Origin of the sequence: uncultured Alteromonas sp. (assembly GCF_963976965.1) — a bacterium.
GTDB lineage: Bacteria > Pseudomonadota > Gammaproteobacteria > Enterobacterales > Alteromonadaceae > Alteromonas > Alteromonas naphthalenivorans.
In genome coordinates this window covers 1-109239 of record NZ_CAXBMP010000016.1, presented here as the reverse complement: position 1 = coordinate 109239, position 109239 = coordinate 1, and the positions used below count along the sequence as shown (strand labels likewise).

Below are 109239 nucleotides of genomic sequence, written 5' to 3'. Positions count from 1 at the left end.
AAATACACGTCGTCGCTTTTTTGTTCGCTAAACTGCTTTACCACCCAATTTCCTGTTTTAGCGACTTGCTTCCACGCTACGCGGTTTAACGGTTCGCCTTCAATGAAATCGGTGAGGGCAAAAAAGTCTTCATTACCTTGTCGGTCATCTTCTTTACCACCGACGGCATCTTCCGTGTTGTGAACAACTTCACACACCGGTCCAGCTTTGGGTTCTGGATACACGATGACTTTTACGTCGAAATCTAAGTGAGTCCAACAATGATACAAACCGAAGGGGTAGGCGCTTTTAAAGGTAATTCGAGGGAGTCTGTGCTCACCTCTAGTGTGAAGTAATAAAGGAACAGTCAGTCGCTGTTCTCGATTGCCAATATCAAAGGAGATAGTGCTCGTATCTTTTCGCCTAGGCAGTTGAAGCTTATTTATCTCAAGCCAATGCGCCTGCAATAAGCCTTCCGGCGTAGTTTTATAGTCTGAGTGCTTAATCCGATTGAGGGTAAGGTGTGCTGACGTATTAGCAAATACGGTTTTGGGGGAGGATGCGCTAAGGGCAATAGCCGCAAAATTTTGATAGCTGTAAAACAAAGTGAGTAACATTACGCTAAGTAACAAATAGCTTAATAACAGCATAAGGTTGTTTTGATAGTTAGTGCCTAATAGAAACAAGCACATACACATCACGATAAATCCCCAGCCAAAACGGCTCGGCAAAATAAACACCGAACGCATATTCAGAGCATGTGAAGAATGTGGCGGAATACGTTTGTCTAGCCAAGCGAGCCAATGCTTATGTAATACCTTTTTAAACATGGATTACGCCGCCAGCGGATCGATACTATCCAGTAAATGCTGACTTAGCGACGTGCCCGTATGTTCAGGGGTACTTGCACTAAGCCTATGCTCAGTAACGGCAACGAATATAGCTTGCACGTCATCTGGCGTCACAAAAGTTCTATCGTGCATATAAGCCCAAGCCCTAGCGGCCTGCAATAAGGCTCGGCTAGCCCGTGGCGACAACGGGGTAGGGTAGCGACCTTCTGCGCGACTTTCTGTCACTAAACGCAATATATAATTAATCACATCATCGCTAGCATGCACATGGGTAACCGCATCTTGCATAGTGATCAAATCGGTCTGCGATAAACACGAGGCTATCTGTTGCTGAACGTCAGTTGATTGTTTCAGCATGGCTTTTTCGGCTTCCCAGTTCGGAAAGCCCAGGGAAATACGCATAAAAAAGCGGTCTAGTTGTGACTCAGGTAGCGGATAGGTGCCAGATTGATAACCCGGGTTTTGCGTGCCGATAACAAAAAAGGGAGAAGGTAAAGCATGGGTGGTGCCATCAATACTCACTTGTCGCTCTTCCATCGCTTCTAACAAGGCACTTTGGGTTTTAGGGCTTGCTCGGTTTAGCTCGTCGGCAAGAACAACTTGGCTAAAAATGGGGCCGTGCCTAAATTGAAATTCACCATTGTGACTTTGATAAACGTTAACCCCTAGCATGTCTGATGGGAGTAAATCTGACGTAAATTGAATACGTGAATATTGAAGGCCGAATACATGGGAAAGTGCGTGGGAAAGCGTGGTTTTACCCATACCAGGTAAATCTTCAATAAGAAGGTGACCATGAGCTAGCAAACACGTTACCGCAAGTTTTAACTGTTCAGATTTGCCGATAATCTTCTGACTTAGCGCGTCATGCACTAATTGAATCTCTTTTCGCATGATAAAACGTTACCTTTTTAACCCCTTATGTATTGATAATAGCAACTAAAGTGCTCAAATAGCAGTTGACACCCATACAAAGGTATGAGCATGGTTATTTAACACGTTAAAAGCATCATTTTAATGTTGGTTTTAACGAATTTAGGGCTAGGTTAGAAATAGTGCTGCGCTGTGCGTATCGGTTGTCTATAATGGGGCATCTTGTTAAGGAAGTAGTTATGAAAAGCATTGAAATAGATGATGATTTGTATGCCTTTATCGCCAGCCAAACAAAACATATAGGCGAGAGCGCATCAGAAATTTTACGTAGGCTTTTATTGCCTGAAGACGGTGAAATAAAGGGTGCAAGCAACGCCTCTCTACCTGATGAGTCAGTACAATCGGCGAAAGCACCGGTTGCTGCTACCACTACCGCTAACGCCTCGGCGCAAAAGGCAGAAGCGAAACCAGCCACTAAACCGGTGGCCAAAGCGGCACCTAAAGCAACCGTTGCCAAAGCACCAGTGACGAAATCACCCGCTGCAAAATCAACAACTGCAGCCAAAGCGCCCGTTAAAAAAGACGTAGTGGCGCCAACGGTGACTGAAATAGAAAATCACAATAAAGATGATATTGTGGGTATGGTATCTCAAGATGCGTTATCGACCTTTACCAAACGTGTCGACCAATTCTTATTTATTCTAAGTGCTGCGCACAAGTTAAATAGCGATACCTTTGAAAACGTTAAATCGATTATTGGTAAAAATCGTACCTATTTTGCTACAAGCAAAGAGGCGTTGTTAGAAAATGGCAGTAGTACTAATCCAAAAGCCATTCCTGATAGCCCATTTTGGGTGGTCACCAACAACAATACCGCGAAGAAAGTAAACATGCTGGAACAAGTTTTGCGTACATTAGGGTATCAGCCCGATGTCGTCGAAACGGTAGTAAGTCGATTCGCCCCAGAGGGCAAATAAACGCTTAACTTAAAATAAGGACTTTTCATGGCTTTACATCCGCAGGCTGGTAAGCCAGCTGCACCTGAACAACTGATTAATGTGGCACAACTTGTTAGCCAGTATTACAGCTACAAACCAGACGCCGCTGCCCCAACTGAAGCAGTAAGTTTTGGTACTTCAGGGCACAGAGGATCGGCGTCGAACTATACTTTTACCGATACCCATATTAGTGCAATCTGCCAAGCACTGGTTGAATATCGTGAAGCAGAAGGTATTACCGGGCCGCTATTTATAGGTAAAGACACCCATGCATTGTCTGAACCTGCCATGATCACCGCCATCGAAGTACTCAGTGCCAACGGTGTTGATGTGGTAATTCAACGAAGCGACAACGAAAGCTTAGGTTATACCCCCACGCCGGTAATTTCCCGTACTATCATTCGTTATAACCGAGAAAACGCGGCGAAGTCTGACGGGGTAGTCATAACCCCATCACACAACCCACCCGAAGATGGTGGGTTCAAATATAACCCTCCTCATGGCGGCCCAGCTGATAGCGACGTGACGACCAAAATTCAAAATCGTGCGAACGCGCTTATTGCCGAAGGCAATAAAGACGTTAAACGCATCGATATCCGTTCCGTAAGAGCCCAGAAGTTAGTGCGCGAAGAAGATTTTATGGAACCTTATATTGATGACCTAGCTCAGGTTATTGATATGCAGGCTATCGCAAAAGCGGGCTTGAAACTCGGTACTGACCCCCTTGGCGGTGCAGGTATCGGTTATTGGTCTCGTATTGCGGATAAATATGGATTAGACATCACGGTTGTAAACCCTGCTGTCGACCCTCAGTTTGGATTCATGCGCCGCGATAAAGACGGCAAGTTACGCATGGACTGTTCAAGTGCTTTCGCCATGGCGGGCTTAATCGAATTAAAAGATGATTTTGACCTTGCATGGGGCAACGACCCAGATTTCGATCGCCACGGTATCGTATGCAAAAGTGCTGGCTTAATGAACCCCAATCATTATCTTGCGGTGGCCATTCAGTATTTATATACACACAGACCCGAGTGGCCAGCGTCACTTAAAATCGGTAAAACACTGGTTTCAAGCAGCATGATCGATCGCGTAGCGAATAGCTTAGACAAACCCCTTGCTGAAATGCCAGTAGGCTTCAAATGGTTTGTAGATGGTTTATCTAACAGTGAAATTGGTTTTGCAGGTGAAGAAAGTGCTGGTGGTATTTTCTTACAGCGAAATGGCGAAACTTGGGCTACCGATAAAGACGGTTTTATCCTGTGTTTGTTAGCTGCTGAAATTCTTGCGGTGACTAAGAAAGATCCAGGTGAACACTATCAGGCATTAACTGAGCAATTTTCATCGCCGGTTTATAACCGTGTAGATGTGGCTGCTACCTTAGAGCAAAAGCAGAAGTTATCTGCTATGGATGCTTCGGTAGTAACCAGCGATACCCTAGCTGGTGAGCCCATTACTGCCGTGCAAACCCACGCCCCAGGTAACAATGCCGCTATTGGTGGTGTAAAGGTTTCTACAGAAAATGGTTGGTTTGCAGCACGTCCATCAGGGACTGAACAAATCTACAAAATTTATGCAGAAAGCTTTAAAGGTGAAACTCACTTACAAGAATTAATTCAAGAAGCGGAAGCCTTAGTGGGTAAGATTATCAAATAAGGTCAAAAAACAACCTCTTCAAGGCGGGGTTTGTTAAATCAATGTTAAACGCCGGATGATTGCATACGTTTTCATCCGGTTTTTTGTTATTTTAACAAAATTATCACAACAAAATCGTTTAAGCACTGCTATATTGATCTCATATTGTTGATTTTTTCTGTAATTAAATTACATATTGAGTGTGCTTTAGTACACATCAACCAGAGTGAGACGCAAAATGAATGCAAAAGCTGCCAAAACGCAACCCTCTTCACCGCTAGACAAGACAGAGTTTAAAGCTGCTATTGTTAAGCACCTTCACTGTACGCTAGGTACGGATGAAAATAAGGCTAATAACCACGCATGGTGGAAAGCTACCTGTGCAGCCATTCAGGCTCAGGTACTAGAAGGCCTTCGCAAAACGCAAAAAAGTCACTACTTCAATGATACTCGTGCAGTACATTATTTTTCTGCTGAATTCTTAATGGGTAGATTGTTATCGAACAACCTTCAAAATTTAGGTTTGTTCGATGTGGCTAGTGGCGCATTAAAAGAACTTGGTGTTGAAATTACCGACATCATGGAAGAAGAGCCAGACATGGCACTAGGTAATGGCGGGTTAGGGCGCTTAGCCGCGTGCTTTATCGACTCACTTGCCACGATGGAATTGCCTGCAATTGGTTATGGTATTCATTATGAACATGGCCTTTTCCGTCAAGAAATTAAGAGTGGTGCTCAAATAGAACGCCCTGATAGTTGGCGCGATTACGGTAACCCGTGGGAAATCTGCCGCCCAGAGTCAATTCAAGAAGTGCCTTTATTTGGTTATGTAGAAACCAAATACGGCGAAAGCGGCCGTATTCAGAAAGAATGGCACCCTGGCTCAATTGTTAAAGGGATACCATGGGATATTCCTGTCGTTGGTTATGAAGGTAAAACCGTAAACGTGTTGCGTTTGTGGCAGTCAGATTCATCTGATTACTTCAATTGGGATGTATTCAACGCTGGTGGTTATGTAGATGCGCAGCGTGAAAACGTACAAGCAGAAACCATTTCAAAAGTACTCTATCCAAACGATGAAACTCAAGCAGGTAAAGAGCTTCGTTTAATTCAGCAGTACTTCTTCTGCTCATGTTCTTTAAAAGACATCATTCGCCGTTACAAGCGTGCCCATGGTGATGACTGGAGCCGCTTCGCTGATCAGGTTGTCATTCAATTAAATGATACACACCCAGCTATCGCGATTCCTGAACTTATGCGTATCTTAGTAGACCGCGCTGAACTAGATTGGGATCAAGCATGGGGTATCAGCACGAAAGTGTTCGCTTATACCAACCATACGTTGTTACCTGAAGCCTTAGAAAAATGGCCTGCACGTATGATTGAAAAAATCTTACCGCGCCATTTAGAAATCATCTATGAAATTAACCATAGATTCATGGCAGAAGTCGATAAGAAATGGCCAAGCGACAACCGCATTAAAGCCAAGCTTTCTATTATAGAAGAAGGCAACGAGAAAATGGTACGTATGGGCCACTTATCGGTTATTGGCTCATTCGCGGTAAATGGCGTAGCTGAAATGCACTCTCGACTCGTGAAGTCTGACTTGTTCCCAGAGTTCGATGCGTTATGGCCAGGCAAATTAACGAATGTAACGAATGGTATTACGCCACGTCGTTGGTTGAAAGCGTGTAACCCTGAACTTTCTAAATTGATTGATAAGAAAATTGGCACAGATTGGCCAAAAGACTTATACAAACTTGAAGCACTAGAAAAGTACGCTGATAACAAAACGTTCCAAAAGCAATTCATGCAAGTGAAGCTTAACAACAAGCAGTTGCTGGCTGATGAAATTCGAGAGTCGTTAGACATTGAAGTAGACGTTAACGCTATTTTCGATGTACAAATTAAACGCCTTCACGAATACAAGCGTCAACATTTGAACTTGCTTCATATTATGGCCTTGTATCGTCGACTGCTAGAAAACCCTGATTACGATATGGTGCCTCGCGTATTCATTTTCGGCGCGAAAGCAGCACCGGGTTACAAGTTGGCAAAAGATATTATTTACGCCATCAACAAAGTGGCTGATAAAATCAATAACGACCCACGTGTAAACAATAAAATTAAAGTGGTGTTCTTGCCGAACTACCGCGTATCGCTTGCTGAGAAAATGATCCCAGCATCAGACGTGTCTGAGCAAATTAGTACTGCAGGAAAAGAAGCGTCTGGAACCGGTAACATGAAGTTGGCACTTAACGGCGCTATTACCGTAGGTACACTTGATGGGGCTAACGTTGAAATTGCCGAAGAAGTAGGCGATGACAACATCTTTATCTTTGGCCTAACCGTTGAAGAAGTTCACGAGCTGAAGGATAACGGCTACAAGCCTTACGATTACTACTACCGTGATCCTGAAATTAAAGCGGTTCTTGATTGGCTTGAAACCGATTACTTCACGCCGGGTAAGCCAGGTGCGCTAGTGTCGATTAAGCAAAGCTTGTTAGATCATGGTGACCAATACATGGTGCTAGCAGACTTCCGTAGTTATTGCGATGCGCAAATTGCTATTGATGAGGCGTACCGTGACAAAGCGCGCTGGGCTAAAATGGCGATTATCAATACCGCCAAGATGGGTAAGTTTACCTCAGACCGTTCAATTAAAGATTATGTAGAACGTATTTGGAAACTTTCACCGTGTAAGATTGAAAACTAGTCTCAAGAGACTCAACAAAAAGCCCGGAAATGCTATGCTTTCCGGGCTTTTTGTTGTGATATATTTATCCAATTAAAATAAAAATAAATTAAAAATCAATAAGTAGCCGATTTAATGTAAAAAGGTCTGCAATCTATAATAAGGTATAGATTCATATACTGATAACACGTTGCGCTTAGTATTAAGTCGTGTTGAACTACCGTCTGCTTATTTTAAGCACCTAGCCGCCGTTTAGTGCAAGGAAACCGTCATGAGCCAACATCATAATTCGCTGGCTACACTTCCCAATCGATTTGCGTTTATCGACACAGTCTCGAAGTGTGGTGTATTGCATCCATCATTATCACTAATGCTAGTGGATGTAGTCCGTTTCTCAGACGTAACCACCAGTTTAGGGATTAATATTGGTGACAGGTTTCTGCTAGAAATTGCTAACCGCATCCAATCTTTGTTTGGTGGTGATATTCGCCTTGGCAGAATAAGTGGTGATGTATTTGGTATTGCGTTTCTCGGTACGCGAAGTTCAGGCCAAATGCGAGACATGTTCGAACGGCTTGTTGAGCATTTCAAAACACCCATGCATCACGATGGCCATGCATTCATCGCCGATTTTAATGTAGGTGTAGTGACATCAGAGGGTCAGGCCTTTGAAATTACGGCATTTGTGTCTCGTGGAGAAGCGGCACTAAAGCAAGCAAAAGAAAATAAGTACGAAAACTTTTGCCTGTATAATATGCAAGATAAGACCGATACGGGTCGTAGCCTTGCATTAAAAGCTGATTTAAAACGTGCGTTATCGCAAAATGAATTAGAGCTTTATTATCAACCTAAAGTTAACCTTCAAACCCTTGAAGTGATTGGGGCTGAGTGCTTACTTCGCTGGAATCATCCGTTAGATGGCGTACTGTTCCCAGGCCCGCTTATTGAAGCGGCAGAATCCTATAACATGATGAATGAGTTGGGCTATTGGACGTTAGAGCAAGCGTTTAGAAGTTTAGTTGATTTTGATTTTCACCGTTTGTCGCTGACCTTGTCTGTCAACATATCGCCTACTCAGTTGTATGATAATCATCTTATCCCTTCCTTGAAGATGCTTAGTAAGACCTACGCCATGCCGCTTACTCGTATAGAGTTAGAGCTGACTGAAGATGTAGCCTTGTCTAATTCACTGATGGTGAAAAAGCAGCTTGATGAGCTTCGCGCCCTAGGGGTCGCCATTTCGGTAGATGACTTTGGGAAAGGTTACTCAAACCTTGCATACATTCGAGATCTTGATTTAAGCGCGCTTAAAATAGATAAAACCTTTGTTATAGAATTAGCGAAACATCCTGTTAATCGTGCCATTATCGAAGCTGCAAAAATTATCGGTAAAGCGAAAAACTGTGATGTCATTGCCGAGGGCGTAGAAACCATCGCTCAACTGCACATACTCCGAGAGGTGGGTGTAACGATAGGGCAGGGGTATTTGTTTTCAAAAGCCATTCCGCTGAATGACTTTATTAGTCTAGCGCAGCAAGAAATCATTGTCGGTAACTCTCCTTTACGTGCCTAAATAAAATCCCTCGGTTACGAAGGGGCAATACGTGCATTCGCTTGGCTGAGTCGCTAAACTAGTGTTATTCAAGCTACTTTTGGTTTATGTATGCAACAACTTATCGAGCAAGGAAATTTTCTTTCTTTGTCTAGAACTCAACCTGAGTTATTTACCTCCTCTATTCAATTTACGTTAGGCAATGGTACTGACGTTGCTATCGCCGCTCCCGGTATTATTGCTTTCACGCCAACGGCGAAAACGTCTATCAATAAGCATGTTGTGTTATCTAGCGGCGTTCATGGAAATGAAACGGCCCCCATCGAAATATGCGACGAGCTGGTACAGCATATTCTTACTAACAAGCTTGAGCTTAGCCATCGTGTACTTTTTCTATTTGGTAACTTACCCGCAATGGATATTGCTGAAAGGTTTGTAGAAGAAAACATGAATCGGTTGTTTAATGGCGCCCATTCGAAAGGGGAAGGATGTAACAACAGTGAGCGCAAACGTGCTAAAGCGCTAGAAGAGGCAATAACCGATTTCTTCTCTGTGGCAGCTTCTGGTGATGAGAAGTATCACTACGACCTACATACGGCTATTCGTGAGTCTAAAAATGAAAAGTTTGCGGTCTACCCGTATTTGCATGGTAAAGCGCATAGCAAAAGCCAGCTTGGATTTTTAGCTGCGTGTGGTATTCAAACCATTTTGTTATCTGAATCAGAAACCACAACGTTTAGTTACTCGTCTTCTGTGCAGCATCAAGCGCATGCCTTTACCGTCGAATTGGGCAAAGTGCAGCCATTTGGTCAAAACGACATGAGCCGTTTCGAAGCAGCAAAACAATCAATTACTGCATTAATTTGTGAAGATGATTTCAGACCTGACGTTGATATAGACTCGCTAGATATTTATCGGGTGAATCAAGTTATCAATCGCCATCAAAACGATTTTACGTTGCATTTCGATGACGACACGCCTAATTTTACCGATTATGCTAAAGGCACGGTATTGGCGACCGAAACCGGCGCTACCTACACTGCACAGCAAGACGGAGAAGCGATAGTGTTCCCTAATGCTAATGTGGCAATAGGGCAACGTGCTTTATTAACGGTAGTCCCAACAAAGCTGGAGAAACTTAGTGTTTAAGTTAGATGCAAGGCTAGAGGCTGATACGTTCTTCATTCACGATTTACCCCTTTGTAGGGTATTACTAATGAATGATAGCCAGTTTCCATGGTTAATATTAGTGCCTCGTGTAGATGGGGTAACTGAAATCATTGAATTGTCAGACGCCCAACAGCAACAGTTTTTAAGTGAGTCGGCACAGGTGAGCCGTTTACTGCAATCGCAATTTTCACCCGATAAATTAAACGTCGCAGCACTGGGTAATGTGGTCAGTCAGTTGCACATTCATCATGTTGCACGGTATAAAAGTGATATCGCATGGCCAAAACCAATTTGGGGCGCGCAAGCCGTTGTGGCTTACCCTGAAGATAAAGCCGCTGCATTGGTAGATGTGCTGAAAAAGGCATTTTCTTGATAGGCTAGGGTAACCGTGTGCTAGGTGGCTAGCACTGCCGTGAATATCTTATGGTCTACTATAAGACCAAAGTATAAACTCAATTTTTAAAACAACTCAGCAAGGAGCAACCCATGATAATTTCAACTACGCCTACTCTGGAAGGCCAAAAAATTGAAGCCTACTATGGCATTGTGGTTGGCGAAGCCGTGATGGGCGCTAACATAGTAAAAGATTTATTTGCCTCTATACGTGACATTGTAGGTGGCCGTTCTGGTTCATATGAAGAAGAATTAACGCGAGCAAGAAAGCTAGCGTTTACAGAACTTGAGCATGAGGCTCGCAGCATGGGTGCTAACGCAGTTGTGGGAATAGATCTTGATTACCAAGTTATCGGTGACAAAGGCAGTATGTTGATGGTGAGTATTAGCGGAACTGCAGTAAAAACATCGCCACTTTAACATGTAGTAGGTAGGCTAATTCGGACAAAGAACCTGATTCAATGCCAGCTTAAACCCAGTTTTTAGCAGTTTGAATCTGGTTAGTCTTAATGTGATTAGTCTTAATGAGATTAGCCTTCCAGCAGGGCGACTGTTTTACCAGTCGTCCTCTTCATCTTCAAATCCATTCTTCTTTTGCTTATCGTCTTTCTTTTTAAGCGGCGTTGGAAATTTGAATTTAGCGCTGTATTTTAACAGCGTAATATTGCCAACCACCACGCCCAATACAATAACGATAATAATGACAACCCAAAGTGTATCCATCACTGTCTCCGTTAAAGCTATTTAGTTGTGAGAGCTTACCTAACCCAACTCGCACCACGATTTAACACGTAGCGATAGTAAATTTCATCAATATGCTCCAGCACAACGGCTTTACCGTCAATGCTACTATGCTTGATAGCGGTAGTCAGTGCAGCCAGCGAAAGCGCTTGTTCAAACTCAGTGGCAACAGCCCGGTGGCTTAGGTGCCAAAGCTCACATGCTACGCCGCCTTTATCTCCATTGAATGGGCGAAAGAACCCAAAGGTGCTCATATTCGCTTTAAGCCAATTAGCTAACAAAAAACAAGGCCCACCTTTACGATATTCGCTATCAACTAACGAAAACTTACCGTTCCATTGTTCAACCGCGTGCTTGTCATATACATCAAAGTCACTTCCCCAATGATGTCGACTACCGCCAGGCAACGCTGACCACATCAGTATTGCATGTAGCTTTTCTACGTCTGATAAACTATTCGGGTTTAATGTAGTGCCCTTGCTATCTAACAGCGCCGCTTCGCCACGCCATTTTCTATTCCAAATAGCACACTGTTTATCAAAGTGACGAAAGCTGCTTACTAAGCATAAATCTATACCGTCATCACGGGCAGCGTGTTGCATATTAACAAAAGCGGGTAGCACCCTAGCATGCAGGAAGTGTCCATTTCCTGCATCAACAAGGTGAGGATTGTCTTGCCCTAACCAGATAGCGGGGTTCATGCGAGTAGATTAACCAAAATACCGTAGTACATGTCGCTTAATAACTCTAGATCGCTCATTTTTACACATTCATCTATTTTATGAATGGTGGCATTTACTGGCCCTAGCTCAATAACTTGTGCGCCAGTCGGCGCAATAAATCGCCCATCAGATGTGCCGCCAGCGGTAGATAAAATGGTAGGCGTGCCACGTACATCGGCAATCGCTTTTTCAGTGGCAGTCAGCAGAGGGCCTGAGTCGGTCAAAAAAGGCTGGCCGTTAAACGTCCACTTTATGTCGTAGTCAAGTTCGTGCTTATCCAGAATGGTCGTAACACGATTAATGAGTTCTTGATCTGTCACTTCGGTTGAAAACCGGAAGTTAAAGCACACATGAAGTTCGCCAGGAATTACATTACCTGCACCAGTGCCGCCATTAATGTTTGAAATTTGAAAGCTGGTGGGCGGGAAAAACTCGTTGCCATTGTCCCAATGAGATTGAGCCAATTCCGTTAATGCAGGTGTGGCGCAATGCACTGGATTTTTCGCCAAATGCGGATAAGCAACATGGCCTTGAATACCTTTAACAGTAAGATCGCCAGTTAATGAACCACGTCGACCATTTTTAACAATATCGCCCACTTCATCGGTAGAAGATGGTTCGCCAACCACACACCACGTGATTTTTTCATTTCGTGCTTCAAGGGTATCGATAACACGAGTAGTACCATTAATAAACGGGCCTTCTTCGTCACTAGTAATAAGATACGCAATACTGCCTTTGTGATCAGGATAATCGGCCACAAATTTACGGGTTGCGACTAACATTGCGGCCAAACTGCCTTTCATGTCGGCAGCACCACGGCCATGTAAATAGCCGTCTACTTCAGTAGCCGTAAAAGGCGGGGTTTTCCATGCGCTTTCAGGCCCACTAGGAACCACATCGGTGTGACCAGCAAAACAAAAAACAGGACCTTCTGTGCCACGACGTGACCACAGGTTGGTGGTATCGTCAAACACCATGGTTTCATTGTTGAACCCCAAGGTACCTAAAAAATCTTTCATGGCTTCTTGGCAGCCCTCATCTTCCGGGGTAACCGAACGCCTATTCATTAGGTTTTTAGCAATGTCTATTACGTTATCGTTTAACAAAATATTTCCTCATACTGCGCAGGTTTAAAGCCAATATGAAACGTGCCGTTATGATTTAAAATAGGGCGCTTCACCATCGCAGGGTGTTCAAGTAACAAGGCGAGTGCCTTTTCGCGGGTGATATCTGTTTTATCACTGTCGCCTAGTTGACGATAAGTAGTGCCACGTTTGTTCAACATCACTTCATAACCAAGGCTGGCTTCGGCATTGGCAAGAAAATCGGCGTCTATACCGTCTTTTCTGTAGTCGTGAAAAGTAAATTCGATGTTGTTCTCAGTAAGCCATTTCTTGGCTTTTTTGATCGTGTCGCAATTTGCGATGCCATACATTGTTGTACTCAAAAGGATACTCCGTTACAGCGTGAAGTTAGTGTTAGTGCATAATAGGCTCGTTATTATACATTTTCAAAAAGGGTTTGAATTTGGCTAAATATAAAGGGTTAACAGCGTGTCGCTACCCGCATCAACAAATTTTTGATGCGTTGGTAGAACGCCTATTAATGCTTTGGCATTTAATAAGGTCATTATACAAATATTTTCCACGCCTTGTTGTTTTAGCCATGCGGAATTTACACTAAATAACATAGCACCGGCTTTAATCTGTTCGCCCTGTTTTAACTGAGTTAAAAACTGCGCCCCGTGCAGCATTTGGGTGTGTAAGCCATATTTGATTCGGCACTTAAGCCCAAAAGAAGATCTAATTTCAATTGAATAGTCTAGGGGATCTATTTTCATTACTGTTGCATTGAACGGGGAAACCACTTTACTGGAAGCGGTGATAAGCGCTAAACCTGGCCCCCATGCTCCAACATTGATGAGGTCATCATTAACGTGTTGCAGTAACACACATTGGCCTGAAACCGGTGATGCGATAGGAATGGCTTTTTTAAACTGTTCAGGAGGCGAGGTCAGTTGCTTTTCTATTAACACTACTTGCCCTCAAAAACCGTATAGCCTGCATTTTTTAATGCCTTTGTTGCATCAGCAAGTTTATTATCTTTCACAAGGAAAAAATCGGTTTCAAATGTCGATACAACAAAGATAGAGACTTTCACTGCGGCAAGTACCGCGCCAATCTGCGCCATAATACCTACCATAGATAAATGCAGCGGGCCGAGCAATTCAAGTGCTCGCCAGCCTTCGTCAGAATCTAGTGAATCTACATCTACATTCGATGGTATAACAATAGACAATTCATCTTCTGTTTTGCCCAAGAAAAAAAGCGGGCTTTGAAGTACATTTGCAGGAATTGCACTGTCGCCATCTAGGCTGTGGATCGTAAATGGTTGGGGAAGTACCGAGAGTGTTTGTTTTGGCATGAATAACCGAAAAAAAGGTTTCAATCAAAGTATCCACATTAAAACACTATCTGTGGTTAAGTGCTACGTGTTATCCACTTAATCTGTGGATAAGTTTGTTGAGTAGTTTGGGGCTTTTGTTTAACCTTATGAAATTAAACAATAAAATAAATTGTACAAACAATAGTCAGTGGATAACATTTACCTATTCACAAGCATTTTCCACAGCCTCTGTCTATACATATTTAAAAATTGTTCTGCTTATTTTGCAATTTCTTGTCTTGACACTGCTGTCTTTTATCCAACGTAATAAACCGGATCGCCACGTGGTTTTTTATCAATGGCTGTGCAATTATCAAAGAGTACTATATTTAAATACTGGGTTTACATACTAGGTTACAGACTGGCTTGATGACCTAATAATGCCAAACCTCAAAAGGGGAATGATATGAGCGATAGTTTATGGATGGATATCACCACTGAAGACGCTGATGCCCTAGCTGATTTTTATGTGAATGTAATGGGCTGGAAAAAAGAAGCCTTCGATATGGGCGGCTACAACGATTATGTGATGATGAAAGAAGATGGTAGCCCTGCTGGTGGTATATGTCACAAGCGAGGCTGCAATAGTAATATTCCTGGCGGGTGGGTGCCGTATTTCACGGTAGCCGAATTAGACTCAGCATTGGCCGCTTCTAAAAGCGCTGGTGGGCAGCAAATAGGAGATATTCGCCATCATGGTAAATCTCGCTTTTGTATTATAAAAGACCCTTCAGGGGCGAGTTGTGCACTTTATGAACAAGGCGAAGAGTAAAAGGGCACTACCAGAACACGGCAAGTACACGCTGAGGAAAGGAGGGGAAAGATTAGGAAAGGTTAGGAATACACAGGGTGATGTCAGCTTCAGGCTAAGGGGGCTGACATCACTAACACCACTATGTGTAAAATTTTTGAGCAAGCATTGATTAGGGCGACTATTTATTTAATACGCCGCGATTTACCTGATCCCGCTCAATCGATTCAAATAACGCTTTAAAGTTGCCTTCTCCAAATCCATCGTCTTCTTTGCGCTGAATAAACTCGAAAAACACTGGGCCAAAAACGGTTTCTGAGAAAATTTGCAGTAGCAAACGAGGAGACTCGCCTTCCGTGGTGCCGTCTAACAAAATACCTCGTTGTTTAAATTCTCCAACAGGCTCACCGTGGCCGGGTAAGCGCTCTTCTAACATGTCGTAATAAGTATCAGGAGGTGGGGTCATAAACTTCATGCCCTTCGCTTTAAGTTTATCTAAGCAGCTTATAAGGTCGTCACAAGCAAAGGCAATATGCTGGATACCTTCACCGTTGTATTGCATTAAAAATTCTTCGATTTGACCGCCACCGCCCACGGCTTCTTCATTAAGTGGAATTCGAATTTTGCCATCAGGCGCGGTCATGGCTTTAGATAGTAAACCCGTGTATTCACCCTTAATGTCAAAATAGCGAATTTCGCGAAAGTTAAACAACGATTCGTAGAATTTCGCCCAATGATTCATTCGGCCGCGATACACATTGTGAGTAAGGTGATCCAGCGTGTGGAAGCCACAACCTTCAGGGTGTCTGTCTACCCCTTCAATCCATGTGAAATCGATATCATAAATGGTGTTTTCGCCTTGATAGCGATCGATTAAATAAAGCATGGCACCGCCGATACCTCTGATAGCCGGCAGTTTTAATTCCATTGGGCCCGTGTGGGTGTCCATAGGTTGAGCGCCGCGCTTTAGCACTTCAGAATAGGCGTGCTGAGAGTCTTTAACGCGAAAGGCCATGCCACACGCTGAAGGGCCGTGTTCTTCGGCATAGTAAGAAGCGTGGCAATTTTTTTCATAGTTACTTAAAAGATTGATATCGCCTTGGCGCCACAGCTCCACCTCTTTTGATTTATGCTTGGCCACAAGGGTGAAACCCATCGCTTCAAACATAGGCTCCAATAAACCCTTTTTAGGCGCGGTAAATTCTAAAAACTCAAAACCATCTAACCCAATTGGGTTTTCAAATACGTCTGCCATTTTCTTTCTCGCTTACTGAAGTCACTGCCTTTGCGTTAGTTAATTAGTTTTTGATATTGAACCCACGCTAAGGCGATTGTAATTAGAAGAGATGATTGTAATGGTGAGGTAAATATAAGGGCAATAGAGTGTTAAAACACGACGAGAGCCGTTGTAGCGTATTAAGTGTAACGTTTAGTTTTCAGCTGTGTGAAAACGCAATTTAATCTGGTTTTTAACGGTGTAACCAGCTGAATTTAAATGTTTTATTTTTATTTATGGTCAACTAGGGAATGTTCATAAATACATACATTCAAAGAATTTCCCTACTATTATGATTTTTATATAGTACTTATATCTTACCGTCGAAATGCTTCGTTATTCCTTTCCAACAATCGATATAGTCTGTTTGGCGCAGTGGAGTACTAAGTGCAAACTCAGTTGGGGCAATAGGAAAGCGAGATTCAAACATAAACGCCAGTGTATTTTCGTATTTCTGTGGGGCTAATTCTGTATTCGAGGCAGCTTCAAATACAGAAGCTTCGGGGCCATGAGGGGTAAAGCAATTATGTAAACTCATACCACCAGGCGCAAAGCCTTTTTCTTTAGAATCATAACTCCCCTCAATTAAACCCATAAATTCACTCATCACATTTCTATGAAAATAAGGCGGGCGGAAGGTATTCTCAGCCACCATCCAGCGTGGGGGGAAAATGACAAAATCTACATTGGCAGTGCCTTCAAGTTCCGAAGGCGAGGTTAGCACCGTAAATATGGAAGGGTCGGGGTGGTCAAAACTGACGGTATTAATTACGTTAAAATTTTTAAGATCATATTTGTAAGGCGCTGAATTACCTACCCACGCCACGACATCAAAAGGCGAATGTGGAAGCGGGGCTTGGTATAAATGGCCACAAAATTTGTTAATGATGACATGGGGCGTGTCTACATCCTCAAACCATGCAGTGGGGTACAAAAAGTCTCTTTGATTGGCAAACCCGTTTGCGCCTGCGGGGCCTCGCTCAGATAAAACAAATGACTGCCCATAGTTTTCACAAATATACCCTCGAATTGCGCCATCAATAGGAGTAACGCTAAAGCGAACCCCACGAGGGATCACCATAATTTCACCTGCAGATAGATGTAATTTGCCAAACTCAGTTTTTACTTCCATGTTTCCATGTTGTGGAACGAACAGCATCTCACCGTCGGATGAGTAAAATACCTTATTCCCCATAGACGAATTCGCACTATAGCAGTGAATGCCGATGCCGATTTGCTGATTAGCGTCGCCGTTCGTGGCTATGGTCACTAAACCTTCAACAAAATCTATGCTGCTACGCTTATCAGGAAGGGGGAGAGGATCCCAACGCATTACATTTGGCGGGCACGGCGATTGCGTTTGAGGGCCAGTTTGAAGCTGTGTGTTTTTATAAGGTGAAAAATCACCCATAGCAACAGAAGGCCGAATTCGATAAGTCCAACTGCGTCTATTTTTAGTCCGAGGCGCGGTAAATGCACTGGTGCTGACTTGCTCAGCGTAAAGTTTATAATTAACTTTCTGCGGGCTAAATTGCCCTTTGGGTAGTGCATTAGGCAAGGCTTCAGTTTCATGCTCATTATTAAAACCCGACAAATAAGTTAGTTGACTCACAATACCCACCTTTCAAATACTGCTGATGCTAAACGCTTCTATTTACGTAGCGTAAATATTAATAAAAAGTAAATCAATTGCGTGGCTAGAATAGGGCCCTTATAAAAAATTGATGTGTGATGATTTGTTTACGCGGGTGGAAACTTCAACATCAAATGCACTGCTTATAGTTGTGGTTTCATAAAGGTGATGGACGGCCCATTGATTTTACGGCTTTTACTGATAAATTAGGCGCATACATGATAAGTAGAGTCAATACGTGGCACCGCTAGAAATTTATGCCGGCAATGGGGCAATGAATACCATTAAGCAGCAAGGCTTTCACCCTGAAATATTTAGTTATTTTCTCGGCGCTTCAGGCGGTCCAAAATGGTTTTCACTTGCAGGTTTAGACAGAGTACTGTTCCCTGAGTGGTTTAGTAATGTAGAACATCAAATACATGTTATAGGGTCTTCTGCGGGGGCATTTAGGGCTATTTGTGCAGTACAAAACGACCCGCTTGCAGCCATAAATCGGCTAGCCACGTCTTATTCAACCACTACTTACAGCGATAAGCCTACTCCTGCGGAAATAACCCGCAAGGCGGAAGCGTTAGTAAAAGAAATGGTGGATAGCGAAGGAAAAAAAGAGGTGTTGGCCAACGAGCGATTCAAAGCACACATCTTTGTGGCCAAATGTTTAGGGGCTACCCGGCGCGAGCATAAGTTTTCGCAGTTATCGGGCCTTGCGATGAGTGCTGCCGCTAACGCGGTCACGCGAAAGAACTTAGGTAGGTATTACACACGCTGTATTTTTTCGTCGCCAAATACAGAATTTTCAATTAAAGACCCGTACCAATTGCCCACCGAACATTACGAATTAAATAACGAAAATATCCACAATGCACTGCTTGCCTCCGGTGCTATTCCCGTTGTGCTAGAAGGAATAAGAGATATTGCGGGGGCTCCGCAAGCTATGTATCGCGATGGCGGTATAGTTGATTATCATTTTGACCTAGAATTTGGCCCTGACAAAGGTTTAGTGTTATATCCACACTTTTACCCTAAGCCCATTCCGGGTTGGTTCGACAAGGGCTTAAAACGCCGCGTGGCACATAAAAATAGTTACGACAATGTGGTCATGCTAGTGCCATCTGCCAAGTTCGTTGCAAGCCTGCCATACGGTAAAATTCCAGATCGAAAAGACTTCGAGCAACTCGATGCCACTACCCGTATTAAGTACTGGCAAACGGTATTGCAGGAAACCGATAGGTTAGGGGAGTACTTTATGAAAATAGCGAGTGATGGCAGTATTGTTGATAAAATCAAGCCGTTGCCATTTATGCAGCGTGAGAACGTTTAATTCGGTGTGAAATTGCTCACTTTTTCAATAAATGGTGGCAAATCAATCAAACACACACCTTAAACACAAAATAAGCTTGCAGGACGCACTGCGCATCGCTATGATACGCGCCGTCCTTCAGGCAGTTCTGCCGAAGTATATTTGCGACTATAGCTCAGTTGGTTAGAGCGCTACCTTGACATGGTAGAGGTCCCCTGTTCGAATCAGGGTAGTCGCACCATCTATTTTTCCCCTAAGAATTTTTTCTAGCGTCATTTTAAAAATATTTAAGATTCCTAACTCATTGACAGTATTGAACTAATCGGTTTTACGCAGTTTTTTCAGGATTTGTGTTTATTTTCGTTTTTTCCTTTAAAAACAGATAAATACTGTCAGAATGGTCACGAGTGGTCACAATTCGTGACCACTCGTGACCAAATCTAGATTTCACTCCTTTGTTATTTGCCGTTAAAAACCATGGCGTTTTTCTCTTATGGCATTTTGTATTTAACAAAGTCACTTAAGAACATTTCACTATTCTGCTTCACACAACCACGAATTAAATAATGCAATGCCGATTTTTCGTGAGGTTTTAGGAGAGCGGTATCGCGAAATAATGTGCTGCTTGTAGATATGCCGTATCCATTTGCCGAGCACTTAACACTGAATAACGTCACGCCATCAATCGATGCAAATGCAATATATTCATTATCCCCAGTATTTCTGAAAAACAGATGAAGGCGCACTTGATTATCTAAAAGTATGAAGTGGCCATTTGAATAAAATAAGTTATCTTTTAACCCCAAGTTTGGATGAGCGCACAAAAGTAAAATGGATTCGGCGGAAATAGCCATTTCCGATTCAAAAGCATATTTCTTCACTTTTACAAGCTTTAAGCTCCCGCTTTTTAATGTTGAGCGATGCATGCCTTTTTCGGCAGAAGCTTCTTTTAAGCTGGTAAATGTGCGCCCTTCTGAATCTGTGACAATTAAAGCATTGCTATGACGGGTAGGGGAGAGACCCGGCAGGTTAAGCCACTCTCTAATACGTCTTCGCCTCAAAGATAGACGTTTTCCCACGCTACTCGCTTTTATTCCCTCTTGAGCAGCAAATTGTTCGATACGGTTTTGATAGTTCATCGTTGGCAGTTTTCGCTCAACAATTTCAAGTGCTTCATAAATGTTCCATCCGCAGCGAACGCGTTCAAGCACTTTGTCGCTATTTAATCCGAAGGCTCTGGCTGCTGCGGACAAGCTATCGTAGAGTTGGCCTTGTACTTCAACTTGCTTACTATTAGATTCATAAGATGTCATGGAATTACTCCTTTCAGTTAAATTCCATAACAGTGTGTTAAGTTTTACGTAAATTTTAAAAAAAATGTGGCAATGCAAACATAAAGCTTGAGCTTAAGTGTAAAAATTGAGGAATTAATTGCTTTCTGCGCGCGTCAATGATGGTCGGTCCGGGATAAACGAACAAATGGATATAAAACGGTTGTAGTGGGCAACTGTGCAGAATCTCGCAGATAAATGCAGAATAATGAACAAAGGTATTAGAGTATCTGAGTTAACGTAATTAATGGACGCTCAGTGAAAGCGGCGAGACTGTCACTTTAAAAGATAGCAATTGCTCTACTGCTGATTAGGAGAAGTGCTTCTATTTTTCATAATCTTACTATTAATGTACCGGCCGCTATGAGTGAGAGGTGGGCTAGCATTTTACAAGAGGTAATGGGCCGCTAAAGACCTTGAGTTTAATCAATGCGCGCAACGTGGGTGCTGTTCACCCGCTGCGTAACCAAGGAAGGCATGCACTGTGGTACCCCGGTATGGCTTCATAGTCGGCGTAACGACACCGCTTCTTGCCCCGTCCATTCGTGTTCGGGCAATTGCCAGCTGGTAAGCAAGTTATTTACGTCGGTATCTAAATTAATCGGGTTATCTTGGCGGTATTTCATCAGTACTGTCGCAAATGCGGGTTTTGAAATACTGCCTGCTTGGAATACTGTTTTTCATCAACAACCCGCTCGGTAGTTACGTCTTTAACGCCGCTTTCCATGGTCCAAGCCAGTTGCCAATTTCGCATGAAAGCTACCGACACGCTAGGCGCTTTGTAGTTCGCCAGTCGTTGTTCTAAAGACCAATAATCAACTTTTTGGCTTTCAATGCGAATGCGCTCACTTAACCCTGTTTTTAAAAAGTTGGCTTTTTGTGATTCTTTGACTGGCGAGGGTGAAGCTGTTTGCGTTTCGGGTTTTGCACAACCCACTAATGAAACTAGGCAGATGGAAAATGCAATAGCGGTAGGTGTTTTGGCTGGTTTTGTGTTAGGTATTCTATAACGCAGCACATTTCAGAGGGGTACTTTTTTTTCTATCTATATTAGTTATGTGTTTGATAACGGTGGTTATAGATGGCATTTTACGTTATAAATCCAAATGCATTCGTGGTGTGTATAAATCCAAGAGAAAGGACTTTCGTTTGACATATTTGAGGAAAAGAGTAGTTTTTTGTATACTACGTATTGTAAAATGCAACTTTAAGGAGATTTCAGATGCGTGCAACAACAGAAAGTGGTCCAAAAGTTTACTAATACTATCGCTTGTTTTTAGTTCGACAAACGCTCTTGCTCAAACCCAGAGCGAACCCATTGCCGAGCCTAAGCAAGATGTCGTGGCAACAGCGCCTAACAATAACTCTGTTGCCACGAACAAACCCACTCAGTCAGTAGAAAATCTACCCATACCGCCCAAAAAGTCAGTAAGCACAACCCCAGTTAACATTGTTAATAAACCCGGTACTCTCTTTAATGTAGATCCAGACGACGCACTTGTAATAATGCGTATGCTTGTCACGATTGCCGCCCTCATTTTCAGTACAATGTTAATCCCTTTCATACGCTACGTGCATAACTTGCGAAGCGTAAAGCTTAGTTATCTTGAATTTTTTAAAGCTGACATTGATAGCGTCATGCAGCGTTATCACCATGTATTAACACAAGATGAATTGGCTTTAAAATATCCCGATTGTCATATGAACAAGCCATGGTTAAAAACCCTAAAAGATGGTGGTTATAAAAACGAAATACCCCATGAAATCGTTCTTATAGACGATCTTTTAAAACGGGCTCTCAACGAGGTCAGCAATGATGTCGCTTACTTTCCAGTCATAACTTATACTTCGATGCCCTCAACTAACACTAGCCATGATAATCCTCTCTGGAAATTAAAGCGTGAGCATACCAAAGTCATTTCGGAGTACCTTAACTCCGAAGTTGAGGTGCAGGAAACAACGCGTATGCTTTATTCTTCACCTATCTTTGACTGGATTAACAGTAATGATCAAGAGCAACGAATGCGTTGGATCCGAGGGGCTGAGTCTTTGTTAGATGAAATAGCCAAGCATTATATAAGAGTAAGACGCCTAAACGATTTGTTGAATAAGCTATTAAAGCCAAAATTTTTTTTATGGATAAAATGGTTGCGATTCTACCCTAGCGTGTAATAGGCAGTTAACCTGCCACGCGACCAGCTGAGCATTATTACAATTTTAACGATTGATAAAAAAGGGGCTAACTGATGGAAAATGATAAACAACCACTGTTTCAACTATTGGAAATAAAATTTCTTCTAATAATAACAGCTGTCGTTGCTGTTTTTCTTTATTTCCTTCAGTATTTTGGTCAAAGTAAAACGGAAAATTTATTGTTTGTGATCCCAGTTGTACTTTTGTGGCTACCACATATTTTTGGTAAAAAATTAGAAGCGTTTTTCCCGAAAGCATTTCAATGAAGATCGCTCTGATAGAGTCATCGCGTTCATCGAATCTGGCGAGCCAACAGGACTTAACTTCGAAACGTTAATGAATTATATCAGTAATCTGACTATTAACGGCCTACTAATATCAAGCTCTGTTTATGTTTTAGAGAATTGGGGTTGGTGCGGTTACTTTATAGGGGGGATTATATTCCTAGTAGCATTGATATTTATGCTTTTTACGATTTTAAACTTTGCGCATAACATAGCAGTTAGATCAGAGTCTAAACAAGTCTCCGAGAGCAAAGTGCCTGAGAACAGAAAAATGAATCAATCAGGCTTAGCCATATTTTCCATATTGTCTTTTCCTTTAATCGTTATAATTTCAATAGTAGTTCCCGCTGTTTTGGGAATAATTTCGGAATAGGTACACATGAATATTCATTCAATAGAAAATTGTAAATGCGGTTCAAAGCCTCTAATGCCTAGCAAAGTCAAAGGGCTCACCAATGGGTTTTTAATTCGTTGTGCTAAAACGTCTTGTACAGAGGGTAGGGAAAACAAATTGCATTGACAGATGGAATGAAATGGCTTCGGCCTAAGAGTGAGTTCTTAAGCAGCCACGTTGGTGTGGCTGTGCAGGGCTACTTATTACATTGTCATTGCACTATGGAAAGTGTCAGATAGATTTTCTTTTATTTCTTCCGTTACCTTCTCACATAAACCGCTATAGTGGTTCACCATTATCACTCTTGTTATGTCAGTGAATAAGAAAAATCAACGCCATGAGCTGTATCTTGCAAAGCCTTTCAAAAACAGCCCTGAGGGCATTTTTGAAGTGGATTGGCTAAATGCTAGAATGAGAAAGAGATTTATCTTACTGCTGGAGCGTTGGTTGGCCTTGCTATGAATTGGAATTACAGTGTGTCGATAATTTTCATGTAAATCTGCTGCTCACTAGGGTGAAAAATGAATAGCTCCAAGGTCCGGTTTACGCTCACAGCAGCCGCTCAAACAAGAAAAAATGCAAGCCAGCTATTGGCACTTTACAGCAGCACCAGTGAGTAGTTTAGTTAATCCTTTTTGTTACTTATATAACTAAGTCCTTCTATAGCTTGTTTACGCTTGATACCACTGTTATTTTCACTGGTCAACCACTTGTTAAAGTGTCCGTTCAGTCCTGAAGGATGAGAGACGTGAACCCATAAAAAACCATCAGCTTGTATACTGACGTCATTAATCTGCTTGAACGTATCGCTGAATAGCCGCTTTAATACGGTTCGGATTGATTTTAAGTACGCGTCGCTGTTACCGAGTAATATTACTGCTCTAATACTTTTGGGTAGGTCTCGCAAATACCTATCAGTACAATTTTCGATGATCTGTGGTATTTCTTGAAAAGCTCTGTTGATTACAGGGCCAATGCACGAATAGCCACAATTCAATCCGTTTTTGATTTCAGCTTTGGATACGCTACAGCGAATCAACGAGCCAAACGCAATATTCGAATGAGGATCTTCAATTTTGCTGTCGACACAACAGTCATGCTCTAATACATCAACTACGTGCAGTGCTTTCGTTAACCGGTTTCTCATTTTCGCAAAAGCAACATCCTCGAACCGCTCCTGTTCAAATAGGTTTGCTTGCGTAAATCCTTTAGAAAAGCCCAGAACAAGATATTCCGGGTTAGATGAACCCCAAGCACCAGGGTTGTTAACCATGCGCCAGTGCAATGCGGGTTCAAATACTTTTTCCTTTATACCTTGGTAACAGACTCTACATTCTATTTTTCCGTGTTCGGGTAACATCATTCTGTCCTTAGTCTAGGTTAAAGAAATTGGTATTTGACAATATTTCATCTAGAGATAACTCGTTTCTGGCTTTGAAGGCATCTATTAATTCCCCCGCTTCGTTGATGCACACGAAATCATTTTCGCTTTGATTGAGTAACACATAAGCTTGCTGGAAATCCTGCTCTTGTTTAAAAGAAAACATTTCTTTAGAGAGAACGGTGTTAAACACATAAACATCAAGCTTTGCATGATATGTAGCGACCACAACATGCTTTCCGCTAACGAAAAAGAGTTTGGCTGTCTGTCTATCGGACGTTCGGTGATGCTTGTCAAGCCACAGAACCATGCTCATCAACATGTTTTTAATGTTTTGTGTTTGTAGGGGCGAAGCACGTTGATGCACCCGTTGTAAAAAGTGTTCATGTACATAGCACTTTGATGAGTAGTGGTGGTAAGGCTGCCTTCTAACTCTTATGTTTCGTGTGATTACTCTTTCGCAAATTATGCAGTGCAATATTCCTAGCTCGCCAAAGTCAGCGTGGTCAGGGTTAATTGCAAGATTCAGTGAGTCGAAGTGCCAGCTACTGTTTTGCTTATCTATTCTATGAAATAGCAATAGGTCACCATACATATCAAAGATATTCTGTACGTAAGCGGTCATACTTTTTCTGGAAAAGGGTTTATTTTGGCCAACTCTTTTTTCGGCTTCAGCGTTGTATTTGTCGAGAACATCATTTGCTACTCTGAACGTGCCTTTGACTTGTGCCTTAGCTATTGATGAATGCATTGAAAAATCCTTATGTAACAATGTTTTTTACAGAAGTTGGCTAATTAGGCGTTCTGCATGATCAAATGATTTTACTTTTACTTTCGCAATAGCCGCGGTATGAAACTCTTTATAAGTATGAAGACCGCTATGCCTCCCAACACCATCTTCAGAAGATTCGTACCAAGTTATTTCAAAGTCGCTTGAATTGAGTCGCTTTGCCATATTGTGAGTCACCCAAATACTCGGTGTTTTCGTTCGTTCGATGGCGATCGACAGGCTGCCTTTTTTTAATGCAAAAAGTTTCTTATTTTTGCTCCTGTCATCAGGGTGAGTAGAAAAATCATATTCTACTTTTAGGTAGTCGCCGAGATTATCAGCGGTGAAAGAAATATTCGGTTTTTGAAATACGTTTGGTTTGGCAGTGGCTTCAAGGGTATCACGATCCCCTGACTGTTCTGAGGGACGTAAGTAGTTTTCCAATGAAGAGCTATTAGCCAATGCCGAATTCATTTCATGCGCTACGTTCTCCACTGCCACAATAAGAGACGGCAAATCAAGATTCAATTTCCCCAAAAAACTTCCAATTTTGCGAGCAATGTCACCGTAGAGGGAAAATAAAGCGATAAACTTAATATTGCTATCAGAGTCAGCATTAACACCTGTTTTCGAATAAACCGTTTCCAAGGTATCAACGAGGTTATACTTGATAGCGCGTTGCTCTATCGCATAAATGAGCGCACTGCAGGTTCTTACGCTAGATAAATCCAATGGGGCGTCAAGAGACACACTATCGTACTGCTTAAAAGGTTTGAAACGCTCCTGTGACTCTAAGTATTGACGTAGTTCATGATTATTCATTGCTGCCAGCGATTTAAGAGAAACCATGTTTTTGAGCGTGCTGACCTTAACACCCAAAACAGCAGCCACGGCTTCGTGGGTGATTTCGCAGTAGTTCGCGACGTATTCGTCCTCAACAATGTAGAGCGATGAATATAGCCCTAAGCAACTAACCGCCGTAGTGAGAGTAGGGTACTCTTCCTCGATGTTCATGTTGTTAGCGACAGTTGGCAACATAGTTTCCATCGTTTCGACGAACGCCACTAAATCGAATTCATTAAACCCTAGAAAGTTATCCATAGTTCCAAAGTTCGCTAGTTCAAACGCTATATCCGTAAATCTGTAAAATCGTGTTTCATTGAATTTGGCATTCATTTCTAATCCAAGTATGGACGTGATCTTTTCGCAGAAAGCTTCTAAAAACTGCTCTCTTTCTATTTGAAATTTATTTCTATCCAACATAATTAACTCTCCCAAAAAGTCATATTGAAAACTGCAATTACAAAATAGCATCATTTTGTATTTTATTGCAAGCTTAAATGATGAAGGTGAGTCATTCGTGTGTTCGTTGTATTTAGTTTGGGAAGTGTAATGATTTTTTAGAGTAATAATTTTTCGGAATGGAAGGGGAAGTGGAGAGTAGGCTAGCATCCAATACTGATACGAAGGTTTCAGCGCTAGATTATTATCAATTTTTTTCTATGCGGAACGTTTGCGATTTCCCCTAGAGAAAAACTACTAAGGGAAATGCATCTTTGGGGGTAGAGAAGGTTAAAAAGAGAGGTAACTGTCAGATCAAGTCTGAGCTAGTACAAATTATGTTGTGAACAAATTATGTGATAGAACGGTGTTTGTACCATCTGATTCATGTCTTGACATGGTAGAGGTCCCCTGTTCGAATCAGGGTAGTCGCACCACTTCTTATATTCAATTTATTACCACCTGATTTCTACCATTTTCTTTTGCCTGATATAGCGCATCATCTGCACGCTTTATTGACGTATCTAATGTTCTGTTGGATTTATTCCCAAGCGATACCCCTACGCTAAATGTCATGCTTAAATCTCCTTTAAGGGCATCAATGTTGTTGCAGTACTTTTGATAAGTTGCAGCTAGCTTTTCAAACATCAGTCGAACCACTTTTTCGTCCGACGAATGTAAAATGAATAACCATTCCTCGCCGCCGTAACGGCCAAAATCATCATGTTTAGACAGTGTCTCTTTTGCAGCATTGGCAAAAGCAATCAGCACTAAATCACCCACATCGTGTCCATACTCGTCGTTAATTCTTTTAAAGTAATCTAAATCAACGATGGCGATGGTTATGTTTTGTTGGGCAAGTTTAGAGTTGGCAGTAGCCAATATTCCCCGACGATTAAGACAGTTTGCTAGGTGATCAGTGGATGCCATACGATGATATTTTTTTCGTTGGCGTGATTGTCTGTAAACTAAAAGCGAGGCGACAAGAACTAAAATAAAAGCGATGGTAGCACTTAAGCGCCATATAATTTTTTGCTGATATTCCTCTTTAGCTTGAAGGTTACTAATATCTTTTTCGTATTCTAACTTACGGATTGTGTCTTCTTTTTCTTTTACTTCAAACTTTACTTGTAAGGCTTTAATGTTACTTTCGCTCGTGGCCTCGAAGTGTTTTTTAGTATAAAAAAGCTTTTTTTCTATGGCATCAAATGCTTCATCAGTACGATTAAGTTTTCGCTTTAATTCGTATCTTTCACCAAAAAATTCCGCTTTATAAATACTACGGCTAAATTTATCTATGATGAGAAAAACGTCATCATTAATTTTATTAGCTTTCTCTAATGCATCTTGTTTTATATATACATTGCTTAGCAAAATCATCGAAGCAAGTTGCATATCATTAATGCCCGCTGACATAGCAAGCTCGATATTTTCTTTAGCTAATATCTGCGCGCTATCGTAATTGGCCTGAAGATATTGAATATTTGCAATTGAGTATTGGGCAAAAGCGAGCCCCTTGTTCATATTAACGTCTTTAAAATAGGCTAATGCTTTGTTTAAATAGACTAATGCGCTTTGTGGGTCGCCAGTCTCAAGAAGTATATTACCCAAGCTCCAATACGCTTTTGCCGTAAAAAGCCCATCATTTGTTTTCTCGAATGTCTCTACGGCCTTTTTCGCGTAACTTACCGCTTTGTCCTCATCTTCCTCTAAGTACCCATAGGCATCGGCTATCTTTCTGTAAAAATAGCCTTGCGAAGGAATGTCATCGCTTTTTATCGCTAATTCAAGACCTTCTAACGCGGCACTCAGCGTTTTTCTCAACGCATCATCAGCCGTATAGTAATAAGCCAACGCGCGAAAAATAATAATTTTTTCATTTACTGAGTGTTGCGAAATTTGCGCTTCTAGCTTTTTAGAAAGATTTTTTGCTGGGGTGGAATCATCTAATCTGGTAAGAGCTTTTAGTTTTGTCTCTAAGAACAGTAGATAAATATCTTTTCGCTTTATTAATTCTTTGTGATTTAAATAGTGTGATAAATGAGCCGTTAAATCAGCATATTTTTCCTGTCTAAAGAGGAGTTCAGAATAGAGCGCTGCTGCTTCTAAGTGAAGCTCCTCCCAGCCTTGTTCCTGACTTACTTTAAAGGCACTTTCTAATTTTTCTTTGTTACGAAGGTAATCAAGTTTGTTTTGCCTAATGTCATTAATAACGCTGCGTGTACTTTCAAAGTCGAGAACGCCTAAAAATGGGTTTGAAGCGCTTTCGGATGCACGACTAGTTTGAGTCACAGACATTTGAGTCAAGCATAAGAAAAGTAAGATCGCCCAAGCGTTACGCCAACGCCCGTTAAATAACCCTTTATTCTGCAATTTCTTATTGATAATTATCACTTGTAAACCAGTAGATATTTATTGCACCTAGCACTGTAGCATTAGCCGAAAAATTAATGGCTTATGCTTAGAACGTAATACTTACTCAATTGTTATAAATTGAACATATATTGTTTGCATCATGGTTGTAAAATTACATACCTAGTTTGCTTTGTGAACGCTACAAATAGCAGGGTTATCTCTACTCATCAGTCATAGCATCTAATTCTCTGTATCAAGGTTGCCAACCTTACCTTTGTCAAAAAAGCTTCAATTATTACGTTAATAAAGTGTAATGCATCATAATCCAACGCAATCTGAAAATGTTGCTACACTTAAATTTTACATTTAATTTCTAGCGTAGTGGGTAGTGAATGGATAATGCGGGGCTAATGAGAGAAAAGGATATTTTTGAAAAAACATTTGAACAATGTGGCGTAGGATTAGCGCATGTTAGCCCGCATGGTGACCTTATCCGTGTGAACAGTAAGCTAAGTGGTTTTTTAGGATATGAGAGCGCGACACTTGTTAAAATGTCGTTTCAAAGCATTACCGAAGCTTCACACGTTCAAGAGGATTTATACCTTCTTCACCAAGTGCTTCGCGGCGAAATAGACACTTACAGCATAGAAAAAAAATACATTCATGCTAAAGGTCATCACGTTTGGGCAAAATTAACAGTTTCTTTGGTTCGTGATGAAAACGGTGAGCCTGATTATTTTATCTCGGTCGTCGAAGATATCGATGATAAGAAACGCATCGAATCAGAGCTATATAAAGCAGAAGCACTGTTCAGTAAAATAGTGGCCGCGTTTTCTGCGCATTCTTTTGTTTGGGTAGCGAACCCAGAATTAACCCGAATTCATTACATTAACGAAGGTTATCGTAATATTTACGGGCGTGATGAATATGAATTGCATGCTAAGCCCGATGCGTTTTTATCTTATGTGCATGAAGACGATCGTTTGTTTGTAGAAAAGGTATATAAAGCGAAACCGCTAGAAAGTTGGGACTTACAATATCGCATCAAAAATAGTAGCGGAGAAATAAAGTATATTCACGATAGGGGCATGCCCCTGTTTGACGAGAACGGGCAACAGATATTGGTGGTAGGCACCGCTGACGATGTTTCTCATGAAAAAGAGCAACAGCAAGCATTGTTAGAAGCAATTTCTAAACTTGAGTACCTCTCTAAAACAGATCCACTCACTGGCATTTCAAATAGACGAGAAGTGTTCATTCAGCTAGATAGAGAAATACAACGAATGAACCGCGGTCAGAAACCGTCAACGCTTGTATTTATCGACCTAAACGACTTCAAAAGTATCAATGACACCTTTGGCCATAAAGCCGGAGATAGAGCATTGGTGGGTTTTTCAGACATTATGAAAAATACCCTGCGAGAAACCGACCGTTTTGCTCGCTTAGGCGGCGATGAATTTGTTGTGCTTTTATTTGGTTCAGATGACGCCGATGCCGAGGTGTTTTTCGAACGCTTAGCAGAAACCTCATTCGATATTGAATTTGGCCGTGAGTTTGACAGTGAATTAGCAGATTCCGACGCTAACCAAGACAGTCGCGTGAATAGTGGAAGTGATGGTATCACTACCACCGGAACCTCTCTGTCATTTAGCTTGGGCTGGCACACGTGGGATGCAAATATTGTGACGGCACAAAACTGGGTAGATGCCGCTGATGAAGCCATGTATAAACAAAAACGCCAGCACAAAAGGCATGCTGACGTTTAAAGATAGGTTGAAACATTGGCTTATTCTAAACTAATCCAATTACGCTAAACCTCTTAACTTAGAAGCAGTGAAGGTATACGATAACATGAATGGCAATGCTACATTGCCCCATCAGATTTTAATTTTCTCTTTTGGCATGCGTAGTAGCAAACCACGCCGCTATTTCAGCCCGCTCTTCCTCTGTCATGCCGGTTTTATTTAAAAATGGCATGTCTTTGGTCACGGTAGTGCGTCTTACTAACTGAGGCGCATACCGCGTGATACCTTCCCAGCTATCTAACACCACACCTAATGGCGCAACTTTAAAAATTTCATCGGTAGGGGTGCGTGAATGACAGCCTACACAATGGGTATTCACAAGCTCGGCCACGCGTTCATCAGTTACCACGGCTACACTTTCATTTTCAGTACCCGCTACCTCAACATTCGCTGGCGTTTTCGGCCACGAAACCCATAACGCAATGGCAAGCATAGCAACAGCACCTGTGACTAATATCGATGGTTTAGTTTTGCCAACATGACGTAGGTTGAAGAAGTGACGAATCCATGCGGCAGCCGCCATTAGCGCAATAAGCACTAACCAATTTTGCTCGTGTTGATAAGTCATAGGGTAATGGTTTGAAATCATGATGAACAATAACGGCAAGGTGAAGTAGTTATTGTGCATGGAACGCAATTTAGCGCCCGCGCCCCATTGAGGGTCGATACTTTCTTTCGCTTGTACTGCAGCAACCATTTTACGTTGGTTGGGCATAATGTTGAAAAACACATTACCCACCATAATGGTGCCAATTAATGCCCCAACATGAATGTAAGCGCCGCGGCCGCTAAACCATTGTGTTGAAAGGTAAGTGACTACACAAATAAGCGTAACCAAACATAACGCAAAAACAATAGGATATTTAGCTAGCGGGCTTCTACAGGCAAATTCGTAAATGGCTATGCCGCCAAAAATAAGCCCTAAACCTAACGAAATAGCAGTAGTAGGCGACATATTATTAACTTGAGGGTCAATCAAGTATGCCGAAGCACCAAAGTAATACACAATAATGAGTAGCGCAAAGCCTGATAGCCAAGTGGTGTAAGCTTCCCATTTAAACCAGTGTAGGGTTTCAGGCATTTTTTCTGGGCCATAAGCATATTTGGCTACTTCATAAAAGCCGCCGCCATGTATCGCCCATAAGTCGCCTTTTATGCCTTTATCTTCTTTCCACTTAGGTGGGGTGCGCAAATTATTGTCTAACCAGACAAAATAGAACGACGCACCAATCCACGCCACACCGGCAATTACGTGAAACCAGCGTACAAATAAGCTTATCCAATCAAGCCATGGCATAGTGTGTTTCCTTCTTATTATAACAACATTGACCGCTTATCCAGGTTTCTGCAATAGCGCGATCATCACCCAAAATACTGAGTGCAAAAAAGACATCGTCAAATTCTGCATTGGGCTTAATTCGTAATTCCATGAGTTCATCGTAACGGGGCGTTACAATAATAAAATCGGCAACCGTATTAGGGTTTAAGTTTCCAATTTCGTCATCGAGTTTATGTGCTACCGCAGCGCCTTGGGTCATTAAGTAAAACCCTTCAATAGGATCGATAGGCGCGTGGCGCAATTGGCTAACCTTATAGGCATCGCCGTAGGTTTTTAACATACTAAAGCTCGTACCTGCGCCTACATCGGTAGCTAATGCAACATGCACATTATTGGCTCGTGCGGTTTGCAAATCAAACAATCCGCTCCCCAAGAATAGGTTTGATGTGGGGCAAAACGCCAATGTAGCGTCTGCTTCACCTAAGCGCTGCCATTCTTCGCTAGAAAGGTGAATACCATGACCGAACACCGCGCGTGGGCGCACTAAATTGTACTTATCGTAAACATCTAAATAGCCAGATGCTTTCGGGAATAAAGATTTCACCCATGCAATTTCATCTACATTTTCAGACAAATGGGTTTGCACAAAGACATCTTTGTATTGGGTTGCCAGTTCACCTAAAGCGGCCAATTGCGCCTCTGAGCTAGTCGGCGCAAACCTTGGGGTTATTGCATAGCGATTTCGGCCTGTGTTGTGCCATTTTTCTATTAATACAGCACTGTCTTTTTGGGCGGTTTCTGGGCAATCTTGTAAGTCTGCAGGGCAGTTTCTGTCCATACACACTTTACCTGCCACAATAGCCATGTCTATTTCGCTGGCGGCACTGAATAAGGCGTTACAACATCCTTGGTGTACCGATGAAAAAACGAAGCCAGTGGTCGTGCCGTTTTTCAACAACTGTTGCAAAAACACCTTGGCAATCTTTTGGGCATGTTCCACGTTAGCAAACTGTTTTTCGGTAGGAAATGTATAGTTTTCAAGCCAACTTAATAATTGCTCGCCATAGCTAGCAATACTTTCAGTTTGCGGGTAGTGCAAGTGGCTGTCGATTAACCCAGGTAAAATCCAGCTGTCTTTATGATCATGTAACAATGCATTGGGGTACTGCTCACGCATGCTAGAAAACGAGCCAGTGGCGATAATTTTTTTACCATCTATTACCAAGCCGCCATCGTGAATAACGACAATATCTTCGGCAAACGTGGATGACGCAGTATTAGGCGTTGGAAAGTGTGCAATATTCGCACGAAAAAGCTGCATTATAATTAGCTGCCTCTGTAACTGCTAAAACCAAAAGGAGAGATAAGCAAAGGCACATGGTAATGGCCGCCGTCGCTTTCAAGTTCAAACGCAATATCAATATGAGGGTAAAAACTCTTGCCATGTGTAGCAATTAAGTAGTCATGGCTATGAAAACGCAGTGTATACACACCTGCTTCAAACTTCTGACCCCATTGATTGAAACGTCCATCGTTATCGGTTTTACCAGTAAGTACGTCGCCATTAGGCAAGGTAAGGGTAAGCGCAATGCCTTCAACGGGTTTGCCCGATGTAGTATCTAATACATGACTTGATAAGGTATTCATTAATTTTCGTCCTTGGCAGTTAACGCTTTGTCTATGCGCAACAGGGTAATTTTAATTTGTTCTTGGGCGGCGGTGCGAATTTCTTCATCGGTGCTGTTCGGTAATCGCGTTTGCAAGGCGTTAAGCATCGCGTCGGCCGAAAGCCCAGTGGCACAAATGATGAAAATAAAACCATGCTTATCAAGATACGCTTGATTCGCTTCTTTTAATGTAAGCAGCGTCGCTTCTGATGCACTGGCTGTGCCTGATTGTTCGCCGCTGGCTATGGTTTTCGTGTTGGCAAACTTTTTACGCAACGAATCAACATCGCCAATCATTGGATGGGCGGTGAAAGCCTCTAAAAAATCGTCTTTGCCGCATTTTGACCAAGCGGTTTTCGCATATTCTTTTACATCGTTAGCGGTGTCAAAAGGGCGGCCGTTAACCATGCTATATATCCACGACTGTGCTGCGCAGGTTTGTTGAAACCAATCGCTAGCATCGCTGGCCGATAGGGTATTAAGTTCGTTTAAGGTCATACATTATGTTCCTTAGTGTTAAATCTATCGGCGTTAGTCACCGTAGCACCTTCAACATTGTCTTCACCGGCGTGTAAACGCTGAATAATTTGTGAAGCAATTGATACCGCCACTTCAATAGGACGCTTGCCGGGTATTGAAGTATCGCCAATAGGGGTTGCTAATCGAGCTAAGTCATTTTCATCAAAACCGCGATGTTCCAATTTAGTGATAAAACGCTTGGCTTTGGTTTGTGAACCAATAAGGCCAACAAAGGGCAACGCAGGGTATTTTAATGCTTGCTCGGTAATGCGGTAATCGAGCTGATGATCGTGAGTTAATATTACTAACCAGGTGTTTTCTTCCAGCCCACGCACTTCAGTCTCTGGCGCTTCTTCTACCACCATTTTTACGTTTGCTGGTAGCGGGTGGCTGAACAAATCTTCACGGCTATCAATCCAGGAAATACGAAGTGGAAGCTGGGCCAAAATAGGTACTAAAGCTTTTGCTACATGCCCTGCGCCAAAAATAGCGATGTGCTGCGCATGGCGATTGCACACTTCAAACAATACTTTAACAGCGCCGCCACAGCATTGGCCTAGCTTACTGCTAAGAGGGTATGAGCGTATTTCGGTGCTAGTATTATTTTTACCACGAGTACCGCCACTTAGCATCTCACGGGCTGTGTTGATTGCATCGAACTCTAAATGCCCGCCGCCAATGGTATCTATGCTTTGTGCATCGGTAACTACCATTTTGCTACCGGCTTCACGGGGAGTAGAGCCAGCAATACTAATCACCGTCACAATAACGTAGGGCGCACCGTCTTGTTGACACTGCGCTACCGCTTCATACCAGGTACTCGCTTTCATTGCTGTGCCTGTTGCAACTGCATTACAGCATTCAGTACACGCTCTGGCGTGGCTGGTGTATCTAGTTGCGGGTCTTGGGTGTAACCAGAAATACTTGAAATGGCATCTTTCAAAGCACACCATACTGAAATTGCTAGCATAAATGGCGGTTCACCTACCGCTTTTGAATGGTAAATACTGTCCTCAGCATTTTCTCTGCCAAACAGTTTTACATCAAAATGTTTAGGGGTATCGCCAATAGCAGGAATTTTGTAGGTGGCCATGTTTTCACTGGTTAAGCGACCATCATTATTCCACACCAGTTCTTCGGTAGTAAGCCAGCCCATGCCTTGAATAAAGGCACCTTCTATTTGGCCAATATCAATAGCAGGGTTCAAGCTATTACCCACATCATGAAGTACGTCTACTTTATCAACGCAGTACTCACCACTTAAGGTATCAACAGATACTTCACTTACCGACACACCATAAGAGAAATAGAAAAACGGGCGGCCATCGCCAGTTTCGCGATTGTAGTGTATTTTAGGGGTTTTATAGTAGCCATTGGCCGATAATGACACGCGGTCAAAATACGCCACCTGAACTAAATCGCTAAACGCTTTTTGGTGTTCACCTAATACTAAGTTACCGGCAGTAAACTGTACCTTTTCAGCTTGCTCTGGCATGCCTAGCTCGGTAGCAAAGCACAGTGCTAAGCGTTCCTTCAACGTAATACATGCATTTTGCACCGCTTTACCGTTTAGGTCTGTACCGCTCGACGCCGCCGTTGGAGATGTGTTGGGTACTTTATCGGTGCGGGTGGCAGTTACTTCTATCATGTCCATAGACACACCAAATTCATTCGCCGCAATTTGGGCTATTTTGGTGTGCAAGCCTTGGCCCATTTCTGTGCCGCCATGATTCACTTGAATGCTACCGTCAGTATAAATATGTACCAGTGCGCCTGCTTGGTTCAAATGCTTTGCGGTAAAGGAAATACCAAACTTAACCGGAGTCAGAGCTAGGCCTTTCTTAATGACAGGGCTATTGCGGTTAAAGTCGGTAATCGCGTCTCTACGTGCCCAATAATCGGCGTCTTTTTCAAGCTTTGCGATCATTTCTGTCAGTAGGTTGTGCTCTACTTCCATGCCATAAGGAGTAGTGGTACCAGTTTCTGGCCCGTACAAATTTTGTTTACGTACGGTAAGCGGGTCTACTGCTAGCTTGCGTGCCATGGCATCCATCATGGCTTCAGCCATGATCATACCTTGCGGCCCGCCAAAACCACGGTACGCCGTGTGCGATACCATGTTAGTTTGCAAGCGGTGACCTACAATGTTGCTTGCACCTAAAAAGTAACCGTTATCGGCATGAAACATGGCTCTGTCGACAATAGCGTCAGACAAGTCAGGTGAATGCCCACAATTACCGTTTATATCTACTTTTGTGGCAACAATTTTACCGTTTTCGTTAAAGCCAACCTCAAAGCTATTATCGAAAGGATGGCGCTTGCCTGTCACGTGCATATCAGTGCTGCGAGGTAAACGACACTTCACTGCACACTGGTTGCGAGAAGCTAACAAAGACGCTAAACACGCCCACTGAGCGGCTTGGGTTTCTTTACCGCCAAAACCGCCACCCATGCGGCGCATATCTACCATCACATGATGCAGCTTAATATCGAGTACTTCAGCCACTAGCTTTTGCACTTCACTAGGATGTTGGCTTGAGGTATATACCTTCATTCGCCCGTCTTCATCGGGAATGGCAAGCGACACTTGCCCTTCAAGGTACATATGCTCTTGGCCGCCAATAGAAAGGTGGCCTTTACAGCTTAAAGGTGCAGTGGCAAGTTGAGTATCAGCATCACCTTGGCCAAACCTGTGAGTAGGGCGCACAAAGCGTTCATGTTTATGCGCTTCTTCGGTGGTAAATACCGCGGCGGTAGGAATAACCTTAATAGTGCCTTTTAGTGCCGCTTTACGGGCTAAATGTACCGAAGTTGCAAGCACTGCAAAATAAGGCTGGCCGTAAAATTTTACTTCGCCATTAGCGAGAAGGGGGTCGCCTTCAAAAACCGGCCCAATATCTTTATGGCCAGGAACATCGTCGATGGTAATAACATCGACCACACCTTCACTTGCACTTACGGCAGATAAATCTATTGATTCAATAATGCCCGCCGCGCACCTGCTGGTCCCTACAGCGGCGTAAAGCGTGCCTTGCGGCTCTACCAAATCGTCAATATATTTCGCGCTTCCTTGAACCTGTCTGGCAGCACTTTCATGCTTTACCGACGTATGAACAACCTGTGTTGAGGCTGAATCTTTCGCGCTATCGATAAGCTTACGCATGTTGCACCACCCGAGTTTCAATCTTGTTTTTTACATGGCTGCTTGTACCACTGGCTGATTGGCTAGTGTTTTGATGCTCTAGCCAGAATCGATGCCATAAATTAGCCAGTACAGTTTTACGGTATTCTGCACTCGCTCTCACATCATCTATTGGGGAAAATGCTTCGCTTAAAATTTGTTTACCAATACTCAAGCATTCGATACTTGCCCATTGTTTGCCTTTTAATGCGCTATTTAATGCTTCGCAACTAACTGGCGTTGCGGCAACACCACCAAACCCAGTGCTAACGTGTTCAACTTTACCGTCATTCAAGGTTACGTTGAACACAGCACACACGGCAGAAATATCATCTTCCATGCGTTTTGAAATTTTGTACGCGGCCACTAACTCATTGGCCGTCAGGTAGGGTATTTCAATGTCAGATAGCCATTCGCCTTTTCCTAGCGCCGTTTGGCGATAGCCAGTAAAAAACTCACTTACAGGTATAGCGCGAGTTTGTGTACCATTATCAATATGCAGCACGGCCTTTAAGGCTAGCAATACAGGCGGCATATCGCCAATAGGCGAAGCGTTTGCCACGTTACCGCCCAAGGTGGCTTGGTTACGTATTGGCAACGAAGCAAAGCGGGTGATTAATTCTGCTAATTGAGGAAAGTGCCCTAACAAAGGTTGCGTCAAATCACTTAACGGCGTGGTTGCACCAAACGTGATCGAATGTTCGTTTGTAGTGCATCCATTTAATGATTTGACCCCACTTAAACTAATTAGCGTGTTCACATCTTTCAGTTGTTGAGTAAACATCAAGCTTAAGTCGGTGCTACCTGCTACTAAAAGCGCATCTGGGTGCTGAGCGATAGCATTGGCTAAGGCCGAGCGAGAGTCTGGAACAAGTAAATTACTGGAGCCAAGTACGGGGGTAGCGGCTAGTTCCTTCAACGCGCTTAGCGTAGAAGACTCATTACGTGCGAATGTGTCATCAGGCGTGTTTCCACACACAGATAATGCCGCATCAATAATAGGGCGATAGCCAGTGCAGCGGCATAAGTTACCGGACAATGCATGCAATACATCATCGCGATTTGGCGTGCCATCTTGATGATACAACGCAAACATAGACATGATAAACCCTGGCGTACAAAAGCCACACTGCGAACCATGAAAGTCGATAAGTGCTTGTTGTACAGGGTGTAAGGTGTTGTCTTGAGTTAAATGCTCTACCGCAATAAGTTGTTTGCCATGTACAGCCGACATCAAGGTAATACAACTGTTTACCGTGCGGTAATGTAACCCATCGAACTGTGGGTTAGGCTCGGCAATCACTACGGTACATGCACCGCAATCGCCTGCTGCACAACCCTCTTTAGTACCGGTAAGTTTTCTGTGCTCGCGTAAGAATTGAAGTAACGTCAGGTCAGCCCGGGTATCGTCCAATTCAACGAGTTGTTGATTAATAAGAAAGCGAATCATACCCGCACCTCATCACTATTTTCATTGATATATCCATTAATATAACGGTATTCTTGATAGAAAAGTAGACCATTTGGTCAAATAATTGCTTTAAAAAAAAGGCTTCCCTGAGAATAGCCCCTAATTTGGTAAGCAAAACTGCATACTTGTTGGTGTAATACAGGCAAGAATCGTGCAAGGTTGAACATAGAGAACACAAAGTTAAGTAGGGGTAACGGTATAGTGATTACGTTTTCTATTTTACGCTAAAACCGTGATAACGTAATACAAACGGATGCCAGACGTGTAGTGAAGGATAAAAAAATAACGATGACCAAATTAAGAGACACGGACGCAGGCGTAGGTGCCACAAACAAAAGAAATATTCTGCAAGCCGCTGAAAAATGTTTTGCCCAGTTTGGATTTAAGGGCACTGCGGTTCAAAAAATTGCAGATGAAGCGAACCTGCCTAAAACCAACGTGCTTTATTATTTTAAAACGAAGCAAGAACTGTATGTGGCAGTGCTAGAAGAAACATTGTCGTTGTGGAATTCCCATTTCGACAGAGCCACTGTAGATGACGATCCTGCTGAAGTGTTAGCGGCGTACATTACAGAAAAAATGGAGGTATCTCGTACCCATCCACAAGCTTCTAAAATATTCGCGATGGAAATTATTAACGGTGCGCAGAACTTAACCGGTTATTTTGACGAAGAACATGCCAAATGGATGGAAGGGCGATTAGCACTTATAGACCAGTGGATTGAAGTAGGTAAACTCCCCCAGCTTGATGGTGAATATTTACTTTACACCATTTGGGCTAGCACCCAGCATTATGCAGACTTCTCCGCTCAAATTACCCGTCTTCGTGGCCGTAAAATGATTAAAGCTGATTTTGAAACGGCCACACGCCAATTAATTCAATTGGTGCTAGGTGGGTGCAACCTGCCAGTGCCAAGTCGTTATATTGAGAATATTGATGTCGAATAATTCCCATACTTACCCTCGCGACCTTATTGGTTACGGGGCTGATGTACCTAAGGCCAATTGGCCGAACGGCGCTAAAATTGCGCTCCAGTTTGTTTTGAATTATGAAGAAGGTGGTGAGAACTGCGTACTTCATGGTGATGCGCACTCCGAAACCTTTTTGTCTGAAATTATTGGTGCACAAGCATTTAATGATAGGCACCTTAGTATGGAGTCTATTTACGAATACGGGAGTCGTGCGGGATTTTGGCGACTTCATCGTTTGCTCACCAGCTACAATATTCCGGTAACGGTTTTTGGTGTCACTATGGCCATGCAACGTCACCCAGATGCCGTGCAAGCCATGTTAGATGCTAAATGGGAAATTGCCAGTCACGCTATGCGTTGGGTTCATTATCAAGATATGGACGAAGAGACTGAACGAAAAGAAATAGACGACGCTATCATGTTGCATGAGCAACTTACTGGTAAGAAACCGGTTGGCTGGTACACGGGGCGAACCAGCCCTAATACGCTCAAATTGATTGCTGAGCGTGATGACATTCTCTACTGCGCCGACTCTTATGCCGACGATTTGCCTTATTTTGATAACCATTACAGCAAACCTCTTTTAATGGTGCCTTATACGCTAGATACCAATGATATGCGTTTTGCTGCCCCACAAGGTTTTAATAGTGGCGAGCAGTTCTTCCAATATCTTAAAGATGCGTTCGACGTGTTGTACGACGAGGGCAGCGAAGCACCTAAGATGCTGTCGATAGGCATGCATTGCCGTATTTTAGGGCGGCCAGCGAGAATGGCGGCGTTAAAACGTTTTATTGAATATGTGCAATCTCATGACAAAGTATGGCTTGCTACCCGTGAAGACATTGCCCGACATTGGCTAGCCGAACATCCTTTAGTTGAAAAATCCCAGTAAAGTGTAAAGCTATAAGAAGCAAGCTACGCTATATAAAGTGGAGATATAAAAATGAAAGTAAAAATTGCCTTATGTTTATTAACTGCGCTCGTATTAACGGGCTGTTCAAAGCTAAATAAAGAGAACTACGACAAATTAAAAATGGGTATGTCTCAAGATGAAGTCTCATCGGTAATTGGGGCGGCAGATAATTGCTCAAAAACCATGGGCGCAGTATCTTGCGTTTGGGGTAACGAAGAAGCGAAGCATGTAAAGATAGTCTTTATGGGCGATAAAGCCGTTACCTTTAGCTACGATGGTTTAGAGTAGGGTTAGCAAGCTCAATTTCTATGAGCTATGTAATCTAAGTTGCCTGAATAGATTACCCAAAGCATAAAAAAACGGTGAAGATTATCTTCACCGTTTTTTTTGTTAAGCATAGGCTACCGCTTGCTATTTTAAGTCAAATATATAGCGCAGTATAAACACACCCGCTAACACGTAGGTTAACCCACTGACTTCTCTGAATTTACCGGTTCCCATCTTAATGCCAACGTAGGTAATAAAACCTAGTGCAATACCTTCACTAATACTGAACGTGAGCGGCATAGCTAATAGCGCAACGGTTGCGGTAGCAAGAGCACCTAAATCGTCGAAATCTATCTGGCGAATGGCTTCCATCATTAGAATGCCCACCATGATAAGCGCTGGAGTAGTCGCCATCAAAGGAATAACCTTCATTAAAGGGGTAAGGAACAAGGCAAAAATAAAACACAGTGCAACCACTACCGCGGTTAATCCTGTTCTACCACCTGCAGACGCCCCAGTAGCAGATTCTACGTAACTGGTTACTGGTGATGTACCAATAAATGCACCTACCACACTGGCAGACGCATCGGCGGTCATGGCAGGGCCAATTTTAGGCAATCTTCCGTTTTTATCTAGCAAGTTCGCACGGCGAGAAACACCGATTAACGTACCTATAGTGTCGAACATATTCACAAACATTAGTGCAAATATTAAATCCCAAGTTTCAGCGATATGGTCAATAGGGTACCAAAAGTCCATTGCCATAAAGGTATTCGAAATTGGTTCTGGTAAGCCGATAATGGCTTCAGGCGTTGCGGTTAACATGCCATTCTCGGTTGGCACGAAGGCACCAATTACGGTGAGCAACACAATAGATATAAGAATGCCTCCGGTAACCTTTTTCACTACCATCACAATAGTAAAAATAATACCAAGTAGCGCAAGCATTACCGCAGGGTCAGATAAATCACCAAGACCCACAAAGGTAGCCGGATTGTCTACAACCAGCCCCGCATTTTTAAGGCCAATAAAGGCAATAAATAACCCTATGCCGCATTGCACACCAATTTTGAGGGCCGGGGGAATAGACTCAGCAACTTTAGTCCTCACCCCAGTTAAGGACAGAATTAAAAAGAGAATACCGTTCCAAAATACTATGCCAAGGGCCGCTTCCCAGGGAATCTCTCGAGATAAACAAATAGTAAAAGCAAAAAAAGCGTTTAAACCCATACCTGGCGCAAGCGCAATGGGGTAGTTAGTCATAAACGCCATCAATAAAGTGCCCAAACAGGCAGCTAGCGCGGTTACCGTTATTAACCCTTCGATAGGCATGCCACTTAAACCAAGGATCCCAGGGTTTACCACTAAGATGTACGACATGGCAGCAAAAGTGGTTAGCCCCGCTACCACTTCTGTTTTTATTGTGGTTCCATGCGCCTGAAGCTTAAAAAGGCGCTCTAATACGTTATTAGACATGTAGATTTCTCTATGCGTTGAGTCATTTATCATTATTTGTTGTTGCATGAAGCAAAAACTTGACCACTTAGTCAGTTTGTTGGTGCGTTTTGTGCTACGGTAAACATAGCCAGAATACGCAAAGTCAGTGTTACGCCAGTGAAATTAACTAATAAAGGTTTTAAAAACCGCGTATTTCACATTGGAAGCGTTATAAAAACGCCTGACTAAATCAACGCTAGAAAAGAAGTTGCGCACTAATTAAGATGCAAATTGCATCAAAATGGTGCGCTTCTAACTGTGAGGGGCCATGTCGCTATCAACAATAATTCAAAAACTCCCGAAGGCTGAACTGCACTTGCATATAGAAGGCAGCCTAACACCTGAGCTTATGTGGCACCTGGCAAGTAAACATAGTATCACGTTGCCATATAAAAGCATTGAAGAGATAGCTGCTGCCTATCAATTTACTAATTTGCAAAGCTTCCTCGACATATACTATGCCGGTGCGGGCGTGCTCATTGATGAAGATGATTTTTACGCGTTAATGTGGGCGTATTTCACCCGCTGTCATGAAGATAACGTGGTTCACACTGAAATCATGTTCGACCCGCAAACCCATACCGCAAGAGGTATAGGATTTGATGTATTCATGCCAGGTTTTTTACGGGCCATGAAAGATGCACAAAAGCAGTACGGTATTTCTAGTTACTTAATTATGTCTTTCTTAAGGCATTTACCAGAAAGCGACGCGTTCGCCACACTTGAAGCTGCCAAACCTTATTACAGTGTTATAGATGCGGTGGGTTTAGACAGTTCTGAACTGGGTCATCCACCATCTAAATTCGAACGGGTGTTTCGAGAAGCGCGAGCTCTTGGGTTTAAAATAGTCGCGCATGCAGGTGAAGAGGGGCCGCCAGAATATATTTGGGAAGCATTAGACTTGCTTAACGTTGACCGAATTGATCATGGCGTAAGGTGTCAGGAAGACGAGAAGTTAATGGCTTACATAAACGCCAATCAAATTCCTCTTACCGTATGTCCATTAAGTAATCTGAAATTGTGTGTGGTAGATGACTTAGCCAAACACAATATATTATCGCTACTCGATGAGGGTTTAATGGTTACTGTGAATTCGGACGATCCTACATATTTTGGTGGGTTTTTGAATGATAACTATATAGCCCTGTGTGATGCGTTGCCTGTAACCGAAGCACACGTGAAGCAACTTGCTATTAATAGTTTTGCGGCTAGCTTTTTACCGGATGACATTAAACAACAACACATTGCGCATATACATTCGTTAACACGCTAAAATGATAAGCCGCTCATCTCATCTTTCTAGGCGTGGGCGGCAGCCATTTCTGATTTGGTGGCGTCGATTACTGACGCCAACGCGCTAACGTTTACTTCAATTTCATTCCAATCACCTGATGCCGACAATATTTCGATGGATGAGGCTTTCTGGCGCAATGCCTCGGCGCCCACATCACCCGATACACCTTTAATAGCATGGCTGGTAAAGCGAACGTCTTCTAAATTTCTATTTGAAACCGCTGTAGTAAGCGTTAAGTGTTTTTCATCGATTTGATCAATGAACATTTCAACAACACGTTTTAAAAGCGCGTGGTTTCCTGCCAAGCGTTGCAGTGCTTTTTCACGTTGCCAAAGCGACGTACTTTCAAAACTCATAAGTTATTTTTGCCTTGTAAACCAAGTGTGTAGTGAGAACATTTACTGTAGAACGAAAACTGTATATCAAAAAAATTTAAATGTGAACCCAGTTCTAGCGAGATTTCGGCTGTTTTAATGAAGACAGACTTAAGTATTTCTTTATCGCTCTTGTGGCACTTATCGTATAACAACGACTTCTCAGTAGCGCTTTAGGACGTAATCGGTAGTGTAAATGCATCAGCAATTACAATCAGCAAGAACAATGCCGACAACATAAGTGCAGTTGAATGTAGACTAAAGGCTAATAACGAAAAGCATAGCATGGCCGATACTTGATAGAGAAAAAGGTAAATAAGGAGAAACGATAGCTATGGATATGCGAGCGCAAAAAGTGCTTATTGTTGATGACGAACCCGTTAATATCGTCATTATAGAATCTGCTGTAAGTAGTTTAGCGAACGTAATTAGCACCAGCAACAGCTTAGAAGCCCTTCAACTTATTGAAATTCATAAACCTGATTTAATTATTCTTGATATTAGTATGCCTAAGCGCTCAGGGTTCGACATCTGTAGAGCGGTTAAGGCTGATATGAGCTTGCGAGATATACCGATACTTTTTGTGACGTCTTTTATCGATAGTCAGAACGAGCGAAAAGCACTTGAATTGGGTGCAATTGACTTTATTGCTAAGCCTATCGATATAGAAATTTGTAGGATGCGGGTAAAAAATCACCTTTTAATACAACGTCAAAAATCACAGTTATCTATTTACAACGAAAGAATTCTTGAAGAAAAAGAACAATTAAACATTACGCTTAATGCTATCGCTGATGGCGTTATTGCCACCGACGCAGAAGGCGTTGTAACTTTCATTAACCCAGTTGCTCAGCGCTTAACTGGCTTTAATGAATTTCAGGCGTGCGGGCGAATGGTTGATGAAATTATGGATTTACGAGACGCCACGACTAATGCCGGAATGATTAACCCTGCGCTATATACCATGAAGGTTAAGCGGCCTGTTTCTATGGCGTTCAACGTAAAATTAATCAGCAAGCAAGGTAAAGAGTGCAGGGTAGAAGATACCGCTTCACCGATATTAGACACACAAGGGAGAGTTAAAGGCTCAGTCGTTGTATTCCAAGATGTGTCTGAATCGGTGGCGATGGCCGTTCAAATGACCCATGTCGCTAATCACGATCAACTTACTGGCTTACCTAATCGGGTGTTATTGCACGACAAAATTGTTCAGTCTATTAATCGCACCGACAAAGCGCAGCATAGTGTCGCTTTGTTACTTATAGACATTGATAATTTCAAATATTTGAACGATGCGCTAGGCCACAAAGTCGGCGACTCCATTATTCTATCTGTATCGAAACGTCTTCAACATGCATGCGGTTCGTCAGCAACGTTAGCAAGGGTAGGCGGTGATGAGTTTGCGTGTTTATTAACCCATGAAGATAGTGGGTTAAGTGCAGATGAAGTGGCAATGAGCTGTTTACAAAGTGTAAGAGAGCCTATTCATATTGATGGGAAGCATCACCAACTTAGTTTAAGTATTGGTATAAGTTTGTTTCCTCAAGATGCTGCTAGTGCAGAAGAAATGATGCGTCACTCAGACACGGCCATGTATCGCGCGAAAGCCACAGGTAAGGACAAATTCAGCTTCTTCTCAAAAGATTTGAAACTTGCCATGCGCAAGCGGGTTGAAACCGAAATAAAGCTTCGCACAGCCCTTGATAACAATAGCCTGACGGTATTTTTCCAACCTAAATATGATTTGAATTTAAATAAAGTTGTTGGCGCGGAAAGTCTAGTTAGACTAATCGATGAAGATGGCAACATAACGCCACCAGATGAATTCATTCCTTTGTCTGAAGAAACAGGGTTGATACATCGGTTAGGTAAGCAAGTTTTGGTCAAAAGTTGTGAGTTTATTGCTAAATGCGTTGAAGCGAATGAACCGTTTAAAATTGCGGTAAATGTGTCAGCGCAGCAAATAGCGAACCCTTACTTTGCAAAAGAAGTTGAGGAAGTTATTGTGTCGACCGGAATCGATCCAGGGCTATTAGAGTTAGAGGTAACGGAGTCTGCATTGATGGCTGATTTCGATCAAACGCGAAACGTATTACTAGCGCTTTCCTCGTTAGGGCTCTCGTTAGCACTAGATGACTTTGGCACCGGCTACTCAAGCTTGTCTTACTTACGTCAGTTTCCTTTAAACGTACTTAAGATTGATCGATCTTTTATAAAAGACATGGATACCGAACCCCAAGCGCTTGATATAGTGACGGCTATTGTTCGTCTCGGTAATTGCCTTAACATGGTCTTAGTGGCAGAGGGGCTTGAAACCGAATTGCAGTTTCACTCGCTTAGGCAGTTAGGCTGTGAATATGGTCAAGGCTACTACATGTGTAAACCTATATCAGAAGACGAATTTACTGAACGATTTTTGAATCAGGCGTCTATAATGACGTAATGGCAAAGTTTAAAAACCTGAAAAGATGGCAGTTTGTCTTTTTTGGCTTAATATCTTTTAAGTAATGCTGTAATATAACTTTATGCTTTTTTCCCTTCATTCTCTTAAGACAGTCCTGTTAAATTTATGCAGTTAGAACTAAAACCATACTCGGCATGCAAGGTACTCGTGGTCGATGATGAGCCTATTAGCAGAATGCTGCTTACTTCTATACTTGAGCCTTTTGTTAACTGTATTTCTGCGTCAAACGGTGAAGAGGCTATTGACCAATGTGTGATGCACAAGCCTGATCTCATTCTATTAGATATGAATATGCCGGATGTCGACGGCCTTACTGTTTGTCGTACGTTAAAAGACAATGCTGATACCGCCCAGATACCTGTTGTCTTTGTCACCTCTACCATTGACGTAGAAACCGAAAATATGTGTTGGGAAGTGGGAGCCTCTGATTTTGTGCTGAAGCCGGTTACCGCCTCTACACTGGTTCACCGCATAAAAAACCACTTACAAGGTAAGCTACGCACAGAGCTGCTTGAAAGATTGACGTTTCACGATCAGTTAACGGGCTTATACAACCGGCTGTACTTAAGTAATGAAATTCCATTATTAGTAAAACAAGTGGCTCGTGATCATAGCTCGCTCGGCGTCATCATGATGGATATCGATTTCTTCAAGCTTTACAACGATAACTATGGCCATCTTCAAGGTGATATCTGCCTTCAACAAGTAGCAGCCATTATTGGGGAGCATGCGCGCCGTCCCAAAGATGCAGCCATTCGATTTGGCGGTGAAGAGTTTATGCTGGTATTGCCGTATACCGACATGAACGGGGTTAAGAAAGTTGCTGAAGACATTGTGGCTGCAATAAGAAGTGAGAATATCACGCATTATGCGGGCAAGGATGGAAAGCTAAGTATTAGCGCTGGCTATGCTGTAAGGCCTGCTAATGAATTGCAAGACACCGGCATATCTTCACTTATCGAATCAGCTGATATTTTTCTTTTTGAAGCCAAAGAAGCTGGGCGTAATCGCGCAATAGGTTAATCGGCTTCTCCGTTAGAATAATAGCCTATTGTTTAATTTTTTTTCTTTTGTAAAACCACTATTATTGCCTTAATGGAGCAGTGTAAAAGCTGTAGTAGCTCCTCTCTCCCTTAGAGGGCTTCTTGATTTTAATGGCGGTTTGCTATGTCTCAACAATTCGATAGTAAAGAACAGTACCCTATTTCCGTTTCATCAACAGTGCTTAACTTTGAAAAAGTACTTAAATCTGGTTGTGACATATTATCCATGCAGCAAGGCTTACTCTTGCACGTTACGGGTGAGCATATAGACGTTATCGCTAAAGCCGCCGCCTCTCTAGCGCCTAATAAATACCTACTCCCCCCTTTTCCTGTTGATATTGACTCTCTTCCTTCCAGTCAGTTAGAAAGCTGCGCTGAGGTTAAACTATGGGCAAAGCAAAATTTATCGGCGAAAGACTTTATTATTGGCCGTATTCACCGTGTTGGTCACTACCACGTTGTGTTAATACTGGCAAACAGTATAGAAGATGTCGATTTTTCCTACGATAAAGGGAAGTTATCGTTGCTCGATAACTGGCTGGAAAGCGTTTTACAAAAAGAACGTGGAGCAGACGACAATTCACTTAAACATGCCGAGTTATTTGAAAAGCTACAGTCAGTGGCAAATATCGGTGTGTGGGAAGTTGATATCGTTGAAAATGCCCTTTTCTGGTCTTCTCAAACCCGCGTTATCCATGAAGTGCCTCAAAACTACGCCCCAGAGCTTGGCTCTGCTATCGAGTTTTATAAAGAGGGTGCAGATCGTGATGAAATAACAAGGTTAGTTAATCACGCTATAGAAACAGGTGAACCATGGAGCGCTACCTTGCAGATCATAACTGCAAAGGGAAAACCTATATGGATCGAAAATCACGGCATGGCTGAAATGTTTGAAGGCCAATGTGTTCGGTTATTCGGTACGTTTCAAAATGTTGATAAGTCTGTAAAGCTTCGCCTGGAGCTTGAAGCAAGACAGAAAGAAGTAGAAGCGGCCTTTAACGAACGAGGTAATTTGTTATCTCGTATCAGTCACGAACTAAGAACGCCGCTTAATGGTATTACGGGAATGTTACAGGCCATAAAGTTTGAGCAGCGAGTGAATATTCGAGAGCGAAAAACTGATTTGGCGCTGAAAAGCGCCGACCGTTTATTGATGCTTATAGACGATGTTTTAGACTACACAGAAATTTCCAGTGGTGAGCTTGTACTGAAAAAAAATGACTTCTGCGTGCGGGCAATGGCAGAAGAGTTGATTGATGTATTTAAACCCTTGTGCAAAGAAAAAGGCCTTAGGTTATTCGCGGTTCTCTCGTTCCCTGAAAATACCTATATAAATGGTGATGCCAATCGAATAGGGCAGATCATCTCCAAACTATTGCACAACGCCATTAAGTTTACTTCACGAGGTCACATTTCTATACACTTAGCACTTAAAGAAGCGTTCAATTTACCTAATTTGCTAATTTCCATAGAAGACACTGGTGAAGGAATGGATGGGGTAACTAAGGCTTCATTATTCACTCCTTTTATACAAGGGGAAAAGCAATCGGCCGTTAAAGGCAGTGGAACAGGGTTAGGACTGTCTATCGTAAAGCAGTTAGTTGAGAAAATGGATGGCGAGATAGATTTCCGCTCTGAAATGCATGTAGGTACTAACTTTGATATTGTGCTTCCTGTCACCCTGACAGACGCTAAGCATGGGCTACTTGACCACGACGATGCTTTATCATCAAGTTTACTCACTATCCCATTATCTATTCTGGTGGTGGACGATAATGACATTAACCGCATTGTGCTTGCTTCGATGTTGGAAAAATATAACTTTATTGCCGATGAAGCTGAAGACGGTCAAGTGGCAATACAAAAGGCCAGAGAAAAAGACTACGATCTTATCTTCATGGATTGTGCAATGCCGGTGCTCGATGGTGTATCTGCCACAAAAATCATACTTGAAGAAGGATTGATACGCAGTCAAGGTAGTATCGTAGCAGTAACGGCTAATACGTCCGAAGAAGACAGAGAAGCATGTAAAGAGGCGGGAATGTCAGCGTTTTTGTGTAAACCCGTCGATCAACGCAATGTCACCTTAGAGCTTAAGAAAGTATTGCTTAGTAAGTCATTTGCAATACATCAGTGACAGCGGAAGCCCGCTGTCACAAATAGCGTGTAATTGCAGTTTTACTACGGCTTAACAGGTAATTCGTTTTTAACCGTATCCCAGTTTGTCGTAATTTCCTCAATCACCACCGACCCTACAGCATAGGCAGCCTCTACAGCAGACTGAAGTGCCGCGTAGCCTTCGCCAGAGCTTTCTAGTTCTAAGTTCTTAGCTGCCGTTAGCCCTGCTGGCTGCATAGTAAAGTTACTGGCAGTGCGAAGAATAAGAACACGGTCTTTATCAACCAAGTTAGCATTGTCTAGGTAAGTAAGCGCTTGTAGTGTGGCTGAATCTTCCATGCCTGAAGTCACAAAGTTACCCTTGCTTTGCGTCCAGTAGCCCACCCAATCGTTTGCCCAGTCATTAAGTAATTTGCCGTGCCAGAATGTAGATGCCGATAAATGTGACCCCGTCATAACCGTTGGAGCAGTAAGCGCATTAGGGAATCCCGTATAAGTCGCTCGCAGTTTATCCATAGCAGGGGTATTAGGTAGCGCCTTATCTTTAGTAAGATTAAACGCCCACTCTCTTAAACTCGCATTTAAAATATAGACTTCACCGTTAGGCGCTTTTTCGGGGTTTACTGACGCTGCGTTAGCGTAAGGTGAATGAGTGAAAAGCGGGAAGTAACCGGTTTTCCAATCGCTTGGAATTTCACGTGCGTCAATCTGATGGGCTAGGTCACCGTCAACCACATAGTCAGTCCATACGGCAGAGCCAATAGTGCCATCGGCAGGATCCATGCCTGCAATACCGGCTACAAGCCAGTAAGCATGCGTTAAATCGAACCTTGGGTCTAACCCAAGCGCCATTATAGCGGCAGAGGCACGAGCGATACCCATACCCGTTACAATACCTAATACGCCAGTTTCTTCATTAACAAAAATATCATGGTGGGCATGGGGCAGGGCATAGCGTGTTGAAAGCTTTTGGCCTTTTTTCCAAAGTTGGAACTCACCGGGTTTGTCACCTTCGTCTTCACCAATTTCAAACATGGCAACCACAACGGCTTTAATCTCAATAGGGCGAGTATCGGTTGTTTCAGCGCAGTGCCCAGCAGAAGAAAAAAAAGAAAGGGCGAGAATAGCATTAGCGATATAGCGCATTAATAATTGTCCTCTTAGGTATAAAAAAAGGTAAATCTACGAGGGTAGATTTACCTTTATAACGTTTATTATTACAACAGCGTTAAGACAGCGTCTTAAAACTTATAGGCGAACTTCGCGCTCCAATGACGTGGTAATTCAGGTAGTACAACCTGGCTACCAAACAAGTCAGGGAAGTTAGCGCGGAAATAACGCTCATCAGTTAAGTTCTTAACAGTAAAGTTAACAGACCAGTCATCTGCCTGATAAGAAACACCTGCATTCACTAACGTGTATGCTGGAAGCATTACCGAAGCAGAGAAGCCAGAAGCTACTTCTTCAACGTCAACCACACTTAGGTTAGCTGCATAGCCGTTTTGGAAGTCGTAAGTTGCCGTTACTGTGTACACGTTTTCAGGGATACCCGCCTTACGTGCATCAGTGTTAGCAAAACCTTCACCAATTAAGTTCAAGCCAATCACGTTACCGCCAAATACAAGCGATGGATCGGTAAGGCTTGTTAAGTCTTCAGCACCAAGGAAACCAAACTGGTTGCCGTTTTCAAGTGCAGTAAGGTTAATAACCTTAATGTTTGTGTAGCCTGCAGACATTACTAAGTTTTCGTTAACAACCCAACGAAGTTCAAATTCAGTACCTTTGTTATTCGTGGTGTTGTTAGTAACTGTGTTTTGGCTGCTAAAGTCGGTTCTTTCCATTTCAAATGATGAAAGTGCAAAGTAAAGGGTATCGTCTAGCAATGAACCTTTAATACCAAACTCGAAAAGTTCTGAGGTATCGAACGCACCGCTTTCTAATTGGCCAACACCAATTTCAGCACCTTGACCCGCAACAATCGTTGCTTGCTCAGCAGCCGTGATGTAAGGAATTAGGCCAAACGGAAGTTCGTAAGAAATACTGGTATTCCAAGACCAACCGCCTACAGTGTCTTCAGCGTAAACCGGTGTACCTTCATTTCCTTCAATGCGTGCACTAGGTAACAATAAATCTTGGCGAGATGTCGTTTCAATATCAATCGTATCGTAGCGAACACCAAGTACAAGGTTTAAGCCCCAATCCCAAGTAAGGTCGGTCATGGCGCCAATACCTAAATCAAGGTAGTTACCTTCATCGTAGTTATCGTAGTTCATACCAGAGCGAGTAGATAGCAAGCGTCTATCAAGCGCCGAAGAAGGCATTGTTAAATCACGACGGTTAAAGTACTCGTACGTAAAGTCATCACCGTGTAAAAAGTCGGTGTAACGAATTGACGGTGAAATTTGAAATTGTGCTAACAAGCTATCGTTTTCGTACTCTGTCGCGAAAACAATCTTATCTTCAATTACCCAGCTATCGTGGAATTGCGAGAAGCCGTACGCATTTTCGTTGATGTTATCGTATGAATCGTAGAAGAACTGGTTACGAATTTCCCAGTTGTCTGCGTAATAAATAGTATCGAAGTAGAAAGTAATCGCTTCGTTACCCAATTGGTCATCTGGCGCAACCAATACTTGGCTACCGCTTAGGGTAGTCGTACCTACGTTTTCAAGTGCCATTAGGGCAGTCGCTTCATCATCGGTAAATGCAGCACCAGGCACGTAGAAGAAGCTGTTACCCGCAATGTTTACGGCGCCATATTCTTCGTGACTAATTGAGCCGTCGCCGTCTGTATCAAGCGGCTGTGCAGTACCTGTAATATACGTACCGTCGTCAATTAGCTCTTGTGTTAAACGGTTCCAACCAGCAACTTGGTTACCATCGTAATCGTGGTACATACCACCAAATTCAACACGTAGGTTATCAGTAATATCTATGTTGAAAGCGGCTTGTAAAATAGTTTGGTCAGTCTGTGTGTTCTCGTAGTAACTATCTGAGTTTTCAACTTCACCGTACAGGTAGTAACCTACTGTTTTGTCGCCAACCTGCGCTGGACCACCCACTTCGGCAGTAAGTACGCTCTTATCCCAAGAACCCGTAGTATAAGAAATTGCGCCTTCTGGCTTTTCTAAATACTGACCCGATGAAGCACGAGCAGATTTAGGGTTAAAGTTTAAGTAACCACCAATTTTAGACGGGCCATAAATAGGAGAAGCAGGACCACGAACAATATCAATTCGGCTAGAAGCACCAATTGGGGTAGGGTAGTTACCCGGGTTATCTAGGCGTTTAACACCACGGAAGTAAGTTTCACCAGGTGTACCACGTACATCAAGTGAACCTGCTACACCAAAGAATGACTGGGTAAATGTACCAGGTGCAAATGCCACTAGTTCATCAATATCCGAAACGTTAAAACGCTCCATTTGTTCTTGAGAAATCGTTGATGCAGAACGCGGTGTTTCAAGAATTGATTTTCCAAAACCAAAAACTGATTCAACATCTTGACCAGGCAAACTGCCCAGAGAGCCTGTTACTTCAATTTTTTCAACGTCAGCGTCTTTCGGCGCAGATTCAGCCTCTTGTGCAAGTGCGATTGAAGGCACTGACAACGTCAGACCGAATGCTAGCGCACGGGCTAGTGGGTTAAGCTTGAATGTAGTGTTAATCATGGTTTCCTCTATTTTTAATAACCTTTTAAAAGGCTTTTTATACTTTTTTATTTTTCTGTATGGGTAAAAGCACAATGAGTGCCAGCTTCTTGTCCAGTTGGTCAGGAAATTAAATAAATTTAAATTAATGATTTTATTGAACTTTTTTCTAGGCTAGAAAAGTGATGATGTTATCAAAATGTGAAGCAGAACAATGCTGATGGCTCTCTGCACCAGCATTGTGATATTTGCCCTATATGTTGCACCAATTTCGTTCTTTACACTTCACTCTGAGTCTCAGAGGTGACTTCCGCTGTTTCTTGCGGTGCACGTGGTAAGGAAAGATCTAAAATGATAGCGGTTAAGCCCGCAGAGGTAACCGGGGAAAGTAAAACGTTTTCAAGCCAAGTAGGTAATTGAGATAATGCGCTGGGCACCATCATTACACCAATGCTCATCCCTAACGCACACGCGGTGATTAAGCTGCTTCTTCTATCTAGCGCGTAGCTGGCAAGTAGCTTTAGACCACCCACTGCTACCATGGCAAACATAACCAACGTTGCCCCGCCCAACACCGGCTTAGGTATAGCTTGTAGTACACCGCCAACAGCAGGGAACAAGCCAACAAATACAAACATGCCCGCCACGAAGAAACCTACTTTTCTACTTGCAATACCAGTTAGCTGAATAACGCCGTTGTTTTGGCCAAAGGTGGTATTCGGAAACGTGTTAAAGGCGCCCGCAATCATAGAATTAAGTCCGTCACCTAAAATGCCACCTTTAATACGCGATAAGTAAAGTGGGCCAGACACAGGTTCTTTGCAAAACAAGCTATTCGCGGTTAAATCGCCTGCGGTTTCAATTGCAGTAAATAAGTAGATAAGTGCGATAGGTAAAAACAAGGTAATGTCGAAGCTAATACCAAACGCAAAAGGCTGGGGAACCGCAATAGCGGGTAAATCATTTAAGTGGGAAAAGTCTAATCCTTTGGTGACCCACACATAGGCGGTACCCAAGGTCATGCCTATAAAAATAGCCGATAGTCGTACCCAGTGATTATTCGACGCGTTCAAAAATACAATAATAAGTAAAACGCTTACTCCTAAGCCTAAATTATCTAAGCTCGCGAATGACTCAGCATTAAATCCACCGGCTAAATCTGTCATTCCAACATTAATCAGTGATAAGCCAATGGCAGTAATAACAATGCCAGTAGTCAATGGTGTGATAATGCGTTTAAGTTGCGTAACAAATAAACTAAACACCACCTCAACCAAGGCGCCCGCTAATGTAAGGCCAAAAAGAAGGGATAAAATTTCTTCGCTACTGCCACCTTCATTTTTTACCTTCATGCCAGCTAAAAGCAACGCGCTAATAAACGCAAAGCTGGTGCCCTGAATGGCCACCAAGCCACTGCCCACTGGGCCAAATTTTTTAGTTTGAATAAAGGTGCCCACACCACTAACAAAAAGCGCCATGCAAATGAGGTAGGCAGTGTGTTCTGTAAGCCCTAAGGTGGCAGAGATAATTAATGTAGGCGTTATCACGCCAATAAAGCTCGCCAGCATGTGCTGAAACGCAGCGGTTAAGCATGCTACCGCATTTGGTTTGTCGTGCAGGCTATAGAGTAAATCTTGATGTTGTTCTTGCATGATTAATCCCTATTGCCGCTGCACAGTTCGTTTTCAAATTTACAGATGAATGCACGAAACATTGGGGGAGAGGTAGGCACCGTATCTGATGCCACTTGAGTTTCAAATTCAGCAACACGTTGATGAAATAAAGTAAGTTGCTGGGCTTTCACATTCGGTTGTAAAAAGCTGTACTGCAAACTGTTGGTGCTTAATGTGAGTACTTCTTCCCAACTTAAGTTGAATTCGGTTACCGCGACATAAAACTCATCGGTTAATGTGGAGTCGAACATGCCTCTGTCATCGGTAGATAGCGCGGTAGGGATACCTGTTCGCAAATATTCTGGAAAGGGGTGGGTATCGTAGCTGGGAATGTATTCAAGCAGTAAGTTGGAAATAAGGTTAATTTCGATAAGGTACTGGCTGTTTCTCATTAGCAATAGCGTATCTGGGTCGAAAATGGTATTTAACCCGTGCCCAATGCGCTCTGCACCAAGCAATAAGGTGTCTCGCACATTTGAATCGGCGGTTTCTGACTCACCAGCGTGAAAGGCCAATGAAACTTTAGGGTATGTAGCACGAAGCTTACGAAGTATTGATGCAAACCGTTTCGGTTGCCCGTTTATATCATCTTCTCTGCCTACTAAATTAATGCCCACGTATAATTCTCTGTGGCTATCTACAAAGTCATAAATCCATGCTAGTTGTGCTTCTGCGTCGGGTAAAAAGCGCACAACAGCATATTGAAAACGAACAGTAACTTGCGTGGCTTGTGCCTCGTCACTGGCAAGCATGTCGGTATAAATGGCTAAGGCTTCGTCGGGCGTATAAGTGCTTCCATCTGGTTTTTTTGTATAGCGAACATTTACCTGGGTTTCCAAATATTGCAGATTTTCCTTTTGGTAAGCTTGCATGTTACGTAGCAATATTTTTGACACTAACGTGGGGTTTGCGGTCAGTTCGTTTAACCGTTGCCAATGGGTAGAAAAGAATTCTTCTCGTCCTTCCGACGCCGTATGTAAGCGAATACTATCCATAAACTCGCGTTTTAAATTGTTATCAAGCAAGCCTAATTCAGTGTAATTTTTCTGAATGCACTGAGGTAATTTAGCCCATGTCGTTTCGCTGATGGTATGAAAGCGTAAGGCACTTTGTGGGTCTGAAGGGCATGGTTTGATACTTACCTGAGTGTAATAGGTATACCCCCCATTTTTTGTAGGATCGGCCGCCAGTTCGTACCACCATTCACTAAACCCTGAACCTGACAAATGATGATGTAAATCACCGCCTTTTGGCATGGCGTGTAAAAATTGATACATCTGGCGTGGTGTCGCTGTTTTTTTGAAAGCTTCAAACCACAACGGCATAGAAAAGGGAGTAGAAGTAGAAGATGAAGAATTGGCTACGGCACTGGGTGCGGCAACACTTTTATAAGCAAAACTGGTAAGAGAGATAAATACAACAAGATAGAAAGGCAAAAAGGTAAGTCGCAAACGCATGAGTACTACAGCAGTATTAAAATTATAATGCGAGTTTTTGCAAGAAGCTGACCACTTAGTCTATGGTCTATAAGAAGGTTAACTCAATGATTAACCGCTATTTTTATTTAGAAGAAAGGTGGAAAGGAACGAGTTCTAAAGATATGTCGCACCAAGTTGGTGCTCTAAAACGAAAAGCGCGCCAATATGACGCGCTCAAATTAACAGCAAGACGATGAAAGTAATTAAAATTCAACACCTTCATCTAGCGTAACAAAGATGGAGTGACGCACTTCGTTGTACATGGCTTTTGAGCAGTGACCTTCACCTTCCGTATCTTCTAGCAAGATAACATCACCAGAACCAAATACATGGCGTTCACCGTTAGAAACCGTAAACTCTGCGCGGCCTTTTAAGATAAACAGAAGTTGGCGTGCTGGCGCAGGGTGCCATTTAAAGTCATAGTCTGCTGGCGTTTCCCTAAAGATGATTTTATCGGCGCCAAACTTTTCTGATAACAGTCCAATAGGCCCGCCATCTTTCAGTGGAATATCAATTTCTCCAAAGTGGCTCTTGCCTTCATCGTCGTTATATATCCTTGCTATCTTCATCTTACTCATACCTGTTTCTTATCATTTAACGAATAATGCTTAAACGTGAACCTTGCGTAGGCTAGAACTAAGTTTTAGTACTTTAACGTGCGAAGACTATGGTGCATTATCGCTAAACTCGCGGCAACATCGTCTGTGGTGATAGACTCAGCCGGATGGTGACTAATGCCACCCTTACAGCGTGTGAATAACATAGCAACAGGGCATATTTCAGCCATTGCCATTGCATCATGCCCTGCACCCGAGGCCAGTACTTTGGGTACTATGCCTGCTTCAGTTACACCTTTAAGCAATGTATTTTGTAGGGCACTATCACAATGAACCGCTGGCGCACTGTGTGTTTGCTCTATCTTCAATTCCACATTGCGTAACACGGCAATGTCGTTGATTTTTTGCAAAATCTCTGCCAATGCGGCATCTCTCAATGGGTCTTCTTCACTGCGAATATCTAAAGAGAACTGGCATCGGCCAGAAATCACATTCACGCCATTGGGCGCGTTCTCAATTTTACCCACGGTAGCCACAACACCTGGACGCTGTTGACTAATAGACTCTACCGCTAAAATCATTTCGGCGCTGGCGCATAAGGCGTCGTGGCGCATCGACATAGGCACAGTTCCCGCGTGTCCTGCCATGCCGGTAACCGTTAATGAAAAGCGTTTCGCACCAGCAATAGCATTTACTACACCTACAGGTAAGTTCTCTTGCTCTAACACTGGGCCTTGCTCAATATGCAGTTCTAAGTAACCCAGCAAGTCAGTTTGTGCAATGGTGGCGCTGTTAATAGCATCAAAATCCAGCCCAAAGTTTTTCATCGCATCTTCTAGGGAAATGCCATCTTCGTCTTTTAGCCTGCGCCATTCGTCTTGCCACTTGCCTGTTAACGCACGGCTACCTAATAGGGTAGTACCAAAACGGGTGCCTTCTTCGTCACAAAAGCCAACAATATCAATGTGAAAAGGAAACTGTCGACCTTCGCCGCTGAACATGGCCATGAGCGTTACCGGTGCAACTACACCTAACATGCCGTCGTATTTACCGCCATTTGGCACCGTGTCTAAATGACTGCCAATAATTAAGCGAGGTGCATTGGGTACGGCTGATGTATAGCGGCCCCAAATGTTACCTACGCTGTCTTGCCAGGTTGTCATACCGGCTTCTATCATCCAGCCGGACGTTAGCTGATTGGCCAGTTTGTGTTGTTCGGTTAAATAGCGCCTGTCTAAACAGCTTGGGTTTTGGCTTAGTGAACCTAGTGCTTCACAGCGCGCCATTACTAGCGCGGCCGCATCAGAAAATTCAGACATTCATGGCTCCCGAATACACAGCAAGTGCAGCGTCTACGCCAGCACCAGCCGGTAGCGACATACCTTGCTTGCGTAATACGGTTTCTAGCGACTGAAGGGTATGCAACACCGCATCTTGGCGCGCGTTATAACCCATGGTGCCTATTCGCCAAATTTTCCCTTTAAGGGGGCCAAAGCTGGTGCCAATTTCAATGTTGAAACGCAGTAGCAGGTCTTCACGTACTTGTTCGCCGTGTACGCCATCAGGAATAACCACGCCCACAACGTTACTCATTTTGTTGGCAAGGTCGCCAAATGGCGTTAGGCCAAGGGCTTGAACACCCGCTAGCATGGCATCGCCAGCCACTTTATGGCGTGCAATAACATTTTGCTGGCCTTCTTCAAGGTGCAAAATAGCGCATTCACGGGCGCAATAAAGCATGGTTGCGGCTTCGGTATGGTGATTTAAGCGTTCGTCACCCCAGTAATCCATGATCATGCCAAGGTCGAAATAGTTAGACCGAATTTTCGGGCCGCGGGCACTTTCATGATGTGCATCACGAATACCAGCTTCAACGTGATGGCGAGTACGCACCACATCAACAAACTTTTGGCTCATGGTAATGGGCGCACTGCCTGAAGGGCCGCCTAAGCATTTCTGCAAACCCACTGACACTGCATCTAGCTTCCACTTGTCTACTTCTAACGGGTTACCCCCTACCGATGCGGTGGCATCGCAATAGAACAACACGTCGTTGGCTTCACAAATAGCGCCAATGTCTTCAAGAGGTTGAAACATAGTGGTAGACGTATCGCCTTGTACTATGGCTAATAGTTTAGGCTGTACTTTCTTAATGGCCGCTTCTATTTGCTCGGGTTTAAATACTTCACCCCACGGCACTTCAATAGTGTGAACTTCTGCATCGGCGCGCTCTGCAATTTCAGCCAATAGGTGGCCAAAACGCCCGAAGATAGGCACTAGCACCTTATCGCCAGGTTCAATAGCCGACACTAACACCGCTTCAATACCTGCCCGCGACGTACCATCAATCAACATGGTTTGTTGGTTTTTGGTATTAAATAGCGTGCGGTACAGCGCCATGGTTTCGTTCATGTAGCCTGTCATTACAGGGTCGTATTGGCCTACTAGCTGAGTAGACATGGCCGACAATACACGCGGATAACAGTTAATAGGGCCTGGGCCCATTAAAAGGCGTGGTGGAGGTGTTAATGGTGCAAAACCAGTCATAATAGGCTCCTAGATAAACACCTGCGCAAGCATGCGCAGGCCAGTAATAATGAGAACAACAGCAAAAATTTTCTTAAGCAGACCAGCATCTAACTTGTTGGCGATGCTTGCACCAATTGGCGCAAAAATTACCGTTAGCGGCACAATGCACGCGAAACCAAGTAGGTTAACGTAACCGTAGGTAGCAAACGGCGCATCAACAGGCGTAGTGCCTACGAATAAAAGAGTAATAGCGGCAGGCAGCGAAATAATTAGGCCAACAGCGGCTGCTGTACCTACTGCTCTGTGCGCTGGGTAATTACAAAAGGTAAGTGTAGGGACGGTAAGCGTGCCGCCACCAATGCCAACCATGGAACTAAAAAAGCCGATACACGCTGCCATAATAGACTGTCCAACACGACCTGGTAGGCCGTTAAACAAGGCATCTTTTTTACCAACTAGCATGTTAATAGCAGATAACGTGGCAATAACACCAAACATCAACGTTAGAAAGTTAGCGTCCAGTACCGTGACTAAGTAACTACCTGCTAATACACCAATTAAGATAAACACTGCCCAAGCCTTAAGTAGGGCAAAGTCTACGTTGCCTTTGCTATGGTGAGCGCGAATAGAGCTAATAGACGTAGGTACAATAGTGGCTAGCGATGTTGCAGTTGCAATCACCATGGCGCTTTCAGCCGATACCCCTAGTGCTTGAAATAAGAAAAACAGGACCGGCACTATAACAATACCGCCGCCTACACCTAATAGGCCAGCCAATAATCCGGCGAACACGCCTGTACCAATTAACGATAAAATTACCGTCATGTTATCGAGTAAAAACTGCATAAATTAAAGATCTCGTTGTGAATGTGTGCTTGCTAAAACATGTATGCCCAATGAAATTATGGCGGGTTGCTCTGGCTTATCTTAAAAGGGGTGGACGTCCTTTAAAAACAAGCCAAAAGCAACACACCGATAAAGCGGCTTGGGGTAATGTTGCTGCTAGATGTTATCGTTTGATTAAACCTAGAATTTAGATTTTTCGCGGCGTTACACCTTATCAGTGAACGCTTTACCGTCGCTTCGCGGGTCGCTTGCTGCGCTTACTGTGCCTGTTGGCGCGCGAATAACCGCGCCAGCGTGGCCCATCAATTCGTTACAAGGGTCGACAGTCACCATGTCGTGACCTCGGGCAATAAGGCTTTCGCCTACATACTCGGCTAAGTCACGCTCGGCTTTTAAGTTGTTACTTTCATCACCCCAAGTACGGCCTAATAACCAGCGGCCTAGGGCAATGGCTTTATCAATAGGTTGGTTGTGATAAATATGGCGGGCAAATAAAGCCGCTTGTGTTTGTGGCTGACCTTCACCGCCCATGGTGCCGTAACTCATGCGTCGCCCATCGGCTAAATCGGCAAACGCAGGGTTAAGCGTATGAAACGGTTTCAACCCCGGCTTTAGGTATTGGTTGCTATTTGGATCTAACGAGAACGAAGTACCTCGGTTATTCCATACAATGCCGGTTTGTGGGCTAACAATGCCTGAACCAAATTCCCAGTAAAGCGATTGAATGTAACTTACCATTCGGCCTTCGCTGTCACACGCACCCATCCAAATGGTATCGCCAGGTTTCGCCACGTGCGGCCATGGCTGTGCTTTTTCTACCGAAATGTGTTTAACCATTTCATCTAACGATTCATCAGTTAATAAGCTAGACAAATCAACAGGCGTGCGTGATGGGTCGGTAACGTTCGCATTTCGTGCAATAAACGCTTGTTTGGTGCATTCAATTAATAAGTGCACCATATCTGCATCGGTAGAACCTAAGTGCTGTACTTTGTCGTACAGCGCTAAAATAATTAACGACGCCACACCTTGGGTAGGCGCAGGCAAGTTATACAAGGTGCCTTTGCTGGTCGTAACCGAAAGCGGCTCGACAATTTGTGCTTTGTATTGGTTAAAGTCTTCAATACGAATAGGTGAGCCAGCGGCTTCCAAGTCGGTAGCCAGTTTGCTAGCGAGTTCGCCATGATAAAAGTCATCAAGCCCTGCTTTCGCTAAGTGGCTAAGTGTTTTAGACAAGGCCGTCAGTTTAAGAATTTTGCCTTTTTTAAGTGCTTTGCCCTTAATTAAGAACTGATCAAAATTTGGGTCGCCGGCTAAATCGTCAAAGGTTTTATTACTGGCGTCTACTAAGCTTTGCGTAACTTCGATACCCCAATTAGCCTGGCTAATGGCGGTATCAAACAACGTATTAAGCGATAGGCCGTCTTGCCACTGGTGGCTTATTTTTAATGCTTCATTCCAACCAGCAACAGCACCGGCCATAGTTAAGGCTGATTTTCCGCCTCGGCTAGGAATGGCACTTTCGTCTTTATAAAATTCAGGTGTAGCACCTAATGCGGCAACGCCCGAAGCATCAATGCCAATAGGGGCTTTGCCAGGTTCACTAATTAGCCAAAACCCATCGCCACCCATGCCATTCATGTGAGGGTATTCAACGGCAATAGACGCAGCGGCGGCCACCATTGCTTCAATCGCGGTGCCGCCTTTTTCTAAAATATTCAAACCCACTTGCGATGCCGCAAAGTGAGGGGCTGTAAAGCCGACGTTATGCTTTTCACTCATTGTCTTTTTTTATCCATTTGTTATTTGGCCAATGCAACCTTGTATATTCAATAAGCCTAGTATGACCAATTAATTTGCTGTCAGTGCTTTCGCTAGCTTAATGAGTGCAAGATCGCTGCCTTTTTTGCCTACCAGTGATAAACCACATGGGGCATTTTGTAGGGTAAATAGCGGCATATGAATTTGTGGAAGCTCTGCTAAACCTGCAATTGAGGTAAGCGCCAGCAGGGCATTCCTATCGTTCGCTAATGTTTCTTCGTCAGCATCACACCGGGGTGCAATACCGGGGGTAGTGGGTATCAATAATACGTCTACAGTTTCAAATAAGCTGTTTATGTATTCTTGAAACGCCACTTGCTGCTTCTTGGCTTCTTCAACTTCCTGTTCAGAAATCGTTTCGCACCAATTTAGTCGAAGCATTATATCGTGAGCAATGTCAGGGGATGTATCTGTTATCCACTGGCCATGCTGTTGCCAAATTTCAGCGCCTTGTAATACGCGAAAAGTCGCGGCAGTATTCAGTGCCGATAAATCTAATTCGTGTTCGGTAATCGGGGTAATAGTAAAACCCGCATTGTCGCTATCTGCTTTTTCATTAAGTGTTTCTAACCATTTTGTGGTCAAAACACCGTGTTTAGCACTTTGTAGTAAGTGTTGAACGGCACCAATTCGTACTAAGCTTATATTTGAGTCACCGTTGGCTACGTCGGTTTTATCTGCACCGATTTCGTTTTGCGGAGCATCAACTAAACAAACTTGGCTGACTTTCTCTAGGGTGTCGAGATCGCGAGTCATCCAACCTATGGTGTCGAAAGACGGTGCCAACGCCACCATGTTGTCACACGGTATAGCATTATGGGTAGTACGCAGCCCCCACAACCCTTGATAGCTGGCAGGAACGCGAATAGAGCCACCTGTGTCTGTACCCAAACCAATATCAGCTAAATGTGCCGACACAGCAACGGCTGAACCTGAAGATGAACCGCCAGGAATGTGCGCAGGTGCAATGGGGTTAACCAGCTGCGGATAATGTTTATTTTGACCGTGAAGGCTATAAGCCAGTTCATCGGTAATTGTTTTACCTTTAAATGTCGCGCCTGCATCAAGTAATTTTTCAACTGTGCTATTGGTGGCCGTTGGCACAGAGTGCGTCGCCAACCAATCGGGATTCCCGGCTGCGGTTGGTAGCCCTTTAATGTGAAATAAGTCTTTTACCGCTAAAGCATAGCCCTTCAAGCTAATACCAGTTAGTTCGCCAGCTGTTGGTGTGGCACTGGCTACAGCAGAATCTGGTCTAGAATCTGAAGCGCTTTCAGCGTTTATTTTATTGTCAGCAGGGATCGAAACAAAAGGAGAAGACACGGCACATTCGCAATAGTGAAAAATATACCTCCATGAAACAATCGTTTCTCTTTGTTGTCAAGTGAAACGTTTGTTACTGGCGTGTTATATGCAACTGGCGTGTTATATGCAATATATGCAATATATGCGATGAGTTATAGGCACTGTGTGATATGCAGTGAGATATATGCACTAGAACCGGCTACCAGGTTGACTGAGGAATAATTCCTCTTCTTTAGTGCTTGTTCTGCCTAACACTAAGTTTCGGTGAGGATAACGGCCAAATTGCTCAATAATGCGTAAGTGTTTCAACTCGTAATCGTACTGCTGTTCTAACCCTGGAACCGCAAAAAGTTGAAGTGCAACATCATGTATAGCCAAAGATTCGCTATGCATAAATGGCATGTACAAAAATATACATTGCTGAGGCGTAAGGGTTTTATCGGCCTCAACACTCACCGCTTCTTGGGCCAATACTAAAGCCATGGGGTCTTGCGAGAAAGCGTGAGGAGTGTCTCGGTATATATTTCGTGAAAACTGATCAAGCAATAAAATTTCCGCTAACCGGCCTGAAGGCGTAGCTCGCCAAGGCCATAGTTCACCTTGTGATGCAGCGCGGTGCAAGGTTAAAAATTGCGATGCGATAGTACGATCAAGAGCGGAGTCTTGAGTAAACCACTGGGAAGGGGTGAGTTCATTAAACCAAAATGCTAAAACTCTGCTAGACTCTTCTATAACAAGGTGGGATTTATCCATTTCAACTCCAACATCAAATGCTTGGTTGCCTTACTTACGGGAGAACAGCGCAGTTGTCTCTTTGTACCTCGTGTGGCAACACGAATTGTTATACGTGCTTATTTAGTAATTCGATCTTTTATTCTTGCTTAAAAAGCAACCAATTAAAAGTAGTTAATACTACTTTGCATGTTATTTTAAATCGTACTTTACATACTACTTTCGCTCGGAAGGCTCTAATTCATCCAGGTCGCCATACAGGCTAGTAATGGCCTTAACACGCTTTGATGCGCTGTCGCCCAAGGCAGAATACGTAAAGTTACATAGGGTAGACACCAAGCTCATTGGGGCAGCATAACTGTCGAATGGTGCGTAGTTATCTACCTGTGAACTTAAATGATTGCCTAAATGACATACCAATAAATGCTTTACGTTATCTCGGTATACTTGCCCGGTAGGGTCGGTGATAAGAATGGTTTGGCAATGAGATAGGGTATGTAACACATGTTTAAACTGGCGAGTGCGCCTACGAAACCCAAACAATACCACTACATCATCTTTACCTAAATCGACTAAGTCTTCCCCTAAGGTTTGCCCAGGTTGAGGCAAAAGCCTTACCGAGGTGCGAATTTGCTTAAGTTGTTGACGAAAATGCAGCGCTAATGGATAAGCGTTTCTAAACCCGATAAGTGTAATTTGTTGCGCGTTTGCCAGCTTTTCAGCAATGGCAGTAAGGGTAGCAATATCAATATTGTCGAAGGTTTGCGAAATATTATTCAATTCTTGTTCGTGCTGAAGAACCGCTGTGGTGCTAGGGCTAACAGGCACGCCCTGTTCGCGTAGGGTAAGCAACGTATTTTTTGCTTCTTGATGCGACTCAAAACCAAGCTGACGAAAAAAGCGACTTACCGTGGCTTTCGAGGTGTTGGTTTGTTCAGCAATATGAGAGGTTGATTGGGTAACAACCGCAATAGGATTGCGCTGTAAATACTGAGCAATAGTTTGGCCTGATGGCGATAAAGACGCGTAATGCTTCTCTATTTGCTTAATAACATCGTTCGAATTTTTGGCCATAGGGAATAATCTTCAACTGCTCAGTGTGTGTCGCGTTCTTTTGGGTTGGCAACTATATTGATGCTTTTTAGCAAATAACAACATTACCCTGAAGGAAAATTACCGTGAAGGAATAAATTTCAGCAACAGTGCTTATTTGTGTGTTATTTATACACACGAAGTGAGCGTTTATTGCGTGTTAATAAGCAAACCGCAACCGCCGTACCTTCGTCACATACCATCGTCACGTGCCATCATGTTCTATTCTCACACTTTATTCCACTGCCAGAAATTCAAAAAACACGCTGCGTTTTAGTAACTTACTTATTTACGCCTAATGTATAACGCCGCAACGTAAGACTTCTATGCGAATTGGCACTATAATTTCATTATCTTTTTAAGTTCACATTTCTGTCATCAATTTGCAATTAAGTAGGGGTTGTTCGTGGTAAAGCTATGGTCTGAATTGATCATCTTGTTCGTTGCACTGCCCATTGCCGTTCTTTACTGGATTAACCACGTTGCCGACTGGCTTATGCCTATTTTGGCGATCGTGTGCTTGTTTTGTTTATGTGTGCTACTGGCCGACAAACAATTCCAACGAATTCGACTATGGCATTGGGAAGATTACGGCCGTCATTTAAAAAGTACTCTTAAGCTTTTTTTACCATGGGCAAGTTTGCTTGCGCTGTGTGTTTATCTCATTAAGCCTGAGCTTTTTTTACATTGGCCGATTAACGAGCCATGGATGTGGGTAGTCACCTTATTGGTGTACCCCGTGGTGTCGGTTATTCCCCAAGAAATTATTTTTAGAACCTTCTTTTTCCATCGATATAAACGCATTCTACCTTCACGTAATGCGCGTTGGATTTTAAGTACCTTTGTTTTCGGTTTGGCGCATCTGATTTACGGCAATTGGGTGGCGGTTGTTATATCGTGGTTTGGTGGTGCTATATTTGGCTATCGTTACATGCAAACAAATTCAACACCCATAGTGGTAATAGAACATGCTATTTGGGGAAGCTTTTTATTCACCATTGGCTTGGGCTCATATTTGGTGGTAGCTGGACCATAGCGTAAATCAGTGCATGAAAGTGTAAACCAGTACACAAGCCTATGCGTATCCTATCTGTAAATATGCTAAGTAGTATTAGTGACAATTATTAGTTACAAGTTAACTTGGTGAAGCTTATATTGTTTGGCTTCACCCGTGGTAAGTAACCTCATTTCAAGGAGCGAAGGTGGGCATCATCAATTCTTTAACGGCTTTTTTTAACCTAGTCGATTTCTCTCTAACAAAGCTCGACGTAACAAATTTCATTCTAACAAACATATTGCCCTTAGCTTTATTGGCAGCAGATACAGTTGCGCCTTCCTCTGGGGTAGAAAACTTTACCGAAGCCCAGTCGGTGCTATTAGATTTATGGCATGGCTTTTTGTATCGCTTACCCGGCCTTGGTGTAGGCTTGTTAATTATGGCGCTGTTTATTATTGCAGCGGGCCCGCTATCCCGGTTGCTGCTCAAGCCGTTTTCTTTCTCTTCGCTGACCCCGTTAATTAAGTCGGTAGCGCAACGTTCTATTAGCTTGGTTATTATATTGCTTGGGGTGTATTTATTCCTGTTTATGGCAGGTTTAACGGGCTTTGCGGTGGCGGTTATAAGCGGAACTGGCGTAGTAGGGTTAATTCTTGGTTTTGCCTTTCGTGATATTGCCGAAAACTTTATTTCTAGTTTATTGCTTACCATTCAAAGACCATTTCGAATAGGCGATATTGTTGAGATAAACGAGTTTACGGGCATTATTCAAAAGGTAACGTCGCGTGCCACTACCATGGTCGATTTCGACGGCAATCATATTCAAATACCTAACGCGACAATTTACAAAGGGGTGATTAAAAACCTAACCGCCAACCCACTTATGCGCGGTCATTTTGTATTGGGAGTAGGGTACGACGCCGATATTCGTAATGCACAGAATTTGGCAGTTGAAATAATATCGGGCCACGCAAAGGTACTTAAAGATCCTGAACCCCAAGTGTTAATAGATAATTTGGGGGCATCCACTTACAACTTAAAAGTGTATTTTTGGGTGAATGTTGAAGACACCAGCGTGCTTAAAATGTCGTCGCTGCTTATGCGCCAAATTGTAGGGCGTTTCACTGAAGAAAATATTAGTATGCCAGATGATGCCCGCGAACGTGTTTTCCCCAATGGGTTAGCCATAGTGTCTAATCAATCGGTTAGTAAAGAAGATACAATCAATGAAGCCAGCGGTTTCACGTCGCTAAATAAACCCTTTTGTGAAAGTAAAAATACCGAATTAGCAGGCAGCAAAAAGCCAGCCTTAGAAATAACAGGTAAACCTGTAGAGAATAATGCGTCTTCATCGAGTCTTGCCGCATCTAAATCGCAGACCAATACATCGGATAATAGTGCTAATTCAGCGCTTGAAAATGAAAACGAAGACGTTAGCAGTGAGGCCGAAGATATTAGAGAGCAAGCGAAGAAAGCCCGCGACCCTGAAAGCGGTGAAAATATTCTTTAGCTTACTTAAGATACCGTCAGTACAAGGGTGTTGAACGTTCATAACGTTTAGCCGCATTGGCTAAGCTATGCACATTAAATAATGCCAGGTTAATCTGTACCACGCTACAAATGTGATAAGTAAAGCTAGGGCGCGGTGGGTGATAAATTGCAGCGACCTAGAAAGTCTTGCCATAAGGAAACATGGGCTTTCATTGTGGCACTGTATTGTACAAAATTATCAATAGCGTGGGTGCGTATGTGCGCTTTAAAGGGGGCGCTTAACGCGGCGTTTTCTGCCCATTGTTTCCATAAAGGTTGTAGCTGGTAGTGGTAACTATTTAGCGTGCTCGCAATGGGTTGAATTTCTTCTATAAAGTACAAGTAAAACACATTTCGAAGAATGGTGGCTTTGTCGCTTGTTACACCATTTTTGCACTGTACGCTGTTTAGCGCAGGCGCTAACACTTGGTTCAGTGAAACTAAGCGGTTGTGCAATATAGCTTGTGTTTGCCATAGCTTTGCCGGAAGCCGGGAAGACGCAATAATCTGTAATTGTTGCTCAAGCTCGCCGCTGTCGCTCGCGCTAACTTCAACGTTAACTTTATCAATCTTTTCAACAATGTTAGCGGCTTCAAAATTAGCGCCTTCAAAATTAGCATCTTCAAAACTAGCATTAGCAACGCTACCATCGCCTGCGCTTTCATGAGTCGCTTGAAGTTTACCTTCAACAACACTTTCATGCTTCAATGTTTTTGCTAAGCCATTGATAAAGTTAAGCGCATTAACCGATGCCTTGGCATCTTTATTTTCACTTGCCTGTAATGGCGCCCCCGCCATGCTTAGCCCTAGTTTCATCTCAGTACTGGTTTGCACTACCTTTGCCCACACGCTTTGATATTGAGTTTGCTTTTGTTTACGCCATTCCGCCACGGTACTAGCAATGGGGTTATCAGCGGCCTGTAGCCTAGCTTCGCAATTTGCCAATACGTTCAATAGGCGATGCTCGTACTGTAGACGCTGTGAAGGTAACTGTGTTTTACCCAAGGCCGTGTTTCTTTCAGCCACTATTCGGCCAAGTTCGCAATCTTGTATGGCGTAGAACTCTCGTATATTAATATTCAACGGGTTCACGTTGTTGCCAAGTTCAGCAAGTGTTGGGTAGGTGTGAGAAGGCAGGGCGATATTGCTTGCCGCCACAAATGTGCTGTCTGGCGAAGCCTCTTGTGACAAAGCCTCGTGTGTTAAAGGCTTATCCAGCACCCTAGACAAACGGGTGGTGTACTCATCCATGGTGTCATCAATGCTAGGCGCACCAAAGCACCCTTGTAATAAGCTAACCGCCATCACAACGCTAACTAGCCGCATGGTTTTTCCAGCAATCACGTTTGCAGCGTAGCGGTTCGCTTCATTAACGTACTTATGCCGACGCATTCGTGTGTAGGCTTCTTCCACCATCCACATAAATAATTTGCCCCGTAATATAATTAGCTGAAATTAAAAATGTTGCGGTGTTTGCTATATCTTCAGGCGAGCCAAGCCCGCCCAATGGAATACTATCGAGTAATCGTTGCTTTTGGTCGTGCTCCAATTCTCTTTCAGGCCATAATATAGCGCCTGGTGCAATACCATTTACCCGCACCTCGGGTGCCATTTCAACCGCCAGTGAACGAGTAATAGACGCCAACGCCGTTTTAGCAAGGCCGTACACCGTATGGTGCGGTAGTGGCCGGTCTATGTGCATATCAACCATATTGATAATACAGCCGTTGCTTGCTTTTAAAGTAGGCCATAACGCTTGCGACAAAAACAAAGGGCCTTGTACGTTACTGCCCACTAATGCTTGCCAGTCGTTGGCAGAAATGTCGCCAAGGGGAGTAGGGTAAAAGCTAGATGCGTTATTAATTAATACATCAATGCGGGCCTTAGCTTTCACACTTGAATCAGCCTCCGGGTTCGAATTGGCATGCACTGTGTTACTGCCCAACGAAAAAGCGTCTGGTGCAGTGGCTTGTTCAGCTAGGCGGGTAATATCCTCTAACTTACACAAGTCGGCCTGTAAGCAAATAGCACTATTAGGCCGTTCGGCATTTAATGAATTCACCAATGCGTTAGCGTCTTCTGCTGAATGGCCGTAATGTATAATTACACGATAACCTGCACTATGAAGGGTTTTTGCCATGGTGGCACCAATGCGTTTCGCTGCACCGGTTATGAGCGCAACCGGCGAATTTTCTTCAAGCGCTAATTCGGTAGCCATGTCTGCATTTGCGGCTTCATCTATAGTGTTATTGGCAATTTTTGGTTCGTTAGGCATTGGCAGGCACTACTCCATTGTTCGTTTTTTTATTCAGCGTAACTTTTTATTCAGTATAACTTTTTGCTCGGTGTTACTTTTGGCCTAGCTTGTTTGCAAAAGCCCGTTTGAAAAAGCTCGTTTGCATAAGCCTGTTCGCATAAGCGTGCTTACATAAGTTTGATTGCACAAGTTTGACAGCATTTCCAACAATTTAAAGATAAGAATAAGTAAGCTTTGCAGCCGCTGGTGGAATATTTCACGTGTTGTTTATACCCCGTAAGCACAAAATATAGCCCGCAAGGCACCGAAAATAAGCTTGCCCATTGCATGTGTGTTTACAGCCGTTATAATCGCCCATCGATAATTGTTTATACCGCCAACCCAAGTATGTGTGTTGGCAAAGAGTAAACGGTTATAAGGCTTATATGGTTTATATAGCACTTTCAGCCTATGTAATGAATATAACAACTACGCGTAAACACCAAAATGAGTGTTTTTATAATTAAAGATGCAAGTGGCGCAGAGTAGGCGTCACCACTGTAAAGGATATATCATGCCAGTAATTACCCTTCCTGATGGAAGCCAGCGCGCTTTCGACCAATCAGTTTCTGTATTAGATGTTGCCAACGATATCGGCCCAGGTTTAGCGAAAGCGACCATTGCGGGTAAAGTGAATGGCGAATTGGTAGACGCAGTTGACCTTATTGAGTCAGACGCTCAACTACAAATCATTACCGCTAAAGACGAAGCAGGCTTAGAAATTCTTCGTCACAGCTGCGCGCATTTGTTAGGCCATGCTATTAAGCAACTTTGGCCAAACACCAAAATGGCGATTGGCCCTACTATCGACAACGGTTTTTACTACGATGTTGATATGGAAGAGAGCCTAACTCAGGAAGATATCCAAAAGCTTGAAAAGCGTATGCTTCAACTAGCTAAAACTAACTATAACGTGGTTAAAAACAAAGTTAGCTGGCAAGAAGCTCGTGATGCATTCGAAGCACGCGGCGAAACTTATAAAATGGAAATTCTAGACGAGAACATCAGTCATGATGATCGCCCAGGGTTATACCATCACGAAGAATACGTAGACATGTGCCGTGGCCCTCACGTGCCTAACATGAAATTTTGCCAAAACTTTAAGCTTATGAAAGTAGCCGGTGCATACTGGCGTGGCGACAGCGACAATAAAATGTTGCAACGTATTTACGGCACAGCGTGGGCTGACAAAAAGCAACTTAAAGCATACTTGCAGCGCCTAGAAGAAGCAGAAAAGCGCGACCACCGTAAAATTGGTAAAGCGTTGAACTTGTTCCATTGGCAAGAAGAAGCGCCGGGCATGGTGTTTTGGCACAACGATGGTTGGTCTATTTACACCGAGCTTGAAAAGTTCGTGCGTGAAAAGTTACGCGACTACACTTACGACGAAGTAAAAGGCCCATTAATGATGGACCGTTCGTTGTGGGAAAAATCGGGTCACTGGGAAAAGTACGCCGAAAACATGTTCACTACCGAATCAGAAAAGCGTGAATATGCTATTAAGCCAATGAACTGCCCAGGCCACGTTCAAATATTTAACCAAGGCTTGAAGTCTTACCGTGACCTTCCGTTGCGTATGGCTGAGTTTGGTTGCTGTCACCGTAACGAACCTTCTGGTGCGCTACACGGTTTAATGCGTGTTCGTGGGTTTACCCAAGACGACGCTCATATTTTTTGTACCGAAGAACAGATCCTAGAAGAAGTAAGTGGCTGTATAAAGATGGTGTATGAGACTTATGCAGCATTTGGTTTTGAAAAAGTAGCGGTTAAACTATCTACTCGCCCTGAAAAGCGCGTAGGCAGTGACGAAATTTGGGATAAATCGGAAGCAGCATTAGCCGAAGCACTTAAAGCCAACGATATTGAATTCGAATATCAGCCAGGTGAAGGTGCGTTTTATGGCCCTAAAATTGAATTCACATTGCACGATTGCCTAAATAGGGCGTGGCAGTGTGGAACGGTTCAGCTAGATTTCTCTATGCCGGGTCGTTTAGGTTCAACTTACGTAGCTGAAGACGGCGAACGTAAAGTGCCTGTTATGATCCACAGAGCTATTTTAGGTTCATTAGAAAGATTTATCGGTATTCTTACCGAAGAATTCGCTGGCTTTTTCCCGCTGTGGTTAGCCCCTCAGCAGGTGGTAATTCTAAATATTACCGATAGCCAAGGCGAATATGCACAGGAATGTGTAAAAAAACTGCAAAAAAGTGGATTTAGAGCAAAGTCGGACTTGAGAAATGAGAAGATTGGCTTTAAAATCCGCGAGCACACTCTCAAGCGTGTTCCGTATATGCTAGTAGTAGGTGATAAAGAGATGGAAGCTGGCGAAGTAGCGGTACGCTCTCGCAGTGGCGACGACCTAGGCAAAATGAGCCTGGAATCTTTTATTGCCATGGCAAATCAGGAAGTGGCAGAAAAGACCATTAAGTAGTTTGAGGGTTTTCGTGTATACTACACGACGGTGTTTGCTTACCAGTACTGAACATTATCCAGATGGTAAGCAAACAGAAGAATTAAATGTTTGGAGGAATGCACATTAAAGGCGCTAATAACAAGGCTCAGGGCGACAAAGCCCGCATAAACGATGAAATTAAAGCCAAAGAAGTTCGCTTAATTGGTAAAGACGGTGAACAAGCCGGCATTGTGACGTTAGCAGAAGCGACGAAACTTGCTGAGGAAGCCAGTCTTGATCTAGTAGAAATCAGTCCGAATGCTGAGCCGCCAGTCTGTAAAGTTATGGACTATGGCAAATTCCTCTTTGAAAAAAGTAAAGCTCAAAAAGAGCAGAAGAAAAAACAGAAGCAAATTCAGGTCAAGGAGATTAAGTTCCGCCCTGGCACTGATGAAGGCGATTACCAGGTAAAACTGCGCAACCTGCGTCGCTTTCTTGAAGGTGGTGATAAAGCCAAAGTTACGATCCGTTTCCGCGGACGTGAAATGGCGCACCAAGAGATCGGTATTGAACTTCTTAACCGTGTTAAAGCGGATTTGGAAGAGATTGCTGTGTGCGAGTCTTTCCCACGTCGTGTGGAAGGCCGCCAAATGATCATGGTGCTAGCCCCAACTAAGAAGTCGTAGTGGTCTAAAAGTTTTTGAGGTACTGCAATCTCAAAACACCCTGCGGCTAAACATTAACCGACAACCGGTAACTGCATACCCAGCGTCGATATTAACAATGCGGAGTTTTAGCAATGCCTAAAATGAAAACTGTAAGCGGTGCCGCCAAACGTTTTAAGAAAACGGGTTCTGGCCGCTTTAAAAGCAAACAGTCTCACTTACGTCACATTTTGACTAAGAAGAGCTCTAAGCGTAAACGCCACCTTCGTGGCAAAAAACTGGTTCATGATTCTGATACCAAATTGGTTCAGCGCATGTTGCCGTACGTATAGACTTAGGAGACTGATTAATGGCTAGAGTAAAACGCGGCACGGTAGCACGTGCACGTCACAAAAAAGTCCTCAAGCAGGCAAAAGGTTATTACGGTGCTCGTTCACGTGTTTATCGCGTAGCGGTACAAGCCGTAACTAAAGCTGGTCAATATGCTTACCGTGACCGTCGTCAGCGCAAGCGTCAATTCCGTCAATTGTGGATTGCACGTATTAATGCTGCTGCACGTCAAAATGGTATGTCATACAGCCGTTTCATTAACGGTTTGAAAAAAGCGTCTGTTGAAATCGATCGTAAGATCCTTGCCGACATCGCTGTACATGACAAAGCGGCTTTCAGCGCACTAGTCGATGCGGCTAAAGGCGCATTAGCTTAATTATTAACTAATTAAGTTTAAGTTCTTTCGGAAAAAGGCGAGCAGGATGCTCGCCTTTTTTCGTTTCTGGCGTTTATGAAACGCTATGTTAGCTTTTAACTTAGTAGGGCACGGTTAAATTTATCCCTTCGCTCATATAAATATCGTCATAAGCCAAACCCCCATTGCCATAAGGTTGCTTAAGTGGCCCTGTATTACAGTTAGCCAAAAAGTAAATAAGCGGTAACTCCCGCTTCATTCTAAAATTGGCATTTTCGTAAACTAACGACTGGCTTGAAAATTCGCCGCCTTTTACATAAACACTATATACTTGCCCACCATTTTTAACGGTGGCGTTATTAACCACATACCAAATGCTATACCATTCACCTTCTTGCAAAGGCTTAGCATCTTTGTTGGTGTCAATATTTTTTACATTGGCATATTGGCGGTATTTGTCCTCGCTATCTATTTTAACCATCAGACTACCATTGTTTTTAAAACCGTTAGATTCGGCCTTGTCGGTAACCCGTAGGGTAGGTTCAAACGCGTTGTAACCATGTTTGATTATGTCGGCAGGGCGCATATTGCTTAACCCAAAAGCATGGTTATTAGGAAAGCGCTCAACGCGAATTCTGGTATAAAAAGTGTAAGTTTCACCTACAGGTACTGGCTTGGGCAATGCTTTAAACGAAAGGGCTTTTCTATTGCCTACTACACCATCTGGCGCGGGCTTTTTAATTAGGTAGCCGTTGTTAACACCTAGATCTGAAGTAGGCTCAAGCGCAGGCACAGACGACGACATAGTAGTGGGCGCAGTAGCTGTGGCGACTTTAATTGAATTTGAAGCTGATACTGAAGCTAAATCTGAATCTAAAGACCGAATTTCAGTAATTTGGGCATTCTCTATAAAGGGGATAGTGTTATTTTGCGTGTCTGCTAATTGCCAACCGGTTAGCGTTTTAGTATTAAAAGTATCAATCACCAGCCAAGGCGATGGCTTTTGTGTGGGTAATAAGTAACAAGCAGTGAGTAAAAATGACGTACTAACCAGTAATAGGTACTTCATTACGTGCCTTAAATGTAATAGGTGTTGCTTATTTATACACGCAAGGCACTGAAAACTTCAATGTAAAATAACCACTCAAACGGCCTGAGCGTTGCTGCTGATCTTTGCAATTAACGTTAAACGCGGGCCCAACACTGTAAAAACAAAAAAGCCTCAACACAGGGTGTAGAGGCTTTGTGTATCAAAATTTTACAATTCTGAACTGACTAAATGAGAACCGATAGGGTTAGTAGGCGTTCTTATTCGCCAACCCACCAAATACTGTCATAAATACAATTTTAATATCGAACCAAACAGACCAACGGTGAATATAATCTAAATCGTACTCTACACGTTGTACCATTTTATTGACTGTCTCTGTTTCGCCACGTAGGCCGTTTACCTGGGCCCAGCCGGTAATGCCTGGCTTCACCTTATGGCGTAGCATATAACCGGTAATAAGCTTACGGTATTCTTCGTTGTGGGCTACCGCATGAGGGCGGGGGCCCACAATAGACATTCTGCCCTGCAGAACGTTAATAAACTGCGGAAGTTCATCAATAGAAGAGCGTCGCAAAAAGCCACCAATCTTGGTTAGGCGCGCATCATTCTTGGTGGCTTGTTTAACCACAGCACCGTTGTCTTGCGTTGTCATAGACCGGAACTTATAAACGGTAATTTGTTTTCCATCTAGGCCGTAACGCTTTTGTTTGAAAATAACGGGGCCTTTAGAAGTCAGTTTAACCGCCGCCGCTATGCCTAACATAGGGATGGCTAACATCATTAATATTAAGATGCTTAACACAATGTCTTCAAAGCGTTTTAAAACGTCGCTAGCACCCTGAAACGGGGTGTCGTACACACTTAACGCTTGTACCGACCCAATCGATTGCCAGCGGGCATTAAGCAAGTTATACATAAAGAAGTTAGGGATAATATAAACATTAGCCGTTGTGTCGCTGCACTTTTCAAGAATGTGACGAATACGGTTCTCTGCACTCATTGGCAGGGCAATGTAGATGTAATCCACTTCATTGCGTTTAGCCATTTCAATGGCCGATTCAATATTACCTAGTACTTGATTTTTAAACTCATGAGGTAAGCGGTCTTCGCCTCTATCATCAAACAACCCTAAGAAACGAATACCCAAATGTTCATTTGAAACGATTTGATTAGCCATGTTGTAACCCAACTGGGTTGCACCAATAACAATCGATTTTCTAGAGTTTAACCCGCTGCGGCGAAGTCGAAAAAGAAATTTTCGCATTACGAAGCGCCAAGCCAGTACAACAACAAATGAAGATGCGGCCCACAGTAAAACGCCGGGAGGCGTAATTTTTAAATCGCCAAAGAAAAAGAAACCAAAAGCAGTCGTAGCTAACATACTCAGTGCCCATGCTATAGCAGCTGCACGAAGCATTTCATTCGTTCTGTGACCACGCCAAGAACGATAAAGCTCTACGCATTCACCAGAAAATTGGAAACTTATAACGTAAACAAACAGGAATAGAAGGCTACCAGCCGTTACAGGGCTGTCGTAATAAAATGCTGAAGCGTAATAAAGTAAGGTGACAAGGCATAAATCGATAAGCCTATAAATGGTTGAAAAGCCACTTTGGTTCCTAACTATTAGCCCGCCCGAAGCATTGGGTTCAACCTCGTGAGATTTGAGGACTTGGTTAGGTGCTACTTTATTATCCATGTGTGTATCTCTTTAAAATAAAAAGTCACGCCGACTTCAATTGTCAATAAAGCAAAAGACCACTGCGTTAATTATTAGCTTTAACTTATAGCCAGATAAAGCAAAAAATGTACCGAAAAAGTGAAAAAAAGAAAAATGACATTTGGTGCAAAAACATATACTAACGAAAGGGTGTGAAGATAAAAAACTTGTCACCCGCGAAAAAGCATCAATCCCTGTACTGCTAAAGTATAGTATAAGCAGGTTGTAATTTTATTACAAAACTATTGAAAGCTATTACCCAACTGATATTGTAAGATAACATATAACCATTATACTGCGTGCCAAAGATTTTAAACTTACAGCCATAAAATTAACACTACGTCTTGTATTGAATCATGTATTGAATCGTGTTTTGGATCATGCAGTAAAGCGTTGTTTTTGCTTAACCAGCAAGCCTGTAAGTTAGACACATTGCTGCAATAATTTATCGTTAAGCTAACGGGAATAATTGAATGTGTTGTTGATAAAACGCTAATAAAGCAAAGTGTTTGCACGCGCACTACGCCCTGTATGGCACAGTATTAGCATGCCATCCGGTCAATAGCTGAAAAATTATAAATATCACACTCAAAGCGGTTAAATTAATATATTGGTGTTGTTTTTGTGAGCATTAAAGCTGATGTTGCACTGTTTTACCCCAATGTTTATCTGCATAAGACAAAAAAATTTTAGGAGCGAGTATGTTTAAAAGGACAACAAGCCTTGTTGCACTGTCGGTAATTAGCGCCATATCGAACGCACAAGAGGCTGGCCGTATTGAAGCAGGCCAATTCGACATTATCCCCACTTTCAATACATCCATGAGCTATGTTGATAACGTTGCTTATGCTCGCGATGATGACCCTAAAATTTACAGCTGGCGCGCCACGTTTTCGCCAGAAATTATTGCCGCCACAGAAATTGATGGTAACCCTGTTCAATTTGGCTATCGCCTAGCGCGCGGTGTGTATTTTTCAAGCAGCGCCGACGATTACACCGATCACTTTTTTGAAGCTTCCGGTGAATACGAACTAAATAGCCGTCATCGCCTAAGCGGCACCGCGCAGTATGAAGATGGGCACGAAGACCGTGGTACAGGATTTTCATTAGGTTCAGGCGCCGACATTACTACGCCTGATACCTTTAAAAGTATGTATGCGGGTGGAGAATACAGTTACGGCGCGCTAACCTCAAACGGCATGTTAACACTTAAAGCTAATCGTGAAACTCTCGATTACGACCGAGATGAGCAATCTTATCTTCTCCGTGATCGCGCCACAAATAAAATAGGCGCAGAGTTCGCCTATAAAATTGCCCCAGCAACCGCCTTAGTATTGGACGTAACTAATTCATACGTTCGCTATGATATACAAGAGTCTGCTACCCAAAGCCGAGACAGTGATGTAATGCGTATTTTAGCGGGTGTTAAGTGGGAAAGTACTGCCGCAACAACGGGCTTTGCTAAAGTGGGTTATACGGAAAGAGATTTTGAGTCAGCGACTCGTAGTACTTTTAACGATGTTAACTGGGAAGCGGGTATTGATTGGCAACCCCTTACGTATTCTACATTTCGCTTTACGACCAGTGCCGATACCCGTGAAACCAACGGTGAAGGTAACTTTATTAGTGGCCGAGATTACACAGTGTCGTGGGATCATGAATGGCTTCAGCGCTTAAGCACTACGGCTAGTATTGGTAAATATAGCGATGAATACGTATTAGATGACGAAGGCATTGCTAACCGTGAAGACGATTTAATGCGTTATACCGCTGCAGTAAACTATCAAGCACGTCGTTATTTAAGTTTTTCTCTATACTACACATTAAATGACAGAGACAGTAACCGAGATGCCATTGGTTATGACAGAAGTATAATTGGTTTATCTGCCGAGGTTAGCCTGTGAAGCAAAGTGTAAACAGTATTTTCGCCTTCCTTTTTGTTGTAGTGATGTCGTTCAATGCTCTAGCACAAGAAGGTAATTTGAGCATGAGTCGCTACCAATTGGGCTCCGGTGACAGAATTAGTATAAATGTATTTGGGCAAGACGACTTGTCGATGGAAGTACGTTTGCCCGATGTTGGCACTATTAATTACCCGTTTATGGGGGAAGTTAAATTAGTAGGGTTAACATTAGGCGAAGTAGAGCAGCTTATTTATGAAGGTTTAAAAGGGGATTACTTAGTAAACCCCTCGGTATCAGTAACCATTATCGATTACCGCCCCTTCTTTATAGACGGTGAAGTAAAACGCCCAGGTGGTTACCCTTACCAGCCAGGTTTGTCGGTAAATAAAGCTGCAGCGTTAGCAGGCGGCTATACCGAGCGCGCCGCACGAGACAAAATAACAATAGTTCGAGAAAAAGATGGCACTACACGTAGCTTTACCGTAACGGTAAGCGACATGATTCAGCCCGGTGACATTATTACCGTTAACCAACGCTTTTTCTAATTAGTAAAATTTTCAGGATACAAAAATAACATGGCAGTAAATCATAGGGACGACGTGAATCATGGCGTGCTAGATAGTGAAACTATCGATATTGCACACTATTTTGGCATATTGAAACGCTACGCTTTTCGCATTGTTTCGTTAGCTATAGCATTTACTATATTGGTGGCTTTGCTGGTAATGCGGATGACGCCACTTTATACGTCTTCTACCACTATATTGGTCGATTCTGAAAATGCCAATGTGGTATCAATAGAAGAAGTGTATGGCTTAGACACTAAGCGTAAAGACTACATGCAAACCCAATACGAAATACTACGGTCGCGCCAAATTGCCGAACGTACCGTAGAGGGAATGAATTTACACTTAAACGATAAGTTTATGCCGCCAGCTGAAGGCCCAAGTGCTATCGACTCGCTAATAGACAGTGCAAAAGATATGCTGCCATTTCTACCGCAAGAAGAAGTGGTAGAGCGTACCGAAGCGCAAATTATTGCAGCAAAAAAACGTTCCGCAGTATTCAGATTAATGCGTGCCGTAGAAGTCAGTATGGTTGATAACACCCAGGTAATGAAGATTTCCGTTACTACCGAATCTGCTTCTTTGTCGGCTCAAATTGCCGATACCATAGCCGATGTTTACATCGAGAATTACCTTCAAGCTAAACTAGATATGACAGCAAAAGCAACGTCGTTTCTTACCGAAAGCTTAGAAGGCTTGAAAGATAAGCTAGATATTGCTGAAAAGAACCTATCGCAGTTTTATGAACGTAATCAAGTGGTAAACATAGATGGCGTAGTAGGCCTTGCTGCCGACGAACTAGAGCGTTTAAGCACGCAATTGCTTGACGCACAAACCGCATTAAAGTTAAACGCGGTAATATATCGTCAAACGCGGAACAACGTGACCCTTGAAGACATTGCACGGTTACCTGAAGTTCTGAATCACCCTACCATTCAAGGTGTACGCCGCGACGAAGCGAAAGCTATGACCCGCGTGTCTGAACTTAGCAAAGTTTACGGCCCCAAGCACCCTAAAATGATAGCTGCTAATGCGGAGCTTTCTTCCATTCGCGAAACGTTAACTACCCAAACTCGCGACCTTATTTCTAGTATTACTACTCAATATCAAGTTTCAGAGCAGCGCGTTGCGCAATTGAAACAAGAAGTTGAAGTGGCAAAAGCTGAATTCCGTGGTTTATCTGCGTTAGACAACCAACGTAAAGCTCTTCAGCGCGATGTTGATATTAACCAGCAGTTGTACAATTCATTCTTTACCCGTTTAAAAGAAACCGACGAACTAGGTGGTTTTGAATCGGCAAACGCCAGAATTTTAGATAGCGCTGTAGTGCCATCGGTACCTTCTGAACCGAATAAAAAATTGCTAATTGGGGCGGCTTTTGTATTTAGTATTGGGTTTGGTGTGTTCTTGGCCATTACCATGGAAACCCTTAATAGCGGTATTCGTTCGGTAGAAGATGTAGAGCGTAAGTTAGGCCAGCGTATGTTGGGTTTAATTCCTTGGCTTGCCCATAAAAAGAAAACCAATTTACCTATTCGCACTTATTTCGACGGTAAAAAGCATCAGTTTGCAGAGTCGGTTAGAACCTTACGTACTAGTTTGTCGTTATTGAATTTAGATAAAGATAATCAGGCTATTATGGTTACCTCTAGTGTGCCTAAAGAAGGTAAAACTACTGTGTCTATTAACCTAGCGTTCGCGTTAGGTCAGTTAGATAAAACCATTCTTATAGATGCGGATTTACGCCGCCCAAGCATTGGTAGGCAGTTTAATATTCCTAATTACCAGCCAGGTGTTGCTAACCTTATTCTTAAAACTCACAGTTTCGATGAATGTTTGGTGCGTGACGAACAAGCGAATATCGATATTCTTTCGGCAGGTACAATACCGTCTAACCCACAAGAGCTTCTTGCGGATAAAGGGTTCGATGCGTTAATTAAAGAATTAAAAACCCAATACAAATATGTGGTGGTAGATACCGCGCCTACTCAAGCGGTAAGTGATTCAATGGTAATTGCTAACTCGTGCGACTCTATTATTTACGTAGTACGCGCCGACAGTACCAGCGAAAAAGTGATTAATACTGGGTTGTCTCGTTTCTTACAAGTGGGACATCGCCTTGATGGCGTAGTGCTAAATCAAGTAGACTTACGAAAGTCTGATGTAGCACAGAGGTACGGCGGGTTTTATGATCAGTATGATTATACTAGTCATAAGGACAGCTAATAATTAATTGATAGACCTTCACAGTCATATATTACCTGGCATTGACGATGGTGCCAGAATCATGGCCATGTCGATTGACATGGCCAAACAAACACTTGAATGCGGCGTGACGCATTTAGTTTGTACCCCACATATACACCCAGGGTTCTTCGATAATACGCCCGCTATTATTGAAAACGCGTATAACGAACTTGTGTTAGCGCTTGAACAAGAAAACATTCCCCTTACCTTATCTTATGCCGCCGAGCTTCGTGTCTCGGAGCACATTCCTATATGGATAAAACAAAATGCGGTGCCTTTTTTAGGCCAGATTAACGGCAAAAACGTGATGTTGCTTGAAATGCCTCACAGTCATGTGCCATCGGGAATGGAACCGTTAGTAAAATGGTTATTAAAAAACAACGTGCAACCGCTTATTGCACACCCTGAACGTAACCGAGAGCTATTGCGCGAGCAACACAAGTTTGACTGGTTGCAGCGCATAGGCTGCTGGTTTCAGGTGACAGCAGGCGCTCTTACAGGCCGATTCGGTGAGCCTGTACAGAACTTTGCGTTAAGCTTGCTTGCCAACCAAAGCTTTCATGTAGTGGCTTCAGACACCCATGACACGGTTAGGCGACCTAACGATATGGGTGAGGCATTTGCGGTGGTATCGGCAGTAGACGCAGATTACGCCCAGCAAGTTTTCGTTACTACACCGGGTGAAATAGTAGGGGCACCTAGTGTCGTTATCTAACGTGTATGAGCGTCATCAGTTATTAATAAAACGTGTGGTGCGCACTGTGTTTTTTATCACAGCGGCATGGGGCGTAATATGGAGCGCACAGTTTTTTATATCGGGTAACTATTATTATCGGGTGAACAACCAATTAGAGGCTTGGCAGAATAATCCTGAACGCGTAACCGCTAGCAAAGTAAGCGATGCTATTACTAAAATAGATTCAGCCATTTCCATGTTTCCCAATAACGCGCTTTATTATCAAATGCGTGGCCAGCTTTACGAATGGCAAGCGTTTGTATCTCACAACGCTGATCAAAGCACTGCAGAAAGTGCTGCTGAAAACGCTGCTGAAAACGAGAAGACAAATAGTTTGAAACTGGCCTTTAGCAATTACCAGCACAGCTTATTGCTACGCCCGCTTTGGCCGGCAAGCTGGATAGGGTTAGCATCGGTGAAATGGAAGCGTAATGAAGTAGACGACGCTTTCTATCAATATATGAATAAAGCCATTCAGGTAGGCCCACAAGACGCTATAGTTCACAAATTCATAGTAGAGTACGGGTTAGCGAATTATGCAGCACGGTCGCCTGAATACATTAAGGTTATTCAGCTGTTAAAACACCATATGAAGTTGGGGTTAATAAACCCTCATAGCAGAGACGCAATAGTGCAAAGTATTGCGAGTTATAATGTAGAAGAGCCAGCGTGCCGATGGATGCGCTTGGCCCCTTACCCAGTGAGAAAACGCATTCCCAACTGCATTACTTACGACTAGTAGTATTAAACTAGCATTTAAAACTTACTTTTAAGCCAATCCCACAAGCCTAGTGAATAGTTTTCGAATAAGTTAATACCCAGCCACGATTTTAGTATGTACAGCAGTACCATACCCACCAGTAATGAGAATAGAATAAACAGCGTAAAGCCGAAAGCTAACGTAAGTTGGCCAATTTTACTTTCAATACGGGAAGGATCGCGTTTATCTTTACCGCCTAACAGCACAAAATAAAAACGGCTATGGCCAATGCCAAGAGTGCCGCGTAAGTCTAGCTTATGCTTGCCCCAGCGCCTGCCTGCTAACGCGGTATTTATATGGGTAAGCTGTTCTTCACTAAACGAGTTGGCCACATGCTTGGGCATTCTCTCTAGCATGTGTTTTACGTTGGGTTCTTCCTGAATAGGGTGATTAACTTTTAACACCACGACTGATTTTCCATAACTGAATCCATTAGTAAATACTTATTGAAATCCCTAATTAGGCACTTACAAAAAACCTAACTTTACGGCGTATGATTACGTTTTGTTGATTGTCGAACCCGAATTCGATTACTCATGGCTCCAAGTGCAAGTAGAGTAATAAAGATAGCAGTGTTAGCAGGTGCTTGTAAGGGAAAGTCTACGCTGGTGTGCATTGCCATACCAAAAATAGCCATAAAACACGCAAATGCCGCACCGCGTGGAAGAGGGTGGTGGCGCTGACGAAAAGCATTGAACGCATTAACGCCGCAAATTAATACAAATACGCCCATTAGTAGTGCGCCAATAACGCCAAACTCAATACTAAACTGTAAGTATTCATTGTGAGCATGGTCGTAAAAGTGTTGAATACTCTCACTTTGATATTGGGGATAAACAGTATAGAAGGTTCCGCCACCTGTACCTATTAATGGGTACTGTGTTAACAAAGGCAGTGCATCGGTAACCACTTCATCTCGACTTTCGTTGATTAAGTCGGTTTGCTCTAGGCGTTCTTTCACTTCGTTTAACCCAAACACGCTACTTACAATCATAATGTCGATAACTAGCATACTTATAAATAACGCCACATAGCTTTTTTGTCTAGGTTTGAAATACCACAAACCTATGGCTGCGGTTATTGTCATGCTAACAAAAAACGCCGTATTGCCCATTCGTGAACGCGACATTACCAGTGCAATAACCATAATAATTATGCCAATACGGAACAGCACTTTATTGCCTAGCCAAAACTTAAGCCATTTTCTAAGGCGCTCTCGTTTTGATAGCCCATCGTCATCACCTAAACTGGCAATCAGATACCCTAATGCAGCACTTAATGAAAGCAGCAAGTAGTTTGCAAAATGGTTTTTGTAAATAAAGCTGCCGGTAGCAATGTGCGTAACCGGTTGTTTGAATACTAGGCTGTACTCAATGCCCGATAATACCTCTAGCGACCCATAAATGGCTTGAAATATACCGCTTGCACTAATGGTTATTAACACTAGTTTCAACCGAGACGTTGAGCGCACCAAGGCTAAAACACTGAAAAAAAGCAGGCAATAACAAAGGGATTTTAAAAATACTATTTGGCTTTGGCCAACATCAAAGCTAAGGGGTAACCAACTAGTACCAGGCTGCACATTAGCGTACGCGGGTAAGATCTTTTCTGGCCGTAAATTGGCAATAAGTGAGGCGGGTAGGGGAATTAAGTTTAATAACTGCCAAGCAAGAAACAATATCCAAAGCAGAACAAAAACACGATATTGGCGAACTACAACAGTAACGGTACGAAAATGAAAGGTCATTAACGATGCACTTATACAAAAAACGGAAATTTGCATAAGAGCCCAAGCCCACGGCCTGTTAGCACCTAAAGGAATAGGCAGCCAAAAAAGAGTAAATAAAAGAAAACCGAAAAGAAGCTTTTCGGTTTTTCTATTATTAATACTCAGCATTCACTATCGCCACTTCTTACTACCACTAACGATCACCAACACAGAGTTTAACTATAATACAAACTTAGTTTGCTGAAACCGTGGTATCGCCACCACCAGCACCTGCAGCACCAGTACCTACACCTAATGGAGATACATCGTTGCCAGCAGCCCCTGCCGCAGTAGCAGTAAGTGTTGAGGTATCGATACCTGCATTAATAGCAGCCAAAAGCGCATCTTCTGCACTAATGACACCTGTTTGTAATGCAACGTTATAAATTTCGTTGGCATCTTCTGGAAACAAGATCATGGCTATTGTTACCACATCAGAAGATTGCTCCGGTAGGGCACTAAAGCCAGCAATAGCTAATTCAAAGCCGGTTGCATTATCAACAAGCAGTCCTACCATGCTTTCAAAAGCTGGCTGGTTAGTTTGTAAATAAGGAAGGCTAGCGGCAGGAACAGCCACGCTGCCTTCAGCAAGCACTTCGTTGCTTACGTTTACCGCAGCTTCTTCAGCTGGTGTTCCGCTATCGATAGCAGTTAATAGTTGGTTTCTAATTTGCAAACCTGGAACGCTACCTGCGCTGTCTTGCGCAATAGCCACTGGCGAAATAGCAATAAGCACACTCATTACTAATGAAAAAATAAATCTATTACGCATAATAGTTCCTACTTCGAAAAATTGGTTTGCATACATTGGGTATTGTATACCAAATGAACGCCCGTTGTCTTAGCTTTATTTGCTGTGAAAGCCGCAAACAAACTAGCTACTTAAATTATTTCCCTAAGCGCCAAGCTGTGGGCTTTGCAAAGTGGTAGCCTTGCTGATAAACAACCTGCAGCTTACTAAGTGTGTTACTTTCTAATTCGCTTTCAACCAGCTCGGCTATCACTTTAATGTGTAACCCATTCGCAATACTTACTAAGCTGCTAACAAATAGCTGATTGTCTTTGTCTTCATGAATATCCTTGGTCAATTTGCCGGATATTTTTACAAAATCGGGTTGAATCGCCCTTAACCCGCTTAATGATGCAAGATTGTCGCCAAAATGTTCAATAGTAATGGTGCATCCTGCTTTTTTAACCATATCGCAAAATTTAAGGGTAGCTTCCCTATAATAAATAATGGCAGAGTCTTCAATTTCAAACGCTAATCTGTCGCACAACGACTTGTGTTCAATAAGGTAACCACCAAGCCATTGGCAAAAGTCGGCATTCGCTATTGATGCAGTGGCAATGTTCACCGCCACCGTGTGAGGGGAGGCCATGAGTTTACTGACTACCAGTGACGTTACCAACCTATCTACTTGAGGAATAAGGTGTAGCCGCTCTGACGCAGGAATTAACTGCGACATGGGTATATCGGTATTGGTAGACACGTCTTTAAAGCGCGCGAACCCTTCGTAATAACACGGGGCTTTGTTCTCGGTACTAAAAATAGGCTGTATTAAAATATCGGCATACTGTTGTAACAGAATATTGTTTAGCCTTTCACGCCATTCAGTATTGCTATGAATGTAAGTTAGCTCTGAAGCAAACTGCCAGCCTCTGTCTAACTTCGTTGCCGCTAATAGTGCGCTATCTGCTTTTTCCATTACTTCAGTAAAGCTATTTTCACTGGAATATTTAGCTGCGCCAATCCACGCTGTTTTATCGCCATCTTTAAGAAAATCTATTTTATTCATTTCATCGCTAAGACTTTTCAGTCTTTTTTCGCACTCTTGTTGCGATACTGCTTCCATTAATATGGCAAAGTCGGAGCCCGATACTCTAAAAAGCGTTACCTTATCTGGGAATTGCATGGCGGCCAGTTTCAGTTTTTTCGCAGCCGCGCTAACATATTCATCACCTTCAGCGCCGCCCAGTAAATTATTTACCCGAGCAAGCTGCGTTAACCTAATCAACACCACGTAACCTTCTTCTACCGTAGCTGCGCCACTTAATAGTGCATTCATGTGTCGATTAAAGGCATTTCTATTAGAAAGCCCGGTTAAGCTGTCGCCATACGCAATGGCCTTAAATTGTTCAGCCCGTGCAGTAAGTTCCTTAAACATGCTTTCTACTGCTCTAGACAACTTATTTACGGCTAGCGTGATAAAAGAAAATTCCTTAGTAAAAGGTTGATAGTCAATTTCAGAAAACTTTTGGTTTTGAATATCGCCTATTTTTTGGGTAACAATTTCTAAGGGCTTGGTAATTTGGCGAATAATAACCAACAGCACCAAGTAGGCAATAACAAAGGCAATAAAAAACATTAATGCACTTTGGGTAATGCTATCCCATAGCTTTTCATTCGCAAGGCCTGGGTGGCTTTGTACGGTAAGTTGCCCCGCCATTGTCCAGCCATCGTTAAGTTCGGTATTTTTTACCGGCGGGGTAACGTGTACCGCTTCGGTAAACCAATTTGGTACGGTATCTATTTTATTCGGGTTTTGACGAATAATAAGGGTATTCCCGCTGGCATCTTTAACCGAAATAGTTTGGTAGTAGCCCCTGTCGAATATGGCGTTCACCATGGTTTCAGCTACAGCCTGACCATTTTCTTGCGTTATATAGGGTGCCATGGCTAAACCTAGCGATGTGGCGGTGTCTTGTGCGTGGGTAGCAAGTTGTTCATTCACGTATTCTTTGGTCATTTTTACGTTAATAAAAAAGGAACCGGCGAACACGGCCAGTAAAAAAATAAGTAAGCTAACGCTTAGTTGGGTAGATAATTTCATTGTTCTTGTGTATCTCCGAGCATTACGCTGTTTAAACGATCTATCATGTCGTCCCACATTTTCATGGGGCCGCTGCCTCTTAATTTTCTGCCTGTTCCCATAGACTTCGCCGCCCATAGACCATCACCGTTAAAACTATAAACAGGTGCAAGGTCGCGCCGTTGGTTTGCTGGCAGTATTCGGCGGTTAATATTATCAAGCACTAAAGGAACAGAAGTAGGGCTTGGGTAATAGGCTAACACCATATGAGGTTGGTTTAACTCTAACGCGGTTACATACATAAGCCGAAGCTGCGATTTTGGAATACCAAGTTCTATTAACGAAAAGTATTTGGCAATTGAGTAATCTTCACAGTCGCCAGCGCCCGTTCCAATAAACTCGATTGGCGTGGCCCAGTAATCGGGTTGGCGCCAGTGCTTTAGGTCATCTACAAAGTCGAATCGATTGAAAAAGCGATTCACCTGGTAAAGCTTTTCATCAATATCGTCGTTCTCAATGTTGTTTACTAGTTGTCGCCACTTAGCTACATCTGCCGCACCGGTTTTTCCAAACAGGGCTTCAACTCGGCTGTAAACCTCTTCAGTGAAGAAGTTTTTCTGTTGCGCGATAACCAAGGAAGTCATACCCAAAAACAGCCACGTTAGGGCATAAATACAGGTTCGTCGGTAAGTTTTACGCGCGTAGCGGGTTGTCATGCCAATTGAGCCTTAATGCACCATTATGAGACGAATTTATTAAAATAATAGCTGTAAGAAAACGTTAACCACTTCATAGTATATTAAACATGTGGCAGTAAATTGATAATGTCAAACTTATACAAAAGTTGAAAGTTATTTCAACAAGGTAAAGCACGTAAACATAATAATACCGATATTTGGCATGGTTCATGTATAGAGTTTATATATGGGTTTCATGTATGTAATTGGCATATTCCATATGTATAGATGGTATTACCATTTACTAAACTTTGCGCAATAGTGCATAGTAAGAACCGGAACAAAACAAGAGCCAAATACTCATTAGAGTATATTCCGTTTTCTGTACTGCACATTTGCAAGCTTAAAGTAATGCAGCTTGCCATGTTGTAATTTTACTACAAAACTAAAATCGAGCTGTGCTAAACTTAGCGTTAGCATTTAGTCTAATGACAAGGATAAAGAAGTTTCATGCTAACTAGCAACCGCCCAGTAGTGTTTATTATTAATTCCCTAGAAGGCGGTGGTGCTGAACGGGTAATGGCAAAATTGCTAGCAATCATGGAAGACTACTTTTCACATGCAAACGTGCCTGTTCACCTCGTTTTGTTAGACACGCTGGAAGAAAGTCAGCAGTGCCCCCCTTATGTTACCAAAACAGTACTAACCAGCAATGGCAGCCTTAAAGCTGGTTATCAACAGTTAAAACCGTTACTTAAAACCCTAAACCCCCAAATTTGTTTTAGCTTTTTAACGCGCAGTAATTTTTTAAATATAGCCATAGCAAAATCGTTAGGCTATCGCGCCATTATTAGCGAACGCGTGAATACTACCAGCCATTTGTCGGGTGGTTTAAAAGACGGTATTAGCCGCTTTTTAGTTAAGCTTTTATATAAGCGGGCTGATAATGTGGTGGCAGTGTCTGAAGGTGTAAAAGCCGATTTAATTGAAAACTATGCCGTGCCAGAACCTAAAGTATCATTGTTATATAACCCTTACGATATTGCGCAGCTGCACGAACTTGCAAGCGAAGCGGTAACCGATATTCCTAAAGTGCCATACATAATAGGGGTAGGGCGGTTAGTTAAAAACAAAAACTTTTCACTGTTACTAAACGCGTATGCCAAAGCCGATATTGTTGAAGATTTAGTGATTTTGGGCGTGGGCAATGAAGAGGCCATGCTTAAAGCGCTAGCTAAAACACTTGGCATTGCAGATAAAGTACATTTTTTAGGATTTAAGCCAAACCCTTACCCGTACGTGGCCAAAGCAGAATATTTTGTATCCACTAGTAATGCAGAAGGTTTCCCCAACGCCATAGTGGAAGCCATGTGTTTGAACAAACCGGTAATTGCAACAAATTGCGAGTCGGGCCCTGCTGAAATTATTGCCGAACAATACCCGTACCAAGTTTCTGGTGCCAGCGAAGAAAAGAATGGCATACTGTGCGAGTTAAATAACGCACAAGGTGTTTCCGATGCATTGGTGTTATTTAAAGGTAGCGCTAACAGAGCGCGATATGTTGAAAAAAGCCAAGCGTGCGCGCAGCAGTTTTCTTATGCCGCTTTTCATAAGCGCGTAAGTGCCATTCTAGAAAAAGATGACTAACTAATTATGTTTGAAGCAATCAAACTACTGGTAGGGGTGGTTAGCCTAATAATGGTGTATAGAACCATTACCGGTAACTGCAACAAGTATTTAGCCTTTGCCATTTGCGCAATATGGTTACGCTACTTTCTATCTGCATTTCACACGGTTACTTACCCCTCTTTGGTGGCGGGCTTTTCAATTAATGCATTAGGTAGTATAGGCGTAGCGGGGTTGGGTTTACTGCTTATTCCCACCGCTGTTTTTACGTTAAAAAAACTATTTCCTTTCTATGTATTCTTTACCGCCATCGCAGTAAGTGGTTTCGTAAATATGGAAATACCTGGCACCATTAATGTATTGGTGAAATGGTGTTATTTCTTGGTGTTAGCGGGCGCGTTGTTTTTATCTATACGTAGTCAAGGGCAGAATGAAACGTTTAAGAAGTTGCTGGTGGCTTTTACTATGCCTCTTACTCTGCAGGTGTTTTCAGTATTGTTAGGTCATGCAAAATCAGCCGAAGCCGACGGTTCAACTAGTTATATTGGCGGATATAACCATGAAGCTGCATTTTCTATGATAATAGTGCCATTCATATTTGTTGTAGGCCTTATCGAGCGAGGCACTATTCGATTTAGAACTAGTTTGTTCACGTTAGCCGTATTTTTACTCATATTAGTCAATTACAGAACATCCATACTCACAATACTTCCAATTGCAGCCGTATTTTATTTCACACTTATAGAGCAGCGACTTAAACCTTCACAGAAAGCGCCCGTACTTACTATCGTAGCCATGCTTTTCGCCATAGTTTTTATGGCTTTATCATTCACTATGCAAGAGCGTTTCGCCGATGTAGGTTTAATGCTTGGCAATTTGGACCTTATTACGAAAGCCCCGATATATTTTAGTGAGGCCGAAAAAGATATTATGTCTGCTAGGGTATTCATTTGGAGCCAATATATTAATGCTTTTGCAAACGCAGATGGTTTAAATCAAATATTTGGCTTTGGCCCAGACTCTTGGAAGTCAAGGTTCACTTTATACGCTCATAATACATTTGTTTCCTATTTGTATGAGTATGGTGTTTTAGGGCTATGCAGTTTTATTCTTTTATGTGTGTTTATGATTTTACAACCGCTTGGTTTAAAAGATAAAAAACTATCGAAAATATTGACTCTATCATTTTTAGGCTTTTTAACGATGAATTTAGCAACCATGCCGCTTTGGAATATAGAGGGGTTGATATTTTTCTCTATTTTCTGTTCTTTAGTTTTCGGTGCGAAGGCGAAAACTCGGGAATTAAGTTTAAAACAAAAAACAAGTGTGCTTGCCAATGAAAATTAACAGTAAAAAAGATTATAAATTCTTTTTAGAGGCTGATTTAAAAGCGCTTAATATTATTCCAAGTCTTAAAAATAAGCTTTTTCATGATATTTGGACATTTCAGAAGAATTTAAGAAAATTGGAGTACTTTATAAATTGTAAACATTCTGCATTAGCCAAGCTACTCACTATATTTCTTCGCTTGAAACTTCGTAGGCAGGGCCGAAAACTTGGATTTTCAATACCACCAAATGCGTTTGGCCCTGGTTTGTCGATTGCCCATGCCGGCACTATCGTAGTTAATTCAAATGCTAAAATTGGTAGTAATTGCCGGATACATGTATGTGTGAATATCGGTGCGGATATAAATGATGGCTCTAAAGCACCGAAAATAGGAGACAGTTGCTACATTGGTCCTGGCGTAAAAGTTTATGGAGATATAGAAATAGGTAGCAATGTGGGCATGGGCGCTAATGCAGTTGTTAATAAAAGTTTTGGCAGTAATTTGACCATTGCCGGCGTGCCAGCAAAAATTATTAGCCATTCAGGACCTTTAAATTACAGGGACATAAGTAAATGAAAGTAGCAGTTGTTGGTTTAAGAGGTATACCCAACATAATGGGGGGCATTGAATCCCATTGTCAAAACTTGTACCCCCGAATGGCGAAGCAAGGATACGACATTACTATTTTAGGGCGTACGCCGTATCTCCACGAGCCTGAATATGAATTTGAAGGTGTCAAAGTCAAAGGCATTTGGGCATTTAAGAATAAGTTTCTTGAAACCTTTTTACACACCTTTGTAGCGATAATTTACGCAGGGGTAGTCCTACGCCCAGATGTTGTTCATATCCATGCCATTGGGCCTGCATTATTTACACCCTTAGCAAGATTGTTTGGCTTGAGAGTTGTTGTTACGCATCATGGCGCAGACTACGATAGGCAGAAATGGAACCGTTTTGCCAAAACGATTTTAAAGGCTGGCGAATTAATGGGAATTAAGTTTGCTAATTCAATCATTGTAGTAGGACGTTCTTTAACAAATAAGCTAAAACTTAAATACCCTAAGTGCAGTGAAAAAATACAATTTATACCTAATGGTACCTTAGTTGGATTTTCCGATAATGTAACTGAACAAGACTTGCCCAGCGATTTGGGCATAGTTCCGGGTAATTATATTCTAGCTGTAGCCCGATTGGTGCCTGAAAAAGGCATTCACGACCTAATAGAAGCCTATAAATTAAGTAATACAGTACTTAAATTAGTAATAGTTGGAGATGCTGATCACGGCGATGAATATTCTCAAAAGATAAAAAGTAGTGCCGATCAAAATATTATTATAGCGGGGCGAAGGAATGGCGCTGCACTTTCTAGTTTATATAAGTACTGTGGTCTGTTTGTATTACCTAGTTATCATGAGGGGCACCCTATCGTTGCACTGGAAGCTATAAGCGCAGGGAGTAGGGTTTTACTTTCTGATATATTGCCAAATAAAGATATAGACCTGCAAAGTGACTGCTACTTCCCTGTTGGAGATATCACTTCTTTGGCAAATAAAATAACTAATTTGCCATCACTTAACTTATCTGTTGATAAAGCAACATTTCTAGCAAAGTACGATTGGAACTCAATTGCTACTAAAACTATGAAAGCTTATTCCACGGTTGTAAGGAGTGAAGGTTGATGGAAAGTACTAAAAAAATTGATGTTATTTATATTTTGTCAGAAAAGTCATCCGGCTCTAGCTTTTTATTTAGAAGCTTAAATGACGCACTAGGTATAACTGCTTACCCCTCAACTAAACATTTTGAGTCAGAAACATTATTTTGGACAAAGGCGGCCTCACTTTTAGATAAACCTCAAGTAAGCATGTTAGCGAGTGCTGTTCCTTACGATAAAGACAGAGCTAGAAAAGAGTTAACAGAGTTTTTAGCAAGTAATTTACCGACTAACATCACGTTTAATACAGACGAAGAATTAGTATTTAATGGTTGGTTTGAATTACTTAAAGAATTTGGTCCAATTTTTATAGAAAAATCACCACATCACCTTCTGCAATGGAATGCGTTAGCACTTATGCTGGAATTCGAGAAACGATTCAGTGATAAAGTTAACTGTCATTATGTTTGTATTGCTAGAAATCCAAAAGATGTCTTTTTATCACAGTTTAGACGATGGAACGTTAATATAGCTCATCTTGAGAATCAGTGGCTTACAACCTACATGAACTGGGAACGCTTTCGCGATGAAGGTTCTACAAGATCTAGTAAAATTTTTACAAGATACGAAGAATTAGTTGCTGATAGGCAAAGTGTTATAGCAAAAATATGTAAGGTTGTTGGAGTAACACCAAAGCTTAAAGGCGAAGAGAAGGTTAGAAAAAGCAAGTCGTCAAAACAGTCAGAATCATTTGGTTATGCACTTTCCAGTTCGGTTATCAATTTAGCGAAATCAATGGGCTATTCACACAGTGAACTGCAACACACCCAATCTTTAAAGTGGACGCTGTATGAAATGTACATTCGATATTTGTATAGCCCCGCCAAATCTCTATACAGAATAGTAAAAGGAGTTTAGCTTTGGATTTTAGTGTAGTTATAACTACTTATAACAGGCCAGATTACTTAACGCTATCACTCGATAGTGTACTAAACCAATCCGTAGCGGTGAAAGAAGTTACCATTATTGATGACAATTCCAGCGTCGACTACTCAACGGTGTTAGAGAAGTATAGCGACACTAGAGTTCGCTATATAAAGCAGGCTGTATCTGGTGGCGCAAATGTAGCAAGAAATCTAGGTGTTAAAGAGTCTACAGGCGACGTGGTCGCATTTCTCGATGACGATGATATATGGTTACCTGATTATTTATCTTGGCATTTAGCTGAGTATGATAAGGGATGCGAAGCAGTTGTTTCTGGCTTTAAGCATTTAGGCAATGAGAAAGAAGTTAGAGTAAACAAAGATACGTCAGTAACCAAAGAGTCCTTGTTAAAAGGAAATACATACTGTGGTATGAGTGGCTTTTCGTGTAAGAAAGAGCTATTGGACCAAATGCCGTTCGATACAGCGCTAAATAATGGACAAGATTGGGATATGTATGTTCGACTTTATCAAAGCAATGTCCAATTTAATAACATTCCAAAACCAATATTCTTATACCGATTTCAAAACTTGGACGGTATAGGGGCAAAACTTCGCAAGATGAAACCTGAAGACATAGATAAGCGCCTTGGTTCTGCAAATAAGCACCGAGAGTTTTTAGGCCGGTATTGGTATAACAATAGGGTCGCCGAGCAGATATTATTTTCCCTAAAATATAAAAATGACAAAAACAAGTGGATATTGTTAGCAATTAGAAAAGCAGGTCTTTTAGCAACAGTAAACTTTTTTTCGACTCGTTTAAATATAAAGCTGCTTAAATTTTTCTGAATGAGACTTGCTTAAATGAATCAAGAGTTATTAATAACAGTGATAGTACCGGTATGGAACGATATCGATCGCATACTTCTTTGTGTAGAAGCACTTAAAGCGCAGACGCTTAAAAACAATGAGTATGAAATTTTTGTTGTCGATAATGGTTCAACAGACGGCACTTATGAAAAGTTACTAAGCCAGACGGGCATTACTTTATTACAAGAAAGTAATCCCGGATCTTACTCAGCTAGAAATAAAGGATTAAAAGAAGCTAGGGGGAAGTACGTTGCGTTTACTGACTCAGATTGTATTCCTGATGAAAAATGGTTAGAAAACTTAATTTCTTGTGCAATTGATAAACCATCGATGGGAATAATTGCCGGGGATATACAGTTTTTTAAAGAAAACACGTCAGTTGAAGCATCTGCTCTAGCCTATGAAGAACTGTTTTCAATGGATCAAGAAGCATACGCTAAGTTGGGGCTGTGTATAACTGCGAATTGGCTGTCAGACAGAGAAGTCATAATTAATAATTCTGGCTTTGATACAAGTTTGAAATCAGGTGGCGACCATGAAATGTCACAAAGGCTCACAGAGCAAGGACTTAAAGTTTATTTTTGCGAAGATGCGATAGTTATGCACCCTGCTAGGAATAAGAAAGAGATTTTAAAAAAAAGAAAAAGAGTAATTGGGGGAGCTTGGGATAAAAGTGTTAGTAAAGTAAAAGCAATTCGTCTTATTACCAACTCTTTGAAACTTTATATAAAACGTTCTATTAAAATTTTCGTTAGCAGTGATTCTTCATTAAAAAAACGTTTTTCCGTTTATGGAATCATAACATTAATCTTCATTACGTCGGTAAAAGAAATAGCTCGACTCTCTTTAGGTCAGAAAAGCTCACGAAGCTAATAAGGTATGTAGGACATTGAGTAGAATTGTAAGCGCTACATCGTGGACAACGCTCGCCACAGTAATCAATTTAGTATTAACCATGTTGCAGCTTGCCATTTTAGTTCGAATACTTGCACCAGAAGTATTCGGGCAGTTTGCAGTAGTAAATATGGTTATCGAAGTTTTCGTCGCATTCGCGTTAGGTGGTATCTCCAATTTCTTGATTTATAAGCGTGATGCCGATCAGGCTACTTCTAATGCCGTGTATTATTTAGCACTAGGAATAGGTGCAGTGTTTAGCCTTGTACTTTTCTTTTTGGCACCTGTTATTGCCAGTGCTTTAGGCTATGAAGCAATTATTCAAGAATTAAGGCTAGCTACGCTACTGCTCGTTGTATCGTCGCTTTCCTCACAATATCAAGCGGTGGGGATGAAGCATTTTAAACACCAACGCATTGCACAAATCGATATTTTTGCAAAAATAATTTCATTTGGCTTTGCCATTTCTTTTCCAGAGTTAGAGTTGCTTTGTTTAGTTGGCGCAGTAGTTATTTATCAACTGCTTAAGTTGATAGGATTTATGGTATTCCTAGGCAACTACGTTAATTTATCGCTTTCTATAAATTCATCTATTTATAAAGAAGCTTTCAATTACGGTATTTTCGATTTTGGCTCACAGGCACTGAATATAATAAGAAAACAACTAGACGTAATGATACTCGCTATTACCCTGCCAAGTAGTGAAATGGGTATTTACCATGTAATCAAGCAATTGGCGAGCAGGCCAGCACAAGCACTGCAGCCTATCATTGGTAAAGTCGCGTTACCTGCTTTTGCAGAAGTAAAAGATGACAAAGCTAGGTTTGCACGCGTTTATAAAGACTTTTATTTTGTTCAACTTTTTGTACTCGCTTTTATTTATGTACCAGTAATTATAGCGTCAGAGCTTGTTACCACCTTATTTTTCGGTGAGTCGTATGCTCAATACAGTTTAGTGCTTTCATTGTTAGCGGGTTTTTGGTTTATTCGTGTTGCAGCTTCAAACCTTGTAGGCCCATTAGTGCAATCTACAGGTTTAACAAAGCGTAACTTTATGTGGAACGTTTATGTAATGTGTCCTAACGCATTAGTCATTTACGTATCGTCCATGTATGGGGTCGAGGCGCTTGTAATGTCTATGGCAATCTTTCAAATAATATTATTTCCAGTGGTAAATTACTATTTTATCAAATTTATCACAGGGGTCGGTTTTTCTTATTCGATAAAAAGTATGGGTGTTTTACTAGTAGCTTTTGCCATCCCACTGTTATTATTTTATCAATTCGTTTTGCCATTCATACCAGATGTCATCTTTGTCAAAGAATCAGCGGTTGGTGTAGTAACGTTGTTAATAGCGCTGGTTTTATTTTTGAAATATTCAGAAGTGAAGCAATCTCTCAAAAGAATTAAAGGATTCTAAATGTTAGCAAATACGAAGGTTCTATTTTTTGTGAGAAGCTTTCCTGTTTTATCGCAAACATTCGTTTTAAACCAAGTTAAAGACTTGGTGAACGAGGGTATTGACGTACAAGTTCTCTCTGTAAACCCTACTAATGACGATACAGGTGTAGTCGAAGATATTTTTGGTGAAAGTGCATCAAAAAAAGTCACCTCAATATTGCCTACAGCACACAGTAGTAAATCATACCTTCACATGTTATTAGGTTTCCTATATTGCATGGTGTCGGTTAAGAGACATAAATTAATCTCTTTGTTTTTTCATTTTATGGCTAAGAAAAATAAGTTTTTAGCAAAAGATCTAATGTGTATTGTTTGGTTCCTTCGCGATAAAAACATTACAACAGGCAGTTGCATTGCTCATTTTGGTAGTAATGGCGTTGTTATGGATTATCTCATTGAAGCAGGGTTAGTGAAGTGTAGCAATTTGTTTACTATTTTCCACGGCTACGAAATAAGCAGATATGATCAACTTGATCTTTGGCAAGATTTGTATGGAAAGTTAGGTGGTTTCCTATTGCCAATTAGTGAGCATTGGAAAAATAAACTTATTGAGCTAGGGGCGAATGCATCAAAAATTGAAGTAGTTCACATGGGGGTAGATGTTGACCGCTTCGCTTATTCTGAAAAGGTTGTTTCTACGCCGCTTTCAATATTATCTGTTGCAAGGGCGACGGAGAAAAAGGGGCTTAAATACGCTATTGAAGCTGTACTAGAATGCCCAATTGAATGTGAGTATAAAATTATTGGAGACGGCGCATTAATGGATACTCTCAAACAAGCAGCAGCCAGCCATAAAAATAGTCATAGGGTAATATTTGAGGGCGCAAAACCATCTAGCTTCGTTGCCGAATCGTTGAAAAATACCGATTTATTTCTTCTACCCTCGGTAAGAGATAGTAAGGGAGATATGGAAGGAATACCGGTTTCTTTAATGGAAGCAATGGCGAGTGGTGTGGTTGTTTTATCAACAATTCATAGCGGAATTCCTGAATTAGTAGAACACGGTAAAACAGGCTTCTTGGTCAAGGAAAAAGATAGCCGTGCTATAAGCGATATGATTTTAGATATTTCAAAGCGATATGATCTTAATGACATCAGAAGGCGTGCTCGAGCAAAGATTGAAGTGTCATTTAATTCAGAAACCTTAAAAAGTAATCTAATCGAAATATTAACGAGGTAGGTGAATAAAATATGCTTGGTATAAAAGCTGCATTATGCTTGGTATAAAAACTGTTATAGGTGACTACCTAAAGGCGCATTCAAATATGTATCCTTACCGAAGGTATATGTGTAAAAACAATTGTATATTTATTCATATACCGAAGGCTGCAGGGACAAGTGTATTGCATGCGCTAACAGGCACGACTAAGCATGTTCAACGAGATCATTGTAGTGCGTTTAACTTTAGAAGCGCGGATAAAAAGCGTTTTGAAAATAGTTTCAAATTCGCATTTGTGCGGCATCCGATTGATAGACTTCAATCCGTTCATCGTTATTTACTATCGGGTGGTAATGGCACAAATAATAAGCGCCTAAGTTCGATCATTTCTACTGATTATTCACAGTTTGAGGACTTCGTCTTAGATTATCTTGACCCTATGAGGTTGCATACAGAGGTTCTTTTTAAGCCGCAGATTAGTTTTTTGTGTAATGAGCATTATGAAGTGATGGTCGATTTTGTTGGCAAGTACGAGCGTATCGACGAAGACTTTACATTTGTAAACACAAAACTAAATCTCAATACTACGCTACCAAAATCTAATGTTTCAAAAGTGACCAGCGTAGTTGAATTAGAGTCAAAAGTGCAGGAAAAAATATACGAGCTATATTCAAAGGATTTTGAACTTTTCGGCTATTAAAGGGTGTCACGATATTTTACACCGGCATAAAGATTTTTTTTATTGTTCCATATTATCAGTAGCTTATCTTTTGGCATGGGTATTGCTATGATTAAGTTGAACATATTTTAAGGCGTTGTTAGCATGAACAAAAAAATTGTAGCATTATTAAGTGCGTTTTTAATGTTAGGTAGTTTCTCGTCACAAGCGGCGGTTATTACTTATTCTTACGCAGAGTTGGATGGAAGTTTCAATGCTTCTTCAAACCTTCTTGATTATTTTAATAGTCAAAGCGCAACTGAAGTTTCAGTTACAGATTTTGGTTTGGAAGGGACGTTTGATGATTCTATTATGAACGTTACTTTTACTTTCGATTTAGCTTCTGATTCTGCGTTTGAAGTGTTTGCTGGCTTAGACGCTGGCTATGGTGCAGAGATCTATATCAACGATGCTTTAGTTTTGGATTCAACCGCTGATTTGTGGTGGAGCAAAAAGTGGACAAGCTCAGATGTTATTTCATTTGAACAGTTTCTTACTGCTGGCTCTAATTCATTCACAATAGTTTGGGCTGAAGAATGCTGTGGTGGTCTTAGTAGTATTGCTTTTTCTTCACCTTTGGTAGATGGCGGAGACTTGACTACTCTTTCTGTCTCAGCTTTAAGTGAGCTTGAAGCTACTGCGCCTGGAGCTCCAGTTGCTGTTAACGCACCTGGAACTGTTGGAATTCTAGCTGTGAGCCTATTAGCTTTAGTTAGAGTTCGAAAAACCACTCGCGCTTAATTGAAAAATTTAAATCTGCCAGAAATAATTTAGAATTTATTTCACATTAAACGCTTGGTGAACTTCACCGAGCGTTTTGTATTTTAAGACTAAGTGACGCGACTTTTTTTATCATAACGACTTATCGGTTCTTTAATTAAGCCCTTTTCTTTTCCGTGTTCTTCCATTAATCCCACATTCAATTCATCAGTTCGCCGGGGCACGGTGCTCGCCTTATCAAAGAGAGTGGCCACGCTTGAGTATCAATGAATAAATGCGCAGACCGGCTCATTTTAATTGATTCGAGAAATGAAGCGGGCTTACTTTTTTGGGTTTGACGCCAGCAGCAGGTCTAAATTTAAATCTACACATTAGATGCTTTATGTACTGCTTCAGCATTCAATACTAAGTTTATTTAAGTCAAACTTGAAGTGCCAAAGGTTAAATCTCACTCAATGAAAGCATTGAATGAATAAAAAAGTTCGTCTAATCTGCCCACATCTACTTATACATGTGTATCGACTTAACTCATTGACCAACCAAAATATCCTTTAAAGCAGTAGCACCAGCTTTGCTAACGTTAGGTGTCGCGCCATGTAATCCAGTTATACTTACGTTGCTAAATTTTATGCTGGAGTTGTTATTAGATTGATTCACATCATTATCTAAAATAAACACTATATACTTTATCTTTCCAAGGTCATATCCATCTAAATTAAAACTTAAAGTCGTGGCCATTTTGTTTCTAGATAAGTTTGTGAGATTGTTGCCATATGGTTGTACGCCCACGAATTTAAACACTCTTGATTGAGTTACCTTATTGTCTGTCTCTAGGGCTATTCCGCCTATTTCTATTCGTCCTTCGGCTTCATAACTTATGGATAATTCGGTATTGGCTCCTATATCTATATCTACAGGCACTTTGTACCACCCATTTCCTGTTATAGTAATACTAGAGTCTTTGTCAACGTCGACAGTGCCATATTTCGTTTGGTTGGCAAACGGACTAATATTTTCCATGTCGAAATATAGGTTAGGCGAAGATATTAGCTGACCTTCAATATCCTTCTGACGGCTAAAATTATAGATTAAGTCCTCAATATATACTGGAAGGTGTGTAGACGTTTTACTTAGTAAAACTTCTAAAAATTGGCTGTCATTTGTTAAATGGTGTTCTGATAAGCTATCAGAAGAAACGTCTAGGTAAGAGGTTTGAGACTGCGTATTAAAAATGACGTTATTGATAAACTTCGAAGAAATAAATTTTTGGTCATCATAAATTCCTAGCCCAACCATATTACTTTTCTTCCGGTTGATTATGATATTGTTCATTACTTCAAGCCAAAAGCTATTGTCGTTGTTAACTTGCGATGCAGTAATGCCGTTTCTGTCTGTTATAATTAAATTTTCAATAATGTAAGTTTTGCCGCCGGGTTTTGAAAGGAGTCCACCGGCTTTTATAGCAGTCCATTCTTTTCCTCTCTCATCCCCTAAATCATGTATATTGTTATGAAAAATGTAACTCGGCCCTAACATATTCGGTGCGATACTGACCCCCGCATACCCTTGCGTAAATTCATTTTCGTACACAAGTACGTTACGTTGGCCCCCATCAATTTCAATGAGGTCATCGTTGGCATATGCTAAATAGTTACCATAAATAGCTGAATCGCGAACAAAACCACCATTACGCCAAGTGTTTTTTCTTCCTTCAATAACATCGTTAAACCTATGTGTATCTGTACCATAAAAGCTGTTGTTTCTTACTATCATTTGTCCGCGAAACTGTTCCTCGGGGTGATAAGCATATACCTGTAAAGCGTTCGGGCCGTTAGGGTGGCCGTTACCCCAATGGTTAGCCTTTCCATTAGGGTCGTGAATTTTACATTCTTCAATAACTGATAAACCAGTTTTTTCAAGGTATATTCCAGAATCATAATTTATTGGAGATGTACTGGATTCAGATGAGTAACCCTTACCTCCTTTATACACACTAGCTATTCGCCCATAACCTGAAATATCACATCCTTTAATCCATATATCATGGGTGTTTCTCGCAAAAACCCCATAGCGTTCGCCTCCTTTGATGGTAAGGTTTTCAAGCATTATAAAAGCTTGTGAACCAATATTTACCGCAGATAAATACTCATTACCTGCATCTATAACTTGGCCATCCCCTATGATTTTTGCATAGCCATCTTCACTACCGTAGATATTTAGCGCTTCTAAGTCTAACTGACCGCCGGAGTATATTTCTGAAAGGTAGTATATTTTATTAGGGTCGATAGGAGGGGAGTTTGGGCGTGTCTGAAAATTGAATGAGTATTCTTCTTTATATCCATAGTAATCGGTTACTTCAACTTCAACCTCATAGGCTGTATCGGCATTCAAATGAACAATGCTACCAGAGAGTGCGCCATATATAGGCTCCCATGCAAGTTTTAAGGCTGGAAGCCATGTGTTATCACCAACTTCCCTGTACCTTACTTCGCTTGTGTAATCTTCGTCTTGACCGTAAATTACAATTCCGGCCGAGTGAATAAGCGGTGTGACACTATTCTCCATTCCTGTTGCAGAGGCTTCTAAAACGATAGTTGGGTCTAGTTTGTTTTCGACAGCGATTACTAAGAGTGTATCTTCATTTATTAAACTGTTTTCGGTAACGTAGGTCAGAATCCTATAGGCATCAATTGGAAACAACCTCACAAGGGTTGAGATAGCTGAAGATGTATCGTTGTTATCAACCAATTTTTCTGCAAGTTTGTTATCACGATATTGGTTTTGAATAACTAGCAACAGTGTATCTGTACGATAAAGGTTAATAATATTGGCTTTGTGTTGTGAGACGACTACTCTAGCAGCCTTCGATATCTTCATTTTTGATAGCGCGGTAGATAATTCGCTTTCACTACTGGCGTTGCTCGCAGCAAGATGTGATTGAATTGCGGCGCCGAGTTGATTATTAACGGAGCTACCGGGATCAGGACGTTTCAACACAGAGCAAGATGCCAGCGTCATTAACATAGTGGCGAGAAAAATAGAGAACAACTGTCTATAAGACACGGTTTGGGATTTCATAAGAAAATCCTTTGGCTGATTCGGAAAAGATAAAAAATACGGAAGTATAGATGCTAAGAAACGTATTTTTACGGAAGAGACTTACAGTGTAGTAATACGTTTTAAACTCCACAAGCGATTAGTCGGAACAAAAAACATACTTATTACGTTTTTATATAACTATTTCGTTATTTTATTCAGTGTTACGTGCAATTAATTTGTGTACCTGAATCCAGTTCATACTAAACTTACAAAAAACTAAGCTAACGTAGGCTAATAGGGAAATTATTGATGGCACACGTGTGTGTTGTCGGCACAAGAGGGGTACCTAACTTTGTCGGCGGTATTGAAACAATTTGTCAAAAACTGTATCCCTTGATACTTAAAGAGTGTTCTTCATATAAAATCACCCTCATCACTAGGCTGCCCTTTGAACAGCAAAAAAGTTACCGATACGAAAAAGTTGAGATTAAAGTAATAAAGGCGCTTAAAATCTCTGGGTTTGAAACTTTTTTACATACGTTTATCGCTTTGTGTTACGCCCGTATTTTTATTCACCCAAAAATTATGCATCTTCATGGAATAGGCCCTGGGTTTTTTAGTTTATTCTCGCGTCTATTAGGGTTCAAAACCGTGGTTACACACCATTCGCCTGACTATAAACGGCCTAAATGGAAATGGTACGCCAAGCTAATACTGAAAATAGGGGAGTTGTGTACTGTTCTGTTTGCTTCACGAATTATTTGCGTAAGCGCTTCGGTAAAAGAAGAGCTAGATGCCCGCTTTCCGTTTTTATTACAAAAACGCTTAGTTATTCGTAATGCTGGCTCACTCAATCACGTGCCCGCTGGAATCGAGCAAGATGCGCTTTTGAAGGAGTTAGGTTTAGAACCAAAACAATATATTTTAGCGGTTGGAAGGTTAGACGCAACAAAAGGCTTTGATAACCTTATAGAGGCTTACCTAGCAATGCATCCGACTAAATTAAAGTTGGTTATTGTAGGTGATAATTACATCGCTAATGATTATGTTAAAAAGATTACTCAGTATAGTAGCGAGAATATTATCTTTGCGGGTGCACATACTGGTGCCAATCTGGCTACTATTTACCAAAATGCTGCACTTCTAGTGAATCCCTCATTTATGGAAGGATATTGCCTAGTAGTAGCAGAAGCACTGTCAGCAAGCACACCTATAGTGGCCAGCGATATACCTGCCCATCGTGAGTTCAAACTCAACGAAGAAAGCTATGTTAAAAAGGGCGATGTGCCCGCGCTAACCGCAAAACTTAATGCTGAAGATTATTCGATTTACAGAAGTAAGTCGGCTGAATTTCTACAATCGAATAATACATGGGAGGCAAACGCCCACGAACACCTTAATTTATTCAACTCAATGCTGTAGTAACGTTTGTCGCAAAAATTGCCAATATTCGTTAGCAATCACCTCTATGGAAAAATCTTCAGCTCGTATCCTAGCTTTTTCAGCGAAATTGGCGCGAATACGTTCTTCGCTGTACAGGTTAAAGGCTCGAGTTAATTCTGAGGTGTTATTCAATGGTGCTAACAAGCCGTGTTTGGCTTCTGTGAGTTTATCACTCGTATATTGTGGATTTTCGTTTAGTATTTCGGCAGGGCCAGAAGGGCAGTTTGTCATTATTACTGGTAAACCTAAAACCATGGCCTCTACAAGCGCATTGGGAAAACCTTCATTCAATGATGCGGAAACATAATATTTAGCTTTACATACAATGGCAAACGGGTTTTCAGCATACCCAAGTAGGAAGACTTTCTGCTTCGCGTTTTTAAGTGATATATAATCTTCTATTTCTTCTTTTTGCTCACCTTCCCCTAAAATACAAAGTGGAGCGCTTTCGTTCGATGCTAAGTAAGCATCTATCAAACCTTTTACGTTTTTGCTTGTCGTTAGCCTTCCTGTACTAACAACAAAAGAGTGAGGCAATGCAAATTCAGGGGCAATTTTTGAATGTTTTTCAATTTGTGAAATATTGTAGGGGTTAAATATGGTCGTGGCTTTGGTAGCTGGAACGCTGAAGTTTTCAACAAGATCACTTGTTACGCCAGTTGAAACGCCAATTACAGCGTCGGCAAGGCGATAGGTCAATTTAGGCAATATACCCGCCAACAACCGCTTCATGTTTTTAAACTGCCCGTCTAGATGACTACTTAAATGCATGCGTTCACATAAAACGACCTTCCTGTTTTTAGAAGTCAATTTAAGTGCAGCGTTCACGACATTAGCCCTAACCAGAAAACTCACGCATAAATCAGGTTTACACTCGCGCTGAAGGCGCATTAAATTAATAAAGCTACGAACTAAACCTCTTTTACTTTCTAATTGATGTAGCGTGATATTATCAGGAAGAGCGCGAACGATGGGCTCATCATCTAGAAGGGCAACATGTACATCGAACTCAGAGTAGAACGCAGGTTCACTCAATAAATTTACCAGTGCCCTTTCTGCACCACCATACCCAATAGAATTTATAACAAACAAAACTCTCTTCACTAAACTTCCTTTTTACGGCAGAGGCTATTTAAAAATAATAATGTTAAAAGCTACGCTAAGCTCGAGAATACCGCTAATAGGAGCGCACGCATATAGTTAAGGTAAAGCTAATCCCAGAAGTCTATATTTTGGTTCAACATAGAGGAAATAAAATAGCTGCTTCCAGACTCTGATAAATGACCAGCGTCTTTCACCATTAGGTTACCTTTCTGGATTATCTTGCATTCTCCGTGAACACAAAATGTACTCATACTATCTATAACTGGAATGTTCGAGGTGTATGCAATTTGTTTAATCTGTTTGCTTTCTTTCTGGCCTTTACTTGGTTTTAAGTGCCAATCTTCATTCAACGGTTTGCCATTGGACAAACGCAAAATTAAATACTCTGGATTATTGATAGGGTAGATAGGTAGTTGATTAACCAGTGACACCTTCACATTTAATGCTTTAAGTGTCTTTATTGTGTTGCCTAACTTATTTAATTCTACACCTTGAGTTGCTGCATATTGCCAGTTAGATGCAAGTACTACGTGGTCAATATTATGAGATTCAATAACTTGAATTACATTGCTATTATTGTAAGCGCAATTTGGTCGATTGTTAGGTTGCGCATCGAATATAGGAGGGCAGCCTGCACTGGCAAACAAAAGAATATTACTTTTAATTTTTTCTTTCTGACTATGAATGCCGTAAACCAAATGGTTCGCATGAGAGTCACCCCACAAAAGGGTATTATGGTTACTTTCTTGCTTAGCGCCAATAAAACAATTATCGCCAGACCATTTTTCATAGCTTTCATTAGTGGACAGGAAACACTTACCTGAAAAAGCGCGGAATACTGGTCTTTCTTCGCTAATTACTTCATTAATAGCAAATCTTTGCTTAAAGCCATCCTGAAAGTGTATTAACCCACCAATGGAAGCCACAAATGCTGAAAAAGCGATGGTGTACATAAACGTTGTTTTCGATTCTTTTAGAGTGATTTTCCCTTTCCTGAATCTATTTTCAACGGTGGAATAAATAATGTAACCAAAAACAAATGATAGGAAAACAAGAGTGATTTTCTCAACTAAATTAATTTCACGAATGATGTAGTAGGTATAAAACACTACTAATGGCCAATGTATTAAGTAAGTTGAGTAAGAGATTTTGCCTATAAATACAATAGGCTTTGCTGCTAGGAACCTGCTTATATAAGTATCGTTATTATTGAAGACTATGACTAAAGCTGTTCCCAAACAAACGGGTATGGCACTAACGCCAGGAAAAAGCATAGATTCGTCAATCAGAACTACCGAGAGCGCGATTAATAATAACCCAATTAGCGTAATAATTTCTCGAATAGTGTTTTTTACGACTAGCCTTACCACTAGCGTACACATCGCCCCAGCTAAAAATTCCCAAATTCTAAATGGCATAAAGAAAAATGCGGCGCTGTTATCGATATGTACATATAAGGTACAGGCGATTAGAGAAAGTAATAGCAGAGCAAATAGTGCAAGGGTTCTAAACTTTTTGTGCAATTTAAAAACTAGAATCATAATAAGAGGGAATATGATGTAAAACTGTTCTTCCACAGCAAGAGACCAAGTGTGAAGGAGGGGCTTTAGTTCAGAGGGTCCATCGAAATAATCACTTTTTAACCAGAAAAAAATATTGGATAGATACGTTACTACACTGACAGCGCTTTGCCCCAACTCTTTGAATTCGTCAGGCATAAAAATGAAATAACCGCCAATAAGAGTAATGAGTAACGTAAAAACAAGCGCGGGATACAATCGTCTAATTCTTTTAGCGTAAAACGCTGTAAGACTAAAATCACCTTTAGTTAGGTCACGGATCAGCAATGAAGTTATGAGATAACCGGAAATAACAAAGAATATATCGACGCCTATAAATCCACCAGATAAGCCATAAAAACCACAATGGAATAGTACTACTGCAGAAACGGCAAAGGCTCTAAGCCCATCAATATCCGGTCTGTAACTAATGTGGGGTTTATCACTAATTTCCATTAAAGTAATCACTTATATAAATAAATGTAATTGGAGCGCTAAAAGTTTTAGCCAAAAAGGCTTCAGTTTCAGTGGAGTAATATTACGTCGAAGTGTATATAAAAAACATAAAAATATAGCTAAGGACGAGAAATAATAGTGTACATTCTAAGGAGTTGGTTGCTTACCTTTTCCGCACGATACGAATTTGGGGCTCAACGAGGTAGCGTAGTCATACTGCACTTCACCTGAGAGACTGCTTATTAAACGGCCTTACACAATAACGTGTTACATAAAATGTGTTTAAGTTAATAGAATGATGCAAAATAAATAAAAATCAGTGTGCCAGTGTGGTGGCTTCGTCTTTGCTAAGCATTTACTTGTATTAAATGATTAAACTAGTGGTTCTACGGCATCGAAAATAATAGACTTGTTTCATGCTATTAAGAAACATAGCACCATTTTTTATTTTTTTAATCAGGGATGTTGTTTTGAGTTCAATGGGATGGTTTCAGTTTAGGCGTTATTTTTCAGTGGGGGTTATCAATACCCTATTACACTGGGTAATTTTCTATTTGTTAGTTAGTTTAGGTCTTTCTCAGGCTACGTCTAATCTTTTAGCGTTTCTTGTCGCTGTCACCTTTTCTTATTTCGTAAACAGCAAAGTTACGTTCAATTCGCAATATTCATTCATTAAATACGTGTTGTTTACGGGGCTAATGGGGATTATTGCTTTTACATTTGGCCTAATCGCCGATTATTTTTCGTTAGCGGGTATCTATACTTTAGTTGCGTTCTCTGCAACAAGCTTTGTATTGGGTTTCATCATTTCCAAAGTATTTATCTTTAAGGATCCGAAGAGTGAGTAAAATAACGTTAGTTGTTCCAGTATTGAACGAGCAGGAAGTCATAGAGATTTTTTACAACAAGGTTAAGAGTGAGCTTAGTCAATACCAAACAGAGATTGTATTTGTAGACGATGGCAGTAACGACAGTACTTTAAGTATTATTGAAAAGCTGGCTTCTGAGGATGCATTAGTGGTGCCGCTATCTCTATCAAGAAATTTTGGGAAAGAAGCGGCTTTATTTGCTGGATTGGAACATGCTACAGGCGACGCAATAATTCCTATAGATGTAGATTTACAAGACCCTATTGAAGTAGTTCATGAGCTTATTGAAAAATGGAAAGAAGGGTTTGAAGTTGTTCTCGCTAAGCGCGTGAGTAGAAATTCTGATACTTATTTGAAGAAAAAGACAGCTCAGTGGTTCTACTCGTTACACAATAAAATTAGTTACACGAAGATAGAAGAAAATGTGGGTGACTTTCGCTTAATGGACAAGAGTATCGTCGAAAACATCATAATGCTCGACGAGCGAAACCTATTTATGAAAGCAGTGCTATCGTGGGTAGGGGGGAACACCGCCATTGTAACTTACTCACGAGAAGAACGTGCGGCTGGTGAGACAAAGTTTAATGGTTGGAAGTTGTGGAACTTAGCCTTAGAAGGGATTACGAGCTTTTCGACAGTACCTTTAAGAGTTTGGACTTATGTAGGTCTATTTATCGCATTTATGTCTTTCCTTTATGGTGGGTTCATGATTATTGATAAGCTAATCTGGGGAAATGAAGTTCAGGGTTACCCCTCCTTAATTGTCTCGGTTCTGTTCTTGGGCGGAATTCAACTCATAGGAATTGGTGTTCTAGGCGAATACATCGGTAGAATATATGTAGAAACAAAGAGAAGGCCTAGGTATTTACTGAGAAACAAAAGACCTGATAAAAATAGTTAGCATTCACTAATAAACAGGCTCAGCAATCTTTAACATATTTTTGAGATTGCCGAGCGCCTGCCAAGAAAGCTATTTCTACCAAAAATTACGGACTGGCTACAGCAGGGTGAGATCGTGAATATTTATTGACCAGTTGGCGGAAACTAAACGATCAGTT

At 42.0% G+C, this 109239-nt stretch carries 94 protein-coding genes and 1 tRNA gene; 45 read left to right on the top strand and 50 right to left on the bottom strand.

Annotated elements, in window-relative coordinates:
* Positions 1-809 (bottom strand): DUF58 domain-containing protein (locus AAC006_RS13420; RefSeq protein ID WP_339891638.1); only part of this gene is annotated, 809 nt, incomplete at its 3' end.
* Positions 810-812: 3 nt separating this feature from the next.
* Positions 813-1724, bottom strand: a complete 912-nt coding sequence (locus tag AAC006_RS13415) for a MoxR family ATPase (RefSeq protein WP_126873882.1) — start codon at positions 1722-1724, stop codon at positions 813-815.
* A 218-nt stretch (positions 1725-1942) separates the two neighbouring features.
* On the opposite strand from AAC006_RS13415, the gene seqA reads away from it, so the two are divergent.
* The 7 genes from seqA to AAC006_RS13380 all read left to right on the top strand — a co-directional run bounded on the left by seqA (position 1943) and on the right by AAC006_RS13380 (position 10566).
* Complete coding sequence (gene seqA, locus AAC006_RS13410) at positions 1943-2680, top strand: replication initiation negative regulator SeqA (RefSeq protein WP_126873881.1); 738 nt, start codon at positions 1943-1945, stop codon at positions 2678-2680.
* Positions 2681-2707: 27 nt separating this feature from the next.
* The gene (gene pgm / locus AAC006_RS13405) at positions 2708-4357 is read left to right on the top strand and encodes a phosphoglucomutase (alpha-D-glucose-1,6-bisphosphate-dependent) (protein WP_126873880.1); all 1650 of its coding nucleotides are present in this window, start codon (positions 2708-2710) and stop codon (positions 4355-4357) included.
* Between the two features lie 217 nt (positions 4358-4574).
* Positions 4575-7052: a glycogen/starch/alpha-glucan phosphorylase gene (locus AAC006_RS13400; RefSeq protein WP_126873879.1), complete on the top strand. Its 2478-nt coding sequence runs from the start codon at positions 4575-4577 to the stop codon at positions 7050-7052.
* 250 nt (positions 7053-7302) lie between these two features.
* Complete coding sequence (locus AAC006_RS13395) at positions 7303-8604, top strand: bifunctional diguanylate cyclase/phosphodiesterase (protein WP_126873878.1); 1302 nt, start codon at positions 7303-7305, stop codon at positions 8602-8604.
* A 90-nt stretch (positions 8605-8694) separates the two neighbouring features.
* Positions 8695-9732 (top strand): succinylglutamate desuccinylase, encoded by a 1038-nt coding sequence (gene astE, locus AAC006_RS13390; RefSeq protein WP_126873877.1) that lies wholly within the window; start codon positions 8695-8697, stop codon positions 9730-9732.
* Positions 9725-10126, top strand: coding sequence for an HIT domain-containing protein (locus AAC006_RS13385; RefSeq protein WP_126873876.1), 402 nt, complete (start codon positions 9725-9727; stop codon positions 10124-10126). Before astE ends, AAC006_RS13385 begins: the two co-directional genes overlap by 8 nt.
* A gap of 113 nt (positions 10127-10239) precedes the next feature.
* Positions 10240-10566 carry a heavy metal-binding domain-containing protein gene (locus AAC006_RS13380; RefSeq protein ID WP_013784663.1) on the top strand — a complete coding sequence of 109 codons (327 nt, stop codon included), beginning with the start codon at positions 10240-10242 and terminating at the stop codon, positions 10564-10566.
* Between the two features lie 135 nt (positions 10567-10701).
* Here the strand turns inward: AAC006_RS13380 and AAC006_RS13375 are convergent, their stop codons facing one another.
* The 6 genes from AAC006_RS13375 to AAC006_RS13350 all read right to left on the bottom strand — a co-directional run bounded on the left by AAC006_RS13375 (position 10702) and on the right by AAC006_RS13350 (position 14036).
* The gene (locus tag AAC006_RS13375) at positions 10702-10869 is read right to left on the bottom strand and encodes a DUF2897 family protein (RefSeq protein ID WP_013784662.1); all 168 of its coding nucleotides are present in this window, start codon (positions 10867-10869) and stop codon (positions 10702-10704) included.
* A gap of 35 nt (positions 10870-10904) precedes the next feature.
* Positions 10905-11588: a M15 family metallopeptidase gene (locus AAC006_RS13370; protein WP_288388650.1), complete on the bottom strand. Its 684-nt coding sequence runs from the start codon at positions 11586-11588 to the stop codon at positions 10905-10907.
* The gene (gene dapE, locus AAC006_RS13365) at positions 11585-12718 is read right to left on the bottom strand and encodes a succinyl-diaminopimelate desuccinylase (RefSeq protein WP_288388651.1); all 1134 of its coding nucleotides are present in this window, start codon (positions 12716-12718) and stop codon (positions 11585-11587) included. Before dapE ends, AAC006_RS13370 begins: the two co-directional genes overlap by 4 nt.
* The gene (locus AAC006_RS13360; protein WP_288388654.1) at positions 12712-13047 is read right to left on the bottom strand and encodes an ArsC family reductase; all 336 of its coding nucleotides are present in this window, start codon (positions 13045-13047) and stop codon (positions 12712-12714) included. Before AAC006_RS13360 ends, dapE begins: the two co-directional genes overlap by 7 nt.
* A 96-nt stretch (positions 13048-13143) precedes the next feature.
* A complete protein-coding gene (locus AAC006_RS13355) occupies positions 13144-13647 on the bottom strand; it encodes a PTS glucose transporter subunit IIA (RefSeq protein WP_288388652.1) in 504 nt (167 codons plus the stop codon).
* Positions 13647-14036, bottom strand: a complete 390-nt coding sequence (locus tag AAC006_RS13350; protein ID WP_288388653.1) for an ACT domain-containing protein — start codon at positions 14034-14036, stop codon at positions 13647-13649. The genes AAC006_RS13355 and AAC006_RS13350 overlap by 1 nt, the downstream gene beginning before the upstream one ends.
* Before the next feature lie 427 nt (positions 14037-14463).
* Between AAC006_RS13350 and AAC006_RS13345 the strand changes: the two genes are divergently transcribed.
* Complete coding sequence (locus AAC006_RS13345; RefSeq protein ID WP_339891633.1) at positions 14464-14829, top strand: VOC family protein; 366 nt, start codon at positions 14464-14466, stop codon at positions 14827-14829.
* Positions 14830-14989: 160 nt separating this feature from the next.
* Here the strand turns inward: AAC006_RS13345 and hppD are convergent, their stop codons facing one another.
* Positions 14990-16063, bottom strand: coding sequence for a 4-hydroxyphenylpyruvate dioxygenase (hppD, locus tag AAC006_RS13340; protein WP_013784655.1), 1074 nt, complete (start codon positions 16061-16063; stop codon positions 14990-14992).
* Positions 16064-16394: 331 nt separating this feature from the next.
* Positions 16395-17696 (bottom strand): homogentisate 1,2-dioxygenase, encoded by a 1302-nt coding sequence (gene hmgA, locus AAC006_RS13335; RefSeq protein WP_339891631.1) that lies wholly within the window; start codon positions 17694-17696, stop codon positions 16395-16397.
* A 259-nt stretch (positions 17697-17955) separates the two neighbouring features.
* Between hmgA and AAC006_RS13330 the strand changes: the two genes are divergently transcribed.
* A complete protein-coding gene (locus tag AAC006_RS13330; RefSeq protein ID WP_013784653.1) occupies positions 17956-19038 on the top strand; it encodes a hypothetical protein in 1083 nt (360 codons plus the stop codon).
* A gap of 143 nt (positions 19039-19181) precedes the next feature.
* Positions 19182-19258: transfer RNA gene (locus AAC006_RS13325), tRNA-Val, on the top strand.
* Positions 19259-19508: 250 nt separating this feature from the next.
* Here AAC006_RS13325 and AAC006_RS13320 read toward each other — a convergent pair.
* From AAC006_RS13320 to AAC006_RS13310, 3 genes are all read right to left on the bottom strand, one after another.
* Positions 19509-20330: a hypothetical protein gene (locus AAC006_RS13320; RefSeq protein WP_013784637.1), complete on the bottom strand. Its 822-nt coding sequence runs from the start codon at positions 20328-20330 to the stop codon at positions 19509-19511.
* A gap of 521 nt (positions 20331-20851) precedes the next feature.
* Complete coding sequence (locus tag AAC006_RS13315; RefSeq protein ID WP_013784636.1) at positions 20852-20974, bottom strand: hypothetical protein; 123 nt, start codon at positions 20972-20974, stop codon at positions 20852-20854.
* Complete coding sequence (locus AAC006_RS13310; protein WP_013784635.1) at positions 20974-21366, bottom strand: hypothetical protein; 393 nt, start codon at positions 21364-21366, stop codon at positions 20974-20976. Before AAC006_RS13310 ends, AAC006_RS13315 begins: the two co-directional genes overlap by 1 nt.
* Before the next feature lie 323 nt (positions 21367-21689).
* Between AAC006_RS13310 and AAC006_RS13305 the strand changes: the two genes are divergently transcribed.
* Positions 21690-22520, top strand: a complete 831-nt coding sequence (locus tag AAC006_RS13305; protein WP_126873870.1) for a hypothetical protein — start codon at positions 21690-21692, stop codon at positions 22518-22520.
* Positions 22521-22594: 74 nt separating this feature from the next.
* Positions 22595-22807, top strand: coding sequence for a hypothetical protein (locus tag AAC006_RS13300; protein ID WP_126873869.1), 213 nt, complete (start codon positions 22595-22597; stop codon positions 22805-22807).
* Positions 22808-23844: 1037 nt separating this feature from the next.
* Here AAC006_RS13300 and AAC006_RS13295 read toward each other — a convergent pair.
* The 4 genes from AAC006_RS13295 to AAC006_RS13280 all read right to left on the bottom strand — a co-directional run bounded on the left by AAC006_RS13295 (position 23845) and on the right by AAC006_RS13280 (position 28948).
* On the bottom strand, positions 23845-24582 hold the full coding sequence (locus AAC006_RS13295; RefSeq protein WP_126873868.1) for a hypothetical protein: 738 nt from the start codon (positions 24580-24582) through the stop codon (positions 23845-23847).
* A 7-nt stretch (positions 24583-24589) separates the two neighbouring features.
* A complete protein-coding gene (locus AAC006_RS13290; protein WP_013784631.1) occupies positions 24590-25351 on the bottom strand; it encodes a hypothetical protein in 762 nt (253 codons plus the stop codon).
* A gap of 27 nt (positions 25352-25378) precedes the next feature.
* Complete coding sequence (locus AAC006_RS13285) at positions 25379-26632, bottom strand: hypothetical protein (RefSeq protein ID WP_013784630.1); 1254 nt, start codon at positions 26630-26632, stop codon at positions 25379-25381.
* A gap of 465 nt (positions 26633-27097) precedes the next feature.
* Positions 27098-28948, bottom strand: a complete 1851-nt coding sequence (locus AAC006_RS13280; RefSeq protein ID WP_339891629.1) for a tetratricopeptide repeat-containing diguanylate cyclase — start codon at positions 28946-28948, stop codon at positions 27098-27100.
* Positions 28949-29415: 467 nt separating this feature from the next.
* On the opposite strand from AAC006_RS13280, the gene AAC006_RS13275 reads away from it, so the two are divergent.
* Positions 29416-30771 (top strand): diguanylate cyclase, encoded by a 1356-nt coding sequence (locus tag AAC006_RS13275; RefSeq protein ID WP_260563651.1) that lies wholly within the window; start codon positions 29416-29418, stop codon positions 30769-30771.
* Between the two features lie 118 nt (positions 30772-30889).
* Here AAC006_RS13275 and AAC006_RS13270 read toward each other — a convergent pair whose 3' ends face one another.
* From AAC006_RS13270 to xdhA, 7 genes are read right to left on the bottom strand one after another with little or no spacing between them, the layout of a single operon-like run.
* Positions 30890-32107: a urate hydroxylase PuuD gene (locus AAC006_RS13270; protein ID WP_126873637.1), complete on the bottom strand. Its 1218-nt coding sequence runs from the start codon at positions 32105-32107 to the stop codon at positions 30890-30892.
* Positions 32094-33410 carry a guanine deaminase gene (guaD, locus tag AAC006_RS13265; protein ID WP_126873639.1) on the bottom strand — a complete coding sequence of 439 codons (1317 nt, stop codon included), beginning with the start codon at positions 33408-33410 and terminating at the stop codon, positions 32094-32096. Before guaD ends, AAC006_RS13270 begins: the two co-directional genes overlap by 14 nt.
* A gap of 5 nt (positions 33411-33415) precedes the next feature.
* Positions 33416-33736 (bottom strand): hydroxyisourate hydrolase, encoded by a 321-nt coding sequence (gene uraH, locus AAC006_RS13260; protein WP_126873641.1) that lies wholly within the window; start codon positions 33734-33736, stop codon positions 33416-33418.
* The gene (gene uraD / locus AAC006_RS13255; RefSeq protein ID WP_126873643.1) at positions 33736-34254 is read right to left on the bottom strand and encodes a 2-oxo-4-hydroxy-4-carboxy-5-ureidoimidazoline decarboxylase; all 519 of its coding nucleotides are present in this window, start codon (positions 34252-34254) and stop codon (positions 33736-33738) included. Before uraD ends, uraH begins: the two co-directional genes overlap by 1 nt.
* A complete protein-coding gene (gene xdhC, locus AAC006_RS13250; RefSeq protein ID WP_126873644.1) occupies positions 34251-35105 on the bottom strand; it encodes a xanthine dehydrogenase accessory protein XdhC in 855 nt (284 codons plus the stop codon). Before xdhC ends, uraD begins: the two co-directional genes overlap by 4 nt.
* Positions 35102-37438, bottom strand: coding sequence for a xanthine dehydrogenase molybdopterin binding subunit (xdhB, locus tag AAC006_RS13245; RefSeq protein WP_126873646.1), 2337 nt, complete (start codon positions 37436-37438; stop codon positions 35102-35104). The genes xdhC and xdhB overlap by 4 nt, the downstream gene beginning before the upstream one ends.
* Entirely contained in the window at positions 37431-38906 is a 1476-nt protein-coding gene (gene xdhA, locus AAC006_RS13240; RefSeq protein WP_126873648.1) for a xanthine dehydrogenase small subunit, read from the bottom strand. Before xdhA ends, xdhB begins: the two co-directional genes overlap by 8 nt.
* A 309-nt stretch (positions 38907-39215) precedes the next feature.
* Between xdhA and AAC006_RS13235 the strand changes: the two genes are divergently transcribed.
* The 3 genes from AAC006_RS13235 to AAC006_RS13225 are packed head-to-tail and all read left to right on the top strand — an operon-like array spanning position 39216 to position 41100.
* Positions 39216-39875 (top strand): TetR family transcriptional regulator C-terminal domain-containing protein, encoded by a 660-nt coding sequence (locus AAC006_RS13235; RefSeq protein WP_288389349.1) that lies wholly within the window; start codon positions 39216-39218, stop codon positions 39873-39875.
* Complete coding sequence (gene puuE / locus AAC006_RS13230) at positions 39865-40791, top strand: allantoinase PuuE (RefSeq protein ID WP_256769717.1); 927 nt, start codon at positions 39865-39867, stop codon at positions 40789-40791. The genes AAC006_RS13235 and puuE overlap by 11 nt, the downstream gene beginning before the upstream one ends.
* A 51-nt stretch (positions 40792-40842) precedes the next feature.
* Complete coding sequence (locus tag AAC006_RS13225; RefSeq protein ID WP_013784618.1) at positions 40843-41100, top strand: hypothetical protein; 258 nt, start codon at positions 40843-40845, stop codon at positions 41098-41100.
* Positions 41101-41223: 123 nt separating this feature from the next.
* Here the strand turns inward: AAC006_RS13225 and AAC006_RS13220 are convergent, their stop codons facing one another.
* On the bottom strand, positions 41224-42555 hold the full coding sequence (locus tag AAC006_RS13220; protein WP_338455825.1) for an NCS2 family permease: 1332 nt from the start codon (positions 42553-42555) through the stop codon (positions 41224-41226).
* A 289-nt stretch (positions 42556-42844) separates the two neighbouring features.
* On the opposite strand from AAC006_RS13220, the gene AAC006_RS13215 reads away from it, so the two are divergent.
* On the top strand, positions 42845-43849 hold the full coding sequence (locus tag AAC006_RS13215) for an adenosine deaminase (RefSeq protein WP_013784616.1): 1005 nt from the start codon (positions 42845-42847) through the stop codon (positions 43847-43849).
* A gap of 26 nt (positions 43850-43875) precedes the next feature.
* Here the strand turns inward: AAC006_RS13215 and AAC006_RS13210 are convergent, their stop codons facing one another.
* On the bottom strand, positions 43876-44226 hold the full coding sequence (locus AAC006_RS13210; protein WP_208804918.1) for an Hpt domain-containing protein: 351 nt from the start codon (positions 44224-44226) through the stop codon (positions 43876-43878).
* 352 nt (positions 44227-44578) lie between these two features.
* On the opposite strand from AAC006_RS13210, the gene AAC006_RS13205 reads away from it, so the two are divergent.
* The 3 genes from AAC006_RS13205 to AAC006_RS13195 all read left to right on the top strand — a co-directional run bounded on the left by AAC006_RS13205 (position 44579) and on the right by AAC006_RS13195 (position 49888).
* The gene (locus AAC006_RS13205) at positions 44579-46687 is read left to right on the top strand and encodes an EAL domain-containing protein (protein WP_339891626.1); all 2109 of its coding nucleotides are present in this window, start codon (positions 44579-44581) and stop codon (positions 46685-46687) included.
* Between the two features lie 126 nt (positions 46688-46813).
* Positions 46814-47731, top strand: coding sequence for a diguanylate cyclase (locus AAC006_RS13200; RefSeq protein ID WP_339891624.1), 918 nt, complete (start codon positions 46814-46816; stop codon positions 47729-47731).
* Between the two features lie 144 nt (positions 47732-47875).
* Positions 47876-49888, top strand: a complete 2013-nt coding sequence (locus tag AAC006_RS13195) for a response regulator (protein WP_339891623.1) — start codon at positions 47876-47878, stop codon at positions 49886-49888.
* 44 nt (positions 49889-49932) lie between these two features.
* Here the strand turns inward: AAC006_RS13195 and AAC006_RS13190 are convergent, their stop codons facing one another.
* The 12 genes from AAC006_RS13190 to AAC006_RS13135 form a co-directional block, all read right to left on the bottom strand.
* Positions 49933-51015: a purine nucleoside permease gene (locus tag AAC006_RS13190; RefSeq protein ID WP_339891621.1), complete on the bottom strand. Its 1083-nt coding sequence runs from the start codon at positions 51013-51015 to the stop codon at positions 49933-49935.
* A 95-nt stretch (positions 51016-51110) separates the two neighbouring features.
* The gene (locus tag AAC006_RS13185) at positions 51111-53540 is read right to left on the bottom strand and encodes a TonB-dependent receptor plug domain-containing protein (protein WP_339891619.1); all 2430 of its coding nucleotides are present in this window, start codon (positions 53538-53540) and stop codon (positions 51111-51113) included.
* A gap of 257 nt (positions 53541-53797) precedes the next feature.
* Positions 53798-55171 (bottom strand): nucleobase:cation symporter-2 family protein, encoded by a 1374-nt coding sequence (locus tag AAC006_RS13180; RefSeq protein ID WP_339891617.1) that lies wholly within the window; start codon positions 55169-55171, stop codon positions 53798-53800.
* 2 nt (positions 55172-55173) lie between these two features.
* Complete coding sequence (locus tag AAC006_RS13175) at positions 55174-56649, bottom strand: adenosine deaminase (RefSeq protein ID WP_339891615.1); 1476 nt, start codon at positions 56647-56649, stop codon at positions 55174-55176.
* 224 nt (positions 56650-56873) lie between these two features.
* Positions 56874-57239, bottom strand: a complete 366-nt coding sequence (locus AAC006_RS13170; RefSeq protein ID WP_013784606.1) for an AraC family ligand binding domain-containing protein — start codon at positions 57237-57239, stop codon at positions 56874-56876.
* Positions 57240-57313: 74 nt separating this feature from the next.
* Positions 57314-58546, bottom strand: a complete 1233-nt coding sequence (locus tag AAC006_RS13165; protein ID WP_339891613.1) for an allantoate amidohydrolase — start codon at positions 58544-58546, stop codon at positions 57314-57316.
* Positions 58539-59774, bottom strand: a complete 1236-nt coding sequence (locus AAC006_RS13160) for an alanine--glyoxylate aminotransferase family protein (RefSeq protein WP_013784604.1) — start codon at positions 59772-59774, stop codon at positions 58539-58541. The genes AAC006_RS13165 and AAC006_RS13160 overlap by 8 nt, the downstream gene beginning before the upstream one ends.
* 9 nt (positions 59775-59783) lie before the next feature.
* Complete coding sequence (locus AAC006_RS13155; protein WP_013784603.1) at positions 59784-60602, bottom strand: sulfite exporter TauE/SafE family protein; 819 nt, start codon at positions 60600-60602, stop codon at positions 59784-59786.
* Between the two features lie 204 nt (positions 60603-60806).
* Complete coding sequence (locus tag AAC006_RS13150; RefSeq protein ID WP_013784602.1) at positions 60807-62384, bottom strand: gamma-glutamyltransferase; 1578 nt, start codon at positions 62382-62384, stop codon at positions 60807-60809.
* A gap of 69 nt (positions 62385-62453) precedes the next feature.
* Positions 62454-63746, bottom strand: coding sequence for an amidase (locus tag AAC006_RS13145; protein WP_339349148.1), 1293 nt, complete (start codon positions 63744-63746; stop codon positions 62454-62456).
* A 171-nt stretch (positions 63747-63917) separates the two neighbouring features.
* A complete protein-coding gene (locus AAC006_RS13140) occupies positions 63918-64481 on the bottom strand; it encodes a DUF924 family protein (protein ID WP_339891610.1) in 564 nt (187 codons plus the stop codon).
* Between the two features lie 195 nt (positions 64482-64676).
* On the bottom strand, positions 64677-65534 hold the full coding sequence (locus AAC006_RS13135) for a MurR/RpiR family transcriptional regulator (RefSeq protein WP_057792570.1): 858 nt from the start codon (positions 65532-65534) through the stop codon (positions 64677-64679).
* Between the two features lie 424 nt (positions 65535-65958).
* Between AAC006_RS13135 and AAC006_RS13130 the strand changes: the two genes are divergently transcribed.
* Both AAC006_RS13130 and AAC006_RS13125 read left to right on the top strand, forming a co-directional pair.
* Positions 65959-66588 carry a CPBP family intramembrane glutamic endopeptidase gene (locus tag AAC006_RS13130; RefSeq protein WP_057792568.1) on the top strand — a complete coding sequence of 210 codons (630 nt, stop codon included), beginning with the start codon at positions 65959-65961 and terminating at the stop codon, positions 66586-66588.
* Between the two features lie 166 nt (positions 66589-66754).
* Positions 66755-68059 (top strand): mechanosensitive ion channel family protein, encoded by a 1305-nt coding sequence (locus tag AAC006_RS13125; protein WP_339891608.1) that lies wholly within the window; start codon positions 66755-66757, stop codon positions 68057-68059.
* Between the two features lie 125 nt (positions 68060-68184).
* On the opposite strand, the gene AAC006_RS13120 is transcribed toward AAC006_RS13125, so the two are convergent.
* Positions 68185-69471, bottom strand: a complete 1287-nt coding sequence (locus AAC006_RS13120; protein ID WP_339891606.1) for a DUF3080 family protein — start codon at positions 69469-69471, stop codon at positions 68185-68187.
* Entirely contained in the window at positions 69458-70297 is an 840-nt protein-coding gene (locus AAC006_RS13115; RefSeq protein ID WP_339891644.1) for an SDR family oxidoreductase, read from the bottom strand. Before AAC006_RS13115 ends, AAC006_RS13120 begins: the two co-directional genes overlap by 14 nt.
* A 592-nt stretch (positions 70298-70889) precedes the next feature.
* Between AAC006_RS13115 and thrS the strand changes: the two genes are divergently transcribed.
* The 4 genes from thrS to rplT all read left to right on the top strand — a co-directional run bounded on the left by thrS (position 70890) and on the right by rplT (position 74138).
* Positions 70890-72806 carry a threonine--tRNA ligase gene (gene thrS, locus AAC006_RS13110; RefSeq protein ID WP_159531032.1) on the top strand — a complete coding sequence of 639 codons (1917 nt, stop codon included), beginning with the start codon at positions 70890-70892 and terminating at the stop codon, positions 72804-72806.
* Positions 72807-72904: 98 nt separating this feature from the next.
* On the top strand, positions 72905-73453 hold the full coding sequence (infC, locus tag AAC006_RS13105; protein WP_126873690.1) for a translation initiation factor IF-3: 549 nt from the start codon (positions 72905-72907) through the stop codon (positions 73451-73453).
* A gap of 113 nt (positions 73454-73566) precedes the next feature.
* Positions 73567-73764, top strand: a complete 198-nt coding sequence (gene rpmI / locus AAC006_RS13100; RefSeq protein WP_012518091.1) for a 50S ribosomal protein L35 — start codon at positions 73567-73569, stop codon at positions 73762-73764.
* 17 nt (positions 73765-73781) lie between these two features.
* Positions 73782-74138: a 50S ribosomal protein L20 gene (gene rplT, locus AAC006_RS13095; protein ID WP_013784592.1), complete on the top strand. Its 357-nt coding sequence runs from the start codon at positions 73782-73784 to the stop codon at positions 74136-74138.
* Positions 74139-74238: 100 nt separating this feature from the next.
* On the opposite strand, the gene AAC006_RS13090 is transcribed toward rplT, so the two are convergent.
* Positions 74239-75186, bottom strand: a complete 948-nt coding sequence (locus AAC006_RS13090; protein ID WP_339891602.1) for a hypothetical protein — start codon at positions 75184-75186, stop codon at positions 74239-74241.
* Between the two features lie 226 nt (positions 75187-75412).
* Positions 75413-76867: an undecaprenyl-phosphate glucose phosphotransferase gene (locus tag AAC006_RS13085; RefSeq protein WP_013784590.1), complete on the bottom strand. Its 1455-nt coding sequence runs from the start codon at positions 76865-76867 to the stop codon at positions 75413-75415.
* 722 nt (positions 76868-77589) lie between these two features.
* On the opposite strand from AAC006_RS13085, the gene AAC006_RS13080 reads away from it, so the two are divergent.
* From AAC006_RS13080 to AAC006_RS13060, 5 genes are read left to right on the top strand one after another with little or no spacing between them, the layout of a single operon-like run.
* Positions 77590-78792, top strand: coding sequence for an outer membrane beta-barrel protein (locus AAC006_RS13080; RefSeq protein ID WP_339891599.1), 1203 nt, complete (start codon positions 77590-77592; stop codon positions 78790-78792).
* Positions 78789-79337, top strand: coding sequence for a polysaccharide biosynthesis/export family protein (locus AAC006_RS13075; protein ID WP_232043559.1), 549 nt, complete (start codon positions 78789-78791; stop codon positions 79335-79337). Before AAC006_RS13080 ends, AAC006_RS13075 begins: the two co-directional genes overlap by 4 nt.
* A gap of 30 nt (positions 79338-79367) precedes the next feature.
* Complete coding sequence (locus tag AAC006_RS13070; RefSeq protein WP_339891598.1) at positions 79368-81584, top strand: polysaccharide biosynthesis tyrosine autokinase; 2217 nt, start codon at positions 79368-79370, stop codon at positions 81582-81584.
* A gap of 7 nt (positions 81585-81591) precedes the next feature.
* On the top strand, positions 81592-82320 hold the full coding sequence (locus AAC006_RS13065; RefSeq protein WP_339891596.1) for a CpsB/CapC family capsule biosynthesis tyrosine phosphatase: 729 nt from the start codon (positions 81592-81594) through the stop codon (positions 82318-82320).
* Positions 82307-83080, top strand: a complete 774-nt coding sequence (locus AAC006_RS13060; RefSeq protein ID WP_339891595.1) for a VpsP family polysaccharide biosynthesis protein — start codon at positions 82307-82309, stop codon at positions 83078-83080. The genes AAC006_RS13065 and AAC006_RS13060 overlap by 14 nt, the downstream gene beginning before the upstream one ends.
* Before the next feature lie 17 nt (positions 83081-83097).
* Here the strand turns inward: AAC006_RS13060 and AAC006_RS13055 are convergent, their stop codons facing one another.
* The 5 genes from AAC006_RS13055 to AAC006_RS13035 all read right to left on the bottom strand — a co-directional run bounded on the left by AAC006_RS13055 (position 83098) and on the right by AAC006_RS13035 (position 88323).
* Positions 83098-83508, bottom strand: coding sequence for a hypothetical protein (locus AAC006_RS13055; protein WP_013784584.1), 411 nt, complete (start codon positions 83506-83508; stop codon positions 83098-83100).
* 77 nt (positions 83509-83585) lie between these two features.
* Positions 83586-84998, bottom strand: coding sequence for an O-antigen ligase family protein (locus AAC006_RS13050; protein WP_339891593.1), 1413 nt, complete (start codon positions 84996-84998; stop codon positions 83586-83588).
* A 64-nt stretch (positions 84999-85062) separates the two neighbouring features.
* Positions 85063-85641 carry a hypothetical protein gene (locus tag AAC006_RS13045; RefSeq protein WP_339891591.1) on the bottom strand — a complete coding sequence of 193 codons (579 nt, stop codon included), beginning with the start codon at positions 85639-85641 and terminating at the stop codon, positions 85063-85065.
* A gap of 115 nt (positions 85642-85756) precedes the next feature.
* Complete coding sequence (locus tag AAC006_RS13040; protein WP_339891589.1) at positions 85757-87700, bottom strand: EAL domain-containing protein; 1944 nt, start codon at positions 87698-87700, stop codon at positions 85757-85759.
* Positions 87697-88323: a transglutaminase-like cysteine peptidase gene (locus tag AAC006_RS13035; RefSeq protein WP_339891642.1), complete on the bottom strand. Its 627-nt coding sequence runs from the start codon at positions 88321-88323 to the stop codon at positions 87697-87699. The genes AAC006_RS13040 and AAC006_RS13035 overlap by 4 nt, the downstream gene beginning before the upstream one ends.
* 543 nt (positions 88324-88866) lie before the next feature.
* On the opposite strand from AAC006_RS13035, the gene AAC006_RS13030 reads away from it, so the two are divergent.
* The 11 genes from AAC006_RS13030 to AAC006_RS12980 all read left to right on the top strand — a co-directional run bounded on the left by AAC006_RS13030 (position 88867) and on the right by AAC006_RS12980 (position 99732).
* Positions 88867-90003 (top strand): glycosyltransferase, encoded by a 1137-nt coding sequence (locus AAC006_RS13030; RefSeq protein WP_339891587.1) that lies wholly within the window; start codon positions 88867-88869, stop codon positions 90001-90003.
* Positions 90004-90009: 6 nt separating this feature from the next.
* Positions 90010-91329, top strand: coding sequence for an O-antigen ligase family protein (locus tag AAC006_RS13025; protein ID WP_339891585.1), 1320 nt, complete (start codon positions 90010-90012; stop codon positions 91327-91329).
* Entirely contained in the window at positions 91319-91888 is a 570-nt protein-coding gene (locus AAC006_RS13020; RefSeq protein ID WP_339891583.1) for a serine acetyltransferase, read from the top strand. The genes AAC006_RS13025 and AAC006_RS13020 overlap by 11 nt, the downstream gene beginning before the upstream one ends.
* The gene (locus AAC006_RS13015) at positions 91885-92991 is read left to right on the top strand and encodes a glycosyltransferase family 4 protein (protein WP_339891582.1); all 1107 of its coding nucleotides are present in this window, start codon (positions 91885-91887) and stop codon (positions 92989-92991) included. The genes AAC006_RS13020 and AAC006_RS13015 overlap by 4 nt, the downstream gene beginning before the upstream one ends.
* Positions 92991-93884 (top strand): sulfotransferase, encoded by an 894-nt coding sequence (locus AAC006_RS13010; RefSeq protein WP_339891581.1) that lies wholly within the window; start codon positions 92991-92993, stop codon positions 93882-93884. Before AAC006_RS13015 ends, AAC006_RS13010 begins: the two co-directional genes overlap by 1 nt.
* A gap of 2 nt (positions 93885-93886) precedes the next feature.
* Positions 93887-94738 carry a glycosyltransferase family 2 protein gene (locus tag AAC006_RS13005; protein ID WP_339891579.1) on the top strand — a complete coding sequence of 284 codons (852 nt, stop codon included), beginning with the start codon at positions 93887-93889 and terminating at the stop codon, positions 94736-94738.
* Positions 94739-94753: 15 nt separating this feature from the next.
* Positions 94754-95632, top strand: coding sequence for a glycosyltransferase family 2 protein (locus AAC006_RS13000; protein ID WP_339891577.1), 879 nt, complete (start codon positions 94754-94756; stop codon positions 95630-95632).
* Between the two features lie 16 nt (positions 95633-95648).
* On the top strand, positions 95649-97073 hold the full coding sequence (locus AAC006_RS12995; RefSeq protein ID WP_339891576.1) for an oligosaccharide flippase family protein: 1425 nt from the start codon (positions 95649-95651) through the stop codon (positions 97071-97073).
* Positions 97074-98294, top strand: coding sequence for a glycosyltransferase (locus AAC006_RS12990; RefSeq protein WP_339891574.1), 1221 nt, complete (start codon positions 97074-97076; stop codon positions 98292-98294). It abuts the gene before it with no gap.
* A gap of 34 nt (positions 98295-98328) precedes the next feature.
* Positions 98329-98973: a sulfotransferase family 2 domain-containing protein gene (locus tag AAC006_RS12985; protein ID WP_339891573.1), complete on the top strand. Its 645-nt coding sequence runs from the start codon at positions 98329-98331 to the stop codon at positions 98971-98973.
* A gap of 123 nt (positions 98974-99096) precedes the next feature.
* Positions 99097-99732: a CCXG family PEP-CTERM protein gene (locus tag AAC006_RS12980; protein ID WP_339891571.1), complete on the top strand. Its 636-nt coding sequence runs from the start codon at positions 99097-99099 to the stop codon at positions 99730-99732.
* A 507-nt stretch (positions 99733-100239) separates the two neighbouring features.
* Here AAC006_RS12980 and AAC006_RS12975 read toward each other — a convergent pair.
* Positions 100240-102789, bottom strand: coding sequence for a right-handed parallel beta-helix repeat-containing protein (locus AAC006_RS12975; RefSeq protein WP_339891570.1), 2550 nt, complete (start codon positions 102787-102789; stop codon positions 100240-100242).
* A gap of 270 nt (positions 102790-103059) precedes the next feature.
* Between AAC006_RS12975 and AAC006_RS12970 the strand changes: the two genes are divergently transcribed.
* Positions 103060-104172: a glycosyltransferase family 4 protein gene (locus tag AAC006_RS12970; RefSeq protein ID WP_339891568.1), complete on the top strand. Its 1113-nt coding sequence runs from the start codon at positions 103060-103062 to the stop codon at positions 104170-104172.
* Here the strand turns inward: AAC006_RS12970 and AAC006_RS12965 are convergent.
* Both AAC006_RS12965 and AAC006_RS12960 read right to left on the bottom strand, forming a co-directional pair.
* The gene (locus AAC006_RS12965; RefSeq protein ID WP_339891566.1) at positions 104161-105297 is read right to left on the bottom strand and encodes a glycosyltransferase; all 1137 of its coding nucleotides are present in this window, start codon (positions 105295-105297) and stop codon (positions 104161-104163) included. The genes AAC006_RS12970 and AAC006_RS12965 overlap by 12 nt on opposite strands.
* Positions 105298-105404: 107 nt before the next feature.
* Positions 105405-107312 (bottom strand): acyltransferase family protein, encoded by a 1908-nt coding sequence (locus AAC006_RS12960; RefSeq protein ID WP_339891565.1) that lies wholly within the window; start codon positions 107310-107312, stop codon positions 105405-105407.
* Positions 107313-107791: 479 nt separating this feature from the next.
* Here AAC006_RS12960 and AAC006_RS12955 point away from each other — a divergent pair, with 479 nt between their 5' ends.
* Positions 107792-108160: a GtrA family protein gene (locus tag AAC006_RS12955; RefSeq protein ID WP_339891640.1), complete on the top strand. Its 369-nt coding sequence runs from the start codon at positions 107792-107794 to the stop codon at positions 108158-108160.
* Positions 108153-109082: a glycosyltransferase family 2 protein gene (locus tag AAC006_RS12950; protein WP_339891564.1), complete on the top strand. Its 930-nt coding sequence runs from the start codon at positions 108153-108155 to the stop codon at positions 109080-109082. The genes AAC006_RS12955 and AAC006_RS12950 overlap by 8 nt, the downstream gene beginning before the upstream one ends.
* Positions 109083-109239: the final 157 nt, after the last annotated feature.

What these genes read in the sequence shown, in the direction of transcription:
- astE (WP_126873877.1), top strand. Translation starts at nt 8,695, where the DNA reads ATGCAACAACTTATCGAGCAAGGAAATTTTCTTTCTTTGTCTAGAACT.
- AAC006_RS13315 (WP_013784636.1), bottom strand. Translation starts at nt 20,974, where the DNA reads ATGAAATACCGCCAAGATAACCCGATTAATTTAGATACCGACGTAAAT.
- AAC006_RS13180 (WP_339891617.1), bottom strand. Translation starts at nt 55,171, where the DNA reads ATGCAAGAACAACATCAAGATTTACTCTATAGCCTGCACGACAAACCA.
- AAC006_RS13070 (WP_339891598.1), top strand. Translation starts at nt 79,368, where the DNA reads ATGGCAGTAAATCATAGGGACGACGTGAATCATGGCGTGCTAGATAGT.
- pgm (WP_126873880.1), top strand. Translation starts at nt 2,708, where the DNA reads ATGGCTTTACATCCGCAGGCTGGTAAGCCAGCTGCACCTGAACAACTG.
- AAC006_RS13050 (WP_339891593.1), bottom strand. Translation starts at nt 84,998, where the DNA reads ATGCTGAGTATTAATAATAGAAAAACCGAAAAGCTTCTTTTCGGTTTT.
- AAC006_RS13025 (WP_339891585.1), top strand. Translation starts at nt 90,010, where the DNA reads ATGTTTGAAGCAATCAAACTACTGGTAGGGGTGGTTAGCCTAATAATG.
- AAC006_RS13035 (WP_339891642.1), bottom strand. Translation starts at nt 88,323, where the DNA reads ATGACTTCCTTGGTTATCGCGCAACAGAAAAACTTCTTCACTGAAGAG.
- AAC006_RS13345 (WP_339891633.1), top strand. Translation starts at nt 14,464, where the DNA reads ATGAGCGATAGTTTATGGATGGATATCACCACTGAAGACGCTGATGCC.
- AAC006_RS13280 (WP_339891629.1), bottom strand. Translation starts at nt 28,948, where the DNA reads ATGTCTGTGACTCAAACTAGTCGTGCATCCGAAAGCGCTTCAAACCCA.
- AAC006_RS13270 (WP_126873637.1), bottom strand. Translation starts at nt 32,107, where the DNA reads ATGCCATGGCTTGATTGGATAAGCTTATTTGTACGCTGGTTTCACGTA.
- AAC006_RS13085 (WP_013784590.1), bottom strand. Translation starts at nt 76,867, where the DNA reads ATGGATAATAAAGTAGCACCTAACCAAGTCCTCAAATCTCACGAGGTT.
- AAC006_RS13350 (WP_288388653.1), bottom strand. Translation starts at nt 14,036, where the DNA reads ATGCCAAAACAAACACTCTCGGTACTTCCCCAACCATTTACGATCCAC.
- uraH (WP_126873641.1), bottom strand. Translation starts at nt 33,736, where the DNA reads ATGAATACCTTATCAAGTCATGTATTAGATACTACATCGGGCAAACCC.
- xdhA (WP_126873648.1), bottom strand. Translation starts at nt 38,906, where the DNA reads ATGATTCGCTTTCTTATTAATCAACAACTCGTTGAATTGGACGATACC.
- AAC006_RS13190 (WP_339891621.1), bottom strand. Translation starts at nt 51,015, where the DNA reads ATGCGCTATATCGCTAATGCTATTCTCGCCCTTTCTTTTTTTTCTTCT.
- AAC006_RS13160 (WP_013784604.1), bottom strand. Translation starts at nt 59,774, where the DNA reads ATGACTGGTTTTGCACCATTAACACCTCCACCACGCCTTTTAATGGGC.
- AAC006_RS13010 (WP_339891581.1), top strand. Translation starts at nt 92,991, where the DNA reads ATGGAAAGTACTAAAAAAATTGATGTTATTTATATTTTGTCAGAAAAG.
- AAC006_RS13185 (WP_339891619.1), bottom strand. Translation starts at nt 53,540, where the DNA reads ATGATTAACACTACATTCAAGCTTAACCCACTAGCCCGTGCGCTAGCA.
- AAC006_RS13320 (WP_013784637.1), bottom strand. Translation starts at nt 20,330, where the DNA reads ATGACATCTTATGAATCTAATAGTAAGCAAGTTGAAGTACAAGGCCAA.
- AAC006_RS13020 (WP_339891583.1), top strand. Translation starts at nt 91,319, where the DNA reads ATGAAAATTAACAGTAAAAAAGATTATAAATTCTTTTTAGAGGCTGAT.
- AAC006_RS13040 (WP_339891589.1), bottom strand. Translation starts at nt 87,700, where the DNA reads ATGAAATTATCTACCCAACTAAGCGTTAGCTTACTTATTTTTTTACTG.
- AAC006_RS13030 (WP_339891587.1), top strand. Translation starts at nt 88,867, where the DNA reads ATGCTAACTAGCAACCGCCCAGTAGTGTTTATTATTAATTCCCTAGAA.
- AAC006_RS12970 (WP_339891568.1), top strand. Translation starts at nt 103,060, where the DNA reads ATGGCACACGTGTGTGTTGTCGGCACAAGAGGGGTACCTAACTTTGTC.
- AAC006_RS13000 (WP_339891577.1), top strand. Translation starts at nt 94,754, where the DNA reads ATGAATCAAGAGTTATTAATAACAGTGATAGTACCGGTATGGAACGAT.
- AAC006_RS13165 (WP_339891613.1), bottom strand. Translation starts at nt 58,546, where the DNA reads ATGTCTGAATTTTCTGATGCGGCCGCGCTAGTAATGGCGCGCTGTGAA.
- AAC006_RS13400 (WP_126873879.1), top strand. Translation starts at nt 4,575, where the DNA reads ATGAATGCAAAAGCTGCCAAAACGCAACCCTCTTCACCGCTAGACAAG.
- AAC006_RS13295 (WP_126873868.1), bottom strand. Translation starts at nt 24,582, where the DNA reads ATGATGTTACCCGAACACGGAAAAATAGAATGTAGAGTCTGTTACCAA.
- thrS (WP_159531032.1), top strand. Translation starts at nt 70,890, where the DNA reads ATGCCAGTAATTACCCTTCCTGATGGAAGCCAGCGCGCTTTCGACCAA.
- AAC006_RS13360 (WP_288388654.1), bottom strand. Translation starts at nt 13,047, where the DNA reads ATGTATGGCATCGCAAATTGCGACACGATCAAAAAAGCCAAGAAATGG.
- AAC006_RS13275 (WP_260563651.1), top strand. Translation starts at nt 29,416, where the DNA reads ATGAGAGAAAAGGATATTTTTGAAAAAACATTTGAACAATGTGGCGTA.
- AAC006_RS13215 (WP_013784616.1), top strand. Translation starts at nt 42,845, where the DNA reads ATGTCGCTATCAACAATAATTCAAAAACTCCCGAAGGCTGAACTGCAC.
- AAC006_RS13090 (WP_339891602.1), bottom strand. Translation starts at nt 75,186, where the DNA reads ATGAAGTACCTATTACTGGTTAGTACGTCATTTTTACTCACTGCTTGT.
- AAC006_RS13375 (WP_013784662.1), bottom strand. Translation starts at nt 10,869, where the DNA reads ATGGATACACTTTGGGTTGTCATTATTATCGTTATTGTATTGGGCGTG.
- AAC006_RS13155 (WP_013784603.1), bottom strand. Translation starts at nt 60,602, where the DNA reads ATGCAGTTTTTACTCGATAACATGACGGTAATTTTATCGTTAATTGGT.
- AAC006_RS13200 (WP_339891624.1), top strand. Translation starts at nt 46,814, where the DNA reads ATGCAGTTAGAACTAAAACCATACTCGGCATGCAAGGTACTCGTGGTC.
- guaD (WP_126873639.1), bottom strand. Translation starts at nt 33,410, where the DNA reads ATGCAGCTTTTTCGTGCGAATATTGCACACTTTCCAACGCCTAATACT.
- AAC006_RS13210 (WP_208804918.1), bottom strand. Translation starts at nt 44,226, where the DNA reads ATGAGTTTTGAAAGTACGTCGCTTTGGCAACGTGAAAAAGCACTGCAA.
- AAC006_RS13395 (WP_126873878.1), top strand. Translation starts at nt 7,303, where the DNA reads ATGAGCCAACATCATAATTCGCTGGCTACACTTCCCAATCGATTTGCG.
- AAC006_RS12975 (WP_339891570.1), bottom strand. Translation starts at nt 102,789, where the DNA reads ATGAAATCCCAAACCGTGTCTTATAGACAGTTGTTCTCTATTTTTCTC.
- AAC006_RS13370 (WP_288388650.1), bottom strand. Translation starts at nt 11,588, where the DNA reads ATGAACCCCGCTATCTGGTTAGGGCAAGACAATCCTCACCTTGTTGAT.
- AAC006_RS13235 (WP_288389349.1), top strand. Translation starts at nt 39,216, where the DNA reads ATGACCAAATTAAGAGACACGGACGCAGGCGTAGGTGCCACAAACAAA.
- AAC006_RS12985 (WP_339891573.1), top strand. Translation starts at nt 98,329, where the DNA reads ATGCTTGGTATAAAAACTGTTATAGGTGACTACCTAAAGGCGCATTCA.
- AAC006_RS13135 (WP_057792570.1), bottom strand. Translation starts at nt 65,534, where the DNA reads ATGGCCAAAAATTCGAACGATGTTATTAAGCAAATAGAGAAGCATTAC.
- AAC006_RS13140 (WP_339891610.1), bottom strand. Translation starts at nt 64,481, where the DNA reads ATGGATAAATCCCACCTTGTTATAGAAGAGTCTAGCAGAGTTTTAGCA.
- seqA (WP_126873881.1), top strand. Translation starts at nt 1,943, where the DNA reads ATGAAAAGCATTGAAATAGATGATGATTTGTATGCCTTTATCGCCAGC.
- AAC006_RS13175 (WP_339891615.1), bottom strand. Translation starts at nt 56,649, where the DNA reads ATGCGTTTGCGACTTACCTTTTTGCCTTTCTATCTTGTTGTATTTATC.
- AAC006_RS13015 (WP_339891582.1), top strand. Translation starts at nt 91,885, where the DNA reads ATGAAAGTAGCAGTTGTTGGTTTAAGAGGTATACCCAACATAATGGGG.
- AAC006_RS13220 (WP_338455825.1), bottom strand. Translation starts at nt 42,555, where the DNA reads ATGTCTAATAACGTATTAGAGCGCCTTTTTAAGCTTCAGGCGCATGGA.
- AAC006_RS13150 (WP_013784602.1), bottom strand. Translation starts at nt 62,384, where the DNA reads ATGAGTGAAAAGCATAACGTCGGCTTTACAGCCCCTCACTTTGCGGCA.
- AAC006_RS13380 (WP_013784663.1), top strand. Translation starts at nt 10,240, where the DNA reads ATGATAATTTCAACTACGCCTACTCTGGAAGGCCAAAAAATTGAAGCC.
- xdhC (WP_126873644.1), bottom strand. Translation starts at nt 35,105, where the DNA reads ATGAAAGCGAGTACCTGGTATGAAGCGGTAGCGCAGTGTCAACAAGAC.
- AAC006_RS13290 (WP_013784631.1), bottom strand. Translation starts at nt 25,351, where the DNA reads ATGCATTCATCAATAGCTAAGGCACAAGTCAAAGGCACGTTCAGAGTA.
- AAC006_RS13300 (WP_126873869.1), top strand. Translation starts at nt 22,595, where the DNA reads ATGGAAAATGATAAACAACCACTGTTTCAACTATTGGAAATAAAATTT.
- AAC006_RS13205 (WP_339891626.1), top strand. Translation starts at nt 44,579, where the DNA reads ATGGATATGCGAGCGCAAAAAGTGCTTATTGTTGATGACGAACCCGTT.
- AAC006_RS13195 (WP_339891623.1), top strand. Translation starts at nt 47,876, where the DNA reads ATGTCTCAACAATTCGATAGTAAAGAACAGTACCCTATTTCCGTTTCA.
- AAC006_RS13225 (WP_013784618.1), top strand. Translation starts at nt 40,843, where the DNA reads ATGAAAGTAAAAATTGCCTTATGTTTATTAACTGCGCTCGTATTAACG.
- AAC006_RS13120 (WP_339891606.1), bottom strand. Translation starts at nt 69,471, where the DNA reads ATGCGTCGGCATAAGTACGTTAATGAAGCGAACCGCTACGCTGCAAAC.
- AAC006_RS12990 (WP_339891574.1), top strand. Translation starts at nt 97,074, where the DNA reads ATGTTAGCAAATACGAAGGTTCTATTTTTTGTGAGAAGCTTTCCTGTT.
- AAC006_RS13285 (WP_013784630.1), bottom strand. Translation starts at nt 26,632, where the DNA reads ATGTTGGATAGAAATAAATTTCAAATAGAAAGAGAGCAGTTTTTAGAA.
- AAC006_RS12980 (WP_339891571.1), top strand. Translation starts at nt 99,097, where the DNA reads ATGAACAAAAAAATTGTAGCATTATTAAGTGCGTTTTTAATGTTAGGT.
- xdhB (WP_126873646.1), bottom strand. Translation starts at nt 37,438, where the DNA reads ATGCGTAAGCTTATCGATAGCGCGAAAGATTCAGCCTCAACACAGGTT.
- AAC006_RS13080 (WP_339891599.1), top strand. Translation starts at nt 77,590, where the DNA reads ATGTTTAAAAGGACAACAAGCCTTGTTGCACTGTCGGTAATTAGCGCC.
- AAC006_RS13170 (WP_013784606.1), bottom strand. Translation starts at nt 57,239, where the DNA reads ATGAAGATAGCAAGGATATATAACGACGATGAAGGCAAGAGCCACTTT.
- infC (WP_126873690.1), top strand. Translation starts at nt 72,905, where the DNA reads ATGCACATTAAAGGCGCTAATAACAAGGCTCAGGGCGACAAAGCCCGC.
- puuE (WP_256769717.1), top strand. Translation starts at nt 39,865, where the DNA reads ATGTCGAATAATTCCCATACTTACCCTCGCGACCTTATTGGTTACGGG.
- AAC006_RS13115 (WP_339891644.1), bottom strand. Translation starts at nt 70,297, where the DNA reads ATGGCTACCGAATTAGCGCTTGAAGAAAATTCGCCGGTTGCGCTCATA.
- AAC006_RS12960 (WP_339891565.1), bottom strand. Translation starts at nt 107,312, where the DNA reads ATGGAAATTAGTGATAAACCCCACATTAGTTACAGACCGGATATTGAT.
- uraD (WP_126873643.1), bottom strand. Translation starts at nt 34,254, where the DNA reads ATGACCTTAAACGAACTTAATACCCTATCGGCCAGCGATGCTAGCGAT.
- rpmI (WP_012518091.1), top strand. Translation starts at nt 73,567, where the DNA reads ATGCCTAAAATGAAAACTGTAAGCGGTGCCGCCAAACGTTTTAAGAAA.
- AAC006_RS13045 (WP_339891591.1), bottom strand. Translation starts at nt 85,641, where the DNA reads ATGCGTAATAGATTTATTTTTTCATTAGTAATGAGTGTGCTTATTGCT.
- hppD (WP_013784655.1), bottom strand. Translation starts at nt 16,063, where the DNA reads ATGGCAGACGTATTTGAAAACCCAATTGGGTTAGATGGTTTTGAGTTT.
- AAC006_RS13415 (WP_126873882.1), bottom strand. Translation starts at nt 1,724, where the DNA reads ATGCGAAAAGAGATTCAATTAGTGCATGACGCGCTAAGTCAGAAGATT.
- rplT (WP_013784592.1), top strand. Translation starts at nt 73,782, where the DNA reads ATGGCTAGAGTAAAACGCGGCACGGTAGCACGTGCACGTCACAAAAAA.
- AAC006_RS12955 (WP_339891640.1), top strand. Translation starts at nt 107,792, where the DNA reads ATGGGATGGTTTCAGTTTAGGCGTTATTTTTCAGTGGGGGTTATCAAT.